Below are 115,343 nucleotides of genomic sequence, written 5' to 3'. Positions count from 1 at the left end.
CGCCTCTGCAGGCAAGATATCAGCCAGGCTCTCTGGCAACAACCAATTGGACATACTCGTGCCTCGGACTACTTATAAACGAAAGTTCCAGCCAAACAAAAAGCGACTTGGGGCCTGTAAGCCGCCCAAGTCGCATGCGAAGTGGTGTTAGTAACTTACACGCTAGTATAAACGATCAGGGCCGCGGGTGGAACACCCAGCGGCCCTAAGTTCTCTAGCGGGGATCAGTTCGCAGGTGCTGCGGGTGATCCTTGCTTGCCCCAGTACTTGAAGAAATCAGAGTCAGGGCTGATGACCAGTGTGTCGGTCTGTTTGCTGAAAGCACTGCGGTAGGCTTCCAGGCTGCGGTAGAAACGATAGAACTCGGGATTCTTGCCATAACTATCGGAGTAAATGGCAGCGGCTTCACCATCACCCTGACCACGGATGGCCTGAGCTTGGGCATACGCATCAGCCAGCAACTCTTCACGCTGACGTTCGGCTTCGGCACGAATACGCTCACTTTCAGCCGCACCGGTTGCACGCAAACGGTTGGCTTCTTGTGTACGCTCGGCTTCCATACGACGGTATACCGATTCCGAAATCTCGGGAGCGAAGTCAATACGACGCAAACGCACGTCAATCACTTCCACACCCAAAGGACGGGCACGGGCCTCAACGGCCGTCAGCACTTCACGCATGATGGCGTCACGCTCGGTGGAAACCACTTCTTTCACCGTACGTACGTTCACCGAGGCGTTCAGGGCATCACGAATCTGAGCCTGCAAACGCTCTACAGCACCACGATCCGTTGCACCAAATGTCACGTAAAACAGGCGTGGATCGGAAATACGCCATTTGACGTACGAGTCGATCAACAGGTTTTTCTTTTCAGCCGTCTGAATACGCTCGGGATCCTTGGTTTCAATCGTCTGCAGACGCTTGTCCAGGAACACCACGTTTTCAAACGGTGGCGGCAACTTGAAATACAGACCGGGAGTCGTGATGGTGCCACGCACCTCACCCAGGGCAAAAACCAGAGCCGCATCGCGCTCACGCACGATGAAAACGGAAGACAGCAGCAGACCGACAATTACCGCCAGGGCCACCAGAGCAGGAAATAAACGTTGCATCAAGCTCTCCTAGCGTGCGTATGGGGAATAAGGACTGACCAAAGAGCCCAGCGAGGTATCCAGACCGGCTGGATTGGCTGGCGCAGGCGCTTTGGGCGCCGCAGCGGGAGCTGGACGGCTGACCTGTCCTTGCGAAGCGGCCGAAGCGACAGGAGCGGAAGGCTCCATATCTGTGCGGCTACCCACCTGACGCACGATCTTGTCCAAAGGCAGATAGATCATGTTGTTATCGCTACGGGTATCAACCAGTACCTTGCTGGTGCTCTCCAGGATTTCCTGAATTGTGGACAGGTACAGACGATCCCGGGTTACACCCGGAGCCTTCACGTACTCGGCCTCAACGCTGCCAAAACGGGCGGTATCACCCTTGGCATCACCGATTACACGAGCCTTGTAACCTTCAGACTCCTGCATCATGCGAGCCACTTGACCAGCAGCTTCGGGCAACACCTTGTTGGCGTAGGCCTGACCTTCGTTGATCTGACGCTCGCGGTCCTGACCGGCCTTGACGGCATCGTCAAAGGCGGCCTGAACCTGCTCGGGCGGCTGTACGTTCTGGATAGCTACGGTGCTGATCTGAATGCCGGTACGGTAGCGGTCCAGAATGGACTGGGCCAACTGCTGCACGTCCGATGCAATTTGGGTACGGCCGGAGTACAGCACGGAGTCCATGGGCTGCTTGCCCACGACTTCACGCATGGCGGTTTCAGCCGCCTGACGTACCGATTCGTCCGGATTATTGGTGTTGAACAGGTAGTCCGGTGCGCCTGTAGGCAGCAAACGGTACTGAACCACATACTGCATGTCGACGATGTTCTCGTCGGTTGTCAGCATCAACGATTCAGGCAGGACTTTATTGCGTGCACTGCCGCGGTAGCCGACTTCAAAGGTACGCAACTGGGAAATATTCACAGTCTGGTGATCCTCGATCGGAGCGGGCCAACGCCATTGCAAACCGGGATTCAAGGTTTTTGTGTACTCGCCAAAACGAGTCACCACGGCAACCTGACCTTCCTGCACGATGGTAAAGCCACTGGCCATCCACAGACCGACCGCCACCACACCGCCGATAATCAGCAGCTTGGGCGAGCCTTTGGGGATGGATGGACCATTACCGCTACCTGGAGGCATGCCGCCGGGGGGGGAGCGACGTCCCTTTTTGCCGAATAAAGATCCCAAGCGACTGTTGAAGTCACGCCATACCTCGTCGAGGTCAGGCGGGCCATCTTGCTTCTCGGGGCGGCGAGGTGGCTCGGAACCGTTTTTGCCACTGTCTCGTCCCCAACCGGGATCATTGAGATTGAATATTTTATTGTTCAGACGCATTGTTTTCCGCGAAATGACCTGATTCGACGATTGCTGTACGCAAGCCATCCAATCCGATGCGCTCTAAAGCGCTAACAAAGACTCGGGCAATAGTACCATGTTCATCCCGCTCTACCCGTGGCTCATAGCCGGCCTGGTCAATTTTGTTATAGACCAGAATGCGAGGTATTTCATGGGCCCCGATGTCCTCCAGAACCTTATGAACTTCAGCGATTTGTTCATCGCGTTGAGGGTTGGCCGCATCGACCACATGCAGCAATACGTCTGCATGAACGGTCTCTTCCAAAGTGGCCCGGAAAGCGGCAATCAAGGTCGGTGGCAATTCACGAATGAAACCCACCGTATCCGAAATTACGACCTGCCCTGCCCCTTCAATCCAGATACGACGCGTGGTGGTATCCAAGGTAGCAAATAACTGGTCAGCTGCGTAGGCATCTGCACGGGTCAAGGCGTTAAATAGCGTGGATTTTCCCGTGTTGGTGTAGCCCACCAGTGACACCGACAAGGCGCCACTACGAGAACGGGCACGACGCTGGGTGCTGCGCTGGCGTTGAACCTTGGCCAGACGCTCACGCAAGGTACGGACTTTGTCGCCAATCATCCGGCGGTCCATTTCCAGCTGCGACTCACCTGGACCACGCATGCCGATACCGCCCTTCTGGCGCTCCAAGTGCGTCCACATCCGGGTCAATCGGGAAGTCAGGTGTTGCAACTGGGCCAGCTCTACCTGCAATTTACCTTCGTGACTTTGCGCACGCAGGGCAAAAATATCCAGAATCAGGGCAACCCGGTCAACCACACGCAGCTCCAGCTTGCGCTCCAGGTTACGCTGCTGAGCAGGACTCAAGGCATGGTCAAACAGCACGACTTCGGCGCCAGTCGCCTTGGCCAGGGCGACGGCCTCTTCCAGCTTGCCCGTACCGATGTAGTAGGCAGAGTCTGGACGGGAACGACGCACAACCATCAGTTCCACAATCTGGGCGCCTGCCCCTTCAGCCAGCATGACGAATTCTTCAGCATGGGCCTTATAGTCCAGCTCGCCCATATCCACACTAATTACCAGTGCCTTCAACGCTTGCTCCAGAAACAAAGACCCGCCCGCGGGCACCGCGAGACGGGTCTTTCAGAGTACAAAGAACTGGGTGAGGATTTATTCAGCCTGCTCATCCGCAGCCAAAGTAACAGGGCGTGCAGGAACGACGGTAGAGATCGCGTGCTTATACACCATTTGAGTGACTGTATTGCGCAGCAGTACGACATACTGATCGAAGGACTCGATCTGACCTTGCAGCTTGATGCCGTTGACCAGGTAGATCGACACAGGGATATGCTCCTTGCGCAGCGCGTTCAAAAACGGGTCTTGTAGAATTTGCCCTTTATTGCTCATTGGTGAGGCTCCGGTTATGTTGTTTTTCCAGAAATGGAAGCGAATCCCACTACTTTACCGGGTTTTCCCTGAATTCGCACGTTCCAAACTGGAGATTTTTATCTAATAGGTGTATATCAGGCGCCTTGCCCTAAAATCTGCCGCAAACTGTTGCACAGTCGGGCACATTGCTCGGGCGATCCTACCGTAATACGTAAATACTGCTCAATGCGTGGCTGACGGAAGTGGCGAACCAAAATCCCCTGCTCACGCAAAGCCTGCTGAATACCAGCTGCCGAATGCTTAGGGTGCGTCGCCATCAAAAAGTTCGCTTTCGAGGGCAAAATCTCGAAACCCAGCTGTTCCAGATCGGCGCGCAACTGTTCACGTGCATCAATCACTGCTTGGCATTGACGTTCAAAATACTCCGTATCCTTCAAGGAAGCCACGGCACCCACCTGGGCGATGGTGTCCATGGGGTAGGAGTTGAAACTGTCTTTCACACGCTCCAGGGCCTGAATGATATCGGCGCTGGCCAAGGCATAACCCACACGCAAACCGGCCAGAGCACGCGACTTGGACATGGTTTGGATGATCACCAGGTTGTCGTACTTTTCCAGCAGGCTGACCGAGGACGTGCCACCGAAATCGACGTAAGCCTCGTCCACCACCACAGTGGTGTCAGGGTTGGCAGCCAGGATGGTTTCAATGTCAGCCAAGGACAAGGGAATCCCGGTAGGCGCATTGGGGTTGGCGAAAATGATGCCGGCAGGTGGCAGGCTGCGCTTGCGCACATAGTCCTGCACATTCAGCGTGAAGTCTTCGCGCAGCGGCACGATATCAGCGGGCACACCGAAGTACGAACAGTAGGTGGTGTAGAAGCTGTAGGTGATATCGGGCAGCAGGACCGGACGCACGCCACGCAGGAACAAGGCGCTGAACACATGGGCCAGCACTTCGTCCGAGCCATTGCCCAAAAAGACATTATTGGCTTTCACGCCGTGGTTGTGCGCCACGGCGTCACGCAGTTCCTGCGCGCTGTAGGAAGGGTAAAGACGCAAATCATCGGTCGCCGCCTGGCGGATCGCTTCCAGCGCTTTGGGCGACGGACCGAAAGGATGTTCGTTTGTGTTCAACTTCAAGAGGTTATCCAGCTTGACCTGCTCACCCGGTACATAGGGTGAAAGCCCCGCTACATGATCACTCCACAAACGGCTCATTACGCGTCCTTCAGATAAGGGTTCTTAGATGATTTGAATTCGATGCGCAAAGGCGTGCCTTCCAGCTTGAAGGCCTCGCGAAAACGCGTCTCCAGATAACGGCGGTAACTGTCCGAAATGGCATCCAGGGCGTTGCCGTGAATCACCACGATCGGCGGGTTCATGCCACCTTGGTGAGCATACCGCAACTTGGGACGGAAAATGCCCTTGCGTGGCGGCTGTTGCTGTTCCACCGCTTCTTGCATGACGCGAGTGAGCTTGGGCGTGGACAGCTTGGAGAAGGCAGCCGCATGCGCGGCATTGACCGACTTGAGCAAGGGATTGATCCCCTGCCCTTTCAGCGCCGACAAGGTGTGCATCTTGGCAAAGTTCAGGAAGCGCAATTTGCGATCGAACTCGCGCTTGATCCACTCGCGCTGGTACTCGTCCAGGCCATCCCACTTATTGATACCCACCACCAGTGCACGACCGGTTTCTACCACGAAGCCCGCAATGCTGGCGTCCTGGTCGGAAATTTCGGTGTGAGCGTCAATCATCAACAAGACCACGTTACATGCTTCAATCGCCTGCAAGGTCTTGATAACGGAGAACTTTTCAACCGCTTCAAATACCTTGCCGCGCTTGCGCAAACCGGCCGTGTCGATCAGGGTGTATTCCACCCCGTTGCGCTCGAACTCGATCTCAATGGCATCACGCGTCGTACCGGGCTGGTCAAACGCAATCACGCGATCCTCACCCACCAGGGTATTGATCAGTGTGGATTTACCCACGTTGGGGCGACCCACAATCGCCAGCTTGATACGGTGCTGAAACTCATCGTCATCCTGGCCATCCTCTTCAGGCTCAGGATTGGGCACTTGCTCCAGTGCCAGGTTGATCAGCTCTTCCACGCCATCGCCGTGGGAAGCGGAGATCAGGTAAGGCTGACCCAGGCCCAGTTCGTGGAATTCCACGCCACCGGCCTCGTAACGCATGCCTTCGGCCTTGTTGACGGCCAGCAGCACTTTCTGACCCAGCTTGCGCAGCAACTGTGCAATTTCCAGATCCAGTGCATTGACGCCCTCACGGGCATCGACCAGAAAGACGACCACGTCAGCTTCGGCAATCGCCTGCTGGGTCTGACGAGCCATCTCCAGCAACATGCCAGTTTTGGCCACAGGCTCGAAACCGCCCGTATCGACCACGATATAGGGGCGGCTGCCGACCCGGCCTTCGCCGTAATGACGGTCGCGGGTCAGACCAGGGAAGTTCGCCACCAGAGCCGCGCGCGAGCGCGTCAGGCGGTTGAACAAAGTGGACTTGCCGACGTTGGCCCGACCGACCAAAGCCACTACGGGCTTAAAAGAAACGCTTTTCAATTGATTCCAACCAAGACCAAATTACCATTGCCGGTCTGAACCAGGACCCCACGCGGGGTTCCGATCAAAGGCGACACAATGGCACCACCGCCGACACTGACCCGACCCAACAAGGTGCCGTCCAGTCGCGATAGAAAGTGAACATAGCCTTCCATGTCACCGGCGGCGAGCGCCTGGGGCATGACGGCCAAAGGAGCCAGACCACGGTTACGCAAAGCATTCTGCTTCCAGATGGTTTGCCCGTCTGTCATGGCAAACGCTTCAATCTGGTCGCGGCTATTTGCGGCATACAACATATGGTTGTCCGCTGCGACACCGGTACCGGCCGAAAATTCCCTATCCCACACCAGTCGTCCACCTTGGGAGACGTCAAAGCAGGCAACACGACCTTGGTAGGTTGCACCGCACAGCAGGGGATCGACGACCTGGGGAGCACCCACGACGTCATTAATGCGCTCCAGGTCCGTCGCGCCGCGGGAGACCGAAATACTGCCTTCCCACACCAGATGACCTTGAGCCGCGTCAATGGCCATCAAACGGCCGTTGGGCATTCCTGCCAGCAACAAACCATCAATAATGCGCATTTGCATGCTGGTTTTCAGCGACAAGGCGGGGCCAGGACGCTGCAGGCTCCAGCGCAGATCACCTGTGCTGGCATCAAATGCCTGCAAGCGGTAGTCGCTGGTACGCACTACAACCACACCGGCACCCACAGCAGGCGGCACATTCACAGCGCTGCTGCTACGACTGCGCCACAACTCCTTGCCCGAGTCGTCAAACGCAATGACGTTGCCGTCCACCGAAGCGACCGCAGTCACCACACCGTCCGAACCGGCACCGGCAGTCAACTTCTTGCCGGCATTGGCCGACCACTGCACGCGACCCGTATCCAGATCCACCTTGCTGACCTGACCCGAGACCGTCGCGGCGTAGACCGAGGAGCCACTGACTTGCGGTGCAAAGCCGGAGTCTGCGCCGCTACCAATCGAGGTGCTCCAGCTGATCTTGGCGGCCACACCAGGGGTGTATTCCGTCAGAGGCGTAGGCTCGAAACGAGGATCTTTGCTGGAGAACATGGAGCAACCGGCCAAAGCGGTCAGGCTCAGGGCCAGAGCGCTCAAGCGCAGGACACGCATGGCAGAGGATGGGGATTTGCGAATAGTAGGAAGAGACATGAATTAAGCTCCTGCCAGGGCATCAAGTTTGATCTGTACCAACTGCGAAATAGGGTCTTGCTTGAGCAACTCCACGGCCTGCGTCCAGGCTTCGCGTGCTGCATCGTTCTGCCCTTGGGCGGCCAGAATATCGCCTTTGCGATCCGCAAACAGACCGGCAAAGCTGGCAGGAGGATTCGTCAGCTGAGCCAGGGCATCGTCGTAATTCTTTTGCTCCAGCAAGATACCAGCCAGACGCAGACGTGCCAGCGGGGTCAAGGCTGGGTCGTGGTTGGTTTTGACCATCCACTCCAATTGCTCACGAGCAGGCGTAAGATTGCCGCGTTGCTGCAAAGCCTGGGCAGCCAGCAAGACACCACGGGAGGTGTAGCCGGACTTGGGAAAATCATTACGCAAGGTCGTGCTGGCAGCCAGCACGCGGGCATCGGCCTCTTCGCCTGTCTGGGCAGCCGCACTTTCCAACGCTTCAAAGTAACCCATGGCCTGACCAGCCTGATGACCCTGATACCACTGCCAACCGCGCCAGCCCGCCACTGCTGCCAAGGCAGCAAAAGCCAACACGATGCACAAGGTGCCCCAGCGGTCCCACCATGCTCGCATGGCATCTAGTTTTTCCTGTTCTTCAAGATCGTAGGCCATGCTCAAATCCTTGCTGACAAAACACTGGCGAGTTCAGAAAATTCAACAGACTGTTGCTGCTCGGCGCCATCCGCAGCACGCAACCATTTCACACTGGCCTGTTCTTTTTGGAGTTCGTCGTCACCCAAAATAACGGCGGCCTGCGCACCACTGGCATCAGCCCGTTTGAACTGGGACTTGAAGCCGCTGGAGCCTGCATGGACTATCACCTGCAAACCAGCATCCCGCAATTGCTCGGCCAACAGCGACGCCTTGCGCTGGGCTGCCTCACCCTGGTGAACCATATACACCTGACATTCAGGAATGGCGGGCTGCTCGCCATCTTGCGAGCACAGGTCCAGCAAGCGCTCCACACCAATAGCAAAACCCACGGCGGGCGAAGGCTTGCCACCCATCAATTCGATCAGGCCGTCGTAACGGCCTCCGCCACATACCGTCCCTTGTGCACCCAGGCGATCCGTTACCCACTCGAACACGGTCAAGTTGTAGTAATCCAGACCACGCACCAGACGCGGGTTCAGTGTGTAGGCAATACCGGCATCATCCAGGCGATCGCATACGCCCTGGAAGTGGGCACGAGACTCTTCACCCAGGAAGTCGAACAGGCGTGGAGCGGCATTGGCCATTTCCTGCATGGCCGGATTTTTGGTATCCAGCACACGCAAGGGGTTGGTGTACATGCGGCGCTGTGCTTCTTCGTCCAGTACATCCTTGTACGCTTCCAGGTGCTCGATCAAGGCTGCACGGTGAGCGGCACGCTCTTCAGCCTGGCCCAAGGAGTTCAGTTCCAGACGGATGTCCGTCAGACCCAGCTTCTTCCACAAACGGGCCAACATGACGATCAGCTCGGCATCCACATCCGGCCCGGGCAGACCCAGCGCTTCCACGTCGATCTGGTGAAACTGACGGTAGCGGCCACGCTGCGGGCGCTCGTGACGGAACACCGGCCCCATCGCATAAACACGATGAGGGCGATCGTACAAGAGATTATGTTCGATAGTGGCGCGCACCATGCCCGCCGTAAATTCGGGACGCATGGTGAGCTTGTCGCCATTGAGCGAGTCGGTAAAGGAATACATTTCCTTCTCGACAATGTCGGTAACTTCGCCAATACCACGAGCAAACAACTGGGTATGTTCCAGCACGGGGGTACGCATATTGCGATAGCCATAGCTGGCCAACCATTCCCGCACCAGAGCCTCCAGGGCTTCCCACTGTGCGCTTTCACCCGGTAAGGTGTCTTTCATGCCCGTCAGGGCGCGGAGCTTTTGAAACTGCTGCGTCATAATTCTAATGGTTTGCTCGCCATAGACTGACAAGCGTGTTGATCAAACCGTTGATGTTTTGCCGTAGCGGCGCTCAACGTAATTCTGGACAATGGTCTGAAATTCCTGAGCGATAGTATCACCCTTCAGGGTCACCACCCGCTCGCCATCCACATAGACGGGTGCCGAAGGAACTTCCCCGGTTCCCGGCAAGCTGATGCCGATATCGGCGTGGCGGCTTTCCCCCGGACCATTGACCACACAGCCCATCACCGCGACGTTCATGGTTTCCACGCCGGGATACAGATCTTTCCAGACAGGCATCTGGTCACGCAAATAGCTTTGAATATCGTTGGCCAGCTCCTGGAACACCGTACTGCTGGTGCGACCACAACCCGGACACGCCACCACCATAGGAGTAAAAGCACGCAAACCCATGGTCTGCAAGATTTCCTGAGCCACCACTACTTCACGAGCACGATCGCCACCGGGTTCAGGAGTCAGGGAAATACGAATGGTGTCACCAATGCCTTGCTGCAACAAGACAGCCAAGGCAGCGGTGGAAGCCACAATCCCCTTGCTGCCCATCCCCGCTTCGGTCAGGCCCAGGTGCAAGGCGTAGTCGCAACGTGCCGACAAGTCCTGGTAGACCGTAATCAGGTCCTGCACATGGCTGACCTTGCAGGACAGAACGATACGGTTGCCCGATAGCCCCAGTTCCTCGGCACGCTGGGCGTTGCTGATGGCAGAGATAACCAGAGCATCGCGCATCACCGCCTGAGCCGTCCAGGGATAAGCACGCTCGTTATTTTCATCCATCATGCGGGCCATCAGCTCGTGATCCAGGCTGCCCCAGTTCACGCCAATTCGCACAGCCTTGTCGTAACGGCAGGCGATTTCAATCATCTTGGCGAAGTTATCGTCCCGGCGCTTGCCACCACCCATATTGCCCGGATTGATCCGGTACTTGGACAGGGCCTGAGCACACTCGGGGTAATCTGCCAGCAATTTATGGCCGTTGTAATGGAAGTCCCCCACCAAGGGGACATTTACGCCCATGCGGTCCAACTGCTCGCGAATGGCGGGCACTTCACGGGCCGCTTCGGGGGTATTGACCGTAATACGCACCATTTCAGAACCGGCACGCGCCAGTTCCTTGACCTGGATAGCCGTTGCAATAGCATCGACGGTATCCGTATTGGTCATGGACTGCACCACGACCGGGGCCGAGCCCCCCAATTTCACAACATGATCGCCCCAGCGCACATCAACTGCGCGGGTTACCCGTTTGGGTTGGGCGCCCACCGGCAGAGGTTGGCAAGCAGAGGAAGTTTCGGGACCCTGCGTCATTTCTTCAAGTCCTTGAGCCAATCGAACACCAGCCACTCTTCGGGAACCCAGCCCCGATCAATGGCGTAAAAACCGGCTACCAGCAGCAAAACAATAATGATAAGAATCCAGATCCAGCCAAACCCGCCGCGCGAGTCGGCATACAGGCTCAAATCCGCACTGGACAAGCCCGAACCGGAATGGTTGCGCGGTACGGGCTTGGGCGCAGCGGTATCACTGACCTGAGCTTCCAGCATGACCAGCACGGCTGATACGTCAGCCTCCAGAAAGCGCGCGTAATTACGCACCATGCCCCGCAAAGGCTGCCCACCGGGCAACTGGTCCCACTCCTGAGCTTCCAGGGCCTCTAGCTGGCGAACCGAAAACTTCAGGCGGGTGGAGGCTTCGTTCAGCGTACAGGATCGCGCCAAGCGCAGCTCACGCAATGTCGGGCCTACACCTGAGCCCGCTTCCGGAGCAGATTGGTTGGAGGGGACCAGAGTCTCGCTCATGCACGTTCCTGTTTGATTTGAATGACAGCACGATCAGGCAAACGTTGTTCGATACGGGTGCGATCACGAATATCGCCCGCCAACTGTCCACAAGCGGCAGCAATATCATCGCCGCGCGTCTTGCGCACTGTGGTTACCACCCCACCATCCATCAGCCGTTGGGCAAACTGTTTGACCCGTGCAGCTGAAGAGCGTTTCAGACCGGACTGCGGAAAAGGATTGAAAGGAATCAAATTAAATTTACAGCGCACAATGCGTGCGATGTCCAACAGTTCCTGCGCATGCTGGTCGGTATCGTTGATACCATCCAGCATGATGTATTCAAACGTGATGAAGTCACGCGGGGCGTGCTCCAGATAGCGATTACAGGCATCCAGAAGCTCGGCCAGCGGGTACTTCTTGTTCAGTGGCACCAGGCGATCGCGCAACGCATCATTGGGCGCGTGCAGCGATACGGCCAGTGCGACCGGGCAATCCTTGGCCAGACGATCCATCATGGGCACCACCCCGGAGGTGGAGACCGTCACACGGCGGCGCGACAGACCGTAGGCATTATCGTCCAGCATCAGGCGCAAGGCACCGAGCACCTGATCGTAATTGAGCAGGGGTTCGCCCATGCCCATCATGACCACATTGCTGATAACACGCGTGCTGGTTTGCTCGGCATCGCCAATACGGGCGGTTTCCGGCGCATTCAGCAAAGCACGGCGAGCAAACCAAAGCTGGCCAATGATTTCAGAGGTGGTGAGGTTGCGGTTGAAGCCTTGATAGCCCGTGGAACAGAATGGACAGGCCACGGTGCAGCCAGCCTGGCTGGAAATACACAGGGTGCCCCGGTCGTCCTCGGGAATGAAAACCGCTTCGACGGCGTTATTGCTGCCTACATCAAACAGCCATTTACGGGTGCCGTCGGTAGAAATATGTTCGTGCGACATGCTGGGCGCGGTGACAACGCAATTAGCGGTCAGCTGCTCGCGGAACTCGCGCGCCAGATCCGTCATCTGCCCAAAATCGTCTTGTTGACGCTGGTGTATCCAGCGCTGCAATTGGCGCGCGCGGAAAGGCTTGCCACCCCATTGGGCGACCAGTTCAACAAGTTGCTCCGGGCCCAGGCCCAGAAGATTGGTAGGTTCGAGCGATGACATAAAAAAATAATACCTTCACGCGTTCTGGCTATTACTTTCTTGCAGGAGTGCAAAAAAGCCCCTTTTTGCGGATTTGCCCGGCACACCGATTCCGGTGAGCCGGGCAAGTCTTGCTCAGAGTGCCGCCAGTACTGCGCGGTTTAACGAATTAACGGCTGTAAACGTTGCACTCTGGGAAGAAGAAAGCGATTTCGACAGCAGCGGTTTCAGGAGCGTCGGAACCGTGAACAGCGTTAGCGTCGATGCTTTCAGCGAAGTCAGCACGGATGGTGCCGGCGTCAGCTTTCTTGGGGTCGGTAGCGCCCATCAGTTCGCGGTTCTTGGCAATGGCGCCTTCGCCTTCCAGAACTTGAACGAATACAGGACCGGAAACCATGAAGTCAACCAGATCCTTGAAGAAAGGACGCTCGGCGTGCACGCCGTAGAAGCGCTCGGCTTCGCCACGGGACAGGTGAACCAGGCGACCAGCGATCACTTTCAGGCCAGCGCCTTCAAAGCGGGAAATAATCTGACCGATCACGTTTTTAGCAACAGCGTCGGGCTTGATAATGGACAGAGTGCGTTCAATAGCCATGTGAAAATCCAAATAAGAACAATATAGTGTAGTCTTTGCTGCGTAAAGCAAAATGCAGATCCGACGGTTCGCGCTAAATTTTTTAATGAAAACAAGCACTTTCATCAGATTTACGGCAACCCGGCATTTTACCACGCCAAAGACGCACGGCCACATCTTAAAATAGTGCATCTTAAATTCGTTTTTTACCCAGGATTAGTCCCGCCCTATCTGGCACCAACCGTGCAATAAGGGGCAGGCAGACCGCATCACCATGACCAACTCATCCGCAACGACCTCCGACGAGCAGTTATCCAAGAGCTTTGAACCCCAGGAAATCGAAACGCGCTGGTACGCGCGCTGGGAGCAAGCCGACCTTTTCAAGGGTGGCCAACATGTCCAGCCCTTGGGTGATCATCAGTCCGAACCCTTTGTGATCCAGTCCCCACCGCCAAACGTCACCGGGACCTTGCACATGGGCCACGCCTTTAATCAGACCATCATGGATGGCCTGACGCGCTACCACCGCATGAAAGGCGACGATACGGTCTACATTCCCGGCACCGACCACGCCGGGATTGCCACCCAGATCATTGTGGAACGCCAGCTTGATGCCCAGAACATCAGCCGCCACGACCTGGGCCGCGAGAAATTCCTGGAAAAAGTCTGGGAGTGGAAAGAGAAGTCGGGCAATACCATTACCGGCCAGTTCCGCCGCCTGGGCGCCTCCTGTGACTGGAGCCGCGAATACTTCACCATGGACGACAATCTGTCCCGTGGCGTGCTGGAAACTTTTGTCCGCCTGTACGAGCAAGGCCTGATTTACCGCGGCAAGCGCCTGGTGAACTGGGACCCCGTGCTGGGCACCGCCGTGTCTGATCTGGAAGTGGTCAGCGAGGAAGAAGACGGCCATCTGTGGGAAATCAGCTACCCGCTGACCACACCTCAAGGCGATCTGACCCACCTGACGGTGGCCACTACCCGTCCGGAAACCATGCTGGGCGACGTTGCCCTGATGGTGCACCCGGAGGACGAACGCTATATCGGCCTGATCGGTCAAACCGTTACCCTGCCCCTGGTTGGTCGCTCCATCCCGATCATTGCGGACGATTACGTAGACCCGGCCTTTGGTACCGGCGTGGTGAAGGTTACCCCCGCCCACGACTTCAATGACTACGCTGTTGGCCAACGCCACAACCTGGAAATGATCAGCATCCTGACGCTGGATGCCCACATTGCCGACACCGCCCCCGAAGCCTACCAAGGCCTGGAGCGCTTTGCGGCACGCAAGCAAATCGTGGCCGACCTGGAAGCCCAGGGCCTGCTCAAGGCCGTCAAGCCACACAAACTGATGGTGCCACGTGGCGACCGCACCAATACGGTTATCGAACCCATGCTGACCGACCAGTGGTTTGTCGCCATGAGCAAGCCTGCGCCAGAAGACTCCCTGCACCCCGGCAAGAGCATCACCCAGGTTGCCCTGGATGTGGTGGCCGATGGCCGTGTGCGCTTCTACCCCGACAACTGGTCCAACACCTACAACCAGTGGCTGAACAATATTCAGGACTGGTGTATTTCCCGTCAGCTATGGTGGGGACACCAAATTCCCGCCTGGTACGCCGAAGACGGCAGCCTGTTTGTCGCCCGCTCCGAAGAAGACGCTCTGGAACAAGCCCGCGCTGCTGGCGTGACCGGCCCACTGCGCCGCGACGAGGACGTGCTGGACACCTGGTTCTCCTCTGCCCTGGTGCCCTTCACCGATCTGGGCTGGCCTGAAGAAACCCCGGATCTGGCCCGTTACCTGCCCTCCAGCGTGCTGGTAACTGGCTTCGACATTATTTTCTTCTGGGTAGCCCGCATGGTCATGATGAGCATGCACCTGACTGGCCGCGTTCCGTTCAACACCGTCTACGTTCACGGACTGGTGTGCGATATGGAAGGCAAGAAGATGAGCAAATCCAAGGGCAACACGATTGACCCAGTGGATTTGATCGACGGTATCGACCTGGAAAGCCTGATACACAAACGCACGTTTGGCCTGATGAACCCCAAGCAGGCTCAAAGCATCACCAAGCGCACCAAGAAGGACTATCCCGATGGCATCCCCGCCTTCGGTACGGACGCGCTGCGCTTTACCATGGCCGCCTACGCCACCCTGGGTCGTAACATCAACTTCGACATGAAGCGCTGCGAAGGCTACCGCAACTTCTGCAACAAGCTGTGGAACGCCACCCGCTTTGTGCTGATGAACACCGAAGGCCATGAGCTGCACACCGATGCAGCTGCCGAGCTGAGCTTTGCAGACCGCTGGATCATCAGCCTGCTGCAAGGTCTGGAACAGGACGCCGAGCGCGGTTTTGCCGACTACCGTTTCGATAACGTCGCCAATGCCATCTACCACTTTGTATGGGACGAGTACTGCGACTGGTACCTGGAACTGGCCAAGACCCAGATCCAGAACGGCACGCCCGAGCAGCAGCTGGGCACCCGTCGCACCCTGATCCGTGTACTGGAAGTGGTGCTGCGCGTTGCGCACCCCATCATCCCGTTCATTACGGAAGAGCTGTGGCAGAAAGTCTCGGTGGTAGCTGGCAAACGCGCTGCCAATGAAACCACCAGCATTTCAGTCCAGCCCTACCCTATCGCCAACCCGGCCGCCATTGATGAACAGGCCATGGCACAGGTTGCTGAACTGAAGGCCCAAGTGGACGCGATTCGCGCCTTGCGCGGCGAAATGAATCTCTCGCCCGCCCAACGCGTGCCTCTGGTGGCCCAAGGTGATGCTGCAATTCTGAGCGCCAACAGCCCCTATCTGGCCAGCTTGTGCAAACTGGAAAGCGTGGACATCGTGGACCAACTGCCCACCGACGCCGGCGCCCCAGTGCAAGTGGTCGATACCACTCAGCTGATGCTGCATGTAGAGATTGACGTGGAAGCGGAGCGTATCCGCCTGTCCAAGGAAATCGAACGTCTGCAAGGCGAGATCAACAAGGCCGAAGCCAAACTGGGCAACGCCAGCTTTGTAGAACGTGCACCTGCCGCCGTGGTTGAACAGGAGCGCCTGCGCGTGGCTCAATTCGGTGAGACACTGGCCAAGGTGAAACAGCAGTTTGATCGTCTGGGCTAATTGCCTGAATCAGGTCTCGGTGACGAGAGAGGGCCCTGCACTAGTGCAGGGCCTTTTTGCATCTATTGCCCTTCAATGCAGCAGAACTACTCAGATCACCCGTGACGCACCCTCCCTGCTCATGCGAAACAGAAGAACACAGGAGCATCACACCAGCACAGACCTGTCGCGCACAAAAGTTATCCCGCACTGACACAACAAAAAAACAAAACCATCCTGAGCACATCACTTGTTGCGATGCATTTTCCGGGCTATCCGCAAAAACGCCTGAGCAGCAGGAGAAAGCCGCTCGAAGTTCAGGGCTGCCAGGGCGATTTCACGCGGCCTACAGGGCTCCAGGCTGCGATAAATCACCCCTACTGGTGGCTCCGGCAAGGCCAGCCTGCCCGCGATGGTCACAGCCACTCCTTGCGCGACAAAGCCCAACATGGAGGACAACTGCTCGAAACGGAACAAGGTCCTGGGGACCGCCCCTGCCGCTGCCAGAAACTGATCCACATGCGGACCAGAACCTGCCGCAGTCCGAATAAAAGGCAGGTCATGAAAGTCACTGGCAGAAACACGGGCGCAAACAGCCAAATGATGCTCTGCTGGCAACACAGCCACCAGTTCATCCTGAGCCAAGGGCAAGCAGTCAAAGCGATCATCAGGCAAGATCACGAAGCCCAGTTCCACCCGCCGCTCCAGCAGCCACTGCGCCACTTCACTATCAATACCCTCATCAATCTGCACCTCCACTTCGGGATGCGTCTGCCTGTAGCAAGCCAATAAATGCGGCAGCAAATGCAAGGACGAGGAAGCCCCAAAAGAAGCAATACGCAAGGTGCCACGGGCAATTCCCTGCTCGTAGCAGGCTTCCTGATGCAAGGCCTCTTTCTGCTGCAGGATGTCGTTAGCACGTTGCAGCAATTTGGCTCCTACTTCCGTCAACTCCACTGAGGTCGGGCCACGAGAAAACAGGCAGACACCCAAATCGGCCTCCAGTTGCTTGAGCGCATGACTGACGGCACTTTGCGTAATCCCCAAGGCACTAGCTGCTCGAGAAAAGCTGCCTATCCTGGCCAGCACGGAAAAGATTTCAAGTTGGGTGAAGGTCATGAGCGTTTACTCATTCGACTATGAAGCAATAAAAGTAAATAGTACCCCTGCTGAAATCTTCTCCATAGTGGCTTTAATGAAATCTCCCAACTACTCCGTACACCTAAGTCTGATTGGCATGGCCGCTTTATGGGGGGCCTCCTGGCCCTGGGGCCGAGTCGTGGCGCAAGCCATGCCGCCTTTGGCGGCAGCCAGTCTGCGTTTCCTGATTGCCAGCGTCGCACTGCTACTTTGGATGAGCTGGAGTGGTCGACTGAAAGCCCTATGCACACTTGGCTCCCGAGAATGGCTAGGTCTGCTTAACGCGTCGGCTTTTGGAGTATTTGGCTATTCAATTTTCTTTCTTCTGGCCCTGAAACTGGTACCCGCAGGCAAGGGAAGCATGGTTGTTGCCCTGAACCCAGTCCTGATCCTGATTCTGGCTTCTTTGCTGTTTCGCGAGCCAGTCAACAAAAAGATGAGCCTGGGGGTGATCCTGGCCGTATCAGGGGCTCTCTATGCCCTGAGTGCCGGCTCTATCAGCAGCCTCATGCCGGGCCAGAGCGGAATAGGCGAATGGCTTTTACTGGGCTGTGCACTGTGCTGGGTCAGCTACACCTTGATTGGCCGCACCGTACTGACCACCTTAGATTCTCTGACCGCCACCAGCATGACCACATTGATTGGCGCAGTGCTTCTGTCCATCGGCAGCTTGGGGGTCGAGGGTGTCTCGGCCTGGAGCAGCCTGAGCCATGCGCCCAGCCAAGCCTGGTACAGCGTGTTGGCCTTGGGCCTGGGTTCAACGGCTCTGGCCTTCGCCTGGTATATGCACGGCGTGAAAAGCCTGGGCGCCACATCCGCAGGCGCCTATCTGGCCCTGGTACCGCTGTTTGGCGTTTTACTGTCCAGCCTGTGGCTTAAAGAAGCCCTGAGTCCATCCTTGATCGGCGGAGGTTTGCTGGCGATTAGCGGAATGGCCCTGATGAGCTGGGGACGGCAGACACTGCATGCCAAGGGCGACGCCCCTACGGAAAATTCGGGACTACAACTTGGCCAGTACGACTAAACAAAGCAACCCAGATACAAAACGGCCCGCATCAAAACGGGCCGTGAAGGTTTACGCAAATTCTTTAAACAAAGTTATTCGCCCAAGGAAGCCAAAGACGCCAAAAAGCGCTCGTCTGCTTTACTAAGCTCGCCACGCTGACGGGCCTGCTCAATCAGCTCGGGCCGCCGCAAGGCTGTCAAACGCAGGGATTGCTCACGCCGCCATGCCTGAATACGGCCATGATGACCGGACATCAACACTTCGGGCACCGCCTGATCGCGGTATACCTCGGGACGCGTGTAATGCGGACTATCCAGCAAGCCACTATTATCGGCATGGAAAGAGTCCTGACGAGCCGAGTCAGCGTCATTCAACACGCCGGGCAAGAGCCGAATCACGCTATCAATAATCGCCAGCGAGGCAATTTCGCCGCCAGACAGCACAAAGTCCCCCAAAGACAGTTCCTGGGTGACGCGCGCATCAATAAAACGTTGATCGATACCTTCATAGCGACCGCAAACGAGAACCGCGCCAGGACCTTGAGCCAGCTCCTGAGCCACTGTCTGATCAAAGCGTCGCCCTGTGGGACTTAGCAAAATCACTTCCGGGCTATCGCCACGATCAGCCAAAGCCTGATCCAGGGCATCATTCAAGGGGTCAGCCAGCATGACCATGCCTGGGCCACCGCCGTAAGGACGGTCGTCTACGGTACGGTGCACGTCAGTGGTGTAGTCGCGCGGGTTCCAGGTCCGCATCTGCCAGATGCCCTGCTTGTGCGCACGGCCGGTAACCCCAGCCTCGCTGACCACATCAAACATGTCCGGGAACAGGGTCAGGGCATCAAATCGCATGAGGACTCGGCAAGAGAAAAAGGCAGATACGCCTTACAAGACTCGACCAGTCAGGCCAGAGCCATGCAGGTGCGCAGGAGTGAAACGATCAAATCGCCCAGTGGCTGTGCAGCTCGCGGGCGGACATATCCACCGTATGCACAATGGCTTGCACAAAAGGAACCAGCTCTTCAAGCGGCCTGCCCTGCTCGTCCTTTACAGGTGTAAAAACACCTTCAGCATCCCAGGAGCCACGATGCACGACCAAAATGGAGTGCGCGCCGTTATCCAGCACTTCCACCACTTCGCCCAGGCTTTCAGCCTGGCCGTCCTGCTCGCCAAAGAAGCGGCAGCCGATCAGATCGACCCAATAAAATTCGTCTTCGTCCGCTTTGGGGAAAGCGGCACGGGATACCCAAACGGTATGTCCCTTGAGAGCTTGAGCCAGCTCTCGATTATCCAGACCCTCAAACTGCGCCACGATGGTTGCGCCATGCTGCTTTGCGGCTTGTATCTGTCTGGGTGACGCAGACGCAAAAACGCCCGCCTGAGATTCAGGCCGGGGCGTTTTTAACCACCACGTCTTTGCATTCAGTAGCGCCTTGGTCTGCATGGAATGCGGCTGGATCTTGACCCAACCACGCACACCATAAGCGGAAACAATACGACCGAGCTCAACAAGGTCAGCAGGAATCGCAGATTGCTTCACACTAAACGCTACTGAAAAACAGGTGAATCAACTTAGGCAGCCGAAGCAACCTTAGCCGAGTATTCTTTCAACAGGCGAGCCACAGCAGGCGAAACCTGAGCACCGTTGTCGGTGAAGTGCTTAACGCGGTCCATTTGCAGACGCAGGTTTTCATGACCTTCGCCAGCGACGGGGTTGTAGAAACCCAGACGTTCGATGAAGCGACCATCACGGCGTTGGCTCGCCTCGGCGGCTACTACGTTGTAAAAAGGACGCTTTTTGGAGCCACCACGGGCCAAGCGAATTACCACCATTGATAATCCCTTTATTGTGTAAGGTAAACAAAAAATTCTAGCACTATTCTGGCAGGCATGCCAAAAGTAACACGCTAAGATAGCAGATTCAGTGCTAGATACGCAACAGACAAAGCAGTATTCTACCGCCGTCGGCTTAACGACGGCGTAAAAAATGCAGAGTTTTTTCGGCTTGCTGGTCTTGAGCCAACAGTTCGTTGCCAGTTTGGCGACAAAAAGCCTGAAAATCTTGAATGGCGTGCTGATCGGTCGTGATGACCTGCAACACTTGCCCGGATTCCAGCTGCGCCAAGGCTTTCTTGGCACGCAAGATGGGCAAGGGGCATTTCAGCCCGCTTGCATCCACCTGCAGATCGCTGTTGGGCAAAGCGCCGGTCTCGGACATCGTCATTACGCACCCAACTTGCTTTGGACCCAGGCCTGCACCGAGGCATTGGCCTGTGGCAAGACGCTGGCATCGGTACCGCCGCCCATGGCCATGTCAGGACGACCACCGCCCTTCCCGCCCATTTGCGAGGCCACAAAGCCCACCAGATCACCCGCCTTGACCTTGGAAGTCAGGTCTGGCGTCACGCCAGCCACCAGGCTGACTTTGCCGTCCGCAACGATGGACAGCAGAATCACGGCAGACTGCAGCTTGTTCTTCAACTGATCGGCCATTTCGCGCAGGGCTTTGGCTTCCACGCCTTGTAGCGTAGCCACCAGCAGGCGACTGCTGTCATTCAAGGGTACGGCTTGGGCCAGCAGATCCTGGCCGGCAGAAGCCGCCAGCTTGGATTGCATTTGTTCGCGCTCGCGCTCCAGATCTTTGATCTGAGCTTGCAAGGCGTTGATACGGGCAACCAGACCTTCTGGCTGGGTACGCAGGCTGTCGGAAGCGTCGTTCAACAAACGCTCTTGCGCTTGCACCCAGTGCAGGCTGTTGGTGCCGGTAATGGCTTCGACACGGCGCACACCAGCGGCTACACCACCTTCCGAGACAATCTTGAACAAGCCGATATCGCCCGTGCGCTGAACGTGAGTCCCACCACACAGCTCGCGCGAGAAGCCGATATCCAGTACGCGCACTTCGTCGCCGTACTTTTCACCAAACAAAGCCATGGCACCGCCGCTGACGGCGTCGTCAAACGACATCAGTTGGGCTTGCACGGCCTGGTTAGCCAGAACCTGATCGTTCACAATGGCTTCGACCTGAGCGATTTGCTCGGCTGTCATGGCGGCATCGTGCGCAAAGTCAAAACGGGTTTTTTCAGCGTCTACCAGGGAACCACGTTGTTGCACGTGACCGCCCAGTACCTGACGCAAGGCCTTGTGCATCAAGTGCGTGGCCGAGTGGTTACGGATCACACGCGCACGACGCTCAGTATCTACCTGGGCGTTAACAGTCTGGCCCACAGTCAGCGTGCCAGCGTTCAGCACACCTTGGTGACCGAAAACCTGATTGGAAATCTTTCGGGTATCCTGCACTTCAAAGGACAGGCCCTTGGCATCGCTCAGGATACCGGCATCACCCACCTGACCACCGGATTCGGCGTAGAAAGGGGTGGCATCCAAAACCACTACCGCTTGCTGGCCTTGGGCCACGGACTGCACAGAGGTGCCATCCACATACAAGGCGGTAACCGTGCCGCTGCCTTCCAGGGTGGTGTAACCATCAAAGCGGGTTTGCACGCCGGAGTAACTCAGGCCTTCGGATGTTTTGAACTTGCCCGAAGCGCGTGCCATCTGACGCTGGTTTTCCATGGCAACTTCAAAACCGTCCAGATCGACCTCAATGCCACGCTCGCGGCAGATGTCGGCGGTCAAGTCCACGGGGAAACCGTAGGTGTCGTACAAGGAGAACAACGTCTGGCCGTCCAGCTTGGCATTCTCTGGCAGGTTGGCCAAAGCGCCTTCCAGAATGCGCATGCCGTTTTCCAGCGTTTCGCTGAAACGCTCTTCTTCCTGGCGCAACACTTGTTCGATGCGCTCACGCTGGCTAATCAGTTCAGGATAGGCTTCGCCCATGGTCAGACCCAGATCCTGTACCAAACGGTAGAAGAACAAGCCCTTCTGACCCAGCTTGTGACCGTGACGCAAGGCGCGGCGAATAATGCGGCGCAACACATAGCCACGGCCTTCATTGCTGGGGATCACCCCGTCAATGATCAGGAAGCTGCAAGCACGGATGTGGTCAGCAATCACCTTGAGCGAGTTATTGCTCAGGTCGCTGGTCTTGGTTTCGCGTGCGGCAGCCTGAATCAGGGATTGGAACAGGTCGATTTCGTAGTTGGAGTGCACGTGCTGCAGCACAGCCGAAATACGCTCCAGGCCCATGCCGGTGTCCACACAAGGCTTGGGCAGCGGTGTCATGGTGCCGTCGGCGGAACGCTCGAACTGCATGAACACCAGGTTCCATACTTCGATGTAGCGGTCGCCGTCTTCTTCAGGCGATCCGGGAGGGCCACCCCAGACGTCGGCACCGTGGTCGTAGAAAATTTCCGAGCAAGGGCCACAGGGACCGGTATCGGCCATCTGCCAGAAGTTGTCCGAGTTGTAGCGTACGCCGCCCTTGTCACCGATACGGATGATGCGCTCTTTGGGCACCCCAATTTCCGAGGCCCAGATATCGTAGGCTTCATCGTCTTCCTGATAGACGGTGACCCAGAGTTTTTCGGCAGGCAGCTTGTAAACCGTCGTCAGCAGCTCCCAGGCATAGCGAATGGCGTCTTGCTTGAAGTAGTCGCCAAAGCTGAAGTTGCCCAGCATTTCAAAAAAGGTGTGGTGGCGGGCCGTGTAGCCCACGTTTTCCAGGTCATTGTGCTTGCCACCGGCACGAACACAGCGCTGAGAGCTGGTCGCACGGTTGTAGGGGCGGGTTTCCTTACCCGTGAACACATCTTTGAACTGCACCATCCCTGCGTTAGTGAACAGCAAGGTAGGGTCATTGCCTGGCACCAGCGAAGCCGAGGAAACGATGTGGTGTCCCTTGGATTCAAAAAAAGAAAGAAACTTCTGACGAATTTCTGAGGTTTTCATTACTTGCAACGCGATGGAAAATTTAACTGCCTATTATAAGACGATCAGCCTTGCAGCCCATGCGCGCGCTGCGCTGGCACAACACCTGCCGCCCCGGCAAAGCAGTGAGAAGCCAGGACGCCACACTCCCTGTACGAGCGGCTGCGTAAGCGTCAAATAGTACTGTTTTCAGCGGGCAGAAACAACAATTCCGACCCTGGCGAGTCGGAATGTGAATGCCCCCTGCTCAGATTCAGGATGTCGTCTTGACGGGCCAGGAGGCATGAACCCTGGCCCTGCCCCGATCAGGCCTTGGGCTGATAGGGATGATGCTCGGCCCAGTGGCGAGCAATATCCACACGACGGCACACCCAGACACGCTCGTGCGATTGCACGTAATCCAGGAAACGCTGCAAGGCGCGGAAGCGGCCAGGACGGCCGATCAGACGGCAATGCAAGCCGATGGACAGCATCTTGGGAGCTTCTTCACCTTCTTCGTAAAGCACGTCAAACGCGTCTTTCAGGTAGGAAAAGAAATGGTCGCCGGTATTGAAACCCTGAGGAGCGGCAAAGCGCATGTCATTGCTATCCAGAGTGTAAGGCACGATCAATTGCGGCTTGACCGTATTGTCGCTGAGTTGAACCTCGGTCCAGAACGGCAGATCGTCACCGTAGTAGTCGGAGCTGTACAGGAACTGGCCTTCTTCTGCCACCAGACGCAAGGTGTTGGGGCTGTCACGGCCGGTGTACCAGCCTTCAGGATGATGGCCCAGCAAGTCCGTCAGTACTTTCACGCACTGACGCATATGCTCACGCTCCACCTCTTCTGACACGTTCTGGTAGTGAATCCAGCGGTAACCGTGGCACGCGATTTCATGGCCCAGGCGTACAAACTCCTGTGCCAGCTCGGGGTGACGCTCCAGCGCCATACCCACACCAAAAATGGTCATGGGCAAGCCGCGTTTTTCAAACTCTTTCAGAATCCGCCAGACACCGGCACGCGAGCCGTATTCGTAAATGGATTCCATGGACAGGTGACGGTCCGGGTAAGCGGCCGCACCAATAATTTCGGACAGGAACTGCTCGGAGCCCGGGTCACCGTGCAGGACGCAATTCTCGCCGCCTTCCTCATAATTCAAGACAAACTGCACCGCAATGCGCGCCCGATCAGGCCATTGTGCATGGGGCACGTTTTTACCGTAACCGACCAGGTCACGAGGGTACTTACTCAAGGACATACCGTCTCCGTTTAGCGTTTTACGCTGAGGGCCAGCCAAGGATCGGCAGCATTGCCATCACCCGCTTCGCTCATGCGATGTTCACAATCACTTAAGTGATGATGCATAGCCAGATGCGCGCCTTCGGCATCGCCCTGACTAAGCTTGTCCAAAATCTCTTTGTGCTCGTAAAACGAACACGCCTGTTCGCCCGGTGTGTCGTGATACGCAATGATGAGCGTGGTGCGGGCGCACAAGGTGTGCATCAACTCGGTCAGCTCATCATTGCCAGCGCAGCGCGCCAGCATCACGTGAAACGCATTGGACAGGCGCAACCAACTGATGCGGTCGCCATGTTCAAAGGCGTGCTGTTCACGCTCCACCATTTCATACAGGCCAGCCAGACGCTCCGGCAGATCCGGGTAGCTGATCAGTTTTTGCAGAATCAAGGCTTCCAGATCACGCCGCAGTTCAAACACGTCCCGTGTTTGCTTGGCCGTCGGCTTCCAGACAAAAGCACCCCGATTGGGCTCAATGACCACAATCTTGTCGTGTTCAAGGGCAGCCAGCGCCGCACGAACGGTCGCCCGCGAGCACGCGAAAATCGTGCATAGCGTGGCTTCCGTCAGTTTGGTTCCAGGCAAAAGACGACGGTCAACGACCGCATCAAAGATCTGGCTATAAACACGCCCGACCTCGCTATCTGCCATGCCCCCCTCTAGCAGCGAGGAGGCGCTGGGCGCTTGGGATTCACTGCTCATCCCCTCTTGCCGCCGTATCTGAAGCATAGAATTTCTCGTTATTGACTATTGACAATTATTCGGTACCCCGACAAAATCGTCAACATAAATTGTCGACAATCTGATTCCTCAAACAGAGCGACAGTTTCGGGGCCTCAACCCAGCGCACTGATCCTTGCACCGTTGGCCCCCGGCCGGTTCTCAAAACTGGGCTCGCTGGACCTTTTTTGATCACCATAAACCGGAGACATTTATGGGAAAGCTATCAACCCATGTCCTTGACACGACTCAAGGGCGCCCAGCCAGCGGCGTGCGCGTCGATCTTTATTCCATCGAAAACGATCAACGCACTCTGATCAAAACCACTCACACCAACAGCGACGGTCGCTGTGATGAGCCCCTGCTGCAAGGCGAGGCCATGCACACGGGCGTTTTTGAACTGGTGTTCCATGCAGGTGACTACTTTGCCGCCAGCGGTGTGGCTCTGCCCGAGCCACGCTTTGTGGATCAGGTCGGCATTCGCTTTGGTATCGCTGATGCCAATGCCAATTACCACGTACCTCTGGTCGTGACCCCCTGGTCCTGGTCTACCTATCGCGGCAGCTGATCGCGTATCCAAGTCGACTTTTCGCTTCTATACGAAACCACTCTGATACGAGATCTTTATGTACGCTTACCTACTTGAGTACGGCAACCTGCTGTTGCGCTGGTTGCACGTGATTGCGGCTGTCGCCTGGATCGGCGAGTCCATCTACTTTGTGATGCTGGACAATGGCCTGAAACCGCCCAAAGGCGAAGAAAGCAAGAAACGCGGTGTGTTTGGCGAGATGTGGGCTGTCCACGGCGGCGGCTTCTATCACAACCAGAAATACCTGACCAACCCGGCTGAACTGCCTGATGACCTGCACTGGTCTTTCTGGAAGTCCTACACCACCTGGTTGTCCGGTTTCTTCCTGTTCGCTCTGCTCTACCTGACCAAGCCCGAGTTCTATCTAGTCAACCCCAACAGTCCCTGGGAATGGGCGGCTCAAATGACAGGCACGCAAGCCAACGTCATGGCCATTGCCTTCCTGGTACTGGGCTGGGTGGTCTATAACGGCCTATGCCGTCTGATCAGCCCCAACATGAACCGCGATGGACTGCTGAGCGTGGCGGTGGCGATCATGATGGTGGTCGTGGCTTACCTGAGCGCCCACATCTTCTCGGGTCGTGCTGCGTTCTTGCTGACGGGTGCTGTCATGGCCACCAGCATGTCGGCCAACGTGTTCTTCTGGATCATTCCCGGCCAGCGCCGCATGGTCAAGGCACTGAAAGCCGGTCAGGCGCCCAACCCTCTGGATGGCAAGCGCGGCAAACAGCGTTCGGTACACAATACCTACTTCACGCTGCCTGTCCTGCTGCTGATGCTGAGCAACCACTACTCGTTCACGTATAACAACCCCAATGCGTGGATCATCATGGTGCTGTTCATCTTTGCCGGTGCCCTGATCCGTCAATACTTCGTGCTGATGCACGCTGGCATCAAAAAGCCTGCCTACCCGGCTGCCGGTGTTGTGCTGCTGCTGATCGTGGGTTACCTGGCGGCTCCTGCCAGCTTGAAGGGTGAAGTTGCCAGTGCACCTGAAGCTGCCAACGGTGCGGAAACAATCAGTGTTGCCCGTGTCCAGGAAATCATGGACGCACGATGTGTTCAGTGTCACGCGGTCAAGCCCAATGCCGACTTCGGCTTTACGGCTGCCCCTGCCGGCATGTTGCTCGATACCATCGACAACACGGTGCTGCACGCCGAACAGGTGAAAACCGTGGTGCACTCCAAGTACATGCCCCTGGGCAACATGACGCAAATGACCGACGAAGAGCGTGCTGCCATTGCCGCTTGGAGCGGTACCCGCGACTAATGCAGAACAAGGCTCAAGCCTGACGAGCGACAAGCTCCGTAGTAACTTCCAACCCCGATATGATGAAAATCATGTCGGGGTTTTTTCTTGCTTCGGGTCTATGGAGCTACCTGTCTGGTCTGCTGCTACACGAACTCACGGCCTTGCTGATTCAAGAACAGTCAGGTTTGAAACCTGCAAAGCAGTAAGCCTGGGCTTCTGCTGATCGCAGAAGTCCTGTCACACTTAACCCTGCCCGGAAGGCAAACATAGCTTGATGGATTGCAATTCCAGTTGCGGTTGCGGTTGCGGTTGCGCAGCTTGAGCTTGGTTTTGCCCTATTTCAAGCTCAATACAGCGACTACTCAAAGACAAGAGGCGCATGGACCTATCTCGCTCACGCCCTATCGGCCAAAGCTGTCCTTGCTGAAACAGGAGCAGACGCTGCTCATGCTGCACTTCGGCCAGCAACTGGGTATCTCTTCCATAGATGGCCTTCAGCTTCAATGCAGGGGTGGGCTTACTGGAGTTGATCTTGGCCACATCAGGCTGACCCGCCCCCTCCTGCTCCTCTGGTGTCCTCAAGCAGGACGACATGTTCTGCCGCGCCTGCTCGGCTTCCAGCAACAGCATCTCCCTTACTATCGTCGCCATGGTTTCCATCGCCCAAGCCGGTGCACTAAACATCAGCGTCAGACCAAACAGAATGCTCAAAAGGGGTCTGCATGTAATCGGCCAGATCCTGATCAGCCAGATCCCGCTGCGCAGATTCATAAACATAGCCTTCCAGCTCCACGATAAAAGCGCTGCCCAGCAGCGAGGGGTAGGACCGCGAATTCAATGACAAGCTCATACGCTCCCAGTGCAGTTCAGGAAGCTGGGCCGCCAGTAAATACACCGAGCGCAGGGGTGATTGACTGAGCCAGGAGCGGCGCCACACGCCTGCCCTTGTTTGCTGATTTTCGGCGTAGGATTCAGCCCACTGAGCAGGGCTCAATGACAAGCGCATAAAAGCAGGCTGCACGGCCGCCAGCTTGGCATGCAAACCTGGAGATGCCGCAGTTGGCATTCGCGTCTGATCTTTCGTTTCCAAGGACTGGGGAATCAATGTCTGATACCCGCGCCGGATACGCAAATCACCCTGCCCCAAGCCGGTGAACTCCAGCACATTCGGCTCGCGAATCTGGCTCTGCATGGCCGCACTAAAACGTTGCACATCCTCAAACCCATAATGCGCCTGACACTCCCACAAAACGGCCTGGCGGCGACAATCCACCTGCTGCAATTGCCAGTCCGCCCCCTGAGCAGGAAGCTCCTCAATCAAGCTCAACACAGCCTGAATACTGGTCAAACCAAGCTCTTCCTGGGTTAGGCTTTGCTCCCAATCAGGCACATTCGCAACCAAGTGCCTCCGCAGATCAAGGGACAGCATGCCCCCAAGCGCCGCCATCACCAACAAAGACAAAAGCGCCAGACGGAGCGGGATCTTTTCACACCACCTAGCATGCCTGACAGGCTGGCGCTGCATGCGGCCCTGCGGTCTTCTGCCTTGCTCCAGACAAACCCATAAATCATCTGGTTGCCGCAGTTCGCGTATGGAGGGGTAACGCGCCTGCATAGCCTGCCGCAAGGCCTGCACTTGGCCAACCTGAGCCAGGAGGCAATCACTACCTTCCATCACCTGACCATGTTCAAGCACCAGAAACCACAGACGGCCAGGAGCCACCGTCCATAAAAGAAAAACTGCGTCCAGAGGGTGGTGGGCAGCCATACAGGCAGCCGCAGAATAGGCCTGAACTCGCGTCAATCTAGCCTTTGAAGGCCCATTCTGGGCCAAGCGCAAGACAGATTGGATCCTCCGGCTGTTCAGCCAACAACTTGGAACCCAAGCCATTGCCTGCCCTGCTGTCCGTCCTGCTGTTTGCCCTGCTCTTTGTCCTGCTACATCCTCATCAGTCTTTTCCTGTACTTGTCGTAGTTCTTCTATTTGCCTTTCCGTTTGCTTAGGTGCCTGTTCTCTCAGCCCCCCTTTCACTCCCATCAAGCAAGTCCAATACGATCTCTTCATCCGACGATTTTGAGTCCGCCGCATACCGTCCCCGGCATCCCCCCACTGCAACCCAAACCAGTACTCCCGCTCAGGCAAGACAGAACTCATTTCACACCCCGGTCGATTAAGTTCTCTGCCCCTGACTCATCCACGCGCCGTAATCCAGACTGCTGCTCCAAAGCCAGAGAACTCTCATCGCGATACAGCTCAATACGGCCTGCCTGATACCGCCACTTCAGTCCATATACCGCTGCAATCTGATCCAACAAGGCTGACAAACGTAGTTGTTCAAAAATCAGGCCTCCCTGCCGAGCCGATTCCGACCCCACCTGCCCAGCGGTTCGTGGCGGGAAGTGCGTTAAAGGCAAACGAGCCTGCGGGCTAACGAAAACGCTCAGATCAGACAATAAAGACAAACGACGCGCCAGCTCATCCAGATCGGGCAAAGGCGCTTCCAAAGAAAAACTGAAGGTTTGTCTGGAGCGTAATGCCGCTGGCAAGACAGCCGGTTTTCGTAAAGGCACGGCCGCCCCCAGCAACCAGGGCTTGTCGACAGACTGAGCATGGGCCACGGAGGATGGACTGTTGCTATCGAACACCACGGCATCATCCAGCCATGCCTGATCAACATGCTGCCCTGCTGTTTGCAATCTGCAAGCCGCTATCAGCGGCAAAAGCAAGAGACAGAGATAATTCATGACTGTCCCTCGGGCGAAGCGCTGGGATCGCAGGCTTGCGGCCAAGCCAGAATCCTGAGCACTTGATTTGAGTAAAAACAGGCCTGCAAAGGATGAGCATTCAGTTGGGCAGCCGCCAACAACTGAGCCACAGCAGTCTCAAAGCCCCCCTCAAAGCGAGCCGCCGCCTTGATAGGGAAATCGACCTCCAAAGTCCAATGCTCAGGTGCAAAAACCCATTGCGCTTGCTTAGCCCATCGGGCTAATGCCTGCCTCAAGGTTCTATCCTTGATTCGCAGTTCAAAAACAGGCTCTGCAATGGACTGTGCATCCACACCAGGAGCTGAAACTGGCAGCAACTCTGAACGGGCTTGAAATGCTTGTGTCTGCAACACGTTCGCGGGGGCAGGCTCGCCCTCCTTCACTTGAGCCGCCATCCAATCTGGCGCAGGCTTTCCAGAAAGCAAACTACTTTGCTCGGAAGAGCGGATCTCAGAACGACTTAGGGGGAAATGGCTTGGCGAAGAATCACTACGCTGGGAGAGACTGGCTCGGGCTTGCTGCTGATCCTTCTGTTGACTACGGTCCTGTGGCAAGGCATCCGATGCCTCTACGCCAAGTGTTGCAGCACCCTCAGCATGGGTACTCTTGCGCCCTAAACTAGCCTGCGCCCGTGCTCGTCCGGCCCGAAATATCAACTCCGTCCACAGGCCTTCAATCACTTGAAACTGCCCCAAGGGCTTCAAAGACAGCAGCGTTTCCTGTCCATTCCTGCGCCCCAATACCGCTGGCAGCCTCTGCTCCGGTGCAAAATGCAGCCAGATACGCCTGCCGTTATCAAACACCTGCATAGGGCCGACTTGAGGGTCGCCAGACAAGCGCCAATCGAAGTTAAAGACGCGTGTTCCCGGATCAGCCAACAGGCCATCAGGCCCCTGACTGGTCTGACAGGCAGACAGCCCCAGGCCACACATCAGCAAGACGCAGAAACGGACAAGAAAACGCATTGCGAGCACCCAAAGAAAAAACCCCATGTCCCGTCAAGGGCATGGGGTTTATCTTCAAGGATGCTCGCTCAAGCCGCTAGATCGGCTTGTACGCACAGATAAATCAGCGTCCTTTCTGAGCCACCAGACGGTTGGCTTCCGTGGCAGCGGTACGCAAGGCCGTCATGGCAGGTTGCTGACCGTCCAGCGCACTTTCCAAGCTCTGGTTGAACACGGCGCGAATCTGGCGGTAGTTACGGAAGTTACCCTTGGCTGTACCCGATGTACCGCTGCTGTAGGCGCCCACCAGGTGCATCCAGTCGCCCTTGTCCTTGTAGTAGTCGCTACCCGTGGCGTTAAAGGCCTCGCGGCTTACAGGCAAAAAGCCTGTTTTCTGATACCAGCGAGCGGCGTTCTCTGGCTGAGCCAACCAGCTGATGAAGCGGGCCGAAGCCTGGTTCTGCTCAGCATTATGGCCTTTCACCGCCCACAGCGCCGAGCCGGTCACAAAAGGCTTGCCGGGGGTTTGGGTGACTTCAGGGTAGTAAGGCAGACCGGTCACAGCGTACTTCAGGCCGCGCGTGTCGCTGTACTCACCGATATGGCCGGAGTTGGAGAACATGACTGCACATTCACCTTTGGCAAAACGCTGGGGCGACTCGGGCAAGGTGCCGGGTTTGACCATCAGCTCGGATTTCACCCAGCTGATCATCATGGACAAGTGACGGATATACATCACGTCAAAATCAAAGCCCACTTTACCTTTAACCTTGGGGCCGGGCGCCAGACCATAAATCTGGTTATTGACCGCTGCCAGGTTCTCCAGATTGATGGAGACAGACTGATCGGAGGTCAAAGGACAACGGCGCGAGCCTTTATTGGCCAGATCAACCAGTTGAGCTTGCAAGTCCAGCCAGACACGGCTGGGAACGGGAGGCTCGATCTTGGCTTTATCAAACGCTTCCAGGTTGTAGTACATGACCGGAATTTCGGCCATGTAGGGGAAGCCTTGCAATTGGCCACGGCCATTGCGCACAAAGGAATTCGAGGCCAGGAACCAGGACACATTGTCCATTTTTTCCCGAGCCAGCAAGGTGTGCATGGGCATGATGTAGGAGCGGTCGGCGACCTCGTCCAGGCCAGACATCTCGCCTAACTGCACCAGATTGGGCAAATCCTTGCCCGCTTGCATGACCTGCTCCAAAGAAGCTTCTGTGTCATGCGCCTTGACCGACACCTTGACGTCGCTCTGGCTACGATTGAAATCCCGAACCAAACGTTCGAACTCGTCCTGATTGTGCGAGTTCAAAGCGGTCCAGACCTGAATATCAACGGCTGCCAGGGCGGTCGACCCGAACAGCAAAGCGGCTGAGCCACCCGCTGCCATCGCCAAAGCCATAACACCACGTTTCAACAGTAATCCGCGTAGATTTTTCATACATCCTTCAAGATAAAAAAGGAAATTCAGGTTCGGGTTTGTGTCCCATGATCAGGTCCGCCAAGGCTCGGCCAGAGCCTATACCCATGGTCCACCCCAAGGTGCCATGCCCGGTATTCAGGTACAGGTTGGGAATGGAGGATCGGCCTATCAGTGGGACATTTGATGCTGTGGCAGGACGCAGTCCTGACCAGAAATGAACATTATCAAAATCCAATGCGCTTGGGAACAGATCAGCCACATGCGTTAACAAAGCCTGACAGCGGGCGGGGTTCAAGCTACGCGTATAGCCCGACAATTCGGCCGTTCCAGCGACCCGCAGGCTGTCGCCCAGGCGGGAAAAAACCAGTTTGTGATCTTTATCCGTCAGGCTGACGGTAGGCGCGCCCTCGGGGACCAGCACCGGGAAGGTGGCCGAATAGCCTTTGGCCGGGTACACGGGGCAGGAAATCCCCAGCGGCTGCAGGACGGTGGGGCTGAAACTTCCCATGGCCACCACGAAGGCGTCTGCCTGTATGGAGTCGTACGCACCGTCCGAGCCTATGACCTCCACACCCACCACTCGGCCCTTGGCCGTCAGCAAACGGGTGATTTGAGTAGAAAAGCGAAATTCCACTCCGGCTCGCCTGGCCATGGCCGCCAGCCCGCAGGTAAATTGATTGGCATCGCCCGATTCATCATCTTTGGTGTAGTCGCCACCCACGATCTGGCCGCGCGCCGATGCCAGGGCAGGTTCCAGCTGCACCAGCTCGTCCACGCTCATGATGCGGCGGTCCACCCCCATATCTCGCATGACGTCGGCCATGTGCTGGGAGTCGTCCAGGCTTTGAGCATCCCGGTAAAAAGTGATGATGCCTTTTTCCTGATGGCGATAATCAAAATCCAGGTTGGGACGCAATTGCTTGAGTGTGCTGCGGCTGTATTCCGCCATGGTCACCAGAGCGCGCACATTGGGCGCAACCCGCCCCGGCAGGCACTCTCGCAGGAAAGACAGGCACCAACGCCACTGGCGCAGATCCAGACGCGGACGGAACAACAAGGGAGCATCGTCCTGCAACAACCATTTCAGCAGTTTGAGCGGCATTTTCGGGTTGGCCCAGGGCTCGGCATACGAGACCGAGATTTGCCCGCCATTGGCACGCGAGGTTTCCTGCGCGGGACCGGTTCCCCGATCCACGACCACCACCTCACAACCTTGCTGGCTGAGCCACCAGGCAGTTGATACCCCAATAATGCCACTGCCCAGAACTGCTACTTTCATGTGTACTGTCCGCTTGTTGAGCTATTGATCAAGACGCTTACTTGACGTCTGCCAGCGACGTAAAGGCATCTGCAAAATAATTGTCCGGATTCAGTTGAGCCTGCTCCACAAAGTCCTTGCGGGCTGCTTCAACCATACCCGGCGCGCCACAGGCGTACACCTGCCAGGCCGACAGATCCGGCAAATCAGCCAGTACCGCCTGATGCACAAAGCCCGTACGGCCTGTCCAGCCATCTTCCGGCTGAGCATCAGAAATCACCGGGATGAAACGCAGATTAGGCAGTTCGCTAGCCCATTTCTCGGCCAGTTCGGACTGGTACAGATCCTTGGGTCGACGGCCCCCCCAGTACAAGGCCACTTCGCGCTGGCTGCCAGTTTGAATCAAGCGCTCGATCAAGGCCTTGATCGGAGCAAAACCTGTACCGCTGGCCAGGAACACCATAGGAGCAGCACTATCTTCACGCAGGAAGAAAGAACCCAAAGGTGCTTCCACGCGGAGAATCTCGCGCTCTTTCATGGCCGTAGCACCAGCACCGAACACGTGGTCGGTAAACACGCCACCAGGCATGTGACGGATATGCAATTCCACCTGATTGTCTTCCCGTGGTGGCGTCGCCATGGAATAGCTACGACGGCTGCCGTCTTTCAGGATGAATTCCAAATACTGGCCGGGGTAGTAGCGGAATGGCTCGGACGATGGCATTTGCAGACGCACCACCATCACATCATCACGTACTTTTTCCAGACCCACCACGCGCGACGGCATTTTGCGGATCTGAATATCAGTCGCCATGCGAATTTCATGAGACTCGATCAGCATGTCGCTGCTGGGCTTGGCCTGACAGAACAGGGTGTAGCCTGCAGCGCGATCCTCTTCGCTCAGCAATTGCTCGGGCGCACGGCCTGCATCGTATTCACCTTCAATAACCTTGCCACGGCAAGACGAACAGGTGCCATTGCGGCAGCTATAGGGCAAAACAATGCCTGCATTCAGCGCGCCATCCAGCACAGACTGTCCGGGCTGTACGTCAAAACTGTGCCCGCTGGGCTGAACCGTGACTTTGAAACTCATATCCAACACTCAAAAAAGAAATCTATCAGGCGGAGGGCCAGCCTCCGGCGGCTATACAAACTCAGGACTCTTCAGGCCGATGCAGCACAGGGTCGTTCAATTTGAGCGACAGGGCCTTGCCCTTGCCTGCCCGCTTGCCCAGATAATTGGCCAGCATGTCCAGATCCATCACGATGGTCGACGGACGCTTGCGGTTCACTCCGCTGACGGCCAGACCGGCCTCGCCAAAGGCAACCCATTGACTAAGCGTATCGCCCTCGTTCAGCTTGATCAGCACCGTGCCACGCCCCCCTTTGGACAGCACTTTCAGCTCCTTGATGTCCACCACCAGGAAACGTCCCTGCTCGCTGAGCAGGCCCACGTACTGATCGTCCGGACGCAAGGCCAAGGGCTTGAGCAGCTTTTTGCCCTCCTCGACAGTGACAAACTGCTTGCCCGCTTTCTGGCGTGTGTTCATGTCACCCTGGGAGGCCACAAAACCGTAGCCGTCGCAGGCAGCCAGCAAGTAGTTCTGATCCAGAGGCGCCCCCAGAATGTGCTCGATAGGCGCACTGGGGCTGACTTCAATCATGGAGGTAATGGGCTGACCATCGCCACGCGCTGAAGGCAAGCTGGAGACCGGAACAGTATAGACCCGGCCATCGGTGCCGATGGCGACCAGGTCCGTGGTACTGCGACACTCCAGCGCATCGCGCAAGCCATCGCCGGTCTTGAAGCTGAATTGCGAGGCATCATGGCCGTGCCCCTGGCGCGAACGCAGCCAGCCTTTGCGCGACACAATCACGGTAACCGGCTCGTCAACGACCTTGGTTTCCAGCACAGCGCGCTCGGCCGCTTCAATCAGGGTACGACGGTCATCACCATAGGTTTTAACGTCTGCTTCGATCTCACGAATCATCAGGCGTTTCAAGGCCTTGGGATCGTCCAGCAGCTTTTGCAACGACTCCTGCTCGTCCAGACGCTCTTTCAGCTCTTTCTCGATCTTGAAGCCTTCCAGACGCGCCAACTGACGCAAGCGCATTTCCAGAATATCGTCAGCCTGACGCTCGCTCAGATCAAAGCGCTCCATCAGGGCGGCACGCGGCTCGTCGGATTCACGAATAGTTTGGATGACTTCATCCACATTCAGGTACACCACCATGCGCCCTTGCAGCACATGGATACGGTCGGTGACCTTGTCCAGACGGTAACGAGTACGACGCTCCATCGTATGGCGACGAAACTCCAGCCAATTCAGCAAAACCTGGCGCAAGGAACGCTGACCGGGACGGCCATCCGTATCAATACACACCAGGTTGATGGAAACGTTGCGCTCCAGGCTGGTTTGCGCCAGCAAGGTGGTCACGAACTCGTCCCGATCGATAGCGCGGGATTTGGGCTCAAACACCAGGCGCACCGCCGCCTGCTTGCCGGACTCGTCGCGCACCGCGTCAAGCATGTTCAGCATCAAGGCTTTGGTTTGCTGTTGCTCGGTGCTCAGGGATTTCTTGCCGGCCTTGACCTTGGGATTGGTGCGCTCTTCAATCTCTTCCAGAATCTGCTGGGAGGAGCTGCCGGGCGGCAATTCAGTCACGACCAATTGCCATTGACCACGGGCCATTTCCTCGAAGACCCAACGGGCACGGGCCTTGATGGAGCCTCGCCCCTGGGCGTAGACCGCCGCAATATCATCAGCGGCGGAAATGATCTGGCCACCACCGGCAAAGTCCGGGCCGGGAACGATCTCGTGTATTTCCTGATCGCTCAAATTCGGGTTGCGCAGCAGGCTGACGCAGGCCTGGGCAACTTCGCGCAGGTTGTGCGAGGGAATCTCGGTCGCCATCCCGACGGCAATCCCCGATGCGCCGTTAAGCAGCATGATGGGCAAGCGGGCAGGCAAGGTCACCGGCTCTTTCTGGCTGCCATCATAGTTGGGGATAAAGTCCACCGTGCCTTCGTCCAGCTCATCCAGCAGCAGACGGGAAAACGGCGTCAAACGTGCTTCCGTGTAACGCATGGCGGCGGCATTGTCGCCGTCGCGTGAGCCAAAGTTGCCCTGCCCGTCCACCAGCGGATAACGCAGCACAAAATCCTGCGCCATACGCACCATGGCGTCATAGGCGGCCTGGTCGCCGTGCGGGTGATATTTACCCAGCACATCCCCCACCACACGAGCCGATTTCACGGGCTTGGCCGTTGGGCCCAGGCCCATGGCATCCATAGCGTACAGAATGCGGCGTTGTACCGGCTTCTGGCCATCGGTCAGGTCGGGCAAAGCACGTCCACGTACCACTGAAACGGCGTAATCCAGATAAGCCTGTTCCGCGTAAGTTGCCAGCGTGATGCTATCGTCCGATCCCGCCGGTTCAAAATCCAATTGATTGCTGTCCATAAATAACTCTTAAGTCGGGCTCAGACGTCCAGATCGGCCAAATTGCCTTTTTCTTCCAACCAGGCTCGGCGGGCCGAGGCCTCACCCTTGCCCATCAGCATGGTGAACATGGCTTGGGTATCGCTCAGGCCATCCTCACCCCAATGCACAGGCAGCAAGCGGCGGGTGTCCGGATTCATGGTGGTATCCCACAACTGCTCCGCACTCATTTCACCCAGACCTTTAAAGCGGCTGATGCTCCAGGACTCGTTACGTATACCTTCGTTGCGCAGCTTTTCCAGTGTCGCGTCCAGCTCGCCCTGATCCAGACAGTAGATCTTGCGGGCTGGGCGTTTGCCGGCGGCAGGCACGTCTACGCGGAACAAGGGGGGACGCGCCACATACACGTGGCCCGCCTCGATCAATTTGGGGAAGTGACGGAAGAACAGCGTCAACAACAGCACCTGAATGTGCGAGCCGTCCACGTCCGCATCTGACAGGATACAGATACGGCCATAGCGCAAACCGGACAAATCCGGCTCGGAATGGGCGTCATGCGGGTCCACGCCGATCGCCACGGAAATATCGTGAATTTCCTGGTTAGCGAACAAGCGATCCTTATCCACCTCCCAAGCGTTCAGCACCTTGCCACGAAGGGGCAAGATAGCCTGAAACTCCTTGTCACGGCCCATCTTGGCCGAACCACCAGCCGAGTCACCCTCGACCAGAAACAGTTCGGAGCTTTCCAGATCGTGCGATTCGCAATCTGTCAGCTTGCCAGGCAACACGGCCACGCCCGAGCTCTTGCGTTTCTCCACTTTCTGCGCCGAACGGGTACGGGCCTGAGCCTGACGCACAGCCACTTCGGCAAGTTTGCGGCCCTGGTCTACGTTCGCGTGCAGATGCAATTCCAGCGCGTTGCGTACATAGCCACTGACCAAGCGCACGGCGTCGCGGCTATTGAGCTTTTCCTTGATTTGTCCCTGGAATTGCGGGTCCAGCACTTTGGCCGAGAGCACAAAGCTGGCACGGGCAAATACGTCCTCGGCCTGCAGCTTGACGCCCTTGGGAATCAGGCTATGCAGTTCGGCAAAACTGCGCACGGCTTGATACAAGCCATCACGCAGGCCCGATTCGTGTGTTCCCCCCGCTGGGGTTGGGATCAGATTGACATAGGACTCACGCACAATATTGGAGTCCAGCGCCCAGGCCACCACCCAATGCGCACCTTCGCCGGCGGAGAAATTATCGTCATCTTGTGGGGCGTACTGGCGGCCCTCAAACAGGGGAACCAGCAGCTCCACCCCTTCCATTTCCTCCTGCAGGTAGCCGCGCAAACCGTCCTCGTAGCGCCACTGCTGGCGCTGGCCGGTTTTTTGCTGCACCAGTTCCACCGTCACGCCTTCCAGCAAGACGGCCTTGCTGTGCAGGATGTGAGTCAGTTGAGCCAGGGGAATCTGGGCGGAGTCAAAATATTTGGCATCGGGCCAGACTCGAACGCGGGTGCCGGTCTTGCGCTTGCCCACCGTGCCCGTCTGGGTCAGGGGCTGTTCCAGCTCGCCGTCGGCAAATACAATCTCGTTGGCTTGTCCGTCACGCCAGACCAGCACTTCCAGGCGACGAGACAAGGCGTTGGTCACCGACACACCCACCCCGTGCAAACCGCCGGAGAAGGCGTAGGCACCGCCATTGAGCTTGTCGAACTTGCCCCCGGCATGCAGTCGCGTGAACACCAGTTCAACCACCGGCGCATTTTCTTCAGGGTGCAAGCCAACAGGAATACCGCGCCCGTCATCCTCAACCTGTATGCCGCCGTCCTCCAGCAAGGTGACAGTCAGTGTGCGGGCAAAACCAGCCAGGGCTTCGTCGGCCGCGTTATCGATGACCTCCTGCACAATATGCAGGGGATTATCCGTGCGGGTATACATGGCCGGGCGCTGACGGACCGGTTCCAGCCCTTTGAGCACCCGAATAGAAGATTCGTCGTAACGTGTAGTAGACAACTTGATTCCCGGTAGATCGTACAGAAAAACGCTATTTTACGAGTGGTTAGGCGCCAGTGGGGAAACGCTTTATTGGCGCGCGTTGCGCAGCGAATGCACATTATCAACCAGACGCAATGGTATCCTGTCAAAAATTGGCAACAAGACCGTCGCAATTGGCCGTAGAATACATTGTGCTCAGGTCACGCCACACGTATAGTTTTTCGTTATTCTCACTTTTTTTGTATCTAGCCATGAGCGACTCCATTAAACACATCACGGACGCCTCCTTTGAGTCTGACGTCCTTAACGCCGACCTTCCCGTTCTGGTCGATTACTGGGCTGCCTGGTGCGGTCCCTGTAAAATGATTGCCCCTTTGCTGGATGAAGCAGCCGAACTGTACCAAGGTCGTGTTATCATCGCTAAGCTCAACGTCGATGAAAATCCCGACACCCCAGCTCAATATGGTGTTCGCGGTATTCCAACGCTCATGCTGTTTAAAGACGGCAAAGTGGCCGAAACTAAAGTCGGCGCACTTTCCAAGTCCCAACTTAGCGCGTTTCTCGACAGCTCCCTGTAATCTCTGATTAACCGCACGCAGGCCCTTCGCTGGCCTGCGGTCTGCTGCTGAAAGCCCTTCCCCACTCCCATGCACCTGAACGAATTAAAAGCTCTGCACGTCTCGCAGCTGCTAGAAATGGCTGCCACTCTGGAAATCGACAACGCGAACCGCTTGCGCAAGCAAGAGCTGATGTTCGCCATCATGAAAAAGCACGCCAAAAAAGGCGAGCAGATTTTCGGCGACGGGGTGCTTGAAGTCCTGCCTGATGGTTTTGGCTTTCTGCGTTCGCCAGAAACCTCTTACCTGGCCAGCACAGACGATATCTACATCTCCCCTTCGCAGATACGTCGTTTCAATCTGCACACGGGTGACTCCATTGAAGGTGAAGTGCGCACCCCTAAAGACGGCGAGCGCTACTTTGCCCTGGTAAAAGTTGACAAGGTTAACGGCATGCAGCCCGAGGCCATCAAACATCGCATCATGTTTGAGAACCTGACGCCACTGCACCCGGACCAGCCCATGCGCCTGGAGCGCGACATCAAGAGCGAAGAGAACATCACAGGCCGTATCCTGGATATCTTCTCGCCTATCGGTAAAGGCCAGCGCGCCCTGATCGTGGCCAGCCCCAAATCCGGTAAAACCGTGATGATGCAGCACATGGCTCACGCCATCACGACCAATTACCCCGAGGCCATCATGATCGTCCTGCTGGTGGACGAGCGCCCCGAGGAAGTAACCGAGATGCAGCGCACCGTGCGCGGCGAAGTGGTGGCCTCCACCTTTGACGAACCCGCCACGCGTCACGTGCAAGTGGCCGAGATGGTCATTGAAAAGGCCAAACGCCTGGTTGAATTGAAAAAAGACGTGGTGATCCTGCTGGACTCCATTACCCGTCTGGCTCGTGCCTACAACACCGTGGTCCCTGCTTCGGGCAAGGTTTTGACCGGTGGTGTGGACGCCAACGCCCTGCAGCGCCCCAAACGCTTTTTTGGCGCTGCCCGTAATCTGGAAGAAGGTGGCTCCTTGACCATCATCGGTACTGCCCTGATTGAAACCGGCAGCCGCATGGACGAAGTCATCTATGAAGAATTTAAAGGTACCGGCAACTCCGAAATCCATCTGGAGCGCCGTCTGGCCGAGAAACGTATTTACCCTGCCATCAACCTGAACAAATCAGGCACACGTCGTGAAGAGTTGCTGATCAAGCCCGACCTTCTACAAAAGGTCTGGGTTCTGCGCAAGTTCATCCATGGGATGGATGAAATTGAAGCCATGGAGTTTATCCTGGACAAAATCCGGGCCACAAAGACCAACTCCGAATTCTTCGACATGATGAAGAAGTAAATCGAACATCCTGCGCAAGCCTCTCTATACGAGAGGCTTGCTTGCGATGGGCGTATGATCGGGTGCATTCCCGTGCATCCATTCTTTCAATCTGCTGAGTTCGACTCGAGTTCTCAGTATTGCAAACAGAGTTCGCTTGCAATGAAATCTATCTCTCTAGAACAGTTCCTAGCCAGAGTGCAGTCCCGCGACCCCAACCAGCCTGAATTCATGCAGGCCGTACGGGAAGTGATGACCAGCTTGTGGCCCTTCATCGAGAAAAACCCCCAGTACGCCGATCATGGTCTGCTCGAGCGTCTGGTCGAACCCGAACGTGCCATCCAGTTTCGTATTTCCTGGGTAGATGATCGCGGTCAGGTTCAGGTCAATCGCGGTTTCCGTATTCAGCACAGCAATGCCATTGGTCCTTTCAAGGGCGGCATGCGCTTTCACCCTTCGGTGAACCTGTCCATTCTGAAGTTCCTGGCCTTTGAACAAACGTTCAAAAACGCCCTGACCACTCTGCCCATGGGCGGCGGCAAAGGTGGCTCGGACTTTGATCCCAAAGGCAAGTCGGATGGCGAAGTGATGCGCTTTTGCCAGGCCCTGATCGTTGAGCTGTACCGTCACCTGGGTCCAGATACTGACGTTCCTGCCGGTGATATCGGCGTGGGCGCACGTGAAGTGGGCTTTATGGCCGGCATGATGAAAAAACTCTCCAACAGCGCAGCCAGTGTGTTCACCGGCAAGGATTTGTGCTTTGGCGGCAGTTTGATTCGTCCTGAGGCCACCGGTTATGGCACCGTATATTTCGTACAGGAAATGTTGGCACGTAAAGGGCTGTCCTTGGACGGCATGACAGTGTCCGTTTCCGGCTCGGGCAATGTGGCTCAGTACGCCATTGAAAAATGCCTGGATCTGGGTGCCAAAGTCGTTACCGTTTCCGACTCGCAAGGTTGCGTGGTGGACATGGACGGCTTTACACGTGAAAAACTGGCTTCCCTGATGCACGTTAAAAATGTACAGCGTGGCAGTCTGGTCGATTACGCCCAGCAACATCACCTGCTGTACGAACAAGGCAAACGTCCTTGGCATATCCCTGTGGATGTCGCCCTGCCTTGCGCCACCCAGAACGAACTGGACGGCAAGGATGCTGAAATCCTGATCAAGAACGGTGTACGTTGCGTTGCCGAAGGTGCCAATATGCCCAGCACGCTGGATGCAGTCGATGCCTTTATCCACGCCAAGATCCTGTATGCCCCAGGCAAAGCCAGCAATGCGGGCGGTGTTGCCGTATCCGGTCTGGAAATGAGCCAAAACGCCCAGCGCTTGAGCTGGACACGCGAACAAGTTGACGCAAAGCTGCACTCCATCATGCGTGACATCCACGAAAATTGTGTGAACTATGGTCAAGAAAGCAACTTCATCAACTACGTTAACGGCGCCAATATTGCCGGCTTTGTCAAAGTCGCCAATGCCATGCGTCATCAAGGCGTTTATTAAGTTTTGCGCCTTGCTCAGTAGTCAAAAAAACCGCCCACAAGGCGGTTTTTTTTGTTTCTGGCCCAGCCGAAAGTGTCTGTTGCTGGCTTGATGCTATCTGCCCTTGAAAGCTGTCTATGTTCCAGTCATCTGTGTAGAGCAAAAAAGCAGGCCCTTAGCCAGAACTCACTGATCTACAAACAAAGCCAGGGCGAAAACCAATCAACAGACAATGACATCAAGGAAGAAGAATATCCCCCCGCTGTGCATAATACGGTCCAGCCCACCGAGCCAAAGGCCGATACGCCTCCAGATCCACTTTCCCCTTTTCGTCCATCAAGGATGAATCCACATGGAAGGCCAGCACTTCCACAATATGCAGCTGATTAACTCCCCATCTCAAATCCACCACCTGATCCAGCCTGCACTCCATCTGCACGGCAGCGCCATCCAGACGAGGTACACGCACATGCTGACTGGGCACGAGGTGCATGCCCAACTCCTTTACCTCGCTCTGACCGGGCGGCAAGGCAGCAGCACTGGCATGAACCGCAGCCAGATCAGACTGACGACATAACTGCACCACACACTCTTTATTGGCCTGCAAATTACGGGCCGTATCCTTCAAGCTGCCATCCTCATTGCGGTTGATATTGATCGCCAGCATGGGCGGGCTGTGCGCCACGTAGTTGAAGGAGCTGAACGGTGCCAGATTCACACTGCCCGACTCCTCCAACGTGCATACCCAGGCAATGGGGCGCGGTACGATCAGAGATGTCAGCAGGCGATAAGCCATGCTGTCGTCCATGCCTTCACACGGCAGGCTGCGATAGCCTGGTGATGAGTCATTCATGTGCATATGGGACCTAAATGAAGAGCTGAATGGTGGGTAAATAACCATCCACACTCAACAGGTCCACCCGCTTCTCCACGATCTCCCAAGCCTGATCGACGGCGCGCAAACGGTAAGAGGCAGTAGCGGGCAGAACCTCGGTTTTTTGCTTCTGATACTCCGAATAAATCAGATTGGTGCGCACGGTATAGCAGCCATCTTCATCAGGATGTTCGGACTGAACACGTGGATGTTGAATCACACGCAGACCACGTACACCGGGTTGCAAGGAAAAGGCACGATGGTGCGACAGGCGGTCGATACGCAAGCGCATCAACATACGGTTCTCCAAGGCAATACACATGCGCCCTTCCGGGCTTTCCTGGCCGGACTCACCAGGAATCCAGTACAGCCCATCCTGTGCGAACAGCTCGTACCATTCGTCAAAACGCCCCTCGTCCAGCAAGGCGTTCTCGTGCCACACAAAATCCTGCAGGCTTTGTTGCTGATTCTGCGTTTGGCCCTGACGCTGGCCTTGCTCTTGGCTTTGCGGCTGATTCAACTGCTGCTTCGTCTGACCCGGCCGCGGCTCCTGCAACTGTTTCTGTTGTTGTTGCTCCAGCTGCTGTTCCACTTGCTGACCGTGCAGCACATCCTGCCCTCGACCTTGCTGGCGATCCTGCTCTTGCGTCATCCCCATCATTCCTGCTCCTGCTGCACCATGCCCTGCTTCCAGGCACGGTATTGATTGCGGATTACCCATTCATTGTTCGCGTCGTCAAAGGTACCCTTGCCCTGCTCGGCTTCCTGTTCATCGTATTGACGCAGCAGATTGATCCACGGGTTGCCCTGGGCCTTCAAACTGGCCTGCTGACTCTCGAACAAATGCACATCGTCATGTGCGACCACGCTCATGGGGGAATAGACCAGGCGGCTGTATGTCAGGCCTCGGTCCAGCATTTCACGCGGAGCGCCCTTGGGCTGGAACACCCATACTTCCAGCAAAGTACGATCGACCGCCAAAGGACGAAGCACACGGATAATCTGCGGCGAACCCTTGGCTGCCATGCTGGGGTAAAACACCACATTTTGTGGATTGAAGCCCAGCACCCGAGCCGCTTTTTCTTCGCCCCAGGCCTCTTTCATCATGGCCTCATAGCCTGGAATCCCCGAGTAATCGGTATGAATGCTGAACTTGGTACCCAGAATGCTGTGCCCGTTCGGGTAGGTTTCCACGCCCATACGTGAATAGAAGTCGTAGCCCGAACCGAAGGGCAGCAATTGTTCCAGCGCGGTAGGGTCCTCTTCCTTGAACACTTCGCCCACCTTGGCAGCCGAGCTGGATGCGGACTCGTGTGTGGAAATGGGATGGACGGTGTCGTTGATGTTCTCCATGTACATCTTCCAGTTGCAGTTGATGACGGTACGAATCGAACCGCCTGCCACCTGCAACTCCCCTTCCGGAGAACGATCCGCCATATTGTCCAAAGCCTGCAATACATCACCGAAATACTCTTGCAGGCTGAACCCTTCCTGGCTGAGGCGGGCAAACACAAAACCGCGATAGCTTTCTACCGCCCCCGGTGTGGACAGGCCGCCAGCAGCCGGGCATTGCGAAAACTCCGTGTTTTCATAGGCGTTTTTCAACGGCACCGCCAGCAGCGAGCCATCCAGCTTGTAGGTCCAGGCGTGGTACGGACAACGCAGCATCTTGCCCACATTACCGCTGGGTTCGCTGACCAGTCTGGCCCCCTTATGGGCGCAACGGTTCATCACCACCCGCACCGAGCCATCGCTATGGCGCAGCATGATGACGGGGCTTTGTGCCAAGGTCACCGATACATAATCGCCCGTTTTGGGCACCTGACTTTCATGGCCCACATAGAGCCAGGCACGGCTGAACAGCCGTTCCATTTCCAGTTGAAAGACATCCTCGTCCAGATAGGCATCCCGATGGACCTGATGGTCCTGGGTCAGGCCCGACAAGGCGGCCTCGTTATTGGCATAACTCATAGTGCTTCCTGTAAATACGAGTAAAACGGGATTCAGACCGCCATAGCGGGTACTAAGGCGGGTGCAGCCTCACTCACGATTTGGGATGGACAGTCCAAAGGCGCAGGCCAGATCTGGCTGGAATCATCCGGCGGCACACTGCCCAGCAAAAGACGGGTATAGGGATGCTGCGGGTCAGCAAACACCTCGGCAGTATTTCCTTGCTCTACCACTTCACCGTTTTTCATCACCAGCACTCGTGTGCACAAATAGCGAATCACGGACAAGTCGTGCGAGATGAACACCACCGCCACGCCCAACTCCTTATTCAGTCGCAGCAAGAGATTCAAAATCAGCGCCTGCACCGACACATCCAGACCGGACACAATCTCGTCCGCCACCAGCAGACGCGGCTGCACACATAAGGCGCGGGCAATGTTCACGCGTTGCTTTTGCCCGCCGGACAGCTCCGAGGGAAAACGCAAACAGGCATCCTGGGCAATGCCCACCTGCGCCATCAATTCATCGGCTTTCTGACGACGCTGCTCGGGCGTCATACCCGGCTGCAACTCCAGCACCTGCGTCACCAGCTGCTGCACGCTACGACGTGGGTTCAAGGCCGAGTCAGGGTCCTGAAACACCATCTGAATCGTTTGAGACAAGGACTCGCCTTGCCCTTTGGCAAACTGCTCGCGGGACTGACCTTGCACCAGCACTTGCCCACCACTAGGTTGCAACAAGCCCACCATCAAACGGGCGACAGTGCTTTTGCCACTACCGCTTTCCCCCACCACGCCAACCATCTCGCCGGGACGCACGCTCAAGGACAGGGGCCGCAAGGCATACATCAGGCTGCGGCGGCCGTTGCGTGTGACTCGGTAGCTGCGCTCCACATTCTGGAACTCCACCAGCGGCGCGGACTCGTCAGACGGTCCTTGCGGCAAGACATGCAGCTGGGTTTGAGAGGCCGTATCGCGCGTCATACAGGGACCGGCACAACTTACCCAATGACCGGGTTTCACCGCTTCCAACTCTGGCGCGCGCTGTTCACAGACCGCATTACGCGTAGGACAACGACGGGCAAAACGACAGCCCGGCAGATCCCGCATGTCCTTCAAGCCCGGCATGATGTCGGCCAGCGACGGCAAGGCATACAAAGGGCCATTCAGTGCTGGCGTCGCATTCTTCAAGGCCCAGGAGTAAGGATGCAAAGGTGTATCCAAAACATCTGCAGCGGGACCTTGTTCAACCACATCCCCGGCATACAGCACGGCCACCTCGTCACAGACATGGGCAGCCATACGCAGATCGTGAGTGATCAGAATCACGGCGGTTTGATGCCGCTGCTGTACATCGCGCAGAATCCGGATGATTTGCGCTTGGGTAATCACGTCCAGCGCTGTGGTGGGCTCGTCGGCCACAATCAATTCCGGATCACCGGAAAAAGCCATGGCAATCAAAATGCGCTGACACTGCCCACCCGAAAGCTCATGGGCATAGCGCCCCAACATGGACGGCGGATCGGGCAGCCCCACCTCATGCAGACGCTCCAGGCAATATTGCTCGCGCGATGCGCGGGGAATGCCCAGTCGAGCCAAATGCTCGAACATCTGCTGGCGTATGGTCAGCACCGGATTTAGCGAGGACAAGGGCTCCTGCGGCACAAAAGCCACTTTGCGACCCAGCAGACGGCGCATTTGCGCACCCGTCACCACCGAACCCTGAAAGCAGACCTGCCCTGAGGACAGACGCAGATTACTGGGCAACATGCCCGAGATTACCCGCCCTATCATGCTCTTGCCCGCGCCAGACTCCCCGACCAGCCCCAAGGTACGACCTGCTTGCACTGCAAACGAGACCTTGCGCAGCAACTCTACCGATTGCCCTTGTACCGGCACCGAGACACTGACTTGCTTGAATTCAATAACCGGCACGCTCATCAGTGCGCTCCTCGTTGCTTGAGCCGAGGATCCAGCGTGGTGCGCAAACCATCACTCAGCAAATTGAAACCCAGCACTGCAAACACAATGCCAATTACCGGCGCCATCAGGCCCCAGCCCGCCTGGTAAATCTGGTCACGGCCATCGGCCAGCATCACGCCCCAGGCCACCACATCCGACGGAACAGAAAGGCCCACGAAACTGAGGATTGCTTCAACCACAATGGCCACGCCCATTTGCAGGCTGAACAAGGTGACGATCAGTGGCGCCACGCTAGGCAATACTTCACGCAACATGATGCGCAGATGAGAAAAGCCCAACAAATGCGCGGCATACACATAATCACGCTGACGCGCCACCAACACTTCCGCCCGAACCACGCGATAAAAACGAGTCCAGTCCACCAGCACCACAGCCAGAATCACGTTGAACAGGCCCGTGCCCAAGCCCACCATCAACATCATGGAAAACACCACGGGCGGGAATGCCATCCACAACACCACCAGGGAGCTAACTCCACGGTCGAACCAGCCACCGATATAGCCCGCCAAGATCGCCAGCACCGTACCCAGCACCATGGTGCCGGCGGCAGCGGTCACAGCCACCTGAAAGGCCACACGGCTGCCATAAATCAGACGCGACAAAATGCATCGGCCCAGCCCATCCGTTCCCAAGGGATACTGCGCCAGACCGCCCTCCTGCCAGGCCGGTGGCAAGAGTGTTGCCAGCAAATCCTGAGCATTGGGATCGTTGGGAGCCAGCAAGGGGGCAAACAAGGCCACCAGGGCAAAGATCAGTACCAAAGTGCCACCAACCAGCACCTTGGGATGGGCCAGCACAGGCCGCAGCCGCGCTTGCCAGAAAGAATGTGGATGCGCGCTCATGCGGACCTCAAACGTGGATTCATAACGCTGTACAAGCCATCGACACAGAAGTTGACAGCCAGCACCATCAAACAGAACACCAGAGCCACGCCCTGAATCAGAGGAAGGTCGTGGTTCTTGATCGCTTGCACCATCAGATTGCCGATACCGGGGAAGGAGAAAATGACTTCAATCAGCAAGGTGCCGCCAAACAAAAAGCCAAATTGCACGCCGATCAAGGTCAAGGTAGGCAGAGCGGCATTCTTGAGCATGTGCACCAAGAGCACTCGCCATTCAGGCACACCACGCAGACGGGCGACGTTCACGTATTGGCTGGTCGCCGTTTCGATCAGGCTGGAACGCAGGACGCGAATCACGATAGGGCTGAAAGCCAGGGCCAGCGCCAAGGCGGGCAGAAGCAGATGCGAGAAGGCATCCCACCAGGCTTGCCATTGACCCCGTACCAGCAGATCAAACAGCAAAAAACCCGTGCCGCCATCCACGGCGGGTGTCCCTTCCATCCGCCCCATAAAGGGCAAGACCGGAAACAGCACACCAAACACCACGATCAAAATAATGCCCCACAAAAAGGACGGCACTGACAGAAGCAGCACCAGCACAAAGTCGGCCACAAATTCGATCTTTTTCTTGTCCAGCAGGTATAGAACAATGCCGCCGGGAATGGATATCAACAAAGCCATCAACAAGCTGATACAGGCCAGTTCCAACGTGGGCGGCAAAGCCTGGGCTAGCAAACCTGTCACTGGCTGATGAAAGAAGATGGAGTTGCCCAGATTGCCGCGAAACACACCGCTCAACCAAACCTGGTACTGATGCAAGGCCGAACCATCCATGCCCAGCTCAACACGCAGTGCCTGTGCATCGGCTTCCGTGGCCGAAGGAGGCAGCATCATGCCCAGAGAGTCAGCGGGAATGACGCGCAGCATGAAGAACACGATCATGGACAGCAGGAACGCCGTCACCAGCACAAAGACGAGCTTGCGCGCCATCAGGAAGCAAACGTTTTTCATGAAGAGAACCGCAGGAGAAAATATGCCGGATCAAACCCGGTAGACCACCCCGCGGCACGATGCTGCGGGGTGCATGAAAGGCTTACTGCCAGGAATATTCCTGCGGCAGGATGTAGCCCGTCTGATAGGTGTTGAGCTTCAAGCCTTTTTTGTAGGCAATGGTGGAGATGGACTGCAGCACCGGCAGGCTCCAGGCCTGTTCCGCCGCTTCACGATTCAGCGCCTGATAACCGGCTACTCGCTTGTCCTCGTCCATCTGACGGTTCAGCTCATCCAGCGTGCCCGCCAGACGCTCTTCTTTCCAGGTGGAAAAACGCAGGCGCGGATCCAGAATGCGGCCCGTGAAAATCTCCGGATCGCCTGTTGCATTGGCCCAGCTGTACAGCATCACACCCGTCAATTTGGACGAATGACTCAGCTCCAGATACTTGGCCACGGTAATTTCCTCAACCGTGGTTTGCACACCAATCTGGCTCCACATTTGTGCCACCGCCCGGGCCACGTCGTAGTCCGATGGGAAGGTGTTATTGGTGGAGTACAAAGTAATGGTCAGCGGTTTTTCCGTGCTGTAACCCGCTTTGGCCAATTCCTCTACCGCTGCTTTCTTGTCGAAGGGAATATTCAGATCCGGTACATCACCAGGCGAGCCTTTGGTGGCCAGAACCGACAAGGGCTGGGCGACATTTTTGTAGAAGGCACGGGACAAGCCTGCTTTGTCGATCGCCATATTCATGGCGCGACGCACATGCACATCCTTGAAGCTGTCTACATAGCTGGGCATTTGCAGAATGTAGATCTCGCTATAGGGGTAGACCTTGGCTTCCAGCTTGGGATTCTTTTCCAGGCGGGTAATTTCGCGCACCGGAATCTGTACCGAGACATCTGCCCGACCGGACTCAACCGCAGCAACACGCGCCGAGGAATCCGGCACGATTTCAAACACGACCTGCTTCAGGTCTGGCGCACCTTGCCAGTAGTCCTCAAAGGCTTCCAGGGTGATACGGGAACCACGCTGATAATCGCTCAGCTTGTAGGGGCCTGCGCCAATTGGACGCTTCAGGAACTCCTCTTCCCCCACCTTCTCGAAATAGGCTTTGGGCAGGATATAGGCCGACAAGAAGGCCAGGCCTTTGGGGGCCGTTGGCGTGGGCGAGCTGAAATGGATAATGGCTTCCAGCGGGCCGGTGACTTCCACCGACTTCAGGGTGGGCAGCATTCCGTTCAGGGCCAGGGTTTTCTTGTTGATCGCACGATCAAAGGTGAACTTCAAGTCTTCAGCCGTCATGTCGCTGCCGTCATGGAATTTCACCTTGTCGCGCAGCTTCACCTTCAGGGCCTGACCTTGCTCGTCCGCCCATTCCCAGGACTCGATCAGACGCGGTGCCACCTTCAAATCGTCACCCACAAACAGGGGTGAATCAAACACGGCCTTGTAAATCGACTGGCCCGCCGGAAAGGTAACCGAGGTCGGATCCCAGGACGGGATATCGACCGGGAAAGCAATTTTCAACTCGCTCCCGGCTGCCTGGCTGACCGTCCCCCAGCCCATCATCAAGGCTGCCCCCAAGGCCAGCCCCATTACGCTTTTTCGCAACGCTTTCACCATTTGTCCCCTTTTGTTATGCACTTCATTCCAGCGTTAGTCCGCCTTGCGAAAAAGTATATAGTTTATTCTTAAATTAAATAGATAATGGTTTTCCCTATAATTTATTTGCTTTAATATCAATCTATTATCTAAAAACAAAACAATATACTTTTACTTTAAAATGACAGAATTCAGAGACAGATTTAGCTGGGATACGGCACAGGGCCAGATTTTGGACGACGATCGGCGCTACTTGATGATGCGTGTCGACGTGTTGATGGAGCTGTTTCGCCGGCTGGATGAACCCGCCCGAACACGGGCGCTAGATGCATTGGGGCAGGCCGTAATGGAACAAGGTGGTTTGTCAGCCAAGGCGTATTGGGAAGCCATCAATCACGACCCGCAGGCCTTGCTGCACAGCATTGCCGACATCTCGGCACAACTGGGCTGGGGGAGCTGGGACATTCAAACAGAGGCCACGGGATCCTTGCAGGTCCGCGTGAAAAACAGTCCCTTTGCATGGGGATTTGGCCCCCATGATCGGCCCCTGTGCCGCCCTATCGTTGGTATGCTTACAGCCGTCGGCCAACTGATCTACGATCAGCACGTCCAGGTGCAGGAAACACACTGCTGCGCACAGGGATTTCATGCCGACTGCCTGTTCACCGTCTTGCCCAAAACCAATGAATAAAACCCAGCCTGCCGCCCCCAAACTGAACATACGCCAGCAGGTCTACAAACACCTGCGCAGCCGCATGCGCAGTGGCGACATCAGCTATGACGACCGTCTGGTCGACCATGAAATTGCTGCTGAACTGCAAGTCTCGCGCATGCCTGTGCGCGAAGCCTTGCTGCAACTGACCAACGAAGGCTTGCTGGAGGGCACCTCGCGCGGCTTCATGCTGCGGCGCTTTACCCCGGCCGATATTGCGCAGATTTTTGAAATACGCATGTTGCTGGAGCCTGAAGCGGCCGCCGCTGCCTGCTTGCAGGCCAATCTGGAAGGGCTGGCCTTGATGAACAAGGCGGCCAATGCCTCAGAAAAAGCCCATGCTGCCGCCGACCCCATGCAATACATGATTGCCAACGATGCGTTTCGGGAAAGCTGGATTTCGCTATGCCCCAACCCGCATTTGAGCACCATGATTTTTCGCCTGAGTGACCACGTAGAAGCGGTACGTCTGGCCACCTTGCGCGATACGCGCTATCGGGAACTGTCCATGCAGGCGACCCGTGGCATCCTGCAATCCTTTCTGGACAAGGACCCAGAACAGGCACGCGAGCATGTACGCACGAATCTGCGCCATGCGTCCATGAGCTATTACTCGACACTGGATGAAATGCTGGAGCGTCAGACCGGCTAGGCATCCTGCCGGTGTTTGCCCGGTGATCAGGGCTGTGCTTTCTGATCCACAGCCGTTGCAATGGCCTTGCCAATCGTAGCTATGGCCGCATTGCGCTCTTCCATGGACGCCTTGGTTTCCGTGATGTAGATGGCCGCCACCAGCGGCGCACGCTCTGGCGGCCACATCACTGCCACTACACCGCGTGTGCCGTAAGCGGCTGCCCCGGTCCGGTCTGCCACGGTCCAGCTCTCAGGGACACCGGCCCGCAGCAAAGGCCCACCCACTTCGTTATGCGTCAGCCAGTCAATCAAGCGATTTCGATCTGGAGCTTTAAGCGCATCGCCCAGCACCAGACTCTGCAAGGTATGCACCATGGCTTGCGGGGTTGTTGTATCCCGTGGATCACCAGGCGTAGCTTCATTCAAGCTGGGCTCGTTGCGATCCAGACGCGTCACCGTGTCGCCCACGCTGCGTAGAAAGGACGTAATCGCTTCGGGCCCGCCCAGCATCTCCAGAACCCCATTGGCCGCAGTATTGTCGCTGTTGCGCATCGTGATCGCACACAAGTGCGACGCTGGCACATGCTGTCCTATCAAGTTTTCTGTCGTCGGTGCGTAAGATTGAATGGCCTCTTCCTTGACCAGCCAGGCGGTCTTCATGGCACCCGGCCCTCGGGCCAACAACGCCGCGCAGATCAAGGCCTTGCTGGTACTGGCCATAGGGAAGCGTTCATCGGCACGGTACTGCCACAACTGCCCATCTGCCGTATCCAGTACGACCAGACCGACACGGGCCTGCAAGGACTGCTCAACCGATTGTGCGGTCTGAGCCACAGGATGGGTTTGCGTACCAAGCGCCTGGAAAGACAGGCCCGCCATGATCAAGGTCGCTGCCAGTTGTTTCAGTCTTTGTGCGCTCATCGGCCCATCCTTTGCATAAGGGTTAAAACACGGAAATACCTTGCTGTGACCCTGACAAAAACCCACTCAGAACCGCTTTGGGTGAAGCGCTGGTCATCAGGGCTCGATCCGAGGCTGTTTCTCTTGTTTCGCGGTGCTGACCGCCGGCACCTCCAGCTCTTTCAGCTGCGGATCATCAATCTTGCCCGTGACGGCGTAAGTAACTGACAAGTGGCTGCTCATCGGGATCTGCATCAACCACTGCGTCAGCAAAGCCCCAACGCCCACCATCGGGTTAACGGCGAAATAAGCCGCAATCGCGGCACCACTCATGTCCAGATTCGGATTGACCACCGCAATCAAATCCAGCGTTTCGTCCTTGATATCAATCCAGCCCTTCAAGCTGATCGCCCCCGCCGGGCCCTTGATCTGATAATTATCCAGTTCCAGCTTGCCCTGCGACAGGTTCATGCGACCGGTCAGGCTATCGAATGCAAAGCCTTGTTTCACCGCCCCAAACAGATCCAGATCCAGGCGGCTCAAGCGCGAAATGGACTGTAAGCTAAGCAGTTCCAGCAATTTGGCCGAACGCGATTTCAGGCTGATAAAACGCCCTTTGTGCAAATCCACATTGAACTGACCACGAATGTTGCGCTTGTCAAAAGACCAAGGGAAGTCGCTCCAGAACAAGGCCGCCTGTACCGTGCCGTCACCATCCTGGATGGACTCGGTCAGCAAGCCGCTGACATCCACAAACTGTCCCAAATTGCTTACTTGGCTATTTGCCACCAACTCCAGCCCACGCTGCGGCCCACTCAATGCCAAAGAGCCGTAACCATGCAGCTGCATACCCTGAGCATTCAGAGAAATGTTTTCAAGCGTCCACTTTTGTCCCTTTCCAGCAGGCTTGCCCTTGGCTTCCAGCTTGCCAAAGCGCACGCCCTGAATCTGCAAATCATCCACCTTGAACGAGATCGCGGGCAAACGCAGGTCGTCATTCATGGGCAAGTCGGCGTCGGGCCAAGCCCAATCGGGCCTGCCACTGTCAATGTACAGACGGGAGAAGTTGGCATTGAACATGCCGGTGTAGCGGCCACCTTGATGCTGCGCCTGCAAACGCCCTTCAGCCTGCTTGGCCTTCATGCTTAGAAACAGTCTGCCAGCGGCATCTTCCGTGCTTTCCATTTCCAGCTGGTCCAGCAGTTGCCCTCTGAAAAACGCCTGATCCGCTTTCAAACGCACCCGCTCCAGCAAAGGCAGCAAGGGGCGGGCCGAAGGAGGTAAGGGACTGCCATCCAGATTCTGGCCAAACTCCCCCACCACCATTTCCCAGGCATCCAGGTCCATACGATCATAGCGACTATGTAATTCAAAACCGCGTTGGGGCCAATTCACCAATCCCGGTGTTCCCATGCTGCCACTTTGAAAGTAGCTGCCATCACGGGAACCTTGAGCATGCAGCAGGTTCAGCAAAAAGCTCTGTCTGTCCTCCAGGCTGATTTGCAGCCGATCCATCTTGGCGGCGGAATCGCTACTCCAATCCGCCTTCAGTTTGGCCGCACGCTCGGCAGGCTTGTGGAAAGGTTCAGGCAAATTCAGTGCCAAACCCGTCAGGTCGGACTCGGCACCCAAAGAAAAAGAACCCTTGGCATCCAGCTTCATCAACACGCTATAGGGAGTCTGACCCTGCAAACGCTGTAAACCCTTCAATTCCAGGTATTGCTCCAGCCCCTTGGCTGTCAGCAAACCATTCAGGCGCAAACCCGGTTTGCCGGGCTCCAGCACACCGCTGATCTGGGTGTCGCCGCCCAGCATCTTGCCCGTCAAGGCTTGGGCACTGACGCCTTTTTCATTAAAACTCAGCTCGCCCTTCAACGCTGTAAACGAAGGGGCTTCAGGCATGTACTGAAACTCGCCATTGTTCATTTGGATTTGGCCCTGTACCTGGGCATCATCAGCATTATCCAAAGGAATCTGCAACTTGACCGGTACGGTCCAATCCCCTTTGACACGGCTGTCGGCCAGCAAACCATCCAGCAAGGCATTCAAGGGAGACTGATGCACCAGGGCCAGATAACTGGTCGCCGGTGCCTGGGAGACACCTTCCAGCTTCAGAAAGCTGTTTTGCTCCAAGGAGGTAATGTGGGTCTGAATATCGCGCAGCACGATATCCTGCTGCTTGGCGATAGGCATGCGCGCCTGCTGGGCCACAATGTCCAGATTGTCGTTATGCATGCGTATGCTGCCCTGCACCCCTTCCAGACGCGGCCAGGCCAGCCGCTTGGGACGGGCGGGCTGATAATCCACAATTCCCTGATCCAAAGCCCCCGCCACTTCGAAGCTGCCATCCTCCGGACTCAAGCCATACGGGAAGGTATCCAGGCCGCCTTGCAGACGGATTGTCCCGTCTCGTACCGCCCCCTGCACCAGTCCGGCCTGCATCCATTCACGCGCCAGAGGATTGACCGTCAATGGCAGGTAATTCACCAAAGCCGCCAGATTCAGGTGCTTGAACTGCCCCTGCCAGTCAGCCACACCGGCCTCGAACTTGGCATCCTCACGCCAGCTGCCTGTTAATTGCGCATCCAGATCAGGATTACGCAAAGCCAGATTCATTTTGCTGACGCTGAGTCTGGCCTGCTCATCGCGGTGAACGGTGCCTTGGGCATTGAGCTGATCCACAGCCAAATACTGAGCAAACAAATCCGGCACACGCAGGCCGAAACCGTTCATCAACAAGGCCCACTGCACATCACCACTCTGCTTGCCTTGAGCCAGCGCCTGCATATCGCTCAGCCCACCCTCCAGCTCCAGATTGGCTTGCTGTAGTTGCAGGCGATCATCGCTATCGGTAAGCACCGCCACATCACGCAACTGGGCGGCCATCTGCATCTGTACGGTCTGGGCCGCTTTGGGCTGACTGGCTTGAGCGCGCACATCGACCCAGCCTTTATCCAACGCCACAGGCACATCCAGCCAAGGGCGCAGCGCAGGCGTATCCACCCCTTTAGCCTGCACTGTCATTTCCCAGGGCAAGTCCATCACATCCACGTTTTCGGACAGGCGACGCTTGCCCTGCACGCGCAAGGCTAAAGCCAAGGACTCGCCCAGATCGGCGGGCAAGGCCGTAGCCAGATTAACCTCGTGCCAGCCCTGCCTGTAGCCAATCTGCAATTCAATCGAAGGCAGACTCAAGGCAGGCGCGCCCCGCAGATCATCCTGCCATTGCAAGGACGTACCTTGAATGCGAATGCCGCGCTGCTCCAGCAACCAGCGAACCGGTCCTTGCCAGGCTTCGGGTTCGGACGGGACATTCTCATCATTCAGACCCAGCACCTGCCCCATTACCAGAATCTGACCCTGGGGGTCGCGCCGCACCGGGATCGTCAAACCTTGCACATCCAGCTGGCGCAATTGCAGCGAGCCGCTGAACAAGGACCTCCAGCTGATATCGGCTTGCAGTTTGGGCAGCTGCAACATGGGCTCCTGCCCAGGTTCTGCCAGCGACAGGTTTGTCACGGAAAGATGGGGATTCCAGCCCTGCCAGTCGCCTTTTAATTCTTGAATCTGGACTTGCAGGCCGGTTTGTTCGCTGATTTTCTGCACCAGATAGGGACGCAGATTGTCCAGCTGGGGCACAAGCAAATAACGTAGCCCGACAAGGCTTAGCATCAGCGCAAAATAGAGCACCAGCGCCAGTCGCACAAGCCCTCGAACTACCATGCAATCAATTCCCGAGTATAGTTAGATGCGGTCATTTCCGGCCTAGTCAGACAAGTCATTCCACTTGTCGTTCCCCCTTATCCGAAAAGCCTCTTATCGTATGAGCCAGTCCATTATATTGAAGCCCGTGATGCAATGGTCCGGCCCCTTGCGTCGAAAAGTAAACGCTCAGCCGCAATTTGGAACGTGGCTGCAAGAGCAAGCCCAGCACCCTGTCACCCCCGCACTGATTACGCAATGGTATAGGACTTTGCTGCCCGAACCCGATAATGATCGTCTGGCACAAGTGCGCCAGGCCTTGCGCCAACTGCGCGAGCGGGTTTTCCTGGTGCTGATGATCCGCGATATCAATGGCCTGGCGCCCTTGGAAGAAGTGATGCAGGCCATGAGCAGCCTGGCTGATCTTGCCGTGGCACAAGCCTATGAAACCGTGGCTCGGCAACTGGCTGACGTACACGGTATTCCTAAAAATTCGGAAACCGGCCTGCCCCAAGAGATGATTATTTTGGGTATGGGCAAGCTGGGCGGGGGAGAATTAAACGTTTCTTCGGACATTGACCTGATCATGCTCTACGACGAGGACGGCGAAACCGATGGTCGCCGCCCCCTGAGCTATCACGAGTTTTACGGCAAAGTAACCCAGCGCATGATGCCCGTGTTGTCCGATACGGACGCCTTCGGCCAGGTGTTTCGCACCGACTTGCGCCTGCGCCCGGACGGTGATTCGGGGCCGCTAGCCTGGAGCATGCAGGCCCTGGAAAACTATCTGGTCAATCAAGGCCGGGAGTGGGAACGCTATGCCTGGATCAAGGCGCGCCCCATCAAGGCCCAGGCCTTTGAAGGCAGCCGCAGCGCGGGTGATGTGCATCACTTCGAAGCGCTGCGTACCCCTTTTGTGTACCGCAAATATTTCGACTTTGATGCCCTGTCCGCCCTGCGCGGCCTGCGCGAGCGCATCCGTCAGGACTGGACACGCCGCGCCCTGAACCGCAATGGCGTGGAGACCTGGCACAACATCAAGCTGGGGGATGGCGGGATTCGAGAAATTGAATTTGTAGTCCAGCTCAATCAACTGATACGTGGTGGACGACAGCCTTCCCTGCAAACAACCAGCCTGCACAAGGCTCTGCGCGGTCAATGCGCAGCCGGTCTGCTGGACCAGGAGGTCTGCGACAAGCTGCTGGCCGCCTATACTTTCTTGCGACGTGTCGAACACCGCTTGCAGTACCGCGAAGACGAACAAACCCATTTGCTGCCCCAGGACGAGGAACTGCGCACCGAGCTGGCCGCCACCTTGGGTCTGAGCCTGCCCGACTTCGATGAACAGTTAGGCCAGCACAGAAAGTTTGTGTCGCATACCTTCCGCAATGCCTTCCGTCTGGCGGGTATGGGGGAAGAAGCCAGTGCCGAGCCTCCTGTAGCGGCAGCCCCCACCCTCGAAGTCAACAGCGCCGAGCAAGATCAGGCTTTGCGGGAACGCATCGAACAATTGCGTCAGGCACTTTTGAACAGCCATCGCCTGCGCAGCCTGCCCAATGCCAGCCTGGATCGCGTACAACGCTTGATCCCCTTGGCTGAGGACTACGCCTACCGCTCCGAAAACCCGGAAATGACAGCGACACGGCTCTTCAACCTGATCGAGCTGATCGCCCAACGCAGTGCCTATCTGGCTTTACTGGCTGAATACCCCGATACGCTGGCCCGCGTCGCCCGTATTGTTTCGGCCAGCCCTTGGGCCGCCCAGTATCTGGCCCAGTATCCGCTCCTACTGGACAGCCTGATCGAATGGCATTCGCTGATGGAGATTCCGGACTTTGCCGCCCTGTCCGAGCAAATGTGCCGCGATCTGGACGCGTGCCGCCTGCCCGATGGCCAGGCCGATGTCGAACAGCAAATGAACATGATGCGCGACTGGCAGCACCAGATCACCTTCCAATTGCTGGCTCAGGATCTGGAGGGCGTGCTGACGGTAGAAGCACTGGCCGACCAACTCTCGGCCCTGGCCGATATGATGCTGGCCGAAACGCTGGAGCGTACCTGGCCTCTGACGCGGCCCCGCAGCCTGGGCCCTGAACACGACACCCCGCCCCGCTTTGCCGTCATCGCCTACGGCAAGCTGGGCGGCAAGGAAATTGGCTACGCCTCGGACCTGGATCTGGTGTTTCTCTACGACGACCCCAGCCAGGACAATGTGGAGCGCTACATCAAGCTGGCCCGCCGCATGACCAGTTGGTTATCGGCCATGACCTCCTCTGGCCGCCTCTACGATATTGACCTGCGTTTGCGCCCGGATGGCGATGCCGGATTGCTGGCCGTCAGCGTGGATGCCTTCGAGCAGTATCAAACCCGCAGCGCCTGGTCCTGGGAGCACCAGGCCATTACCCGCGCCCGTTTTGTGACCGGGGATGCCCAGATCAAGGAACGTTTCGATGAAATCCGCCGCTCCATCTTGCTGATGGAACGGGACCGTCGCAAACTGCGCGCCGACATTCTGGACATGCGTGACAAGATCAGTGCCGGGCACCCCAATCACAGCGAGCTGTTTGACTTGAAACACGACCGTGGCGGCATGGTGGATGTGGAGTTCATCACCCAGTATCTGGTGCTGTGCCATAGCCGCGAGCATCCCAAACTGCTGGAAAACCTGGGCAATATCGCCTTGCTGGGTATTGCCGCGCAGGCGGGCCTGATCGCGGTCGACCATGCTCAGGAGGTGGCCGATGCCTACCGCGCCCTGCGCCGTCGTCAGCACGCTTTGCGTCTGGAAGGAGCAGAAAAAGCCCGTGTGCCGCAAACCGAGCTGACCCAGGAACGGCAGGCCGTTACGCGACTATGGGACGAGGTCCTGGGGTACTAAGGCAACAGATTGATTTCACTAAACTTTGCCAAGAATCTACAATAGTCGCATTGATTTATTGTGCGACCGACTCGGGACGCCTTTTTACTCGGATTCAGATTCATGTCCACTCAGCTCAATCGTCCAGTTTTAACCATGCCGGAGAAGCGCGAGAAATTGCTGCTGCACTCCTGCTGCGCCCCCTGTTCGGGCGAGGTGATGGAGGCCCTGCACGCCTCGGGGATTGAATACACCGTTTTTTTCTACAACCCCAATATCCATCCTGTACGCGAGTACGAACTGCGCAAGCAGGAAAACATCCGCTTTGCCGAACAGCACGGCATCGAGTTCATTGACGCCGACTACGACGTAGATAACTGGTTTGAACGTGTACGCGGCCTGGAACACGCTCCCGAGCGTGGCGAGCGCTGCACGGTCTGCTTTGACATGCGCTTTGAGCGCACAGCCCTCTACGCCCATGAAAATGGCTACGACATCATCTCCAGCGTGCTGGGTATCTCGCGCTGGAAAGACATGAACCAGATCAACGACTGTGGCGAGCGCGCCGCCGCCCGTTATCCGGAGATGAAGTACTGGACCTACAACTGGCGCAAAGGTGGCGGCTCGCAACGCATGCTGGAAATCAGCAAACGCGAGAATTTCTATCAGCAGGAATACTGCGGTTGCGTGTACTCGCTGCGGGACACCAACCGCCACCGCCGTTCGCAAGGCCGCCCTCGTGTCGAGATCGGTGTGAAGTTCTACGGCAAGGATGAACTGGACCTGACTCCGCCCCCAGCACCGGCGCGAGAGAACGCCTGAGCAAGGCCTGAACGGTCATCCCTACGGTCTCAATACATTTGACCAGGACGGTCTCTGCTTGACGGCTTCCCCTTATACGAACAGTGCATGGCTGAGCCATACCAAGTTTCTGAACAGCTTGGTCTTCGCCAAAACCCAAGTGGGTGGCAAAGTTCAGAAGTAAACCAACCCAAGCTTGAAACATTCCGTCGAACCAAAGAAAAAGCGCCTTGGTTGCCCAAGGCGCTTTTTTACTGCCGTTTCAACTAAGGTTTACTGCATGTGCTGGTCAGTCATACCGATTAACTCTCACCAGCACAGCAGTAATCAGAGCCTGCTTGTTACTGGATACTGCGGGTGAACGTAAACTCACCGTCCTTCCAGTCCACAGGCACCACATCTTTAGGACCAAAGCGGCCTTCCAGAATCAAGCGTGCCACCGGGTTTTCAATGTGCTGCTGAATAGCACGTTTCAAAGGACGTGCACCAAACACAGGGTCAAACCCGGCCTTGGCCAACTGCGCCAAAGCAGCCTCGCTGACTTCCAGATGCATGTCACGTTGAGCCAGACGCTGATCCAGACGTTCAAGCTGGATACGAGCAATGGACTCGATGTGTTCTGCTTCCAGACCGTGGAATACCACTACTTCGTCGATACGGTTCAGGAACTCGGGGCGGAAATGCTGTTTCACTTCTTCCCACACCACTTCCTTGATCACATCGTAAGGCTCACCCGACAAACGCTGGATATGTTGCGAACCCAGGTTCGAGGTCATGATGATCACCGTATTGCGGAAGTCCACCGTACGGCCCTGACCATCGGTCAAACGGCCATCGTCCAGCACCTGCAAGAGCACGTTAAAGACGTCGGGGTGTGCTTTCTCGACCTCATCCAGCAAAATCACCGAATAAGGTTTGCGACGCACGGCCTCGGTCAGGTAACCGCCCTCTTCATAGCCCACATAGCCGGGAGGCGCCCCGATCAAACGAGCCACCGAGTGCTTCTCCATGAATTCGCTCATGTCGATACGAATCATGTGATCCTCGGAATCAAAGAGGAAGTTGGCCAATGCCTTGGTCAGTTCGGTCTTACCCACCCCGGTTGGTCCCAGGAACAGGAAGGAACCATAAGGGCGGGACGGATCAGACAGACCCGCACGCGAGCGACGGATTGCATCCGACACCAAACGTACGGCTTCACCTTGGCCGACCACGCGCTTGTGCAAGTAGTCTTCCATCTGCAAGAGTTTTTCACGCTCGCCCTGCATCATTTTGGACACAGGAATACCGGTTGCGCGCGAAACCACTTCCGCAATTTCCTCTGCTCCGACCTGTGTACGCAACAAGCGAGGCTTGTCCTGATCAGCCTTGTCCATATTGGCTTCAGCCGCTTTCAGGCGCTCTTCCAGTTCGGGCAGCTTGCCGTATTGCAGCTCGGCCAACTTGTCGAACTGGCCCTTGCGTTGCAGCTCGGCCATTTCGGCACGAACCTTCTCGATTTCCTCTTTAACGACTTGCGAGCCCTGGACCGCCGCTTTTTCGGCTTTCCAGATCTCTTCGTAGTCGTTGTACTCCCGCTGCAGCTTTTCCATCTCGTCATTGATGGCCTGCAAACGGCGCTGAGAGGCTTCGTCCGTGTCCTTGATGACCGCTTCACGCTCGATCTTCAACTGAATGATGCGGCGATCCAGCTTGTCCATGACCTCGGGCTTGGAGTCGATCTCCATACGGATACGGGCAGCGGCCTCGTCGATCAGGTCAATGGCCTTATCGGGCAGGAAACGGTCCGTAATGTAACGCTGCGATAGCTCGGCCGCAGCCACAATGGCCGGGTCAGTAATCGCAACACCGTGGTGCAGCTCGTAGCGCTCCTGCAAACCGCGCAGAATCGCAATGGTGGACTCCATGTCCGGTTCATTAACCAGCACTTTCTGGAAACGACGCTCCAGAGCCGCGTCTTTCTCGATGTACTGGCGATACTCATTCAGCGTAGTAGCGCCGATGCAGTGCAGCTCGCCGCGCGACAAGGCGGGTTTGAGCATATTGCCGGCATCCATGGCACCTTCGGCCTTACCGGCGCCCACCATGGTGTGCAACTCGTCAATAAAGACAATGGTTTTGCCATCGTCCTTGGACAGCTCTTTCAAGACGGCTTTCAGACGCTCTTCAAACTCACCACGGTACTTGGCACCCGCCAGCAAGGCAGCCAGGTCCAGCACCAGTACACGCTTGCCCTTCAGGGTTTCGGGCACTTCATTGTTCACGATACGCTGCGCCAAGCCTTCCACAATGGCGGTCTTACCCACACCAGGCTCACCAATCAACACGGGGTTGTTCTTGGTGCGACGCTGCAGAATCTGGATAGTGCGACGAATTTCGTCGTCACGGCCAATCACCGGATCCAGCTTGCCCAGACGGGCACGCTCGGTCAGGTCAGTGGTGTACTTGTCCAGCGCCTCACGATTGCTATCACCGTCGGCGTCATTCACATTGGCACCACCGCGCACGGCCTCGATGGCCGCTTCCAAGGCACGGCGCTGCAAGCCGGCATCGCGCAAGGCACGACCGGTTTCGCCTTTGTCGTCAGCCAGGGCCAGCAGGAACAACTCACTGGCGATATAGGTATCACCGCGCTGGGCAGCTTCCTTGTCGGTTTTGGCCAAAGCGGCTTGCAGAGCCGAACTGAGCTGTTGCTGACCTTCCGCCCCTTGTACCTTGGGCAGATTGGAGATCAGGCGGTTAAGCTCATTTTCCAGACGGGGAATGGCTACGCCCGCACGAGCCAGCAAGCTGCCAGTACCTGAATCAGCATCGGCCAGCAAGGCGACCAGTACGTGGGCGGGTTCCAGATAGGGGTTGTCTTCGCGAACAGCCAGGCTCTGCGCATCGGCTAGAGCCTGTTGAAACTTCGTTGTCAATTTATCGATTCGCATAGAATTTTCACTTGAGAAAATATGCGATAAGCTAAAGCAAACAGTTACTAAATACTGCTCGCCCAGATCTCGCAACAAATAACAGGATGAATTGAAGATAAGGACAAAAACCAAGTATTCAAGTGTTCGGATCGCTTTTAAACAACAACTTGGCAAGAGCAGTCTGACCGCGCTGTACCCGGCATGGGCAGCCGCTTCCCGCATGGCGCGGCCCTTAAGAACTAAACATATTAAGGATTAGCGGGAATACCAACCAATAAAAAGCTACAATTACACTTGATTTGACTCAAAGATTTAGCGTTTCGCCATCTGACATTATTCCTTATGCAAAAACGTATCTCGGTTACCGCTGACTCCATACGCTGCTCCAGCTGTATGCTCAATGAGGTATGTCTACCTCTTGGGATGCCTAAGCATGAAATGGAGCGGTTGGACGAATTAGTCAAGGAGCGCATCCGCATCCCCAAGGGCGGCGTGCTGTTTCGACTGGCCGACTCAGTCGAAGGAATCTATGGTCTGCGCTCTGGTTCGATCAAGATGCAGCTGGAAGATTCCACCGGCCACATCCAGATTACGGGCTTTTTATTACCAGGAGAAATCCTTGGCATGGATAGCCTGGTTGAAAACCGCCATGTCTCCCATGCCATCGCCCTGGAAGACAGCGAAGTCTGTGTGATCCGCCTTGATGATCTGGACCGCCTGTCCGCCCAACTGCCTATCTTGCAACAACAATTCCGTCGCTTGATGAGCAAGGAAATCAACCGCGCCCATCAACTGATGATGACCTTGGCCGGACTGCGTTCCGAGCAGCGCCTGGCCGCCTTCTTGCTGAACCTGTCCCAGCGCCTGTCGCTACTTGGCTACTCCCCTTACGAATTCATTCTGCGCATGAGCCGCGAAGAAATCGGCAACTTCCTGGGCCTGACACTGGAAACGGTCAGCCGCCTGTTCTCGCGTTTTGCGCGTGAAGGCCTGCTGAAAATCTCCCAGCGTGAAGTCCACTTGCTGGATCTGGCCGCCCTGCGCACTCTGGCAGGCACGGAGTGCGATTAAAGCCCCTGGCTGACGCTTGCCTTTCACTTGGTCTTGCCTGGACCTCAAGCAGGGCTCTGAACGCATCTACGGCCTGCTGCATCACTCCCCAGTGCCAGGCGCACCCAAAAAAAAAGCACATGCAATTTGCATGTGCTTTTTTGTCTTTTGGCGCTTGTCGAAATCAGTCCAGACTATCTGCCGGTTCAGCCAGTACCGCTGGCGAACCAGAGGACATATACAGGCTAAGCGTACAAGCCACCGCAGCGGCCACCCAGAACAGAAAAAACGCCACCGTATAAAAGGTCAGTCGATCTACTTGCATATGTCCAAGTACAACGATGTCCAACGGGTCTACCAAAGCAAACACAATTGCACTCAGTACCCCAGCGACCAGGAATGAAGGCCACAGTATCCACATCAACGATCGGATGGTCATTCGTACCCCCTTCTTGAACGGAAACATACTTCTCTCAACCCTAGCGTAACGGTGTATCAACTACTTTTAGCGCTGCTCGCGGGCAGGCTCGCCTTTGGTAACGACCAGACCTTGCTTGACGCCGCCGTCCGTCACTCCCTGATTACTGAAGTTCTGGAACGCCAGCACAATTGTAATGACGCAGCCCACGATAGCCAGAGCCGGGCCGGCCATCAACAACCAGGGCCACGGCTCACGCCACCAGGGTCCACTGTCCTTTGATTCGTCCATGTTTTGCTCTTTATAAAGTTACTGAGGAATATAAAAACTACTGCGTTCATTCACGTAGGTCTTGCGGCCCCCTTCATGCTCGCCGACTGCCTGGATGGAAATATCATACAGGCCTGGCTTGGCACTACTAATTGGGACTTGCACCACGACAGGCAATAATCTATTGCCTGCAGGGGCCACATGAATGTGATCCTGGCCGTTCTCGGTCAAGTGAATGCGTGCGCCTTCCAGACCCGTTACGGACAACTGCAACTCCATCGCCTCTTCCGAGGTATTGATGACTTGCAAACGGAACACGTTTTCGATCATGCCGCCGGGCACTTCACGGCCCAGAGCACCACGATCACGAATCACGTCCACACGCATCGGAGTACGGGTTGCCAAGGTGTAGACGAAGGCACCGCAAATGACGGCCAGAATCAGGATATAAGACAGCACGCGCGGGCGCAGCATGCGACGCCGCACCTGCGATTGCGTCATGCGCTCTTTAATGGCGCGCTCCGAGGTGTAGCGGATCAGGCCCTTCTCATAGCCCATCTTGTCCATGACCTGGTCACAGACGTCCACACAGGCGCCACAGCCAATACACATGTATTGCAGGCCATCACGAATATCAATACCGGTCGGACAGACCTGAACACAGAGGCTGCAGTCCACACAGTCGCCCATACCGGCTTCTTTATGGTCAATCTTGCGAGATCGACCACCGCGGGTTTCACCACGCACAAAGTCGTAGGTCACCACAAAGGTATCGCTGTCCACCATGGCACTTTGGAAACGTGCGTAGGGGCACATGTACTTACAGACGGCTTCGCGCATGAAACCTGCGTTACCCCAGGTGGCAAAGGCGTAGAACAAGAGCCAGAACCACTGCCAAGGGCCCAGGGACAGGGCGATCAGCTCGCCACCCAGTTCGCGGATAGGAGCGAAGTAGCCGATAAAGGTAAAGCCGGTCCACAAAGCAATCACGATCCACAGGAAGTGCTTGGTTGCTTTGAGACGTAATTTGCGGGCGTTCCAGGCTTGCTCATCCAAGCGGATACGCGCCAGACGGTCCCCTTCCACCTTGCGCTCGACCCACATGAAGATCTCGGTGTAGACCGTCTGCGGACAGGCATAGCCACAGAACAAGCGTCCGGCCATGGCGGTGAAAAGGAATAAGGAGAAGGCAGATATCAGGAGCAGCACCGTCAGGTAAATAACGTCCTGGGGCCACAAAATCATGCCAAAGATGTAGAACTTGCGTTCCAGCAGATCAAACAGCACTGCCTGACGGCCATGCCATTCCAACCAGGGCAGACCATAGAAAATGATCTGCGTGAAATACACCATCCAGATCCGCCAGCGGGCGAACACGCCCTTGACGGATCGTGGATAGATTTTGCTGCGTACATCGACCAGCGCCTTCTCGACTTGCGGAGAGGTTCCACCCGCTCCCTTGGTGTTACGTGGAGGTTGCCACTTGGGCACAGTTCCCTGCGCGTTATCAGCGCTGGGTTGGGAAGAATCACTACTCATTGCAAGTCCTGAAGGCGTCAGATCAATTTAAAACACATTAGTTAGCCTGGGCAGGCTCGGCATTGTTCGACAAGCCCCAGACCCAACCCGCCAGCAAACGAATCTGCTCAGGAGTCAGAGTGGCTTTCTGAGCCGGCATCTGGTTGGTACGACCCTGCAGGACGGTCTGAACGATGGTGGCTTCGGAGCTGCCATACAACCAGTAATCGTCCGTCAGATCAGGAGCGCCCAACAGCGTGTTGCCCTTGGCATCCGCACCGTGACAGGCAAAACATGCGCTGTCATAGACACGTTTACCAGCCACCAGACGCAGAGGATCTGCAGCCAGACCGGACAAGGAACGCACATACTGAGCCACATCGGAGGCTTGAGCGGGGGTGAATTGCGCTTGTGGCGGCATCATCCCGGTACGGCCTTCGGTAATGGTGTGCAGAATCTGCTCGGGCTCGCCACCCCACAACCAGGCTTTGTTGGCCAGGTTAGGGAAGCTGGGAGCACCTTGTGCATCGGAGCCGTGACACTGGGCGCAGTTGTTCAGAAACAGGCGCTGACCAATTTCGCGAGCTTCCGGATCGCGAGCGATCTCTTCAATAGGCATTTCTCGGTAACGGGCGTACACAGGCTCCAGGCGAGCATTGATCTCGGCCTGTTGCTGCTTGACCTGTTGGCCGGAACTAAAACCCAATGTGCCCTTGAAACTTCCCAGGCCGGGATATAGCACCAGGTAACCCAAGGCAAACACACACAAACCGATGTACATCACGGTCCACCAGCGAGGTACTGGAGTGTTCAGCTCGGTCAGGTCACCATCCCAGACGTGGCCGGTTTCTTCCACATCGACTGTCTTGCCCAGAAATGCACGCTGGGTAAACAACAGCCACAAACAAAATATGATGCCTAGCAAGGCGATGCCGGAAATCCAGAGGCTCCAGCCATTATTAAAAAAGTCACTCATTCGGAACCCCCAGGGTTTTTATCGTTGCATCCCTCGTCGGGCAAGGCGAAAGGCAGAAGCGCTGCTTCTTCGTTGGCCTGGCGGCGTCCCCGAGAGAACGCCCACCAGCAAATGCCAATGAAGGTCGCCATCGCCAAAGCAGTCATAACACCGTTGATGATGGCTAGCATTTAGTGGCTCCCCTGCTCCACAGCCCTAGCAGCTGCGTCGCGACTGGCCACGCCCAGGCCCTGCAAGTAAGCAACCACCGCATCTTCTTCGGTCTTGCCTACCAGCTCCTGAGGAGCAGCATCAATTTGTTCCTGCGTGTAAGGCACACCCAGCGTACGCAATACCTTCATGCGATCCTGAATGTTTTCACCTTCGACCGAGTTTTTCTGCAGCCATGGGTAGGCGGGCATATTGGACTCTTTCACCACGTTACGTGGGTTGCGCAGGTGAATGCGGTGCCATTCGTCGCTGTAGCGCTGACCAACACGGGCCAGGTCAGGACCAGTACGCTTGGAACCCCACAGGAAGGGGTAGTCATAAACAGACTCCCCAGCCAGCGAGTAAGGACCATAACGCTGCACTTCGGACTGCAACATACGAATCTGCTGCGAGTGACAGCCCACACAACCTTCACGGATGTAGATGTCACGCCCCATCAGTCGCAAGGGCTCGTACGGCTCGATGCCTTCAGTTGGCTGAGTCGTCGAGTGTTGAAAGAACAAGGGCACAATCTGAACCAGACCTGCGAAAGAGATCACCAAGATACTCAGGATGATCAACAACCCGGTGTTTTTCTCGATCGTGGCGTGTGAAAAGCGCTTTTTAGTGTCATTAGCCATGATTTACTCCTTAGGCCAGCACAGGGGTTGGACCCACCAGGGCTGGATCGCGGGCGTCTGGGTTCTTGAGGGGCACAACAGGGTTGATGCCTTTCTCGCCTGCACGGATGGTCAGGAACACGTTCCAGGACATCAGCAAGATACCGGCCACAAAGAAAGCGCCGCCCAGAGCACGGATTGCGTAGAAGGGGTAAGTCGCTTTCACAACTTCCACAAAGCTGTAGGTCAAGGTGCCATCAACACCGGTAGCACGCCACATCAGACCTTGCATCACACCGGCAATCCACATCGCAGCGATATACAGCACCACGCCCAGGGTAGCCAGCCAGAAGTGCAGATCGATCAGACGAGGACGAGCCATTTCAGTACGGCCGTACAGACGTGGGATCAGGTAGTACAGGGAACCGAAGGTAATCATGGCAACCCAGCCCAGCGCACCGGAGTGCACGTGACCAATGGTCCAGTCGGTGTAGTGCGACAGCGCGTTCACCGTACGGATAGCCATCATGGAACCTTCAAAGGTAGACATACCGTAGAAGGACAGAGCCACAACCATGAACTTCAGGATCGCGTCAGTACGCAGCTTGTGCCAGGCACCCGACAAGGTCATGATGCCGTTGATCATGCCGCCCCAGGAGGGAGCCAGCAGAATCAGGGAGAAAGTCATGCCCAAGGACTGAGTCCAGTCTGGCAAGGAGGTGTACAGCAAGTGGTGGGGACCTGCCCACATGTACGTAAAGCCCAGAGCCCAGAAGTGGACGATGGACAAACGGTAGGAGTAGATGGGGCGGTTGGCCTGTTTGGGGATGAAGTAATACATCATGCCCAGGAAGGACGTGGTCAGGAAAAAGCCCACGGCGTTATGACCGTACCACCACTGCACCATGGCATCCTGCACACCAGCGTAGGCCGAGTAGGACTTCATGAAGCTGACTGGCAGTTCCAGGTTGTTGAAAATGTGCAGTACAGCGATGGTAACGATGTAGGAGCCAAAGAACCAGTTGGCCACATAAATGTGACGCACACGGCGCTTGACGATCGTGCCAAAGAACACAATGGCGTAAGCCACCCAGACCAGCGTGATCAGGATGTCAATCGGCCACTCCAGTTCGGCGTACTCTTTGGAGCTGGTGTAACCCATAGGCAGGGTAATGACCGCGGCCACCAGCACGGCTTGCCAGCCCCAGAAGGTAAAGGCTGCCAGCTTGTCGCAGAACAAACGGGCCTGACAGGTACGCTGCACGACATAGTAGGATGTCGCGAACAAGCCGGTGCCACCAAAGGCAAAAATCACAGCGTTCGTATGCAGTGGACGCAGACGTCCAAAACTAAGCCACGGTGTGTCGAAATTGAGTTCTGGCCAAATCAACTGCAAGGCAATAAAAAGGCCTATTGCCATGCCGATGACGCCCCAAAATACGGTCATGATGGCGAACTGCCTCACAATCCCGTAATTGAAGACTTCGGCGTTATTTCCGACTGCATCGGAAGTGCCCATTTGCTTCCCCTAAACAAACATTGTTAATACAAGCGACAACAAGCTACATCATCCAGCAAGTCGGTAATCTGCTACTTGATGCTTATCAAAAAACTTCGGAAAGCACGCGCTCGCGCGTGTTTCCGCCCCGCAGACTGTGTGTCGCCGACCATTTGCAGGGCTAAAAAACAAAAAAATTGGAAGGTATCAGGAATCGGGTGGACGCTCTGCTCCCGACAAACCCGCTGTGGAGTCGTCGTCCAGCAAGATGGAATCAGCCGCATTGCCCGTATCTTCAAACTGGCCAGCAAAAATGGCCCACCAGAAAGAGACACCGATAACAATGACCAGAAAAATGGAGATGGGGATCAGGACCAGCAAAGAGCCAAACATATCAGCCCTGCCTTGCTGCTGGACCGGTCCACTGAGCCGGCACCTCGCGGGTGCGGCTGCGATAGATGCGCCAGGAGTTGGCCGCCACGGCCAAAGAGGACACCAGCATGCTGACGGCGGCCAGCCAGGGGGCCACAATGCCCAAGGCCGCCAATGGAGTCATGAGCAAGTGCCAGACAATCGAACCGTACAGGTTTTGACGGGCGATGCGGCCGGTTTGCTGGGTCAGTTGTACCACTTCAAATTCATTCTTGGCAGGTCGGGCCAGCAAGCCGGCATGCGCGGAGGCAACGGCCGAAGGAACCGACATGGACATGGCACAGGGACAGCTCATGACCAGCATGGCAACCACAACGGGAACGACATGCGAAGGGTCCATCCAGTACCAGACCAGACCAAAGGCGGCGGCCAATACCAGCTGAATGCTGACGAACCAGAATGCCAGAGTATTGGCATGACCTGTCACGGACTGGCGAAAGCGTTCGATCAGGTCATGTGATGCGGACTGTGTCACCGACTGGCGCGCGCAAAGCTCCAGATAACGGGCGGTCAGCAAAAAGGCCACGAACATCGTGACCGAGTCGTAGTACACCTCACCCTGCTGAGTCCAGGTGTTGTAGACGCTAGGCAGGAAGGCACCCACAATACCCAAGGCCACCGGCACATCCATGCCTACACGACCTTCGGACAAGCTTTTGACTGCCCCTTTCAGGATGGGCCAGGCACAGTACAGCACGACAGGCATGGTCAAGCACAGACCCGCCCAGTTCATCAGCACAATGACTTGCGAGAGAGATTCAATGTCTTCAGCACGGGTGCTGAAAGAGCGCATATAGCCGGGGAAAGCAAACATCATCACCTGCATGGCAGCCAGCCAGGACAGGCCCAAACGGGCTAATGTGTGTCGCCGACGCGACCGCTGCTCATCGGTGAGGGGCTTTGGAAGAGAAAAAATCGAATATGCGCGCATGGAAGGACTATAAGCCACTGATATTTCTTCATTCTTGATTTAAATCAATACGACTTTGCTTCGATCCTATATCGTTGTCCTTATGCATCTTGTTCAGGCCGTTACCCCCCCAACGCGGCGCTAACTGTTCAATGCTTTCAAGGCTGCTTATTGGCAGCCTTTTTTTTATTCCCATCCGCAAGACAGGACAAGGATTCAGCACTATTTATGCGTCCCTTGCGCGGCCAAAGTCTACCACGCCTTTTCCCTATGAGAATGCCTTGATTATCATGACTTTTCATGACGAAATAATGTAGCTCTGTGAATGCAAATCAATCCATGGAAACGTGCGTCTTGAACTCAAGAACAGGCAGGTCTGGCCACCCGCTTTGCAAGCCTTTTCGGGCCTGTTTCCGCTCCCTTTTTCCATACTTTCAAAGTCTGTTCAAAACAGCTGCCACCAAATATCAAGCCTTCAAATTTGATATTTGAAATATGTAGCTTTTAAGCAAAAAAGTGTGCAAATAAAAAAGCAGCCCACCGACTGGAGCGTACGGTGGGCTGCCTGCAACCAGAGAAGGGGCTATCTACCCTTCCCTGTCCTGCTTATGCCTCGGAGGGCGCAAACTGCTCGGCTTCTGTGGAGCCGGCCAGTGCGGTCGTCGAGGACTTACCGGCTTCAACTGTCTGAGTGACAGCATCAAAGTAGCCTGTACCCACTTCGCGCTGGTGTTTCACAGCGGTAAAGCCCAGGGGTGCAGCGGCGAACTCTTTTTCCTGCAGTTGAACGAAGGCGCTCATCTGGTTGCGGGCGTAGCCGTGGGCCAGCTCGAACATGCCGTAGTTCAGTGCGTGGAAACCAGCCAGAGTGATGAACTGGAACTTGTAGCCCATGGCACCCAGCTCGCGCTGGAACTTGGCAATCGTGGCGTCGTCCAGGTTCTTCTTCCAGTTGAACGATGGCGAGCAGTTGTAGGACAGCAGCTTGCCAGGGAACTGACGGTGGATGGCTTCCGCAAAGCGGCGGGCGTACTCCAGATCCGGTGTGGAGGTTTCGCACCAGACCAGGTCGGCGTAAGGAGCGTAGGCCAGACCACGGGCAATGGCTTGATCCAGACCGGCACGGGTGCGGTAGAAACCTTCCACCGTACGCTCATCCAGAATGAAGGGGCGATCGTACTCGTCCACATCGCTGGTGATCAGGTCCGCTGCATCCGCATCCGTGCGGGCAACCAGAATGGTGGGAACGTCCAGAACGTCAGCAGCCAGACGAGCAGCCACCAGCTTGGAGATGGCCTCACGAGTTGGCACCAGCACTTTGCCACCCAAGTGACCACACTTCTTGGCCGAAGCCAGCTGGTCCTCGAAGTGAACGCCAGCAGCGCCAGCCACAATCATGGCCTTCATCAATTCAAATGCGTTCAGCACGCCACCGAAACCGGCTTCCGCGTCGGCCACGATAGGAGCGAAGTAATCCACGTAGCCTTCGTCACCCGGGTTCACCCCTTCCATCCACTGGATCTGATCACAGCGGGCCAGGGAGTTGTTGATGCGACGCACCACGGATGGCACCGAGTTGACGGGGTACAGCGACTGGTCAGGGTACATTTCGCCAGCGCTGTTAGCGTCGCCAGCCACTTGCCAACCCGACAGGTAAATCGCTTTCAAACCGGCCTTGACCTGTTGCATGGCCTGGTTACCCGTCAGGGCGCCCAGTGCGTTCACAAAGGGTTCCTGATTGATGGACTGCCACAGACGCTCAGCACCACGGCGAGCCAGAGTGTGCTCCTCGACCAGAGAACCACGCAAACGAATCACTTCCTCAGCGGTGTAACCACGCTTGATACCTTGCCAGCGTGGGTCTTCTGCCCAGCGTTTTTGCAAATTGCGGATCTCAGTTTCTCGAGCATTCATGGTGAACTCCTAAGATGGATTTAACAGTGAACAAGATGACTACAGTCTACCCAAATGCTGCACCGCATCCATGTTTTCTATCTTATATAAGAGTAAATATTTTTCTTTTAAAAATCATATAGATACATAATTAATTTCGAGATATGAAATTACTTACCTGTTTATGAAATGAAAAACTGTGCGGCGCGCAAGCGGTTTTTTGCATACTGAGACAAGGATTTCACAATGTGGGATAATCGCCTTTATACCGCCCGGTGAGCGCCTGCTCGCTGCACCGGTTTCCCGTTTTATTTCTGCAGCACCCGTCAATGAGCAACAACTCCCCTCTTAAAGACTCGCCTCTTGGGCACGATGTGGTTTATCCCACACAGTACGATCCCAGTGTCCTGTTCGGTATTGAGCGCTCCCTGAACCGCCAGGCGCTTCAGGTTCCCGAGCAATGGTATGGCGCCGATATCTGGAACGGTTACGAGATCTCCTGGCTCAATCCCAAAGGCAAACCTGTCGTCGCCCTGGCGCGCTTTGTTATTCCCTGGAATAGCCCACGCATCATCGAGTCCAAATCCTTCAAGCTTTATCTGAACTCGTTTAATGATGAAGTGGTGGAAGATATGGCCAGCCTTGTACAGCGCATGGAGCAAGACTTGAGCGCGGTTGCCGGTGCCGCTGTCAATGTGACGCTGATTCCGCTCAAGGCCTTGAACGGTCAGCCTATCAGCCAGTTGGAAGGCCACTGCATTGATGAGCTGGACATCAGCATTCAAGACTACACCCCACAAAGCGGCTTGCTGCAATGCTTGCCAGACGCCCCCATCGTGACCGAGTCTCTGGTCTCTGATTTGCTCAAGTCCAATTGCCCCGTTACCGGTCAACCCGACTGGGGCAGTGTGCAAGTACGCTATACCGGCCCACAGATTGATCCCGCTTCCTTGCTGCGCTATGTCGTCTCACTGCGCCGTCACACCGAGTTCCATGAACATTGCGTGGAACGTCTCTACAGCGATATTCAGCAAAGCTGCCAGCCTGAGCGTTTGCTGGTGTATGCACGCTACACCCGCCGTGGGGGCCTAGATATCAACCCCTGGCGCAGCAGCCATGCTGATAACGTAGAAGAACCACGTCTGGCGCGTCAGTGATCTCTATATAGCTATATAGAAAGGCTTGAATCGGAAGAGCCAATGTGCTTTTCCGGGTTCACGGCTACAAGAGACCAGCTTTAAGGTAAGGCAAGAAAAAACCCCAAAACCTTGATAGTTTTTTGGGGTTTTCTTTTATGGCCGTGCGAAGAGGCCTTGGAGAGCAGCAAGCAGATCAGGACTTGGTCGCGCGGCTTACTGTAGAGGCCACATACACAGCCAAACCGGCCGCGGTCCAATACCCGATGGCGGCACCATACCAGGGAGCCTGGGTCAAACCCACGTCCAGCAGCAAACCAAAGCCCACTGGTGCCAGGGAAGAACCTACGTCCATGCCCGAGTACACCAGCCCGTACACTGCGCCGGTAGACCCTTTGGGAGTGACACGACGTATCAGCATGTCCCGCGATGGCGAGGCAATACCCGAGCAAAAGCCAGCCGCGCCCACCACGAACAAGGCCAGCGAAGGCATAACCCAACCTGCCCCCAGTACCAGCAACAAAGCACCCGATACGCACAGGGACACAAACACAATCAACTCCGAACGTGGTGTCGTGGAAGCAATAAAGCCACCCACAAACATGCCCGCTGCCGAAGCCAGCATGAAACCGGACAAGGCCGTACCCGCCGTTACCTTATCAATGTCATAGGTGTTATGCAGCATAGGAATGGTGTAATTCTGCACCACGGCCATCGCTGCCGTAGCAAAGGCGAAGAACAGGAAAGCCCCCCACAAGGAAGGACGCGACAGCAAGGTAGATAGCGTCGTCCAAACCGATTCTTTGCTCTGTGGACGTGCAGGCGCTGTTCCCGAGGCTGTACGTCCCGCCAAGGCATCCCGGTTGATCAAGACCAGCACCAGAATAGCCGCAATCAGGGCTGCCGCCGACAGCACGGCAACACGCCAGTTAAAATAAATAGTCAGCGTGGTGATAAAGACCGGCGTCAGGGCCCAGCCCAGATTCCCAGTCAAACCGTGTGCGCTAAAAGCGTGGCCCAAACGAGCCGGGCTGACACGATGATTCAGGATGGAGTAATCCACCGGATGAAACACGGCATTGCCCACGCCACCGATCAAGGCCGCCGCCAGCAACATGCCATAGCCATTGGCCGTACCGATCAGCAAGGCCGCTACCACAAAACAGGACAGGCCCACCTTCAGGACCGGCAAGGCGCCGATGCGGTCAACCAGAAAACCGGAAGAAGCCTGCCCAAAACAGGACACCAGATAAAAGGTGGTTACCAGACCGCCCAAGGTCAGGAAGTCGTAACCGAATTCCTGGCCCAGGGAGATATACAGTGTGGGCAGAATCAGCTGAAAGAAGTGCGAACTGGCGTGTGCAATACCGATGACACCAATAACCCGCCAGTCCTGCGAACCGTCGGGCCCCGCCCCGTCCAGCGTCCTTGTTGATGAATTAGCCATTTGTCTCAGAGTTGCTTTTTCTTGATTTCCGGCCAGGCCTTCTGCAAGTAGTAGCACATGGACCAGACCGTCAGGACTGCGGCGACAATAATCAGGGCTTGCCCAATGATCCGTGTCGGCAAACCCATAACAGGCGACCAGTACAGCAGACAAGGAATGGCAACCATTTGCGCCGCAGTTTTGAATTTACCCAAGCGGTGAACAGCCACACTACCACTGGCACCAATCTTGGCCATCCATTCCCGCAATGCCGAAATGGTGATTTCGCGGCCAATAATAATCAGCGCGATAAAGGCATCCACACGACCCAGATCCAGCAAGACCAGCAAGGCGGCGCTGACCATGAGCTTGTCCGCAACCGGGTCCAGAAAGGCGCCGAAGGAGGACGTCTGGTTCCAGCGGCGAGCCAGCCAGCCGTCAAACCAGTCCGTAGCGGCGGCCACGATAAACACCGAAGCGGCCCACAGATCGCGTGTTTCCATGCTCAGCCAATCCGCTGGCAGATAAAACAGGGCGACGATCAAAGGGATCAGAACGATGCGAAGCCACGTCAGGGCTATGGGCAGATTAAAAGGCATAGCTTGGATACCAACCTAATTTAAAACAAAGGCTCTCGCCTATCGTAAAGCATGATAAATGCGTTCGGCCAGTTCAGTGGATATTCCATCAACCGCACTAAGCTCATCAATACTTGCATCGGCGACCCCGCTGAAACCACCAAAGCGAGCCAGCAGACGCTGACGCCGTTTGGCGCCAATCCCGTCAATATCTTCCAGGCGTGACACATTACGCGTTTTGGCACGTTGGGCACGCATGCCCGTAATGGCAAAACGGTGCGCTTCATCACGCACCTGAGCGACCAGCATCAAGGCCGCAGACTCCACACCCAACGCCACAGGCGGGCGATCATCGGCAAATACCAGGGTTTCCAGACCTACTTTACGCTTTTCACCCTTGGCAACGCCGACCAGAACATGAATATCCAGGCCCAGTTCTACAAAAACCTGGCGCGCGATCTCCACCTGGCCCTTGCCGCCATCAATCAAAACAATGTCGGGCAAAGGTGCCAAACCTTCGGCAACCCGCGAGAAACGTCGGTTCAGCACCTGGCGCATGGCCGCATAATCGTCACCCGGCGTGATGCCTGCAATGTTGTAGCGGCGATAAAGCGAATTCTGCATCTCGTGGTGTTTATAAACCACACAGGAGGCTTGAGTGGCCTCCCCTGCCGTATGGCTGATATCGAAACATTCAATGTGCAGGGTATCGAGCTGGGCCTCATCCAGGTCCAGCTGCAGCGCTTCAGCCAGGGCTCGGGTTCGATCGGCACGGGCGGTAGATTCGCTCAATACTCGGGCCAGTGCCAGGCCGGCATTCTTGGTAGCCTGCTCCAGCCAGATCTTGCGCACCCCTTGCGGACGCACCACAACGCGCGCCTTCACGCCAGTTTGCTCGGCCAGCAGCGGCATCAGGTCCGCATCGGGCAAAGCGTGCGAACAGACCAGAACCGGCGGCATGCGGCGCTCCAGATAGTGCTGGGCGATAAATGCCGCCAGCACATCACTGGGAGTGTCATCGTTGATTTGTGTGGGGAAGAACGCGCGGTCGCCCAGGTGACGGCCACCGCGCACCATGGCCAGGTTCACACAGAACTTACCACCGGCGTTCAGCACCACAATAATGTCCACATCTTCCTTGCCCACCTGCTCCATGCTTTGCTGTTGCAATACGGCGGACAAGGCTTTCATCTGGTCGCGCAAAATCGCTGCCTGCTCGAAATCCAGCGAGTCCGAGGCCTGCATCATGCGCTCTTGCAGCTCGCCCAGGATTTCAGAGGTATTGCCGTCCAGAAAGCTGATGGCGCGCTGCACATCCAGTTGATACTGCTCGGGCGAGATCAGGTTCACACAGGGTGCCGAACAGCGCCCGATCTGATGCAGCAAACAGGGACGACTACGGTTAGCGTAGACACTGTCCTCACAGGTCCGCAAACGGAACACCCGTTGCAGGATCTGAATGGTTTCACGCACCGCCCAGGAGTTGGGATAAGGACCGAAGAAATGCCCCTTTCCGCTGGTACTGCCCCGGTAGTAGGCAATACGAGGCGCCTGGTGGGCGCTGATCATCAGGTAGGGGTAGGACTTGTCGTCCCGGAAAAGAATGTTGTAGCGCGGTCGCAGACGCTTGATGAGATTGTTTTCCAGCAGCAAGGCCTCGGCCTCGCTGCGGGTGACGGTGACCTCGATGCGCGCGACGCGCGCCACCATATGGGCAATACGGGGACTGCTCAGCGTTTTCTGGAAGTACGAGCTGACACGGCGCTTGAGATCACGCGCCTTGCCCACATACAGTACCTCGCCCTGTTCGTCGATGTGCCGGTACACGCCCGGCAGATTCGGCAAATCAGACAGATAGGATTTTAGATTGAAGTCCGCGGGCATATTGATAGTGTTCATCCGCTTGCAAAGCGTCCCAATCCAGGGCTGGCGTCGTCGGCATCAAACGACGGATGCGGTTTTGCGATTCCTCGGAAATCGTGAAATCCAGGCGCGAGAGCAAGTCGTCGGCCAGATCAGGACGATTGCATACCAGCACCATGTCGCAACCGGCACCCAAGGCAGCCTGAGCACGTGCCAGGATATCGCCCACGACAGTGGCGCCTTCCATGGTCAGGTCGTCGGAAAAAATCACGCCGTCATAAGCCAGGGCCTTGCGCAGCACACGCTGAATCCAGTATGGCGAAAAGCCGGCTGGCAGCGGGTCTACTTTGGAATAAATCACGTGTGCAGGCATCACCGAAGGTAGCTGCAAGGTGCCCAGCCAGCCGTAAGGAGCAGCATCCTCGTCCAGAATCTCTTCCAGCGTACGATCATCAACGGGAATCTCGTGATGCGAATCTGCCTCTACGCCGCCATGACCAGGAAAGTGCTTGCCGCAGGCAGCCATACCGGCCTTGTTCAAACCACGGATCAAGCCAGCGGCCAACATGGAGACAGCACGGGGATTACGGTGGAAGGAACGATCCCCAATCACCTTGCTGACACCCCAGTCCAGGTCCAGTACCGGCGTAAAGCTCATGTCCACACCGCAAGCGCGCAACTCGGCCGCCAGCACATAGCCCGTATCGGCGGCAACAGCAGCGGCCTTGACCGCATCGCGCGTCCACAGTTGCCCCAACTGGCTCATGGCGGGCAGCGTGGTAAAGCCATCCTCGCGGAAACGCTGTACCCGGCCCCCCTCGTGGTCCACGGCGATCAGCAAGGGCTCATCCCGCGCTTCGTGAATGGACTGGCACAGAGCGGTCAGCTGAGCACGGTTTTCAAAGTTGCGGCTGAACAGGATCACACCACCGACCAGTGGGTGACGCAGGCGCTCACGCTCCTGATCCGTCAGGACCATGCCCTGCACGTCCACCATGACCGGGCCCGGAGGCAGTACTGCTTGCGAGGAAGAACTCATTTAGTATCAGACTCAGCTAAGGATAAGGAAGAAATGGCAGGCGCTTTGGCTTCCAGCACCACAAAGGCCATGGCCATATCGGATTCATCTGTCAGGGAAATATGAACGGCCCCGAAGCGGGCGTCAAACCAGTCTTGCAAATCAGCAGACAGGCGCACTACCGGGCGGCCACCAGGCGCATTCAAGGTTTGCATGCGCGACCAGGCCATAGGCATGCGCATGCCCAGCCCCACCGCTTTGGAAAAGGCTTCCTTGGCTGCGAAACGGGTGGCCAGATAGCGCAGGCCGCGCACCGGGTCGCGTGCCTGACGGCGGGCATAGACCTCTCGCTCCTGCTCGCCCAGAATGCGCTTTACAAAGCGATCACCATGACGAGCCAAGGCGCGCTCGATCCGCTCGATACGGATCAGGTCGGTGCCGATGCCGGCAATCAAACCGGACGGTATTGGGGGCATGATGTCATCAGAAAAAATACTGCAAAAGCGGCCTGGGCCGCCTACCAGCTTGCAATGATACCGTGAGAGCGCGGAATACAAAAACGGCCCTGCCAGAGCAGAGCCGTTTTTTTGGCGTCAATCCGCCAGACTTAGAACGCGCGCTTGTCGATCACACGTTTGGCCTTGCCCGTCACGGTACGCTCGACCATGCCGGAGGACTGCACACGAATTCGTGCACTGACACCGATAAAAGTCTTGATGGAGTGACTCAGACGGCGGGCCATTTGCTCACGCTCGGCATCGTTCAAGTGATTGAACTCGGGACGCACTTCAACCAGAATTTCCAGTTCGTCCATATTGCCGTTACGGCTCAATACCAACTGATACTGGGCGGCCAGCTCGGGCATCTTCAGAACCAGTTCTTCGACCTGGGTCGGGAACAGGTTCACGCCACGCACAATGACCATATCGTCGCTGCGGCCCGTAATCTTGCCAATACGGCGCATGCTGCGCGAAGTGGGCGGCAACAGTTGTGTCAGGTCGCGAGTGCGGTAGCGAATGACGGGCATGGCTTCCTTGCTCAGCGAGGTAAAGACCAGTTCACCGCTTTCACCCTCGGCCACAGGCTCGCCGGTTTCAGGGTTGATGATTTCCGGGTAGAAATGGTCTTCCCACACCACTGGGCCGTCCTTGCTTTCCACACACTCCATGGCCACGCCAGGGCCCATCACTTCGGACAGACCGTAGATGTCCACGGCGTCGATGCCGGCGCGCTGCTCAATATCCAGACGCATCTGGCCTGTCCAGGGCTCGGCACCAAAAATACCGATACGCAAGGAAGTATCGCGTGGGTCCATCCCCTGACGCTCAATCTCTTCGACGATATTGCAGAAGTACGAAGGGGTAACCAGAATCACGTCGGGACGGAAATCCTGAATCAGCTGAACTTGTTTTTCAGTCTGGCCACCAGACATGGGAACCACGGTACAACCCAGGCGCTCGGCACCGTAGTGCGCACCCAGACCGCCGGTGAACAGGCCGTAGCCGTAAGCCACATGGGCAATATCACCGGGGCGGGCACCGGCGGCCCACATGGAACGGGCAAACAGATCGGCCCAGGTGGAAATGTCATTGGCGGTGTAGCCCACCACGGTGGGCTTGCCCGTGGTACCACTGGAAGCGTGCACGCGTGCTACCTGCTCACGGGGAACCGCAAACATCTTGAAGGGGTAGTTGTCACGCAGGTCCTGCTTGGTCGTGAAGGGGAACTTGGAAATGTCCGACAACTGCTTCAAATCGTCGGGGTGCACGCCCGCTTCATCAAATTTCTGCCGATAGTGCGGCACATTCTCGTAAGCATGCTTTAGCGTCCATTTCAGACGCTCCAGCTGCAAGTTGCGGATTTCGTCAATACTTGCATGCTCGATGGCATCGCGGCCAACCTGTTCTTTAATTGCTGTCATGGTGTACTCCTGCCCTGCCGCTGGTGTGGTACTTCCGACCCCCCCGGGTCTACAGGGTATGTATCGTCAAAAATTATTTTTTTTCAATCCCGCCCAATACCGTGCCATTTAGCCGGTACGAGCGCCCACGGAACAAGGCAACGCGCTTGTTGTTCTGGTTGACCACCTCGATGTCATACACCCCGGTGCGCCCTGCCAGGGAGGCCTCGACCGCACGAGCGGTCAGGACGTCCCCTTCAAAGGCGGGAGCCAGGTAATCGATGGTGCAACCGGACGCAACAGTCGGTGCATTGCGAGAATTGCAGGCAAACGCAAAGGTGCTGTCAGCCAACGCAAAAATGAAACCACCGTGACAGGTCTTGTGCCCATTGAGCATGTCGGCGCGCACCGTCATGCTCATGTCGGCCTTGCCCGGTGCCACGCTATCCAGGCTCAGGCCCAAAGCCTGAGATGCCTGGTCATTGCCATACATATGGTCACTGACCTGCTCGGCCAGTGCTTGTGGGTCTTCAACAGCCATTGCGTTGCTTTGCATTACTTTCCTTTAAATTGGGGGGCACGCTTGCCCAGGAATGCATTAACACCCTCGCGGTAATCTTCGGATGCACCCAGTTCACGCATCAAGTCGCGTTCCAGATCCAACTGTTGATCAAGCGAATGGGCATCACTGGCATAAATCGCTTTCTTGGCATAGGCCAGACCTTTGGTCGGGGCCTGCGCAAAATGGGCGGCCAGTTCGTTCAGGCGAGCCTGGAAAGCTTCATCGTCCACGCACTCCCAGATCAGGCCCCACTGCGCTGCCTGCTCGGCCGAGAGCTTGTCACCCAGCAAAGACAGGCCCATCGCGCGTGCCGTGCCCACCAGACGAGGCAGGAAGAAGGTACCGCCAGTGTCAGGCAGCAAGCCCAGGCGGCAGAATGGCTGGATGAAGCTGGCCGAACGAGTGGCGATCACGATGTCACCGGCCAGAGCCAGGTTCGCGCCAGCACCGGCGGCCACACCATTGACACCCACCACCACAGGGGCCGCCAGCGCACGCAGACGGCGCACCAGCGGTGCGTAGTACTTTTCGATGGTGCCACCCAGATCCACGGGTGCATCACCGGCGCTCATCTGACGCTCGGACAAATCCTGACCCGCGCAAAAGCCACGGCCATTACCGGTCAGAATCAGTACGCGCAGATCCGCGCACTGTTCCACTTTATCCAGAGCCTGAGCCAGCTCGCCGTGCATATCGGCCGTAAAGCTGTTGAGCTTGTCGGGACGATTCAAGGTAATGCGTGCTACGCCATTTTCCAGCTGAAATTGAATACTTTGGTCAGTCACCTGGCCACCCTCCTTTAGAAATGCCAGCGAGTCTGAACGACACGGAAGCGGTTAGCAACGTAGGCCGAATCCGACAGGGATGCGTTGGCAGCCGGGTTGGCGCCAGTGCCGTGGAAGTCGCTATAGGCTGCGGTCTGGTTGATGAACACAGCGCCGGTCAGGTTCAGGGACAGGGATACGCCGGAACGCTCGGCCATGCGCTGGATCTTGGCGGTTACGGCATCATCGGTGCTGTAAGCCGACAAGGTCAGTGCGCCGTGCTCGATCACGTTGCGACCTGCCACTTCAATGCTTTGCTCGGTCGAATCGGTTTGCACCACAAAAACGATGGGGCCGAACCATTCTTGTTGAATCTCGGGCTGATCCACACTTGCTTGCAAGACCAGCGGTGTACGTACGCGGGCACCAGGGAATGCGGGGTGTTCCAGCGTCTGGCTGTCAGCCAGGATAGGCATGCCCAGTTGGCGAGCCTGATCAATACGCTGTGCGCAAGCTTCGTTTTGCACGGCGCCCGTAATCTCAACGGCACGGGCCGGATCGGACACCAGCTTTTGCACTGCCTGGGCCAGACCGTGAGCCACTTCGTCAAAGCTCATCACGCCATCGGCAGTGCGGATACCGTCACGAGGCACGTAAATGTTTTGAGGAGCGGTACACATCTGGCCGGAGTACAGCGCAAAGGAGAACGCCAGGTTGCGGGCAACCGCCTTGAAATCTTCAACCGAATCAATAATCACCTGGTTCACACCGGCTTTTTCGGTGTAGACCAAGGCGTGGCGAGCATTTTCTTCCAACCAGTTACCGTTCTGGCTGCTGCCGGTAAAGTCGATCAGCTTGACGGCCTTGTTCAGTGCCAGTTGCTGGGCGGTGTCTTCCGATGGCTCATGAGCGGCCAGCAAGACCACATTAGGATTGAAACCGGCTTCGGCCAGCACTTCGCGGGCGACAGCAACGGTAATGGCCAGAGGCAGAATCGCGCCAGGGTGCGGCTTCACAATTACGGTGTTACCGGTTGCCAGCGAGGCAAACAGACCGGGGTAACCGTTCCAGGTCGGGAAGGTGGAGCAACCAATCACCAGACCAATGCCACGGGGTACCACTTTGAACTGCTTCTTCATCTGGATGGGATCGTGCTTGCCCTGGGGCTTGATCCAGTCAACCAGACCAGGGATACGGGACATTTCCTGCCAAGCGTAAGCCACGGCTTCCAGCGCACGTTCCTGGGCGTGAGGGCCACCGGCCTGGAAGGCCATCATGAAGCCCTGACCCGTAGTGTGCTGCACAGCGTGAGCGATCTCGAAGCTACGCTGATTCAAGCGATGCAGGATTTCCAGACAAATACCGACCCAGGCTTGCGGGCCAGCATCGCGCCAGCTGTCCAGTGCCAGTTGCGACTGAGCCAGCAATTGGTCCACCGGCACTTTGGGGTAGCTAATGCCCAGCTCAAAACCAAAAGGCGATTGCTCGTTACCGACTTCACCTTGTGCGCCTTCCAGCGTCAAGGGAAAGGCTTTGCCACGGTAGGCTTCAAAAGCAGCCTGACCATCCTGAGCCGCGGTTTCACCGTAGGCGCGCGGGCTGGGATTTTCAGGATAAGCGCTCCAGAAGTTGCGCTCCAGAATACTGCTCAAAGCCTGATCCAGTGTTGCCTGATGCGTCTTGAAAAAATCTGCTGCCATACAATGTGCTCCTGAAACTAGTAGGACGCCAAGCTGGGAAGCTGGCGTCCAGATTCTTGAAAAACCGCTATTTTGCTGCGGTCTTAGGTTTCCTGATCGAAGTCAATCACCACCCGGTCGGTAACCGGAAAGCTTTGGCAACTGAGCACGAAACCGCGGGCTACTTCGTAATCTTCCAATGCAAAGTTGGCGTCCATGTCCACTTCGCCCTCTACCACTTTGCAACGGCAGGTAGAACAAACTCCACCTTTACAGGAGTAAGGCAATTCCAGCCCTTGCTCCAGTGCCGCGTCCAAAATGCTGCTGTTGCTTTTGCTGATAGTCAGGTTGCGGGTAATGCCGTCCTGAATCACGGTCAGCTCGCACTCTTCCTTGCCCGGAGCCTTGCGCGACTCTTCGCCCGTACGCAGTGCACGTGGGCCTTTGGGGGCGCCGAACAGCTCGAACTTGATCTGGGATTTTTCCAGGCCGTTTTCCTGCAAGGCAGCAACCACCTGCTCGCTCATGTCCTGGGGACCACATACAAAGGCCACGTCCACACTGGCTGGATCAAACCATTGCTGCATCAGCTGACGCACTTTCTCGCCATCCAGACGGCCATTGAACAGGTCAATATCCTGCGTTTCCCGGCTCATGATATACACGATGGAGAAACGTTCCATATAGGTGTTTTTCAGGTCCTCGATCTCTTCGCGGAACATGATGGCCGAGGAAGCACGGTTACCGAAAAACAGCGTGAAAGTGGACTTGGGCTCGGTATCCAGCGCGGTCTTCACCAACGACAGAATCGGTGTAATGCCGCTACCGACCGCAAAGGCGGCGTAACGGTGCGCCTGGCTGGGATCGAAGTCCACGGTGAAGTTGCCATCAGGTGGCATGACTTCCAGGGTGGTACCCGCCTCCAGGTGGCTATTGGCCCAGGTGGAGAACGCACCATCATTCACACGCTTGATCGCCACGCGCAGCAAACGATCGTGCGGAGCCGCACAGATCGAGTAGGATCGGCGCAATTCCTGGCCATCCAGGTGGGTGCGCAAGGTCAGGTACTGACCGGGACGAAACTGAAACACATCCTGCAAATCCTCGGGCACGGTAAAGGCCACCACCACGGCATCGCGGGTGCTGCGGGAGACCGAAGCCACAGGAAGAGAATAAAACTGACTCATAGGACTAATGCGCCTTAAAGTAATCGAATGGTTCACCGCAGCTGATGCAGCGATACAGCGCCTTGCAGGGCGTGGAGCCAAACTGGCTGATCACCCGTGTATGCGTGGAGCTGCATTGAGGACAAGCCACCACGGGCGCCTCGGGCTGACGCAGCAAACCAGAAATATCAACCGCACTTTGGGCCGGAGGAGCGATACCGTAATCGCGCAAGGCCAACTTGCCCTGCTCGCTCATCCAATCGGTCGTCCAGGCCGGTGACAACTTGGTATCCACCCGAACCTGCTCGATACCAGCCTGTTGCAAGGCCTGTTCAATCGAGTGGCTCATCTCGTACATCGCCGGACAACCGGAGTAGGTCGGTGTGATGGTGACCACACACACGTCCTGCTCCCAACTCACGTCACGCACAATGCCCAGGTCCAGCAGGGAGATCACGGGGATCTCCGGGTCTGGAACCGTGGCCAGCACTTGCATGACCTGCTCGGTGCTCCAGGTCTGTGTCATGGCGATCACCAAGTGGCGTCAGGATACATACGTGGCAGGTGCTGCATTTCTGCCAACAGAAACCCTAACGCTTCCGTGTGACGGCCTTGCGGGCCACCACGGTAGGCCTTGTGCTGAGCATCCTGTTCAGCCGGGCAACGCAAGGTAGCGCGCTCCAGGGCATTCTGGATGTATTCCAGGCAAGGCTGCCACAGGCTGGCCATCAAAGGCACAGCCTGACGCTGAGCCAATTCCTCGGTGACTTCGTCATCCAGGAACAGCTCGCCCAGGTAGAACCAGGCGTCATCAATCGCTTTTTGCATGCGCTTGTGGCTTTCAGGCGTACCGTCGCCCAAACGCACGATCAAGTCGGTCGAACGACGCAGGTGATACAACACTTCTTTATGTGCCTTCTGGGCAATGGCACGAATCTGTTCATCGCTGGACTCGACCAATTGCTCCAGCAAGAAGCAATGCCAGGCATCAAACAGGAACTGACGTGCCAGGGTATCGCCATAATGACCGTTCTCGCGCTCGACCAACAGGAAGTTGGCGTACTCGTGAACATCACGGTGATAAGCCAGACGATCTTCGTCACGACCCTGACCTTCAGTCTCGCCTGCCAGTGTCAGCCACATACGGGCCTGACCCAACAAGTCCAGTGCAGTATTGGCACAGGCCAACTCTTCTTCCAGAGCCGGGCCGTGACCAGTCCACTCACCCAGGCGCTGAGCCAGCACCAGGGTGGAATCGCCCATGCGCAGGGCGTAGGAAAACAAAGCTTTATCCATACCAATTCCTACATATTGATGCCGTCAGGCATGGGGAAAAACGTAGGGTGACGGTAGACCTTGGTGTTGGATGGCTCGAACAGCGGGCCTTTGTCACCAGGGCTGGAGGCAGCGATATCAGCTGCACGCACGACCCAGATGCTCACGCCTTCGTTACGGCGGGTGTATACATCACGGGCATTGTTGATGGCCATTTCGGCGTCCGGAGCGTGCAGGCTGCCTACGTGCTTGTGGGCCAAGCCATGCTGGCTGCGAATGAAAACTTCCCACAGGGGCCAATCGTTCTTGCTCATAACTGAAAATTCCTTGCTGTGCAGCGGCGCTGTCAAAGCGCCTGCTGCGAATCGGATCGAATCAGAAACCGTACTGGTTTCCTAGCCTTCTTGATCAGGCCACCTTGCGGACGGCTTCCTGCTTTTGGGCATGTGCATCCAGTGCATCACGGAACCAGGCGCCGTTCTCGTGGGCCTGGACTCGGGCTTCGAGTCGCTCACGATTACAGGGACCATTGCCCTTGATCACCGCCCAGAATTCTTCCCAATCGATCTCGCCAAAGTCGTAGTGACCGCGCTCTTCGTTCCAGCGCAGATCAGGATCAGGAATGGTCAGGCCCAGGTACTCGGCCTGAGGCACGGTCTGGTCCACCATTTTCTGGCGCAGTTCGTCGTTGGAGAACAGCTTGATCTTCCATTGCATGGACTGGGCGCTATTGGTGGAGTCCGCATCCGAAGGGCCGAACATCATCAAGGCAGGCCACCACCAGCGGTTAATGGAATCCTGAACCATGGCCTTTTGCTCCGGTGTGCCATGCAGACACATCTGGATCAGCAAATCGTAACCCTGACGCTGGTGGAAGGACTCTTCCTTGCACACGCGCACCATGGCACGGGCGTAAGGGCCGTAGGAGCAGCGGCACAGCGGAATCTGGTTGATGATGGCCGAGCCATCGACCAGCCAGCCGATCATGCCGATATCGGCCCAGTTCAATGTTGGGTAGTTAAAAATACTGGAGTACTTGGCTTTGCCCGACAGCAGATCGTCGACCAGCTTGTCACGGCTTACGCCCAGCGTTTCGGCCGCGCTGTACAGGTACAGACCGTGACCGGCCTCGTCCTGCACCTTGGCCATCAAGATGGCTTTGCGCTTGAGCGAAGGGGCGCGGGTAATCCAGTTACCTTCGGGCAGCATCCCGACAACCTCGGAGTGCGCGTGCTGAGAAATCTGGCGAACCAAGGTTTTGCGATAGGCTTCGGGCATCCAGTCCCTGGCTTCGATGCGGACACCCTCATCGATGCGCTCTTGGAACCGACGCTCTTCGTCGGACATCTGTTCGATATCCTGGACCTGCTTGACGCCTGTCTCTACAAGTTGTGCATACATGACCATCCCCGGTAAGAGTGCAGAAAGCGCCCAAACAAATTTGTTTCGACGCAAACCATATACACTTCATTATTTAATACGAAAAATGTGATGTCAATCGCAAAACCGTATCATATGGCCTTGGAACAGATACTTTAAGGGTAAATACTTAGACGTAAAAAAACCGAGGCGCGACAAATCGCTATCCTCGGTTTTGATCCTGCCAATGTATCCCCGCCTACCGCTGCAGCGCGCTCACGAACTGTGCTGGGACCCTCACACCTTCCGCCCTGCCTGCCCTTCCCGTTTACAGACGGATGAAGTGCTCGCGGTAGTGTTTCAGCTCGTCAATGGACTCGTAAATGTCGGCCAAGGCCTCGTGGCGGCTTTGCTTGACGAAACTTTTAACCACTTCAGGCTTCCAACGCAAAGCCAGTTCTTTCAGAGTGCTGACATCCAGATTGCGATAGTGGAAGAAAGCCTCCAGACGAGGCATGTAGCGGTACATGAAACGACGGTCCTGGCTGATGGTGTTGCCACACAGGGGCGACTTGCCAGCCGGTACGTGCTCTTTCAGGAATTCCAGCAACTGATCCTCGGCCTGCGCTTCGGTCAGGGTAGAAGCTTTGACCTTGTCGATCAGGCCGCTACGGCCATGCGTACCCTTGTTCCAGGCGTCCATGCCATCGAGCAATGCATTGCTTTGATGAACCACCAGAACCGGGCCTTCCGCCACCAGAGTCAAGTCTGCTTCTGTTACCACGACCGCAACTTCGATGATGCGCTCTTTGTCCGGATCCAGTCCTGTCATCTCCATATCGAGCCAGACCAGACGCTGTGTATGAACCGCCATATAATCATTCCTCAAAACGCCCATTTTACATATAGCCGCCTACATGCTGACTTTGTTGTTCATTATCTTTCTGCTTGCAGACGTTTTGCTGCGCTTTTATTTAGGCCTGCGGCAGATCCGGCACGTTTATCGTCATCAGAACGAGGTGCCGGCCGAGTTTTCCGAACGCATTGGCCTGCATAGCCATCAACGTGCGGCACGCTACACCATCGCACGCACCCGGCTGGGTTTAAGCGAGCGTCTGGTAGAGGCCCTGGTCTTGCTGGGCTTTACGCTGCTGGGCGGTCTGCAGTGGCTGGATGTCACGCTGGGCAACTGGATCAGCCATGAACTGCTGCGTCAGCTGACCCTGATTGGCGCGGTCCTGGCGATTATGGGTGTCGTGGGCCTGCCTTTTGCCTGGTATCGCAAGTTTGTACTGGAAGCGCGCTTTGGTTTTAACCGCATGAAGCCTGCCCTGTTCTTTGCCGATACCGCCAAAACTCTGGTCATCGTCCTGATTCTGGGTACACCCTTGTGTGCCGCCCTGCTCAGCCTGATGGATTGGGCCGGCCCCTCCTGGCCCTGGTACGGCTGGGGTCTGTGGCTGGTTTTCAATCTGCTGGTGCTGTGGCTATACCCGCGCGTTATCGCCCCCATTTTCAATACTTTCAAACCACTGGAAGATGCCAACCTGCGTGAACGCATCAATGCCCTGGCACAGCGTTGCGGCTTTCAGACCAACGGCTTGTATGTGATGGATGGCTCGCGCCGCTCTGCCCATGGCAATGCATACTTCACCGGTCTGGGTCGCCAAAAGCGCATCGTGTTTTTTGATACCTTGCTGAACAAGCTGCAGCCCGAAGAAGTGGAAGCCGTGCTGGCGCATGAGCTGGGCCACTTCAAGCATCGCCATATCCAGCGCCGTCTGCTGATCAGCGTATTCACATCCCTGATCTTTTTTCTGCTGGCAGGCTGGGCCTGGGGCAAGGTTGGCTTTTATACCGGCCTGGGCGTGATTCCCCAGTTAGGTCGCCCCAACGACGCCCTGGCCCTGATCCTGTTCTTTATGGTGGTTCCCACCTTCACCTTCTGGATGGGCCCCTTGAGCGCCCTGCTCTCACGCCGGGACGAATATCAGGCCGACAGCTTTGCCGCCCAGCACAGCCAGGCCCAGGACTTGATCAGCGCCTTGCTCAAGCTCTATAACGACAATGCCGCAACCTTGACGCCCGACCCTATGCACTCTGCCTTTTACGATAGCCACCCCAACGCGATTGATCGCATTCGACACCTGAAAAGCCTGGCATGACATCTAAATACCTTAGCGGTCTGGTGACCGCCGCCCACGGTCGTCACTACTTTGTCGAACTGCCTGATGGCGAAACGATCAAGTGCTTCCCTCGTGGAAAAAAAGCCGGAATTGCGGTTGGCGATCAAGTCGATGTGTTGATGCAGGCCAAAGGGGAAGGCTCTATTGAGGCGGTGCAAGAAAGGCGCAATCTGCTATATCGCTCTGACGACTTCCGCACCAAGCAGTTTGCCGCCAATATTGATCAGCTTCTGATTGTGGTGGCGCCAGAACCCGTTTACTCCGAAGACTTGCTGGGGCGCGCCCTGGTCGCGGCCTGGAGCGTGGATATTGAGCCGGTGATTATTCTGAACAAGGCCGATCTGAGCACCCACCTGGAGCGCGCACGCGCCAAGCTGGCCCCTATCGCCGCCCTGGGCGTCCCTATTCTGGAAATGGTGGCGCTGGAGCCAGAACAGACACGGGAAGCGCTGGCCCCCTGGCTGGCGAACAAACGTACCTTGCTGCTGGGGCAAAGCGGCATGGGTAAATCCACCCTGCTCAATGCCCTGGTCCCGGATGCCGGCGCGCTGACCCAGGAATACTCGCAAGCCTTGGGGGCGGGCCGACACACAACCACCAGCACCCGCCTGTATCACCTGCCCAATAGCGGCGACCTGATCGACAGCCCCGGCTTCCAGGCCTTTGGCCTGTCGCATATGACACAGGAAGATATTGCGCACGGCTTCCCCGATTTCCGAAAAGCGGTGGAGTCCTGCCGCTTTTATAACTGCACCCACCGGCATGAACCGGGCTGTGGCGTGCTGGCGGCCATCGAAGCAGGCAGCATTCACCCAGAACGGCACGCGCTGTACCAGCGTTTGCTGGCCGAGCACGAAAACAAGCCACGCTATTAAGGGAACAAGGGGCAAAGCAAAACGCCCCTTTTTTGTGAAGGCGGGATCCGCTACCGGAGCACCCGCCGGTCAGGCCTGATTACAGGCCTTTGGCGCGAGTATCCCCACCGGCAGACAACTGCACCCAGGCAGCCGACAAGTGGTGATAAAGATTACGGATCAAGACCGCCGTGGCACCCCAGATAAAGTACGGCCCCCAAGGGATGGAGAAGTAGTAACGTCCCGCCCCGTCCGGCAAATCGGCGTGATGCAGTTGATGACGCTGCGGGTCCAGCAGGACCGACAAGGGCACTTCAAAGACCTCGGCCACTTCCGAGCTATCGGGCAACACCTGAAAACCCTCTTGCAGCTCGCCAATAATGGGGCGCATCGCAAACTGGGTACTGGTCACAAAAATAGGATGCTGACCCAGATAACGCACAAAGCGCGGCTCGATGCCGATCTCTTCCTGGGTTTCACGCAAGGCGGCTTCGACCGGCCCCAGATCCGAGGCTTCAATACGTCCACCGGGAAAACTGATCTGCCCCGCATGGTTGTGCAAGTGCATGGCCCGACGCGTAAAAATGATGGTGGGCCCTTCGGGGCGCTGCATCACGCCAATACAGACGGCGGAGCGCACATTCATGGAACCGGGCAAAAACTCTGGATAAAAGGAGCTGCGAAACAAAGGCTCGACCTGCCACTGTATAGGCTGGGCAAAAGCGCTACGCAGAAAATCCAGCTGCTGGGCCTGAGCAGGCAATTCAGGCAAAGAGTCTAATGCAACCATAGGCTGGCTGCGAGGGTCGAATCCAGGAACGATAACGGGCCTGATACGAGGCTTATCCATAAGAACTGGTATGTGATCCCACATAAAAACAAAGGCACCCGCCTGGGTGCCTTTGCATCGCTGTTCGCTAGGGAATTAGTTACCCGAACGACGAACGAGTTTTTCTTTGATGCGAGCGGCTTTACCCGAGCGATCGCGCAGATAGTACAGTTTAGCACGACGCACAGCGCCACGACGCTTGACTTCGATGCTGGCGATCTGAGGGGAATACAGCTGGAATGTACGCTCAACAGCTTCGCCCGAAGAAATCTTGCGAACGATGAAAGAAGAGTTCAGACCACGATTGCGACGGCCGATAACCACGCCTTCGTAAGCCTGGACACGCTTACGCGTACCTTCAACCACGTTTACGTTCACAACAACAGTGTCACCAGGACCGAACTCGGGAGGCAGCTTGCCACCGGTCAGGCGCTGGATTTCTTCTTGCTCAAGAATAGCGATCAAATCCACGATTGACTCCAAAACCATCGTATCAGCCGCACACATTATAAAAATCGCGCTGACAGAGGATGAAAAAATGATTAGCCCATGATTCTATCAGCAAAAAGCCTGAATTACCAAGCTTTTTGACTGATCGGGGCTTCGTTTCCCGGCGTTTAACTACGCTAAAATACGACACTTTGGGCACGGTGCCCCCGTATTAAACGCAGCAAAGGCGGAAATTTACTCGATTCGCCCTCCCCTTGGCAAAAAGGGGCCGACCTTATCAAAGGACACAGTCTATGCATGCTGAATACAAAGTCCCTGGCGGCAAGCTGGTCGTGATCGATCTGGATGTCAAAGACCATATGATCGAACAAGCACGATTGAGCGGCGACTTTTTTCTGGAACCCCCCGAAGCACTGGGCCTGATCAATCAAGCCTTGCAGGGCCTGTCCGTCAACAGCAGTGCTGAAGAAATCGCGGCTCATGTTAGCCGCGTCCTGCCTGCCGACATCGAAATGTTCGGTCTGGACCCGCAAGCCATTGGCGTGGTCGTGCGGAGGGCCTTGGCATGATGAGCTGGAACGAGTTGCCCTGGGAACTAGTCCATATGGAGCCCCAACCCGCTGCCCTGCATATGGCTCTGGATGAAATCATCACCCAGGAAGTCAGTGAAGGCACCCGCGCCCCCACCCTGCGCATCTGGGAGTGGCAGGAAGCGGCGGTGGTGATTGGGCGTTTCCAGTCCCTGCGCAATGAAATTGAAGCCGAAGCAGCTGCCCGTCACGGTATACGCGTCGTGCGCCGTATCAGTGGCGGTGGTGCCATGTTCATCGAGCCAGGCAACACCATAACGTATTCGCTTAGCGTACCCAAGCAGTTTGTAGCCGGCATGACGTTTCAGGAGTCCTACGAGTTTCTGGATTCCTGGGTGATCGAAGCCCTACGGGAAATTGGTATTGATGCCTGGTACCAACCGCTGAACGACATTACCAGCGCCGGTGGAAAAATTGGCGGCGCCGCACAAGCACGCCGTGGCAATGCTGTCTTGCACCATGTGACCATGGCCTACGATATTGATGCTGACAAGATGCTGGAAGTCCTGCGCATCGGCAAAGAAAAGCTCTCGGATAAAGGCACCACCAGCGCCAAGAAACGCGTGGACCCTATCCGCAGTCAAACCGGCATGAGCCGCGAGGCTGTGATTGAAGCCATGCTGGACGTGTTCCGCAAAAAGACGGCACTTAAACCCCGCACACTGGAAACACCCACACTGGAGCAGGCCGAAAAACTGGCACGCGACCGTTTCCTGTCAAACGACTGGACACAACTGGTGCCCTGACCGCCCCTTGGAACAGCACAAGGGCGTGGCCTTAAAACCCGCCCATGCTGCCCAACCACAACAAGCCAGGAATACTGGCACCCCACACGGCAACCAAACACACATCCATGACCTTGGCCTTGAAAGACAGAGGCTTGGTGAACGGACTGGACGAGGCTGCGGAACGGACTGGGCCACGGAAACGAGGAGTGGCTTGAGGACGGTAATGACGGCTTGGACTGGACATGGCTAACTCCGTTTACTGTTTTCTTATACAGTACTGTACTTAAAGCCAGCTTTTAGTGCAATTAGTACCTGCGCGGATGTTGCGCCTTGTCCACTAATACGCTGAACCCCAGTCCTGAAGCCAGCTGTAGTCAATTTCTTACCAGGATTGCCTTGCCTACCTCCTCCCCTCCGTGGCTGGAACACTGTGATTACCCAGTGTTTTTATACAGTAGTTCTATGCCGTACTTGCGATCCTCTGACACCCTTGAAAAAACACCAGGACAAGTACTTAGCCCAAGCGAGAGCCGTCTGCCTAGAAAGCTGTACCCACAAAAAAGCCCTCGTGCCATAAGCAGGAGGGCTTTCTGTCTGAGCCTAAAGACCAAGTAGCAATTACTTGTTAGGCTGAGGCGTCACACGCAGGTAAGGACGGATCTCGGTGTAGCCTTTGGGGAATTTCTGTTTCAGAACTTCAGGATCCTTCAGGCTGGGAACGATGATCACGTCGTCACCATCTTCCCAGTTCACTGGCGTGGCCACACTGTGGCTGTCGGTCAGTTGCAGGGAATCGATCACGCGCAGGATTTCGTTGAAGTTGCGGCCCGTGCTGGCTGGGTAAGTGATGATCAGACGCACTTTCTTGGCCGGGTCGATGATGAACACCGAACGCACTGTCACGGTGGTGCTGGCGTTGGGGTGGATCATATCGTACAGATCCGAAACCTTGCGGTCAGCATCAGCCAGGATGGGGAAGTTAACGGTGGTTTTCTGAGTTTCGTTGATGTCATCAATCCACTTGCCGTGGGAATCAACGTCGTCAACGGAAACGGCAATCACTTTCACGCCGCGCTTGGCGAACTCATCCGCCAGCTTGGCGGTGTAACCCAGTTCGGTGGTGCACACAGGCGTAAAGTCGGCTGGGTGGGAGAACAGAACGCCCCAGCTATTACCCAAGAACTCGTGAAACTTGATGGTGCCAGCGGAGGATTTTTGTTCAAAATCAGGGGCCAGGTCACCCAGACGAAGTGTAGCCATTACGTTCCTCTTTTCGAAATGCAGCCGCGATCAGGAGATCACCGACTTAAATAATCAGGACTAGTCAGATGATTTTGTCAGTATAAAGAGCACGTTTCAAATAATTAAACGTTATATCAATATACCCAAAAAAAGGCCCGGCAGCCAAAGAAGCTGCGCGGGCCTTCATGCCTTGGGGCTGATCGACTTACAGCAGTTCGGTCGACAGGTAAGGAGTCAGCTCCACACCATCCGCCACGGACTGTGCCAAGGCACTGGCACGCGGCAGCAGGTGGCTGGCAAAGAACACGCTGGTCGAGAGCTTGCGGCGCAAGAATGGATCCTGACTGCCTTCGCTCAATGCTTTCTCTGCAGCCAAAGCGGCACGAGCCATTTGCCAGCCAGTCAGCACATAGCCGGACAGCATCAGGAATGGCACACTGCCCAGGAACACGGCAGGCAGGTCTTTCTGAGCGTTCGTCAAGGTGAACATGGCAGCGCGTTCCACGCTCTTTACACCGGCTTCCAGACGATCGGCGATCAGGGTCAAGGCCGCTTTGTGATCACCGCCTTGAGCCGCACGTTCGCGCAGCTTGGCAACAGTCGCGCCCAACTCGGGAGCCAGGCCCTGGATCACAGCGCCGGCATCTCGCAGAACCTTGCGACCGATGAAGTCATTGGCCTGAATCGCGGTTGTGCCTTCGTAGATAGGCAGAATGCGCGAGTCGCGGTAGTGCTGGGCCGCACCCGTTTCTTCGATAAAGCCCATACCACCATGCACTTGCACGCCCAGGGAAGTCACTTCCAGGGACATTTCAGTGCTGAAACCCTTGACCACAGGCACCAGGAATTCGTACAGAGCCTGGTAGCGCTTGCGGGCATTTTCGTCGGCACTATGACGCGCCTTGTCGTTCACACCGGCAGCAAAGTAAGCCAAGGCACGGGCGCCTTCTGTCAGAGCACGCATTTGCACCAGCATGCGCTGCACGTCGGGGTGATGGGCAATCGACACAGCCTTGCCGCCAGTCAAAGGAGCACCCTGTACACGCTCGTTGGCGTATTCAAGAGCCTGCTGGAATGCACGTTCGGCCACGGCGATACCTTGAACGCCCACCGCGTAACGGGCCGCGTTCATCATGATGAACATGTACTTCAGGCCTTCGTTTTCCTTGCCGACCAGGTAGCCGACGGCGCCCTCGCCCACCTCACCCTTGCCCGAGCCGTACAGCAGCACCGCGGTTGGACTGCCATGGATACCCAGCTTGTGCTCCAGCGAAGCACACCAGACGTCGTTACGGGCGCCCAGGGAGCCATCGTCGTTCACCATGAACTTGGGCACGATGAACAGCGAGATCCCTTTCACACCGGCAGGTGCATCAGGCGTACGGGCCAGCACCAGATGGACGATGTTCTCGGCCATATCGTGCTCACCGTAGGTGATGAAAATCTTTTGACCGCTGATGCGGTAGCTGCCGTCATCCTGAGGAACAGCACGGCTGGCAACCTGGGCCAGATCCGAACCGGCCTGAGGCTCGGTCAAGTTCATGGTGCCGGTCCAGCGGCCTTCCAGCAAGGGAGGCAGGAAACGTTGTTTCTGTTCTTCCGAGCCAACCATGGACACGGCTTCGATCACGCCGTCGGTCAGCAACGGACACAGGGAAAAAGCCAGGTTGGCAGCATTGATGTTCTCACATGCCACGGCGCCGATCAGCTTGGGCAAGCCTTGGCCACCCAGTTCGGCTTCGTGCTGCAAACCCTGCCAGCCAGCTTTTGCAAATTCTTCAAAGGCTTTCTTGAAGCCGGGTGTGGTGGTGACCACACCATCATTCCACTTGGCGCCATTCTGATCACCGGCGCGGTTCAAAGGTGCTACTTCCTGCTCAACGAAGCGGGCGTTCTCATCAATAATGGCATCGATCAACTCGGCCGAGAAATCCTCAAAGCCAGGCAATTCCAGCACACCAGGTAGATCAGCCAGCTCTGTAAGTGCAAAGCGGATGTCTTGGGTGGGTACACGATACGTCATGAACACTCCTACACAGAAACAAAAAGGACCGAAGCCACAATCAGGCCCCTAGGATATACGCACTGAAAAAAAGCCTGCTGGAGAAGTCCCCAGCAGGCCGAAGGGCGCTTAGAGCGCTTTTTCTAACTCAGGCACAGCCTCAAACAGATCCGCGACCAAACCGTAGTCGGCCACGCCAAAAATAGGCGCTTCGGGATCTTTGTTGATCGCCACGATAACCTTGGAGTCTTTCATGCCAGCCAAGTGCTGGATGGCACCGGAAATACCCACGGCCACGTACAGCTGAGGAGCCACGATCTTGCCTGTCTGACCCACCTGCCAGTCGTTCGGAGCATAGCCGGCGTCCACTGCAGCGCGCGACGCACCCAGAGCGGCACCCAGCTTGTCAGCCAGACCGTCCAGCAATTTGAAGTTTTCGGCGCTGCCCATACCGCGACCACCGGACACGACCACACCGGCACCCGCCAGCTCAGGACGGTCGCTCTTGGCCACTTCTCGGCTGACAAACGTAGAACGGCCCGAATCAGCCACGGCGCTCAGCTCTTCAACAGCGGCACTACCACCTTCAGCGGCCACAGCGTCAAAGGCGGTGGTACGCACGGTGATCACTTTGACGGCATCGCTGGACTGAACGGTCGCCACAGCATTACCGGCATAAATAGGACGGGTGAAGGTATCAGCCGACTCCACGGACAAAATGTCCGACACTTGGGCAACATCCAGCTTTGCCGCAACGCGAGGGGCAATGTTCTTGCCCGAAGCGGTTGCCGGGAACAGGATGTGGCTGTAATTGGAGGCGATGGCCAGCACTTGGGCAGCCACGTTCTCGGCCAGGCCTTCAGCCAGTGCAGGGCCATCGGCCAACAGGACTTTGCTGACACCCTGAGCCTTGGCAGCCGCCTGGGCCACGCCAGCAGCCTGGTTACCTGCGACCAGAACATGCACATCACCGCCGATCTTCTGAGCGGCAGCCAGGGCGTTGAGCGTTGCAGCCTTCAGCTGCTGATTGTCGTGCTCGGCAATAACAAGGATAGCCATTTAAATCACCTTCGCTTCGTTCTTCAGTTTCTCGACCAGTGTGGCAACATCGGGCACCATAATGCCGGCAGCACGAGCTGGAGGCTCAGTCACTTTCAGAGTTTTGATACGAGGAGCCACATCAATGCCCAGCTCTTCAGGAGTCAGGGTTTCCAAAGGCTTTTTCTTGGCCTTCATGATGTTGGGCAGTGTCACGTAACGAGGCTCGTTCAGGCGCAGGTCGGTGGTGATCACAGCGGGCAGGCTCAGTTTCAGTGTTTCCAGACCGCCGTCCACTTCTCGAGTGACCGACACGCTGTCGCCCGAAACTTCAACTTTGCTGGCAAAAGTGGCTTGTGGCCAGTCCAGCAGCGCAGCCAGCATCTGGCCGGTTTGGTTGGCGTCATCGTCGATCGCCTGTTTGCCCAGAATCACGAGCTGAGGCTGTTCTTTGTCCACCACGGCCTTGATCAGCTTGGCCACGGCCAAAGGCTGCAACTCAGCATCGGTTTGCACCAGGGTGGCCCGATCCGCACCAATGGCCAAAGCCGTGCGCAGCGTTTCCTGGCTTTGTGCAACGCCGCAAGAAAGAGCGATCACTTCAGTGGCTGCACCGCTTTCTTTGAGGCGAGTGGCCTCTTCGACAGCGATTTCGTCAAAGGGATTCATGGACATTTTCACATTGGCAATGTCCACCCCGGTTTGGTCAGATTTCACGCGCACCTTGACGTTATAGTCAACTACGCGTTTCACGGGTACTAACACCTTCATGTAATGTTCTCCAGTGCAGTCTTAAATAAAAATTATTCTGTTGAAATAAGGCCTTAGAAGAATTCCAAAGCCCGAAGCCACTCGCCTAAAGCCCGGCGAAGGCCTTGATGTGAGCCACCACGCTGCGCCCCAGGGACGAGGGATCGTACCCCCCTTCCAGCATACTGACCAGACGTTGTCCGGCACTAGGCGCACTGGCCTGGACCACCATAGCGGTCAATTCCGCATAATCGGCTTCAACCAAGCTGAGCTGTCCCATTTCATCTTCACGGTGGGCATCAAAGCCGGCCGAGAAAAAGACAATTTCAGGGGCAAACGCCTCTATGCGGGGCAAACAAACCTGTTTGAACAGATCGATAATCTGAGCAGACTTGGTGTAGGCCTCAACCGGTATATTTACCATGTTTTGCGCCGCCGGGTCCTGAAAGGAATCAGGAAAAAACGGGGACTGAAAGAAACTGCACATCAGAACCCGCTCGTCGCCGGCAAAAATCTGCTCGGTTCCATTGCCGTGGTGCACATCAAAATCCACGATCAGCACACGCTTGAGGCCATATTTTTCCATCGCATAGGCCACGGCCACAGCGATATTGTTAAAAAAACAAAACCCCATCGCCCGCGCCCGCTCGGCATGATGACCGGGAGGTCGTACCGCACAAAATGCGCCCGTCGCCCCTTCGTTCATGACGCCATCGACTGCATCCAGGCCCGCTCCGGCAGCGGCATAGGCTGCTTCCAGAGTGTGCGGATTCATCAAGGTGTCCGGATCGATATTGAAATACCCCTGCTGCGGCAATTGCTCTTTGAGCTTTTGCACGTAAGCGGCATCGTGTACCCGCAAGATATCCTCATCCGTTGCCAGCCTTGCCTGTCGCTGAGCCAGATAGGATGCCAGACCGCTTGATAGCAGTTGATCGTTTATGGCATCCAGTCGCTGCGGACTTTCCGGATGCCATCGGCCCATCTCATGCAAATGGCATGATGGATGGATAAAATATAGTGTCTCCATGAGGATGGATTATGTTCAGACCCACTCGAATTTTGCAAGCAGTACTGATCGCGCTGAGCACTGCCGGCTGCGCCACAACCACTTCCCAAGCTCCGTCCACGGACACCAAACCCAGCAGCGGCGCGGCTTTCCAGACCTCGGTAAAAAAAACCGGCACCGTCGCAATCAAGGCTTTGGCCGAACCCGAGTCCATTCAGGCCGGTGAATCTCGCTCTGGTCGGACACAATTTTTTAAATTAAACGGTGAATTAAACGATGACATTGCGAGCTACGCCCAGGAAGTGGCGACAGTACGCAAGATCCCCCTGGATGTCGTCACCGATATGTTGCAGCAAGCTCAATATAACGAGACCGCCGCCAAATTAATGCGCCCCACCAAAGGGCGCATCAAGCGCAGTTGGGTAACGTATAAAAAACGCAATGTAGACCCGGCCCGCATTCAAGGTGGCGTCCAGTTCTGGCAAAAACATCGCCTGGCCTTGGACCAGATTGCCAAAGACTATGGTGTACCGCCCTCTATTATTGTGGCCATCCTGGGCGTGGAAACCGTCTACGGCAAAATCATGGGCGACTTCAAAGTGCTGGATGCCTTGTTTACGCTGGGCTTTGCCTATCCGGATGACAGCCGTCCCGAGCGTGGGCAGCTGTTCCGCGACCAATTGGCTGACCTGATCGAATTGCATTACCAAGGCGAGCTTGACGCACGGATTGTTCAGGGCTCCTTCGCAGGCGCCATGGGTATGTCCCAATTCATGCCCGGCAGCCTGATACGCTATGCCGTCGATGGGGATGGAGATGGCCGTATTGATCTGCGCAATAACCCAGCCGATGCCATGGCGTCGATTGCCAACTTCTTGCGTGCACACGGCTGGGAACCCGGCCTGCCGGTTTTTGCTCCGGTCGAATTGAGCAACGCAAGTAAAGCGATGGTGGACGGCGGCATTTATCCAAAACTTAGTTGGGCACAATTGAATAATGCCGGTGCGACGGTGAAAGGTCAGAGCCAGAACGCAGGCCCCTGGCAGCAGGCTCAATTAGGTGTAGTGAACCTGGTGGACGAGCCACGCAATACCACCGAGTACCGCCTGGGCACGCCCAACTTCTTTGCCATTACCCATTACAACCGCAGTTACTTTTATGCCAGCTCGGTCGCCGATCTGGCTTCCGAACTGGCCAAACAAATGGGCTATGGCAACCCTAATTAATTAAAGATGCCGGTAGACAGGTAACGGTCGCCACGGTCGCACACAATAAAAACGATCGTGGCGTTTTCCACGCGCTGAGCAACGCGCATGGCAGCCACCAGAGCACCGCCGGATGAAATACCGGCACAGATTCCCTCTTCAGCAGCCATACGACGCGTCATGATCTCGGCCTCTTGCTGGCCAATTTCCTCGAACATATCCACTTTGGAGGGATCGTAAATTTTGGGCAGATACTCTTCTGGCCATTTACGAATGCCGGCAATTTGCGCCCCTGGTGCAGGCTGAGCCCCCACCACCACTATGCCGCTATTCTGGCTACGCAAGTAATTACCCACCCCCATAATGGTGCCGGTCGTACCCATGGCGCTGACAAAGTGAGTAATCTGGCCATCAGTTTGCTGCCAGATTTCCGGGCCAGTACTGTGCACGTGCGCCGCTGGATTATCCTTGTTGGCAAACTGATCCAGCACCTTGCCCTGCCCTTCGGCCTGCATCTTCAGCGCCAGATCACGGGCATACTCCATACCGCCTTGATCCGCAGGCGTCAGAATCAACTTCGCTCCGTAAGCCGTCATGGAAGCACGACGTTCCAGCGACAGGTTATCGGGCATGATCAAAATCATTTTGTAGCCACGCACGGCCGCAATCATGGCCAGTGCAATACCAGTATTGCCACTGGTGGCCTCGATCAAGGTGTCTCCCGGCTTGATATCACCGCGGCGCTCGGCCTCCTGAATCATGGAACTGGCAGCACGGTCTTTCACCGAACCGGCAGGGTTATTGCCTTCCAGCTTGGCCAACAAGACATTACCGCGTGCCTGCCCAAACTCGCCTGGAATACGCTGCAAGCGAACCAAGGGGGTTTGGCCAACGGTATCTTCAATGGTGGGATAGTTTTTCATCGATCAATCTCTTACCTTGAGCAAGAAGGCAGCCAGCTCGCACTGACTGCCCATGCAGACTAAACAAACTACTAGCTTAAAGCGAGTCTACGCCCAGGGCTACGGCTTTCTTCTTATATCCGCATCGGCCGTATTGGAAACCGCCTTGCTGGCGGCTTTGGCAGGCTCCACTTTCAGGCCCGACTGCTCCATCGTAATGATCTTTTTCGCGCCTATCCCTTTGACCCGGTCCGCCAAATCCTGCAAAGAATCGAAAGGGCCACCCCGCTGGCGCTCCTCCAGAATCAACTCCGCCGTGCGGGGGCCTATACCTTTAATTTGCTGCAATTGCTGAGCATCAGCCGTATTCAAGTCGACCGCGGCGGCCAAGCTCCAAGGCCCCAATAAGCATAGGGCAAGCAGAAAGCGAAGAACGGACGCACGCCAACCTTGCATTGAGTGCAGCCAGCGATGGGAAACGGGGGACAAGATCAGGGGGGTAGACATGATAAAGGCTCCTTGGAAAGAAGCCTTTATGGTGCTGCCTGGGTGAATGCAAAAGCGGGCCGGAGACCGCGTTTAGCCATGCGTGGCAGCCCGCATGGACTTTAAAGCCCTGCTGCTTAGCGCAGAGCCCCCGACTGCAGCAGACGGCGTACGTACTCGGCGACACCCGTCTGTACATCGTGGAAAGGCTTATCGTAACCGGCCGCACGCAGCTGTGTCAGGTCTGCCTGGGTGTGGCTTTGATAACGGCCTTTCAGATCATCCGGAAACGGGATGTATTGCAGAAACTGCTGCGTCACCAACTCTTCCAATGTCAGGGCAGGCAAGCCATCATGCTCACGCAAGGTGTTGACGACGGTCTGGGCCACATCATTGAACGGCTGGGCACGTCCCGAACCGCAGTTGAAAACGCCCGACTGCTTGTCCTGACCCAGGAAATGCAGGTTCACCGACACGACATCATCAATAAAGACAAAGTCGCGCTGCTGGCCACCATCTACATAACCATCCCAACCCCCAAACAAAAGCACATGACCGTCGCGACGGTATTGCAGCATATTGTGATAAGCCACCGAGGCCATACGACCTTTGTGCTGCTCTTGTGGGCCATAGACGTTGAAGTAACGCAGGCCGACCACTGGCGCACTAAGGCTATCCAGATGACGACGCAGCACTTGGTCGAACAGGAACTTGGAATACCCGTAGACGTTCAACGGCGCTTCGTTGCTGAGGTCTTCGGCATACAGCGGACCAGCACCGTAAACAGCGGCGGACGAAGCATACAAGAGAGGGATACGCTTGGCCTGACAGTACTCAAAGATTTCCAGCGTGACGCGGTAGTTGTTGTCCATCATGAACTGACCATTGCGCTCGGTAGTATCCGAACATGCGCCCTGGTGCAACACAGCCTCAATATTGGAGAACTCGTCGCGTGCCAACCGGGCACGGAAATCGTCCTTGTCCATATAGTCGGCAATTTGGCCATGCACCAGATTGACGAACTTGTCGCCATCGCTCAGGTCGTCCACCACCAGAATGTCAGTCACACCCTGCTGGTTCAGGCCTTTCACCAAATTGCTGCCAATAAAGCCAGCGCCACCGGTCACTACGATCATGCCAATTCCTTTGCCGTCACAATGGACGTACCCAATTTTCCGACCACGATACCACCCGCGCGGTTCGCCCAACGCATGGCCTGCAACCAGTCCAGACCTGCCGCTCGCATCACCGCCAGCGTTGCCAATACCGTGTCCCCGGCACCCGAGACATCGAACACCTCTTGTGCCTGCGCATCCACATGCTCACGCCCCTGCTCGGTGAACAAGGTCATCCCTTGTTCGGAACGGGTAATCAGCAAGCATTCCAAATTCAGTTTGCGACGCAAATCTTGAGCGCGTCGCATCAAATCATCTTCATCTTTCCAGGCGCCCACGGCTTCCTGCATTTCCGAACGATTCGGCGTCAGGATGGTGGCACCTTGATAGCGCTCGTAGGTTTTGCCTTTGGGGTCGACCAGAACTGGAATGTTCTTTGAACGCGCCAACGCAATCAAACTTTCTACCTGAGCCAAAGCGCCTTTCGCATAGTCCGACAAGACCAGCACTTGATGCTGATCCAACAAGTCGCTCATGTTTTGCTGCAACTGATCCAAAGCACTGCTGGCCGGGCTTTCTTCAAAATCCACGCGCAGCAATTGTTGCTGACGCCCCAGCACGCGCAACTTCAACGACGTAGGCATGATCGGGTCTTGCACCCAATGAGCCTGAACATGGTCCGCCTTAGCCAGTTCACGCACAGTCTTGCCCGCTTCGTCCTGCCCGATCACGCCCAGCAGGCTGGCCTGGGCACCCAAAGCGGCAATATTGCGTGCCACGTTGGCGGCACCACCCAGACGGTCCTCTACCCGCCCCATCTTGACCACAGGAACGGGTGCTTCGGGGGAGATACGATCAACATCGCCAAACCAGTAACGGTCCAGCATGACGTCACCCACGACCAGCACACGGCTGGCAGCAACAGCTTCACCAGGGAAGGTCATCATTTCAGCTCCTCAAGGCGGCGAGGTGCATAAGTTTCCCAGGAGTTGCAGCCGGGACATTGCCAATAGAAATGGCGAGCCTCAAAACCGCAAGAACTGCAGGAATAACGATCCAGACGCTGGGTGTGACGATGTATCAAGGAACGCAGCAGGCTCAAATCCGCACCTGCAATAATCTGATCGACACCGACGGCCTCGGCGCCTTCGGCACCTTCCTTGCTCTGCCCTTGATCCTGGAGTTCAACTTCCAGCATCTTGTCCAGACCCAATAAAGAAGGATGGGCACGCAAGGCATCACGCGCAAACGCCCAAGCCTGCAAATGGCCTTCCTGTTCACGCAGAACACGGAACAGCACATTGAAAATATCCAGGCTGGGATGCTGCTGATAATGACTGCGCAACATGGCAACGCCCTCTTCGCCCCGCCCCAGCTTGCGGTAACTATCCAGCAGCTCGGTCGCGTACAGGCCTACATATTCAGGCGCACTGCTCAAAATGGAGACCAGGTAAGCACGCTCCTGTTCGCTCTGGCCTTGCATACGCGCCACACGAGCACGCAAACCCGCAACCCGCGCCTGAGAAGCATACATGCCTTGGCCTGTCCCCAGCTTGCGAATGGCATTATCAGCCTCGTCCAAGGCTTTGGCGGCACGTTCAAAATCAGGCTGCTTGCCTTGCAAGGCCCCTTCGGCCTGCTCACACTGGTAATGCACCAATTGCGGCACGGGCTCATCGACCAAGGCACGCAAACGGCGCACCGCTTCAATGGCACGCGGCCAATCGTGCTCGGACTCATAAATCCGGATCAAAGCGCGCATGGCCGGAATAGCAAAGCGCGTTTCACGCACTGCCTCGAAAGCGGCCTCGGCCCGATCCAGCATGCCGGCTTTCAGGAAATCCTGGGCAATCTGAAACTGGGCATTTTCACGATCTGCAACCGGCAGATCAGCGCGCGACAGCAGACTTTGATGCACTCGGATGGCGCGCTCCATTTCACCACGACGGCGAAACAGGCTACCCAATGCAAAGTGCAGCTCGGTGGTTTCGGGGTCCAGCTTGGCCACTTCCACAAAGGCGTCAATGGCACGATCCGGCTCTTCATTGAGCAGAAAGTTCAAACCCTTGAAATAGGAATCCGGCAAAGTGCGGGTTTCGGACATCATCTGCCGAAAATCCACCCGCGCGGCCACCCAGCCCAAGGCAAATAGAATTGGTACAAAAACCAACCACCAGGTTTCAAAATCCACTGTTTACTCCAACGGCTTACAAAGGCGCCAAGGGGGCGACGGTCTCGGGCGCAACAGCGGCCGTATTCACGGGCGATTGCTGCACTTGCTCCAGTCTGTCTTGCAAACGGTCCATTTCACGGCGCAAGCGGTTGACCTCGCGACGGCGACGCATCACGGCACCCACCATCAAAAGCAGCCCCAACACCAAACCTAAAATAAACGCGGCCAGCATTACGACGATCAGCGGAACGTCTTGAATAATATGCTCGGCGAAAAAACTGACTTGCACCGGTTCCGTGTTTTTCAGTGCGAACAGCAGCACGATCACAAAAACGAGCAGACGCAGTACCCAGACTAGATAGCGCATTTTTAGGGCTCCAACAGTGTTTTTATAATGTCTGATTGTACGTGCAAGCGGAATTTAGCGCACACGCAAAACAGGCCCTGTAAAGGGCCTGTGTAATCAGTGTGCAAGTAGGTCTTAACCGTGACGGACTCTCGCATTGAGCTGCTCGAAGGCAGACGACTGGTCGTCTGCTTCGATTTGCTCTTGCTCAAGAAAGACAGAATCGACTCGCTCGCGCAACTCCTTGCCGGCTTTGAAGTGCGGCACCTGTTTACCAGGCACCATCACTTTCTCACCGGATTTGGGATTGCGCCCTACCCGCGGGGAGCGGGTAGAGAGCGAAAAGCTGCCAAACCCTCGGATTTCGATCCGTTGACCGCTGGCCAGGGCCTGGGTCATAGAATCCAAAACCGTTTTCACGGCGAAATCCATATCGCGCAGAGCCAGCTGCGGATAGCGGCTGGCCAACAACGCGATCAGCTCAGACTTTGTCACGCTGATTAACCGTCGTCACGTTGCTGCTGGTCCAGCTTGGCACGCAGCAGAGCACCCAGATTGGTCGTACCGGACGAAGCGCTGGCTTCGGTCAGGCGGGCCATAGATTGAGCGGTTTCGGCGGTATCACGAGCCTTGATGGACAACTGAATCGAACGGGTCTTGCGATCCACGCTCAAGATCATGGTTTCGATTTCCTGACCTTCTTTCAGAGCCGTCGTGGCATCTTCAACACGACCCGAGGAGATCTCGGAGGCGCGCAGGTAGCCTTCAACGTCCAGCGACAGAGTTACAACAGCACCCTTGGCTTCCACGGACTTGACGACGCCGCTAACCACGGCACCCTTGTCGTAAGTAGCTACGAAGTTGTTGAACGGATCGCCTTCCAGCTGTTTGATACCCAGGGAAATGCGCTCTTTGTCGGTGTCGATACCCAGAACCACGGCGTCAACTTCGTCGCCCTTCTTGAAGTTGCGAACGGCTTCTTCGCCAGTCTCGGACCAAGACAGGTCGGACAGGTGAACCAGACCGTCGATGCCGCCTGGCAGACCAACAAACACGCCGAAGTCGGTGATGGACTTGATGCCACCGCGAACCTTGTCGCCGCGCTTGAAGTTGATGGCGAAATCTTCCCATGGGTTGGCACGGCACTGCTTCATGCCCAAGGAGATACGACGACGATCTTCGTCGATTTCCAGAACCATGACTTCGACTTCTTCACCCAAGGTCACAACCTTGCGTGGGTCAACGTTCTTGTTGGTCCAATCCATTTCGGATACGTGAACCAGACCTTCGATACCGTCTTCCACTTCAACAAATGCACCGTAGTCGGTCAGGTTGGTAACCTTGCCGAACAGACGGGTGTTTTGTGGGTAGCGACGTGCCAGACCGATCCATGGATCTTCGCCCAGCTGCTTGACGCCCAGGGAGACGCGGCTCTTTTCCTGATCGAACTTGAGGACCTTGGCTTCGATTTCCTGACCCACCTGCAGAACTTCGGATGGGTGACGAACACGGCGCCATGCCATGTCGGTGATGTGCAGCAGACCGTCGATGCCGCCCAGATCCACGAACGCACCGTAATCGGTGATGTTCTTGACGATACCTTTGACGATAGCGCCTTCGGACAGGGTTTCCAGCAGTTTCTGACGCTCTTCGCCCATGGAGGCTTCCAGCACAGCGCGACGCGACAACACGACGTTGTTACGCTTGCGATCGAGCTTGATAACCTTGAATTCCAGGGTCTTGCCTTCGTATGGCGTGGTGTCCTTGACAGGACGCAGATCAACCAGCGAACCGGGCAAGAATGCGCGGATGCCGTTGGTCATGACAGTCAGACCGCCCTTGACCTTACCAGTGATGGTACCGTTGACCAGTTCGCCGGACTCAAGCGCTTGCTCGAGGGACAACCAGGCCGACAGACGCTTGGCGCGGTCGCGGGACAGGATAGTGTCGCCGTAGCCGTTTTCAAAGGCGTCGATTGCCACGGAAACAAAGTCACCAGCTTGAACTTCCAGCTCGCCCTGATCGTTCAGGAACTCTTCCAGAGGGATCAGTGCTTCGGACTTCAGGCCAGCATTGACCAGCACGTAGTTGTGGTCAATACGCAGAACCTCGGCGGAGATAACTTCGCCGCTTTTCAGGTCTTGGTTTTTAATGCTTTCTGCAAACAAATCGGCAAAGCTTTCGCCGCCCGTTGCGTCTGTGTGAAGGTTAGTGGACATTAAATCAATCCGTCAGCCAAAATGGCCGTTAAAAAACACACCAGGCAGAACCCGGTGGAGTGAACAAAGCCCGATCAGCACGGGATTAGGCTGTCGGGACCGCAATGCCCGACCAAAGGTCGAGCACCTTATTTACAACTTCCTGGATGCTGAGCTGGGAAGAATCCACAATGTGGGCACCCGGCGCAGGCACAAGCGGAGCGTGGGTTCGAGAACGATCACGTTCGTCGCGCGCACGCAAGTCCGCCAAAAGACTCGTAAGATTAGCAGAAATACCCTTTTCGCTCAACTGTTTACAGCGTCTTTGGGCTCGCACCTCGGCATCTGCCAGCAAAAATATCTTTAAAGGTGCGTCCGGGAACACAACTGTGCCCATATCGCGCCCATCGCCCACCAAACCGGGGGCAACGCGAAAATCCCGCTGCCGTTGCAAAAGTGCCTCACGCACCAGAGGCAAGGCCGCCACCTGAGAGGCCAGATTTCCCACTTCCTCCTGACGAATAGCGTCGCTGACGTCATCGCCATCCATGTAGATATGGGGGTAGTCAAAATGCACGTTCAGGCTCTGGGCCGCATGCTGGACCTGGGCCTCGTCCTGGACATCCACGCCGCGACGCAGGCAGGACAAGGCGGTCAGGCGATACAGGGCACCGCTGTCCAGCGTATGCCAGCCCAGCCGCTGCGCGACAAGGGAAGCAATCGTCCCTTTACCGGAAGCGGTAGGGCCATCAATGGTTATGACGGGAATGCTCTGCTCTGTCATGCCTGCACCAATTGTTCAAAAACAGAAAAATACTCGGGGAACGTCTTGCTGACACAGCCGGGATCCAGAATGGTGACCGGCACCGGGCCAAAGCTGGCCAGTGAAAAACACATGGCAATGCGGTGGTCATCATACGTTTCGATGCTGGCCGAACGCCATTGATCCTCGGCAATAGGATGCACCGTCAGCCAGTCCGGCCCGGATTCTACTGTTGCCCCCAGCTTGCGCAATTCGGCCTGCATGGCATCAATACGATCGGTTTCCTTCACGCGCCAGCTGGCGATATTGCGCAAGGTGCAAGGACCATCGGCAAACATGGCCATGGCAGCCGCCGTCATGGCCGCATCAGGAATGTGGTTGAAATCCAGATCAAAGGCTTTCAGCTTGTCGCCCTGCGCCACACACAGGCCCGAAACGACCAGCTCATTGGCATGGCGTTCGATACGAGCACCCATGGCTTGGGCCACATCCGCAAACTGAATATCACCTTGCAGACTTTCTGTACCCACGCCCTGAATGTGTAGCGGGCCACCGCCAATAGCACCCAAAGCAATGAAATACGAAGCGGATGAGGCATCGCCCTCCACTACGTACAAGCCGGGGCTGACATAAGCCGCATCGGCGGGGACAGTAAAGCTGCTCCAGCCGTCGCGCTCCACCTGCACACCGAAACGCGCCATCATGGCCAATGTAATTTCAATATAAGGCTGGGAGATCAACTCTCCTTCCACCTCGATACGCAAAGGCTGCCCCGTACGAGCAGTCAACAAGGGAGCGGCCATCAACAAGGCTGTCAGAAACTGGCTGGATACCGAGCCTTTCACCGACACACGACGCTGATCAGCCTGTGCCAACTCACCAATCGCCAAGGGAGGATAGCCCTCTGCCCCCAGATACTGCACCTCAGCCCCCAGGCTGCGCAGCGCATCCACCAGATCCCCAATGGGTCGTTCGTGCATGCGAGCAATACCGCTAAGATTGAAGCGACCACCCATCAAGCCCAAAGCAGCGGTCAAGGAGCGGAAGGCCGTACCGGCATTACCCAAAAACAGATCGGCATCGCGATGCGCAAAAGGAGTCCCACCGTCGATCACTACCGTGCCCTGCCCCAGGTCATGCACAGCCACGCCCATTTGCTGCAGAGCGGCCATCATGACGCGGGTATCGTCCGAATGCAGCAAGCCTTCCAGACGTGTTTGCCCTTGAGCCAAAGCGGCCAATAACAGGGCTCGATTGGAAATGCTCTTGGACCCTGGCAATTGCAGTTGACCGCTAGCGCGGCTGACGGGGTTCAAAACAAGACTGTCGCTTTGGCTCATTGCAAACCACTCCTACTTGCCCAAAAACGGCGCGCCAAGGCAGCGCGCTCTAAAAATTCGTATAAAGCCTGACCATCCTGGTCCTGCAAAGCCTGTTCGGCCTGATCCAGGGCCTGACGTACTTCCTGCAATTGGCCCAAGACAGCCTCGCGGTTGCTCAGGAAAATGTCGCGCCACACTTCGGCTGATCCGGCTGCAATGCGGGTGAAATCCCGAAAGCCAGTTCCTGCCAAGGCAAAGCGCTGATCCGAGTTGGCACTGGAGGCCACCTGCCACATAAAAACCGAGGATAAAAAGTGCGGCACATGACTGACTGATGCCAGCACTTCGTCATGCGTAGCCGGGTCCATCAACATGACCCGCGCCCCGCAAGCCTCCCACACGGCAATCAAACGCTCGCGTGCGCTGGCACTGTTTTCATCCAGGGGGGTCAAGATGACGTTACGACCGTCGTACAGATCAGCACGCGCCGCTTCGGGACCTACGGTTTCCGCACCGGCGATGGGGTGGCCGGGGACGAACTGGCTGATACGATCACCCAGCGCCTCACGCGCCACACTGACCACATCGACTTTGGTGCTGCCTGCGTCGCTGATCAAAGTGTCGTCACGCAGATGGGGACGCAAGGTTTTCAATACCGAGGCCATGGCCCCGATAGGCGTAGCCAGCACAATCAGGTCCGCTTGCTGCGCGGCTTGCTCAAGCGTGGCGACCTCGTCGATCAGGCCCAGCTCCTGCGCGCGTCGCAAGCTTTTCAGCTGTCGACCTACGCCCAGCACTTTTCCTACCGCCCCGGAGCGCTTGAGCGCCAGAGCCAAAGAGCCGCCAATCAAACCGACTCCGACGACCGCCAGCACCGGAACCAAGGGCGGCGGCGCCATAGTTTCTGATGACGCTATCATGATTAATTCCGTTCCCTCTCAGGCCGTCCATGCTGCGCGTATTGCGTGAAATAGCACGAGCAAAACCGGGATATTGATGCAGACTTTGCCAGACGGCTGCCCAAACCCCATCAAAGGAGTAAAGCAACACGCAAAGCCTCTATTTTGTCTAGCCAGCTCTTGATGACACAACGCACCAAACAACTGCTCAAGACAGACCGAAACAAACAGATCCTGTGCGAGCCACTCGTCCTGACAAGGCATGTCCTGAACAGGCATGTCCTACACAGGCATGTCCTACACAGACAATAAGGCCTGGAGGGGGAAGCCTCCCCCAAGCCCTTCTTGTTGCTGATGCTTAAAAGTCGTTTACGGGGTAAGAACCCAGAATCTTGAAAAAGGCGACTTGTTTCTTCAGTTCTGCCAAAGCAGCAGCCATGGCTGGCTCATCACGATGGCCGATCAGGTCTACGTAGAAATAATATTCCCACTGCCCTGTCCGTGCAGGACGCGACTCCAGGCGAGTCATGGACACACCATGCACAGCCAAAGGAGACAACATGTCATAAACAGCGCCAGCCCGGTTGGGCACCGCCAGAATGATGCTGGTCTTGTCATTGCCGCTAGGCAGAGACTCGATATTGCCAATGGCCAGGAAACGGGTGCGGTTATGCGGATCGTCCTGAATACCGGCTTCGACCACGCCCAGATTCCAGGCGGTAACAGCCGTATTGCCGGCAATCGCTGCGACCGTAGGATCGGACGACGCAATGCGTGCTGCTTCTGCATTGCTGGAAGCGGCCTCTCGCAAAAGCTGTGGGTAGTGCTTTTGCAGCCAGTTCTGGCACTGCGCCAAAGCCTGGGGATGGGCCATCACGCGCGTGACGCCTTCCATCGTGCCGGTTTGGGTCAGCAGATTGTGATGTACACGAATCGAGCGCTCACCCAGCACACGCAAGGGCGAGTTCAGCAGCAAATCCAGCGTGCGGTTCACGGCACCTTCGGTCGAGTTCTCGACGGGCACCATGCCGACTTCAGCCTGACCCACTTCGACGCTGCGGAAAACCTCGTCGAAGGAGTCACATTGCAGGCCATCCAAAGCATGGCCGAAATGCTCATAGGCGGCTTGCTCGGAAAAAGAGCCCTGCGGGCCCAGATAAGCCACGCGCAATACGCTTTCCAGACCGCGACAGGCAGAAATAATCTGCCCCCACACCGCTTCGACTGCTGCCGGTGTGAACGGGCCCTCATTTTCTGACTGCAAGCGACGCACAATACGTGCCTCGCGTTCGGGCTTGAGGATGACTTCCTCTGTATTGAAGTCCTGCTTGATCTTGCCTACTTCCAAAGCCGCACGAGCACGCTCGTTGAGCAACTCCAGGATCTGGCGATCCAGCTCATCAATACGATTGCGCCAAGGGAGCAGGCGCTCAGTTAAGGTATTAGCCATTCCGTCGTTCAAATTCAGTCATGAAATCGATAAGTGCCTGCACACCCTCCAGCGGCATGGCGTTATAGATTGAAGCGCGCATACCGCCCACGCTCTTGTGTCCTTTCAGGGAAGTCAGACCTGCAGCCGTAGCCTGTTCCAGGAACAGGGAATCGAGGGACTGATCACGCAACAGGAACGGGACGTTCATGCGCGAGCGATACGCCGGATGCACGGTGTTGTTATAGAACTCGGACGCATCCAGAAAGCCGTACAAGGCCTCGGACTTGGCCGCATTGCGTGCCTGCATGGCAGCCACACCACCCTGGCGCTCCAGCCACTTGAACATCAGCCCGGCCATGTAGATCGAGTACGTAGGCGGCGTGTTGAACATGGACTGCTGCTTTTCAATGTTGGCGTAGTTGAACGCCGACGGGCACAGATCCATGGCATGGCCCAGCAAGTCCTTGCGTATCATCATCAAGGCAATACCGGACATGCCGGCATTTTTCTGAGCACCCGCGTAAGCAACCGACACGCGCGAGAAATCGATCGGGCAGGACAGAATGTTGGACGACACGTCAGCAACGACAGGGACATCCAGCTTGGGAATATCATTGAACTCCACGCCACCAATGGTTTCATTGGTGCAAACGTGCAAGTAAGCCGCGTCCGGGCGCACATCCCATTGAGAAGGCTCGGGGAACCAGGTCCAGGGCGCCCATTCCTTGCCCTGATCCTGCCACGCCTGACCACTGGTACCGGCAACGTGAATATCACCATAGCGCTGAGCCTCTTCGCAGGACTTGACCGACCAGCTGCCCGAGAGCACGTAGTCGGCCTTGCCACTGCCATTGCGCTGAATCAGGTTCAAGGGCAAAAGGCCGTTCTGGCCTTGTGCCCCACCCTGAACAAACAGCACCGCGAAGTCATCGGGCACGGACAGCAAGCTGCGCAAATCGGCTTCTGCCTCGTCACGCACACCCATATAGTCCTTGCTACGGTGGCTCATTTCCATGATGGACATGCCGGTGCCATGCCAATCTGTCATTTCAGCAGCGGCTTGCTCCAGCACTTCCAACGGCAGCATTGACGGGCCTGCCGAAAAATTCCATACACGCATTACTCGTTTTCCTCGCCGGAAGGGTCCGCCTGGTCTTGGGCGGAATCAAGTTGATTATCCTGCTCCTGACCTTCTGGCGCCTGACCCTCTTCGGCCAGCTCGGCGTCGACCTCGTCATCGGTCTCTACCACGCGGTACACACCAGACAGCTCGCTGTCATCGTCCACGCTGATCAAGGTCACACCTTGAGTCGCACGACCCATTTCGCGGATTTCAGCCACGCGAGTGCGTACCAGCACACCGGCGTTGGTGATCAGCATGATCTCGTCGGTTTCACGAACCAGCACCGCACCCACGACCTTGCCGTTACGGGCCGAGGTCTGGATGGCAATCATGCCCTTGGTGCCACGACCGTGACGCGTGTATTCACCAATCGGGGTACGCTTGCCGAAACCGTTCTCGGTGGCGGTCAGCACGGATTGGGTTTCGTCTTCGGCCACCAGCAGGGCGATCACGGACTGACCTTCTTCCAGCGTCATGCCGCGCACACCACGGGCTGCACGGCCCATTGGACGCACATCGCCCTCGTCAAAGCGCACGGCCTTGCCGGCATCCGAGAACAACATGACGTCGTGCACACCGTCGGTCAGCTGAGCGCCGATCAGGTAGTCGCCCTCGTCCAGGCCCACGGCAATAATGCCGGCCTTGCGGGGGTTGGAGAAATCGGACAGCGGGGTCTTCTTGACCGTACCGCGCGAGGTCGCCATGAACACGAACTGATCTTCGCTGAATTCCTTGACGGACAGCACCACGTTGATCTTCTCGCCATCTTCCAGAGGGAACATATTGACGATAGGACGGCCACGCGAGTTGCGCGAACCTTGAGGTACTTCCCAGACCTTGAGCCAGTACACACGGCCACGGTTGGAGAAGCACAGCAGGTAATCGTGGGTGTTGGCGATAAACAGCTTGTCGATCCAGTCGTCCTCTTTCATGGCAGTGGCTTGCTTGCCACGGCCACCACGACGCTGGGCCCGGTATTCGGACAGCGGCTGGCTCTTGATATAGCCGGTATGCGAGAGCGTCACCACCATATCCATAGGGGTGATCAGGTCCTCGGTATCCAGCTCGGTGGCGTTGTGCTCGATCTGCGAGCGACGAACATCCTTGCCGGTCGCCGAGAACTCATCGCGCACGGCGATCAGTTCGTCACCAATAATGGCGGACACACGGGCCGGGTTGGACAGGATGTCCAGCAAATCAGCAATCTTGTCCATGACCTCACGGTACTCCTGAACAATCTTGTCCTGCTCCAGACCAGTCAGGCGCTGCAAGCGCATGTTCAGAATTTCCTGGGCCTGCACTTCGCTCAGACGGTACAGACCATCTGTGTTCATGCCAAATTCAGCGCCCAAATCATCCGGACGGTAAGCCTGGCGGCCGCCCACAATGGCGCTGGTGTCGGCACGGGCCAGCATCTCGCGTACCAGACTGGAATCCCAGGAACGAGCCATCAGCTCGACGCGAGCAACCGGAGGCGTTGGAGCCGCTTTGATGATTTCGATGAACTCATCAATATTGGCCAGGGCCACAGCCAGACCTTCCAGCACATGACCGCGCTCGCGCGCTTTACGCAACTGGAATACGGTACGGCGGGTAACCACTTCGCGGCGGTGGCTCAGGAAGTAATCCACCAGCTGTTTCAGGTTGAGCAGACGGGGCTGGCCATCGACCAGTGCCACCATGTTCATCCCGAAGGTTTCTTGCAACTGCGTATTCTTGTAGAGGTTGTTCAGCACAACTTCCGGCACTTCGCCGCGCTTGAGTTCAATGACCAAACGCATACCGTCCTTATCGGACTCGTCGCGGATATCGGAGATACCCTCGATGCGTTTTTCATTGACCAGTTCAGCAATGCGTTCCTGCAGCGACTTCTTGTTGACCTGATAAGGGATGGCGTCGACCACGATGGCCTGACGGTTGCCCTTTTCCATGTCTTCAAAGTGTGTGCTGGCGCGCATGATGACGCGGCCACGGCCCGTGCGATAGCCTTCGCGCACACCGGACATGCCATAAATAATGGCACCGGTCGGGAAGTCGGGGGCCGGGATGTATTCGATCAGTTCATCAACCGTGCACTCGGGGTGGCTCAGGCAGTACAAACAGCCGTTGACCACTTCAGCCAGGTTATGCGGCGGAATATTGGTGGCCATACCCACGGCAATACCCGAGCTGCCGTTGACCAGCAGATTGGGCAGACGCGAAGGCAACAAGGCCGGTTCTTTTTCGCTGCCATCATAGTTAGGCACGAAATCCACGGTTTCCTGGTCGATATCGGCCAGCAGCTCGTGGGCGATCTTGGCCAGACGGATCTCGGTGTAACGCATGGCCGCAGCGTTATC

The 115,343-nt window shown here is 56.5% G+C and carries 106 protein-coding genes (2 of these 106 cut by a window edge); 18 read left to right on the top strand and 88 right to left on the bottom strand.

Annotation, left to right across the window (positions count from 1 at the left end):
* The 14 genes from U2949_RS03110 to ndk all read right to left on the bottom strand — a co-directional run.
* Positions 1-54: the start of an ATP phosphoribosyltransferase regulatory subunit gene (locus U2949_RS03110; RefSeq protein WP_257722715.1), read on the bottom strand. Its footprint begins 1,104 nt before the window's first position; 54 of the gene's 1,158 nt are visible here — the first part of the coding sequence; its start codon is at positions 52-54; its stop codon lies beyond the left edge, outside the window.
* A 170-nt stretch (positions 55-224) separates the two neighbouring features.
* Positions 225-1,112 carry a protease modulator HflC gene (hflC, locus tag U2949_RS03105; RefSeq protein WP_021446479.1) on the bottom strand — a complete coding sequence of 296 codons (888 nt, stop codon included), beginning with the start codon at positions 1,110-1,112 and terminating at the stop codon, positions 225-227.
* A gap of 9 nt (positions 1,113-1,121) precedes the next feature.
* A complete protein-coding gene (hflK, locus tag U2949_RS03100; protein ID WP_026483484.1) occupies positions 1,122-2,438 on the bottom strand; it encodes an FtsH protease activity modulator HflK in 1,317 nt (438 codons plus the stop codon).
* Complete coding sequence (hflX, locus tag U2949_RS03095) at positions 2,422-3,510, bottom strand: GTPase HflX (protein WP_026483485.1); 1,089 nt, start codon at positions 3,508-3,510, stop codon at positions 2,422-2,424. Before hflX ends, hflK begins: the two co-directional genes overlap by 17 nt.
* Before the next feature lie 78 nt (positions 3,511-3,588).
* Complete coding sequence (gene hfq, locus U2949_RS03090; RefSeq protein ID WP_003799329.1) at positions 3,589-3,825, bottom strand: RNA chaperone Hfq; 237 nt, start codon at positions 3,823-3,825, stop codon at positions 3,589-3,591.
* A gap of 116 nt (positions 3,826-3,941) precedes the next feature.
* The gene (hisC, locus tag U2949_RS03085; RefSeq protein ID WP_257722716.1) at positions 3,942-5,024 is read right to left on the bottom strand and encodes a histidinol-phosphate transaminase; all 1,083 of its coding nucleotides are present in this window, start codon (positions 5,022-5,024) and stop codon (positions 3,942-3,944) included.
* Positions 5,024-6,382: a ribosome biogenesis GTPase Der gene (der, locus tag U2949_RS03080; protein WP_009455876.1), complete on the bottom strand. Its 1,359-nt coding sequence runs from the start codon at positions 6,380-6,382 to the stop codon at positions 5,024-5,026. The genes hisC and der overlap by 1 nt, the downstream gene beginning before the upstream one ends.
* The gene (bamB, locus tag U2949_RS03075) at positions 6,379-7,557 is read right to left on the bottom strand and encodes an outer membrane protein assembly factor BamB (protein ID WP_321286099.1); all 1,179 of its coding nucleotides are present in this window, start codon (positions 7,555-7,557) and stop codon (positions 6,379-6,381) included. The genes der and bamB overlap by 4 nt, the downstream gene beginning before the upstream one ends.
* Positions 7,558-7,560: 3 nt before the next feature.
* The gene (locus tag U2949_RS03070) at positions 7,561-8,196 is read right to left on the bottom strand and encodes a YfgM family protein (protein ID WP_009455880.1); all 636 of its coding nucleotides are present in this window, start codon (positions 8,194-8,196) and stop codon (positions 7,561-7,563) included.
* Between the two features lie 2 nt (positions 8,197-8,198).
* Entirely contained in the window at positions 8,199-9,482 is a 1,284-nt protein-coding gene (gene hisS, locus U2949_RS03065; protein ID WP_321286097.1) for a histidine--tRNA ligase, read from the bottom strand.
* Between the two features lie 42 nt (positions 9,483-9,524).
* A complete protein-coding gene (ispG, locus tag U2949_RS03060) occupies positions 9,525-10,811 on the bottom strand; it encodes a flavodoxin-dependent (E)-4-hydroxy-3-methylbut-2-enyl-diphosphate synthase (protein ID WP_257722718.1) in 1,287 nt (428 codons plus the stop codon).
* Positions 10,808-11,302, bottom strand: coding sequence for a helix-turn-helix domain-containing protein (locus U2949_RS03055; RefSeq protein ID WP_026483490.1), 495 nt, complete (start codon positions 11,300-11,302; stop codon positions 10,808-10,810). Before U2949_RS03055 ends, ispG begins: the two co-directional genes overlap by 4 nt.
* Positions 11,299-12,447, bottom strand: coding sequence for a dual-specificity RNA methyltransferase RlmN (gene rlmN, locus U2949_RS03050; RefSeq protein ID WP_009455884.1), 1,149 nt, complete (start codon positions 12,445-12,447; stop codon positions 11,299-11,301). The genes U2949_RS03055 and rlmN overlap by 4 nt, the downstream gene beginning before the upstream one ends.
* A gap of 148 nt (positions 12,448-12,595) precedes the next feature.
* Positions 12,596-13,021, bottom strand: a complete 426-nt coding sequence (gene ndk / locus U2949_RS03045) for a nucleoside-diphosphate kinase (RefSeq protein WP_009455885.1) — start codon at positions 13,019-13,021, stop codon at positions 12,596-12,598.
* Positions 13,022-13,274: 253 nt separating this feature from the next.
* Between ndk and U2949_RS03040 the strand changes: the two genes are divergently transcribed.
* Complete coding sequence (locus tag U2949_RS03040) at positions 13,275-16,127, top strand: valine--tRNA ligase (protein ID WP_321286091.1); 2,853 nt, start codon at positions 13,275-13,277, stop codon at positions 16,125-16,127.
* Between the two features lie 225 nt (positions 16,128-16,352).
* Here the strand turns inward: U2949_RS03040 and U2949_RS03035 are convergent, their stop codons facing one another.
* On the bottom strand, positions 16,353-17,225 hold the full coding sequence (locus tag U2949_RS03035; RefSeq protein ID WP_026483492.1) for a LysR family transcriptional regulator: 873 nt from the start codon (positions 17,223-17,225) through the stop codon (positions 16,353-16,355).
* Between the two features lie 76 nt (positions 17,226-17,301).
* On the opposite strand from U2949_RS03035, the gene U2949_RS03030 reads away from it, so the two are divergent.
* A complete protein-coding gene (locus tag U2949_RS03030; RefSeq protein WP_321286089.1) occupies positions 17,302-18,270 on the top strand; it encodes a DMT family transporter in 969 nt (322 codons plus the stop codon).
* 74 nt (positions 18,271-18,344) lie between these two features.
* Here the strand turns inward: U2949_RS03030 and trmD are convergent, their stop codons facing one another.
* The 7 genes from trmD to U2949_RS02995 all read right to left on the bottom strand — a co-directional run bounded on the left by trmD (position 18,345) and on the right by U2949_RS02995 (position 25,059).
* Complete coding sequence (gene trmD / locus U2949_RS03025) at positions 18,345-19,103, bottom strand: tRNA (guanosine(37)-N1)-methyltransferase TrmD (protein ID WP_257722721.1); 759 nt, start codon at positions 19,101-19,103, stop codon at positions 18,345-18,347.
* A gap of 88 nt (positions 19,104-19,191) precedes the next feature.
* Positions 19,192-19,791: a ribosome maturation factor RimM gene (gene rimM / locus U2949_RS03020; RefSeq protein WP_026483494.1), complete on the bottom strand. Its 600-nt coding sequence runs from the start codon at positions 19,789-19,791 to the stop codon at positions 19,192-19,194.
* 32 nt (positions 19,792-19,823) lie between these two features.
* Positions 19,824-20,084, bottom strand: coding sequence for a 30S ribosomal protein S16 (gene rpsP / locus U2949_RS03015; protein ID WP_009455906.1), 261 nt, complete (start codon positions 20,082-20,084; stop codon positions 19,824-19,826).
* A 136-nt stretch (positions 20,085-20,220) separates the two neighbouring features.
* Positions 20,221-20,475: a sulfurtransferase TusA family protein gene (locus U2949_RS03010; protein WP_009455909.1), complete on the bottom strand. Its 255-nt coding sequence runs from the start codon at positions 20,473-20,475 to the stop codon at positions 20,221-20,223.
* Positions 20,475-23,102: an alanine--tRNA ligase gene (gene alaS / locus U2949_RS03005; protein WP_321286086.1), complete on the bottom strand. Its 2,628-nt coding sequence runs from the start codon at positions 23,100-23,102 to the stop codon at positions 20,475-20,477. Before alaS ends, U2949_RS03010 begins: the two co-directional genes overlap by 1 nt.
* A gap of 284 nt (positions 23,103-23,386) precedes the next feature.
* On the bottom strand, positions 23,387-24,319 hold the full coding sequence (puuE, locus tag U2949_RS03000) for an allantoinase PuuE (RefSeq protein WP_021446474.1): 933 nt from the start codon (positions 24,317-24,319) through the stop codon (positions 23,387-23,389).
* 11 nt (positions 24,320-24,330) lie between these two features.
* Positions 24,331-25,059: a GntR family transcriptional regulator gene (locus U2949_RS02995; protein ID WP_257722723.1), complete on the bottom strand. Its 729-nt coding sequence runs from the start codon at positions 25,057-25,059 to the stop codon at positions 24,331-24,333.
* A gap of 232 nt (positions 25,060-25,291) precedes the next feature.
* Here U2949_RS02995 and uraH point away from each other — a divergent pair, with 232 nt between their 5' ends.
* Complete coding sequence (uraH, locus tag U2949_RS02990; protein WP_009455919.1) at positions 25,292-25,645, top strand: hydroxyisourate hydrolase; 354 nt, start codon at positions 25,292-25,294, stop codon at positions 25,643-25,645.
* A 58-nt stretch (positions 25,646-25,703) separates the two neighbouring features.
* A complete protein-coding gene (locus U2949_RS02985) occupies positions 25,704-26,936 on the top strand; it encodes a urate hydroxylase PuuD (RefSeq protein WP_009455921.1) in 1,233 nt (410 codons plus the stop codon).
* A 225-nt stretch (positions 26,937-27,161) separates the two neighbouring features.
* Here U2949_RS02985 and U2949_RS02980 read toward each other — a convergent pair whose 3' ends face one another.
* From U2949_RS02980 to U2949_RS02940, 9 genes are all read right to left on the bottom strand, one after another.
* Positions 27,162-27,629, bottom strand: coding sequence for a hypothetical protein (locus U2949_RS02980; RefSeq protein ID WP_321286081.1), 468 nt, complete (start codon positions 27,627-27,629; stop codon positions 27,162-27,164).
* Positions 27,595-28,686 carry a hypothetical protein gene (locus tag U2949_RS02975; RefSeq protein WP_321286079.1) on the bottom strand — a complete coding sequence of 364 codons (1,092 nt, stop codon included), beginning with the start codon at positions 28,684-28,686 and terminating at the stop codon, positions 27,595-27,597. The genes U2949_RS02980 and U2949_RS02975 overlap by 35 nt, the downstream gene beginning before the upstream one ends.
* A 383-nt stretch (positions 28,687-29,069) precedes the next feature.
* Entirely contained in the window at positions 29,070-29,663 is a 594-nt protein-coding gene (locus U2949_RS02970) for a hypothetical protein (protein WP_257722726.1), read from the bottom strand.
* Positions 29,660-30,649, bottom strand: a complete 990-nt coding sequence (locus tag U2949_RS02965) for a TcpQ domain-containing protein (protein WP_321286077.1) — start codon at positions 30,647-30,649, stop codon at positions 29,660-29,662. The genes U2949_RS02970 and U2949_RS02965 overlap by 4 nt, the downstream gene beginning before the upstream one ends.
* Before the next feature lie 103 nt (positions 30,650-30,752).
* Positions 30,753-32,066: an extracellular solute-binding protein gene (locus U2949_RS02960; protein WP_009455926.1), complete on the bottom strand. Its 1,314-nt coding sequence runs from the start codon at positions 32,064-32,066 to the stop codon at positions 30,753-30,755.
* Positions 32,067-32,073: 7 nt separating this feature from the next.
* On the bottom strand, positions 32,074-33,327 hold the full coding sequence (locus U2949_RS02955; RefSeq protein WP_026483501.1) for a D-amino acid dehydrogenase: 1,254 nt from the start codon (positions 33,325-33,327) through the stop codon (positions 32,074-32,076).
* A gap of 37 nt (positions 33,328-33,364) precedes the next feature.
* Complete coding sequence (locus U2949_RS02950) at positions 33,365-34,399, bottom strand: CDP-6-deoxy-delta-3,4-glucoseen reductase (RefSeq protein ID WP_009455928.1); 1,035 nt, start codon at positions 34,397-34,399, stop codon at positions 33,365-33,367.
* 61 nt (positions 34,400-34,460) lie between these two features.
* Positions 34,461-36,770, bottom strand: a complete 2,310-nt coding sequence (gene parC, locus U2949_RS02945; protein ID WP_026483503.1) for a DNA topoisomerase IV subunit A — start codon at positions 36,768-36,770, stop codon at positions 34,461-34,463.
* 20 nt (positions 36,771-36,790) lie between these two features.
* Positions 36,791-38,752, bottom strand: coding sequence for a DNA topoisomerase IV subunit B (locus tag U2949_RS02940; protein WP_321286073.1), 1,962 nt, complete (start codon positions 38,750-38,752; stop codon positions 36,791-36,793).
* A 233-nt stretch (positions 38,753-38,985) separates the two neighbouring features.
* On the opposite strand from U2949_RS02940, the gene trxA reads away from it, so the two are divergent.
* From trxA to gdhA, 3 genes are all read left to right on the top strand, one after another.
* Positions 38,986-39,312, top strand: coding sequence for a thioredoxin TrxA (trxA, locus tag U2949_RS02935; RefSeq protein WP_009455930.1), 327 nt, complete (start codon positions 38,986-38,988; stop codon positions 39,310-39,312).
* A 69-nt stretch (positions 39,313-39,381) separates the two neighbouring features.
* A complete protein-coding gene (rho, locus tag U2949_RS02930; RefSeq protein WP_009455931.1) occupies positions 39,382-40,638 on the top strand; it encodes a transcription termination factor Rho in 1,257 nt (418 codons plus the stop codon).
* 141 nt (positions 40,639-40,779) lie between these two features.
* Positions 40,780-42,120, top strand: a complete 1,341-nt coding sequence (gdhA, locus tag U2949_RS02925; RefSeq protein WP_009455932.1) for an NADP-specific glutamate dehydrogenase — start codon at positions 40,780-40,782, stop codon at positions 42,118-42,120.
* A gap of 217 nt (positions 42,121-42,337) precedes the next feature.
* Here the strand turns inward: gdhA and U2949_RS02920 are convergent, their stop codons facing one another.
* The 7 genes from U2949_RS02920 to U2949_RS02890 form a co-directional block, all read right to left on the bottom strand.
* Positions 42,338-42,952 carry a flavin reductase family protein gene (locus U2949_RS02920; protein ID WP_321286068.1) on the bottom strand — a complete coding sequence of 205 codons (615 nt, stop codon included), beginning with the start codon at positions 42,950-42,952 and terminating at the stop codon, positions 42,338-42,340.
* 13 nt (positions 42,953-42,965) lie between these two features.
* Positions 42,966-43,625 carry an aromatic-ring-hydroxylating dioxygenase subunit beta gene (locus U2949_RS02915; RefSeq protein WP_321286065.1) on the bottom strand — a complete coding sequence of 220 codons (660 nt, stop codon included), beginning with the start codon at positions 43,623-43,625 and terminating at the stop codon, positions 42,966-42,968.
* 5 nt (positions 43,626-43,630) lie between these two features.
* On the bottom strand, positions 43,631-44,944 hold the full coding sequence (locus U2949_RS02910) for an aromatic ring-hydroxylating dioxygenase subunit alpha (RefSeq protein WP_321286063.1): 1,314 nt from the start codon (positions 44,942-44,944) through the stop codon (positions 43,631-43,633).
* Positions 44,945-44,976: 32 nt separating this feature from the next.
* The gene (locus tag U2949_RS02905; RefSeq protein ID WP_321286061.1) at positions 44,977-46,863 is read right to left on the bottom strand and encodes an ABC transporter ATP-binding protein; all 1,887 of its coding nucleotides are present in this window, start codon (positions 46,861-46,863) and stop codon (positions 44,977-44,979) included.
* Positions 46,863-47,747, bottom strand: a complete 885-nt coding sequence (locus tag U2949_RS02900) for an ABC transporter permease (protein ID WP_153230464.1) — start codon at positions 47,745-47,747, stop codon at positions 46,863-46,865. Before U2949_RS02900 ends, U2949_RS02905 begins: the two co-directional genes overlap by 1 nt.
* Complete coding sequence (locus U2949_RS02895) at positions 47,744-48,757, bottom strand: ABC transporter permease (RefSeq protein WP_026483510.1); 1,014 nt, start codon at positions 48,755-48,757, stop codon at positions 47,744-47,746. The genes U2949_RS02900 and U2949_RS02895 overlap by 4 nt, the downstream gene beginning before the upstream one ends.
* An 82-nt stretch (positions 48,758-48,839) precedes the next feature.
* Positions 48,840-50,360 carry an ABC transporter substrate-binding protein gene (locus U2949_RS02890; protein ID WP_226348409.1) on the bottom strand — a complete coding sequence of 507 codons (1,521 nt, stop codon included), beginning with the start codon at positions 50,358-50,360 and terminating at the stop codon, positions 48,840-48,842.
* A gap of 163 nt (positions 50,361-50,523) precedes the next feature.
* On the opposite strand from U2949_RS02890, the gene U2949_RS02885 reads away from it, so the two are divergent.
* Together U2949_RS02885 and U2949_RS02880 are read left to right on the top strand one after the other, a co-directional pair.
* Positions 50,524-51,033 (top strand): V4R domain-containing protein, encoded by a 510-nt coding sequence (locus U2949_RS02885; protein WP_321286057.1) that lies wholly within the window; start codon positions 50,524-50,526, stop codon positions 51,031-51,033.
* Positions 51,026-51,706, top strand: coding sequence for a GntR family transcriptional regulator (locus U2949_RS02880; RefSeq protein WP_321286055.1), 681 nt, complete (start codon positions 51,026-51,028; stop codon positions 51,704-51,706). Before U2949_RS02885 ends, U2949_RS02880 begins: the two co-directional genes overlap by 8 nt.
* Before the next feature lie 26 nt (positions 51,707-51,732).
* Here the strand turns inward: U2949_RS02880 and bla are convergent, their stop codons facing one another.
* Together bla and U2949_RS02870 are read right to left on the bottom strand one after the other, a co-directional pair.
* Positions 51,733-52,608: a class A beta-lactamase gene (gene bla, locus U2949_RS02875; RefSeq protein ID WP_321286053.1), complete on the bottom strand. Its 876-nt coding sequence runs from the start codon at positions 52,606-52,608 to the stop codon at positions 51,733-51,735.
* 96 nt (positions 52,609-52,704) lie between these two features.
* Entirely contained in the window at positions 52,705-56,310 is a 3,606-nt protein-coding gene (locus U2949_RS02870) for a YhdP family protein (protein WP_321286051.1), read from the bottom strand.
* Positions 56,311-56,410: 100 nt separating this feature from the next.
* Here U2949_RS02870 and glnE point away from each other — a divergent pair, with 100 nt between their 5' ends.
* Entirely contained in the window at positions 56,411-59,167 is a 2,757-nt protein-coding gene (gene glnE, locus U2949_RS02865) for a bifunctional [glutamate--ammonia ligase]-adenylyl-L-tyrosine phosphorylase/[glutamate--ammonia-ligase] adenylyltransferase (protein ID WP_321286050.1), read from the top strand.
* A gap of 102 nt (positions 59,168-59,269) precedes the next feature.
* The gene (locus U2949_RS02860) at positions 59,270-59,968 is read left to right on the top strand and encodes an epoxyqueuosine reductase QueH (RefSeq protein ID WP_257722740.1); all 699 of its coding nucleotides are present in this window, start codon (positions 59,270-59,272) and stop codon (positions 59,966-59,968) included.
* 320 nt (positions 59,969-60,288) lie between these two features.
* Here U2949_RS02860 and clpB read toward each other — a convergent pair whose 3' ends face one another.
* Complete coding sequence (gene clpB, locus U2949_RS02855) at positions 60,289-62,880, bottom strand: ATP-dependent chaperone ClpB (protein ID WP_026483518.1); 2,592 nt, start codon at positions 62,878-62,880, stop codon at positions 60,289-60,291.
* Between the two features lie 324 nt (positions 62,881-63,204).
* On the opposite strand from clpB, the gene U2949_RS02850 reads away from it, so the two are divergent.
* Positions 63,205-63,933: a helix-turn-helix domain-containing protein gene (locus U2949_RS02850; RefSeq protein ID WP_009455938.1), complete on the top strand. Its 729-nt coding sequence runs from the start codon at positions 63,205-63,207 to the stop codon at positions 63,931-63,933.
* A 163-nt stretch (positions 63,934-64,096) separates the two neighbouring features.
* Here U2949_RS02850 and U2949_RS02845 read toward each other — a convergent pair whose 3' ends face one another.
* From U2949_RS02845 to aceA, 10 genes are all read right to left on the bottom strand, one after another.
* Positions 64,097-64,351: a hypothetical protein gene (locus U2949_RS02845; RefSeq protein ID WP_022983138.1), complete on the bottom strand. Its 255-nt coding sequence runs from the start codon at positions 64,349-64,351 to the stop codon at positions 64,097-64,099.
* Positions 64,352-64,417: 66 nt separating this feature from the next.
* On the bottom strand, positions 64,418-64,621 hold the full coding sequence (locus tag U2949_RS02840; protein WP_009455940.1) for a FixH family protein: 204 nt from the start codon (positions 64,619-64,621) through the stop codon (positions 64,418-64,420).
* A gap of 18 nt (positions 64,622-64,639) precedes the next feature.
* Positions 64,640-66,139: a cytochrome c oxidase accessory protein CcoG gene (gene ccoG / locus U2949_RS02835; RefSeq protein ID WP_026482942.1), complete on the bottom strand. Its 1,500-nt coding sequence runs from the start codon at positions 66,137-66,139 to the stop codon at positions 64,640-64,642.
* Between the two features lie 37 nt (positions 66,140-66,176).
* Positions 66,177-67,094 carry a cytochrome-c oxidase, cbb3-type subunit III gene (gene ccoP, locus U2949_RS02830; RefSeq protein ID WP_026482943.1) on the bottom strand — a complete coding sequence of 306 codons (918 nt, stop codon included), beginning with the start codon at positions 67,092-67,094 and terminating at the stop codon, positions 66,177-66,179.
* Complete coding sequence (locus U2949_RS02825; protein ID WP_026482944.1) at positions 67,091-67,264, bottom strand: CcoQ/FixQ family Cbb3-type cytochrome c oxidase assembly chaperone; 174 nt, start codon at positions 67,262-67,264, stop codon at positions 67,091-67,093. Before U2949_RS02825 ends, ccoP begins: the two co-directional genes overlap by 4 nt.
* Positions 67,265-67,924, bottom strand: coding sequence for a cytochrome-c oxidase, cbb3-type subunit II (ccoO, locus tag U2949_RS02820; RefSeq protein WP_009455946.1), 660 nt, complete (start codon positions 67,922-67,924; stop codon positions 67,265-67,267). It lies immediately after the preceding gene.
* A 10-nt stretch (positions 67,925-67,934) separates the two neighbouring features.
* The gene (gene ccoN, locus U2949_RS02815) at positions 67,935-69,422 is read right to left on the bottom strand and encodes a cytochrome-c oxidase, cbb3-type subunit I (protein WP_021446465.1); all 1,488 of its coding nucleotides are present in this window, start codon (positions 69,420-69,422) and stop codon (positions 67,935-67,937) included.
* A 186-nt stretch (positions 69,423-69,608) separates the two neighbouring features.
* On the bottom strand, positions 69,609-69,794 hold the full coding sequence (gene ccoS / locus U2949_RS02810) for a cbb3-type cytochrome oxidase assembly protein CcoS (protein ID WP_009455947.1): 186 nt from the start codon (positions 69,792-69,794) through the stop codon (positions 69,609-69,611).
* A 1-nt stretch (position 69,795) separates the two neighbouring features.
* Positions 69,796-70,764 (bottom strand): hypothetical protein, encoded by a 969-nt coding sequence (locus U2949_RS02805; RefSeq protein WP_051316227.1) that lies wholly within the window; start codon positions 70,762-70,764, stop codon positions 69,796-69,798.
* A 585-nt stretch (positions 70,765-71,349) separates the two neighbouring features.
* Complete coding sequence (gene aceA / locus U2949_RS02800) at positions 71,350-72,657, bottom strand: isocitrate lyase (protein ID WP_009455950.1); 1,308 nt, start codon at positions 72,655-72,657, stop codon at positions 71,350-71,352.
* A gap of 308 nt (positions 72,658-72,965) precedes the next feature.
* Between aceA and queF the strand changes: the two genes are divergently transcribed.
* Complete coding sequence (gene queF, locus U2949_RS02795) at positions 72,966-73,793, top strand: NADPH-dependent 7-cyano-7-deazaguanine reductase QueF (RefSeq protein ID WP_321286042.1); 828 nt, start codon at positions 72,966-72,968, stop codon at positions 73,791-73,793.
* A gap of 175 nt (positions 73,794-73,968) precedes the next feature.
* Here queF and U2949_RS02790 read toward each other — a convergent pair whose 3' ends face one another.
* The 15 genes from U2949_RS02790 to orn all read right to left on the bottom strand — a co-directional run bounded on the left by U2949_RS02790 (position 73,969) and on the right by orn (position 88,236).
* Entirely contained in the window at positions 73,969-75,219 is a 1,251-nt protein-coding gene (locus U2949_RS02790; protein ID WP_051316228.1) for an MFS transporter, read from the bottom strand.
* 5 nt (positions 75,220-75,224) lie between these two features.
* Positions 75,225-75,797 (bottom strand): CDP-diacylglycerol--glycerol-3-phosphate 3-phosphatidyltransferase, encoded by a 573-nt coding sequence (gene pgsA / locus U2949_RS02785; RefSeq protein ID WP_026482947.1) that lies wholly within the window; start codon positions 75,795-75,797, stop codon positions 75,225-75,227.
* A gap of 39 nt (positions 75,798-75,836) precedes the next feature.
* Complete coding sequence (gene uvrC / locus U2949_RS02780; protein WP_026482948.1) at positions 75,837-77,660, bottom strand: excinuclease ABC subunit UvrC; 1,824 nt, start codon at positions 77,658-77,660, stop codon at positions 75,837-75,839.
* Entirely contained in the window at positions 77,623-78,678 is a 1,056-nt protein-coding gene (nagZ, locus tag U2949_RS02775; protein WP_035272713.1) for a beta-N-acetylhexosaminidase, read from the bottom strand. The genes uvrC and nagZ overlap by 38 nt, the downstream gene beginning before the upstream one ends.
* Positions 78,675-79,133, bottom strand: coding sequence for a holo-ACP synthase (gene acpS, locus U2949_RS02770; RefSeq protein WP_257722742.1), 459 nt, complete (start codon positions 79,131-79,133; stop codon positions 78,675-78,677). Before acpS ends, nagZ begins: the two co-directional genes overlap by 4 nt.
* A gap of 131 nt (positions 79,134-79,264) precedes the next feature.
* The gene (gene paaK / locus U2949_RS02765; protein WP_026482951.1) at positions 79,265-80,578 is read right to left on the bottom strand and encodes a phenylacetate--CoA ligase PaaK; all 1,314 of its coding nucleotides are present in this window, start codon (positions 80,576-80,578) and stop codon (positions 79,265-79,267) included.
* Between the two features lie 73 nt (positions 80,579-80,651).
* Entirely contained in the window at positions 80,652-81,113 is a 462-nt protein-coding gene (gene paaI / locus U2949_RS02760) for a hydroxyphenylacetyl-CoA thioesterase PaaI (protein ID WP_009455979.1), read from the bottom strand.
* Positions 81,113-81,904, bottom strand: coding sequence for a 2-(1,2-epoxy-1,2-dihydrophenyl)acetyl-CoA isomerase PaaG (gene paaG, locus U2949_RS02755; protein ID WP_321286036.1), 792 nt, complete (start codon positions 81,902-81,904; stop codon positions 81,113-81,115). Before paaG ends, paaI begins: the two co-directional genes overlap by 1 nt.
* A 14-nt stretch (positions 81,905-81,918) precedes the next feature.
* Positions 81,919-83,583 carry a phenylacetic acid degradation protein PaaN gene (gene paaN / locus U2949_RS02750; protein WP_321286032.1) on the bottom strand — a complete coding sequence of 555 codons (1,665 nt, stop codon included), beginning with the start codon at positions 83,581-83,583 and terminating at the stop codon, positions 81,919-81,921.
* Between the two features lie 83 nt (positions 83,584-83,666).
* On the bottom strand, positions 83,667-84,749 hold the full coding sequence (gene paaE / locus U2949_RS02745) for a 1,2-phenylacetyl-CoA epoxidase subunit PaaE (RefSeq protein ID WP_026482954.1): 1,083 nt from the start codon (positions 84,747-84,749) through the stop codon (positions 83,667-83,669).
* A 4-nt stretch (positions 84,750-84,753) separates the two neighbouring features.
* Positions 84,754-85,254 (bottom strand): 1,2-phenylacetyl-CoA epoxidase subunit PaaD, encoded by a 501-nt coding sequence (gene paaD / locus U2949_RS02740; RefSeq protein WP_060185316.1) that lies wholly within the window; start codon positions 85,252-85,254, stop codon positions 84,754-84,756.
* A gap of 5 nt (positions 85,255-85,259) precedes the next feature.
* The gene (gene paaC, locus U2949_RS02735) at positions 85,260-86,024 is read right to left on the bottom strand and encodes a 1,2-phenylacetyl-CoA epoxidase subunit PaaC (protein ID WP_026482956.1); all 765 of its coding nucleotides are present in this window, start codon (positions 86,022-86,024) and stop codon (positions 85,260-85,262) included.
* A gap of 8 nt (positions 86,025-86,032) precedes the next feature.
* Complete coding sequence (gene paaB, locus U2949_RS02730) at positions 86,033-86,317, bottom strand: 1,2-phenylacetyl-CoA epoxidase subunit PaaB (protein ID WP_003799192.1); 285 nt, start codon at positions 86,315-86,317, stop codon at positions 86,033-86,035.
* Positions 86,318-86,411: 94 nt separating this feature from the next.
* On the bottom strand, positions 86,412-87,404 hold the full coding sequence (gene paaA, locus U2949_RS02725; RefSeq protein ID WP_009455984.1) for a 1,2-phenylacetyl-CoA epoxidase subunit PaaA: 993 nt from the start codon (positions 87,402-87,404) through the stop codon (positions 86,412-86,414).
* A 286-nt stretch (positions 87,405-87,690) separates the two neighbouring features.
* Positions 87,691-88,236 (bottom strand): oligoribonuclease, encoded by a 546-nt coding sequence (orn, locus tag U2949_RS02720; protein WP_009455985.1) that lies wholly within the window; start codon positions 88,234-88,236, stop codon positions 87,691-87,693.
* 43 nt (positions 88,237-88,279) lie between these two features.
* Here orn and U2949_RS02715 point away from each other — a divergent pair, with 43 nt between their 5' ends.
* Both U2949_RS02715 and rsgA read left to right on the top strand, forming a co-directional pair.
* A complete protein-coding gene (locus U2949_RS02715) occupies positions 88,280-89,527 on the top strand; it encodes a M48 family metallopeptidase (protein WP_257722743.1) in 1,248 nt (415 codons plus the stop codon).
* Positions 89,524-90,423 (top strand): ribosome small subunit-dependent GTPase A, encoded by a 900-nt coding sequence (gene rsgA, locus U2949_RS02710; RefSeq protein ID WP_026482958.1) that lies wholly within the window; start codon positions 89,524-89,526, stop codon positions 90,421-90,423. The genes U2949_RS02715 and rsgA overlap by 4 nt, the downstream gene beginning before the upstream one ends.
* 79 nt (positions 90,424-90,502) lie before the next feature.
* On the opposite strand, the gene U2949_RS02705 is transcribed toward rsgA, so the two are convergent.
* Positions 90,503-91,192, bottom strand: coding sequence for an NUDIX hydrolase (locus U2949_RS02705; RefSeq protein WP_321286028.1), 690 nt, complete (start codon positions 91,190-91,192; stop codon positions 90,503-90,505).
* A 135-nt stretch (positions 91,193-91,327) separates the two neighbouring features.
* Entirely contained in the window at positions 91,328-91,702 is a 375-nt protein-coding gene (gene rplS, locus U2949_RS02700; RefSeq protein ID WP_003799181.1) for a 50S ribosomal protein L19, read from the bottom strand.
* A 272-nt stretch (positions 91,703-91,974) separates the two neighbouring features.
* On the opposite strand from rplS, the gene U2949_RS02695 reads away from it, so the two are divergent.
* On the top strand, positions 91,975-92,250 hold the full coding sequence (locus U2949_RS02695) for a biotin--protein ligase (protein WP_321286026.1): 276 nt from the start codon (positions 91,975-91,977) through the stop codon (positions 92,248-92,250).
* Positions 92,247-93,017, top strand: coding sequence for a lipoate--protein ligase family protein (locus U2949_RS02690; RefSeq protein WP_026482960.1), 771 nt, complete (start codon positions 92,247-92,249; stop codon positions 93,015-93,017). The genes U2949_RS02695 and U2949_RS02690 overlap by 4 nt, the downstream gene beginning before the upstream one ends.
* 31 nt (positions 93,018-93,048) lie before the next feature.
* Here the strand turns inward: U2949_RS02690 and U2949_RS02685 are convergent, their stop codons facing one another.
* The 6 genes from U2949_RS02685 to U2949_RS02660 form a co-directional block, all read right to left on the bottom strand.
* Positions 93,049-93,243: a hypothetical protein gene (locus U2949_RS02685; protein WP_026482961.1), complete on the bottom strand. Its 195-nt coding sequence runs from the start codon at positions 93,241-93,243 to the stop codon at positions 93,049-93,051.
* 374 nt (positions 93,244-93,617) lie between these two features.
* Positions 93,618-94,259: a peroxiredoxin gene (locus tag U2949_RS02680; protein ID WP_009455994.1), complete on the bottom strand. Its 642-nt coding sequence runs from the start codon at positions 94,257-94,259 to the stop codon at positions 93,618-93,620.
* 187 nt (positions 94,260-94,446) lie between these two features.
* The gene (locus U2949_RS02675; RefSeq protein ID WP_321286023.1) at positions 94,447-96,264 is read right to left on the bottom strand and encodes an acyl-CoA dehydrogenase; all 1,818 of its coding nucleotides are present in this window, start codon (positions 96,262-96,264) and stop codon (positions 94,447-94,449) included.
* 108 nt (positions 96,265-96,372) lie between these two features.
* Positions 96,373-97,302, bottom strand: a complete 930-nt coding sequence (locus U2949_RS02670) for an electron transfer flavoprotein subunit alpha/FixB family protein (protein WP_026482963.1) — start codon at positions 97,300-97,302, stop codon at positions 96,373-96,375.
* Positions 97,303-98,052: an electron transfer flavoprotein subunit beta/FixA family protein gene (locus tag U2949_RS02665; protein WP_009456000.1), complete on the bottom strand. Its 750-nt coding sequence runs from the start codon at positions 98,050-98,052 to the stop codon at positions 97,303-97,305.
* Positions 98,053-98,137: 85 nt separating this feature from the next.
* Positions 98,138-99,061, bottom strand: a complete 924-nt coding sequence (locus tag U2949_RS02660; RefSeq protein WP_026482964.1) for a histone deacetylase family protein — start codon at positions 99,059-99,061, stop codon at positions 98,138-98,140.
* A gap of 11 nt (positions 99,062-99,072) precedes the next feature.
* On the opposite strand from U2949_RS02660, the gene mltB reads away from it, so the two are divergent.
* A complete protein-coding gene (gene mltB / locus U2949_RS02655; RefSeq protein ID WP_026482965.1) occupies positions 99,073-100,266 on the top strand; it encodes a lytic murein transglycosylase B in 1,194 nt (397 codons plus the stop codon).
* Here the strand turns inward: mltB and cysM are convergent.
* The 14 genes from cysM to gyrA all read right to left on the bottom strand — a co-directional run.
* Positions 100,263-101,168: a cysteine synthase CysM gene (gene cysM / locus U2949_RS02650; protein ID WP_026482966.1), complete on the bottom strand. Its 906-nt coding sequence runs from the start codon at positions 101,166-101,168 to the stop codon at positions 100,263-100,265. The genes mltB and cysM overlap by 4 nt on opposite strands.
* A gap of 99 nt (positions 101,169-101,267) precedes the next feature.
* Positions 101,268-101,654 (bottom strand): ComEA family DNA-binding protein, encoded by a 387-nt coding sequence (locus tag U2949_RS02645; RefSeq protein ID WP_026482967.1) that lies wholly within the window; start codon positions 101,652-101,654, stop codon positions 101,268-101,270.
* 116 nt (positions 101,655-101,770) lie between these two features.
* The gene (gene rfaD / locus U2949_RS02640) at positions 101,771-102,769 is read right to left on the bottom strand and encodes an ADP-glyceromanno-heptose 6-epimerase (protein WP_026482968.1); all 999 of its coding nucleotides are present in this window, start codon (positions 102,767-102,769) and stop codon (positions 101,771-101,773) included.
* Entirely contained in the window at positions 102,766-103,695 is a 930-nt protein-coding gene (gene rfaE1 / locus U2949_RS02635; protein WP_051316229.1) for a D-glycero-beta-D-manno-heptose-7-phosphate kinase, read from the bottom strand. The genes rfaD and rfaE1 overlap by 4 nt, the downstream gene beginning before the upstream one ends.
* Positions 103,692-104,939: a lipopolysaccharide assembly protein LapB gene (gene lapB, locus U2949_RS02630; protein WP_026482969.1), complete on the bottom strand. Its 1,248-nt coding sequence runs from the start codon at positions 104,937-104,939 to the stop codon at positions 103,692-103,694. Before lapB ends, rfaE1 begins: the two co-directional genes overlap by 4 nt.
* A 16-nt stretch (positions 104,940-104,955) precedes the next feature.
* Positions 104,956-105,288, bottom strand: a complete 333-nt coding sequence (locus tag U2949_RS02625; RefSeq protein ID WP_153230502.1) for a lipopolysaccharide assembly protein LapA domain-containing protein — start codon at positions 105,286-105,288, stop codon at positions 104,956-104,958.
* A 114-nt stretch (positions 105,289-105,402) separates the two neighbouring features.
* On the bottom strand, positions 105,403-105,762 hold the full coding sequence (locus U2949_RS02620) for an integration host factor subunit beta (RefSeq protein WP_026482971.1): 360 nt from the start codon (positions 105,760-105,762) through the stop codon (positions 105,403-105,405).
* Between the two features lie 5 nt (positions 105,763-105,767).
* Positions 105,768-107,486: a 30S ribosomal protein S1 gene (gene rpsA, locus U2949_RS02615; RefSeq protein WP_022983279.1), complete on the bottom strand. Its 1,719-nt coding sequence runs from the start codon at positions 107,484-107,486 to the stop codon at positions 105,768-105,770.
* An 85-nt stretch (positions 107,487-107,571) separates the two neighbouring features.
* Positions 107,572-108,249: a (d)CMP kinase gene (cmk, locus tag U2949_RS02610; protein ID WP_009463907.1), complete on the bottom strand. Its 678-nt coding sequence runs from the start codon at positions 108,247-108,249 to the stop codon at positions 107,572-107,574.
* Complete coding sequence (gene aroA / locus U2949_RS02605; protein WP_321286014.1) at positions 108,246-109,568, bottom strand: 3-phosphoshikimate 1-carboxyvinyltransferase; 1,323 nt, start codon at positions 109,566-109,568, stop codon at positions 108,246-108,248. The genes cmk and aroA overlap by 4 nt, the downstream gene beginning before the upstream one ends.
* Positions 109,565-110,449, bottom strand: a complete 885-nt coding sequence (locus tag U2949_RS02600) for a prephenate dehydrogenase (RefSeq protein ID WP_026482973.1) — start codon at positions 110,447-110,449, stop codon at positions 109,565-109,567. The genes aroA and U2949_RS02600 overlap by 4 nt, the downstream gene beginning before the upstream one ends.
* Positions 110,450-110,807: 358 nt before the next feature.
* Positions 110,808-111,899, bottom strand: coding sequence for a prephenate dehydratase (gene pheA / locus U2949_RS02595; protein WP_026482974.1), 1,092 nt, complete (start codon positions 111,897-111,899; stop codon positions 110,808-110,810).
* On the bottom strand, positions 111,892-113,001 hold the full coding sequence (serC, locus tag U2949_RS02590; RefSeq protein ID WP_009463913.1) for a 3-phosphoserine/phosphohydroxythreonine transaminase: 1,110 nt from the start codon (positions 112,999-113,001) through the stop codon (positions 111,892-111,894). Before serC ends, pheA begins: the two co-directional genes overlap by 8 nt.
* Positions 113,001-115,343 carry the 3' portion of a DNA gyrase subunit A gene (gene gyrA, locus U2949_RS02585; protein WP_321286008.1) on the bottom strand. Its footprint extends 342 nt past the window's final position, so 2,343 of the gene's 2,685 nt are visible here — the last part of the coding sequence; its start codon lies beyond the right edge, outside the window; its stop codon occupies positions 113,001-113,003. The genes serC and gyrA overlap by 1 nt, the downstream gene beginning before the upstream one ends.

Source organism: Alcaligenes phenolicus (genome assembly GCF_032063905.1).
Classification (GTDB): domain Bacteria; phylum Pseudomonadota; class Gammaproteobacteria; order Burkholderiales; family Burkholderiaceae_B; genus Alcaligenes; species Alcaligenes phenolicus.
The sequence above is the reverse complement of the archived record's forward strand: the minus strand, read 5'-3'. Positions and strand labels throughout refer to the sequence as shown.

What these genes read in the sequence shown, in the direction of transcription:
- hflC (WP_021446479.1), bottom strand. Translation starts at nt 1,112, where the DNA reads ATGCAACGTTTATTTCCTGCTCTGGTGGCCCTGGCGGTAATTGTCGGT.
- hflK (WP_026483484.1), bottom strand. Translation starts at nt 2,438, where the DNA reads ATGCGTCTGAACAATAAAATATTCAATCTCAATGATCCCGGTTGGGGA.
- hfq (WP_003799329.1), bottom strand. Translation starts at nt 3,825, where the DNA reads ATGAGCAATAAAGGGCAAATTCTACAAGACCCGTTTTTGAACGCGCTG.
- hisC (WP_257722716.1), bottom strand. Translation starts at nt 5,024, where the DNA reads ATGAGCCGTTTGTGGAGTGATCATGTAGCGGGGCTTTCACCCTATGTA.
- bamB (WP_321286099.1), bottom strand. Translation starts at nt 7,557, where the DNA reads ATGTCTCTTCCTACTATTCGCAAATCCCCATCCTCTGCCATGCGTGTC.
- U2949_RS03070 (WP_009455880.1), bottom strand. Translation starts at nt 8,196, where the DNA reads ATGGCCTACGATCTTGAAGAACAGGAAAAACTAGATGCCATGCGAGCA.
- hisS (WP_321286097.1), bottom strand. Translation starts at nt 9,482, where the DNA reads ATGACGCAGCAGTTTCAAAAGCTCCGCGCCCTGACGGGCATGAAAGAC.
- ispG (WP_257722718.1), bottom strand. Translation starts at nt 10,811, where the DNA reads ATGACGCAGGGTCCCGAAACTTCCTCTGCTTGCCAACCTCTGCCGGTG.
- U2949_RS03055 (WP_026483490.1), bottom strand. Translation starts at nt 11,302, where the DNA reads ATGAGCGAGACTCTGGTCCCCTCCAACCAATCTGCTCCGGAAGCGGGC.
- rlmN (WP_009455884.1), bottom strand. Translation starts at nt 12,447, where the DNA reads ATGTCATCGCTCGAACCTACCAATCTTCTGGGCCTGGGCCCGGAGCAA.
- ndk (WP_009455885.1), bottom strand. Translation starts at nt 13,021, where the DNA reads ATGGCTATTGAACGCACTCTGTCCATTATCAAGCCCGACGCTGTTGCT.
- U2949_RS03040 (WP_321286091.1), top strand. Translation starts at nt 13,275, where the DNA reads ATGACCAACTCATCCGCAACGACCTCCGACGAGCAGTTATCCAAGAGC.
- U2949_RS03035 (WP_026483492.1), bottom strand. Translation starts at nt 17,225, where the DNA reads ATGACCTTCACCCAACTTGAAATCTTTTCCGTGCTGGCCAGGATAGGC.
- U2949_RS03030 (WP_321286089.1), top strand. Translation starts at nt 17,302, where the DNA reads ATGAAATCTCCCAACTACTCCGTACACCTAAGTCTGATTGGCATGGCC.
- trmD (WP_257722721.1), bottom strand. Translation starts at nt 19,103, where the DNA reads ATGCGATTTGATGCCCTGACCCTGTTCCCGGACATGTTTGATGTGGTC.
- rpsP (WP_009455906.1), bottom strand. Translation starts at nt 20,084, where the DNA reads ATGGTGGTAATTCGCTTGGCCCGTGGTGGCTCCAAAAAGCGTCCTTTT.
- U2949_RS03010 (WP_009455909.1), bottom strand. Translation starts at nt 20,475, where the DNA reads ATGACGATGTCCGAGACCGGCGCTTTGCCCAACAGCGATCTGCAGGTG.
- alaS (WP_321286086.1), bottom strand. Translation starts at nt 23,102, where the DNA reads ATGAAAACCTCAGAAATTCGTCAGAAGTTTCTTTCTTTTTTTGAATCC.
- puuE (WP_021446474.1), bottom strand. Translation starts at nt 24,319, where the DNA reads ATGTCCTTGAGTAAGTACCCTCGTGACCTGGTCGGTTACGGTAAAAAC.
- U2949_RS02995 (WP_257722723.1), bottom strand. Translation starts at nt 25,059, where the DNA reads ATGAGCAGTGAATCCCAAGCGCCCAGCGCCTCCTCGCTGCTAGAGGGG.
- uraH (WP_009455919.1), top strand. Translation starts at nt 25,292, where the DNA reads ATGGGAAAGCTATCAACCCATGTCCTTGACACGACTCAAGGGCGCCCA.
- U2949_RS02985 (WP_009455921.1), top strand. Translation starts at nt 25,704, where the DNA reads ATGTACGCTTACCTACTTGAGTACGGCAACCTGCTGTTGCGCTGGTTG.
- U2949_RS02975 (WP_321286079.1), bottom strand. Translation starts at nt 28,686, where the DNA reads ATGGCTGCCCACCACCCTCTGGACGCAGTTTTTCTTTTATGGACGGTG.
- U2949_RS02970 (WP_257722726.1), bottom strand. Translation starts at nt 29,663, where the DNA reads ATGAATTATCTCTGTCTCTTGCTTTTGCCGCTGATAGCGGCTTGCAGA.
- U2949_RS02965 (WP_321286077.1), bottom strand. Translation starts at nt 30,649, where the DNA reads ATGCGTTTTCTTGTCCGTTTCTGCGTCTTGCTGATGTGTGGCCTGGGG.
- U2949_RS02960 (WP_009455926.1), bottom strand. Translation starts at nt 32,066, where the DNA reads ATGAAAAATCTACGCGGATTACTGTTGAAACGTGGTGTTATGGCTTTG.
- U2949_RS02955 (WP_026483501.1), bottom strand. Translation starts at nt 33,327, where the DNA reads ATGAAAGTAGCAGTTCTGGGCAGTGGCATTATTGGGGTATCAACTGCC.
- U2949_RS02950 (WP_009455928.1), bottom strand. Translation starts at nt 34,399, where the DNA reads ATGAGTTTCAAAGTCACGGTTCAGCCCAGCGGGCACAGTTTTGACGTA.
- parC (WP_026483503.1), bottom strand. Translation starts at nt 36,770, where the DNA reads ATGGACAGCAATCAATTGGATTTTGAACCGGCGGGATCGGACGATAGC.
- trxA (WP_009455930.1), top strand. Translation starts at nt 38,986, where the DNA reads ATGAGCGACTCCATTAAACACATCACGGACGCCTCCTTTGAGTCTGAC.
- rho (WP_009455931.1), top strand. Translation starts at nt 39,382, where the DNA reads ATGCACCTGAACGAATTAAAAGCTCTGCACGTCTCGCAGCTGCTAGAA.
- gdhA (WP_009455932.1), top strand. Translation starts at nt 40,780, where the DNA reads ATGAAATCTATCTCTCTAGAACAGTTCCTAGCCAGAGTGCAGTCCCGC.
- U2949_RS02920 (WP_321286068.1), bottom strand. Translation starts at nt 42,952, where the DNA reads ATGAATGACTCATCACCAGGCTATCGCAGCCTGCCGTGTGAAGGCATG.
- U2949_RS02915 (WP_321286065.1), bottom strand. Translation starts at nt 43,625, where the DNA reads ATGACGCAAGAGCAGGATCGCCAGCAAGGTCGAGGGCAGGATGTGCTG.
- U2949_RS02910 (WP_321286063.1), bottom strand. Translation starts at nt 44,944, where the DNA reads ATGAGTTATGCCAATAACGAGGCCGCCTTGTCGGGCCTGACCCAGGAC.
- U2949_RS02905 (WP_321286061.1), bottom strand. Translation starts at nt 46,863, where the DNA reads ATGAGCGTGCCGGTTATTGAATTCAAGCAAGTCAGTGTCTCGGTGCCG.
- U2949_RS02900 (WP_153230464.1), bottom strand. Translation starts at nt 47,747, where the DNA reads ATGAGCGCGCATCCACATTCTTTCTGGCAAGCGCGGCTGCGGCCTGTG.
- U2949_RS02895 (WP_026483510.1), bottom strand. Translation starts at nt 48,757, where the DNA reads ATGAAAAACGTTTGCTTCCTGATGGCGCGCAAGCTCGTCTTTGTGCTG.
- U2949_RS02885 (WP_321286057.1), top strand. Translation starts at nt 50,524, where the DNA reads ATGACAGAATTCAGAGACAGATTTAGCTGGGATACGGCACAGGGCCAG.
- U2949_RS02880 (WP_321286055.1), top strand. Translation starts at nt 51,026, where the DNA reads ATGAATAAAACCCAGCCTGCCGCCCCCAAACTGAACATACGCCAGCAG.
- bla (WP_321286053.1), bottom strand. Translation starts at nt 52,608, where the DNA reads ATGAGCGCACAAAGACTGAAACAACTGGCAGCGACCTTGATCATGGCG.
- U2949_RS02870 (WP_321286051.1), bottom strand. Translation starts at nt 56,310, where the DNA reads ATGGTAGTTCGAGGGCTTGTGCGACTGGCGCTGGTGCTCTATTTTGCG.
- glnE (WP_321286050.1), top strand. Translation starts at nt 56,411, where the DNA reads ATGAGCCAGTCCATTATATTGAAGCCCGTGATGCAATGGTCCGGCCCC.
- U2949_RS02860 (WP_257722740.1), top strand. Translation starts at nt 59,270, where the DNA reads ATGTCCACTCAGCTCAATCGTCCAGTTTTAACCATGCCGGAGAAGCGC.
- clpB (WP_026483518.1), bottom strand. Translation starts at nt 62,880, where the DNA reads ATGCGAATCGATAAATTGACAACGAAGTTTCAACAGGCTCTAGCCGAT.
- U2949_RS02850 (WP_009455938.1), top strand. Translation starts at nt 63,205, where the DNA reads ATGCAAAAACGTATCTCGGTTACCGCTGACTCCATACGCTGCTCCAGC.
- U2949_RS02845 (WP_022983138.1), bottom strand. Translation starts at nt 64,351, where the DNA reads ATGACCATCCGATCGTTGATGTGGATACTGTGGCCTTCATTCCTGGTC.
- U2949_RS02840 (WP_009455940.1), bottom strand. Translation starts at nt 64,621, where the DNA reads ATGGACGAATCAAAGGACAGTGGACCCTGGTGGCGTGAGCCGTGGCCC.
- ccoG (WP_026482942.1), bottom strand. Translation starts at nt 66,139, where the DNA reads ATGAGTAGTGATTCTTCCCAACCCAGCGCTGATAACGCGCAGGGAACT.
- ccoP (WP_026482943.1), bottom strand. Translation starts at nt 67,094, where the DNA reads ATGAGTGACTTTTTTAATAATGGCTGGAGCCTCTGGATTTCCGGCATC.
- U2949_RS02825 (WP_026482944.1), bottom strand. Translation starts at nt 67,264, where the DNA reads ATGCTAGCCATCATCAACGGTGTTATGACTGCTTTGGCGATGGCGACC.
- ccoO (WP_009455946.1), bottom strand. Translation starts at nt 67,924, where the DNA reads ATGGCTAATGACACTAAAAAGCGCTTTTCACACGCCACGATCGAGAAA.
- ccoN (WP_021446465.1), bottom strand. Translation starts at nt 69,422, where the DNA reads ATGGGCACTTCCGATGCAGTCGGAAATAACGCCGAAGTCTTCAATTAC.
- ccoS (WP_009455947.1), bottom strand. Translation starts at nt 69,794, where the DNA reads ATGTTTGGCTCTTTGCTGGTCCTGATCCCCATCTCCATTTTTCTGGTC.
- U2949_RS02805 (WP_051316227.1), bottom strand. Translation starts at nt 70,764, where the DNA reads ATGCGCGCATATTCGATTTTTTCTCTTCCAAAGCCCCTCACCGATGAG.
- aceA (WP_009455950.1), bottom strand. Translation starts at nt 72,657, where the DNA reads ATGAATGCTCGAGAAACTGAGATCCGCAATTTGCAAAAACGCTGGGCA.
- queF (WP_321286042.1), top strand. Translation starts at nt 72,966, where the DNA reads ATGAGCAACAACTCCCCTCTTAAAGACTCGCCTCTTGGGCACGATGTG.
- U2949_RS02790 (WP_051316228.1), bottom strand. Translation starts at nt 75,219, where the DNA reads ATGGCTAATTCATCAACAAGGACGCTGGACGGGGCGGGGCCCGACGGT.
- pgsA (WP_026482947.1), bottom strand. Translation starts at nt 75,797, where the DNA reads ATGCCTTTTAATCTGCCCATAGCCCTGACGTGGCTTCGCATCGTTCTG.
- uvrC (WP_026482948.1), bottom strand. Translation starts at nt 77,660, where the DNA reads ATGCCCGCGGACTTCAATCTAAAATCCTATCTGTCTGATTTGCCGAAT.
- nagZ (WP_035272713.1), bottom strand. Translation starts at nt 78,678, where the DNA reads ATGAGTTCTTCCTCGCAAGCAGTACTGCCTCCGGGCCCGGTCATGGTG.
- acpS (WP_257722742.1), bottom strand. Translation starts at nt 79,133, where the DNA reads ATGCCCCCAATACCGTCCGGTTTGATTGCCGGCATCGGCACCGACCTG.
- paaK (WP_026482951.1), bottom strand. Translation starts at nt 80,578, where the DNA reads ATGACAGCAATTAAAGAACAGGTTGGCCGCGATGCCATCGAGCATGCA.
- paaI (WP_009455979.1), bottom strand. Translation starts at nt 81,113, where the DNA reads ATGCAAAGCAACGCAATGGCTGTTGAAGACCCACAAGCACTGGCCGAG.
- paaN (WP_321286032.1), bottom strand. Translation starts at nt 83,583, where the DNA reads ATGGCAGCAGATTTTTTCAAGACGCATCAGGCAACACTGGATCAGGCT.
- paaE (WP_026482954.1), bottom strand. Translation starts at nt 84,749, where the DNA reads ATGAGTCAGTTTTATTCTCTTCCTGTGGCTTCGGTCTCCCGCAGCACC.
- paaD (WP_060185316.1), bottom strand. Translation starts at nt 85,254, where the DNA reads ATGACACAGACCTGGAGCACCGAGCAGGTCATGCAAGTGCTGGCCACG.
- paaC (WP_026482956.1), bottom strand. Translation starts at nt 86,024, where the DNA reads ATGGATAAAGCTTTGTTTTCCTACGCCCTGCGCATGGGCGATTCCACC.
- paaB (WP_003799192.1), bottom strand. Translation starts at nt 86,317, where the DNA reads ATGAGCAAGAACGATTGGCCCCTGTGGGAAGTTTTCATTCGCAGCCAG.
- paaA (WP_009455984.1), bottom strand. Translation starts at nt 87,404, where the DNA reads ATGTATGCACAACTTGTAGAGACAGGCGTCAAGCAGGTCCAGGATATC.
- orn (WP_009455985.1), bottom strand. Translation starts at nt 88,236, where the DNA reads ATGGCGGTTCATACACAGCGTCTGGTCTGGCTCGATATGGAGATGACA.
- U2949_RS02715 (WP_257722743.1), top strand. Translation starts at nt 88,280, where the DNA reads ATGCTGACTTTGTTGTTCATTATCTTTCTGCTTGCAGACGTTTTGCTG.
- rsgA (WP_026482958.1), top strand. Translation starts at nt 89,524, where the DNA reads ATGACATCTAAATACCTTAGCGGTCTGGTGACCGCCGCCCACGGTCGT.
- U2949_RS02705 (WP_321286028.1), bottom strand. Translation starts at nt 91,192, where the DNA reads ATGGTTGCATTAGACTCTTTGCCTGAATTGCCTGCTCAGGCCCAGCAG.
- U2949_RS02695 (WP_321286026.1), top strand. Translation starts at nt 91,975, where the DNA reads ATGCATGCTGAATACAAAGTCCCTGGCGGCAAGCTGGTCGTGATCGAT.
- U2949_RS02690 (WP_026482960.1), top strand. Translation starts at nt 92,247, where the DNA reads ATGATGAGCTGGAACGAGTTGCCCTGGGAACTAGTCCATATGGAGCCC.
- U2949_RS02685 (WP_026482961.1), bottom strand. Translation starts at nt 93,243, where the DNA reads ATGTCCAGTCCAAGCCGTCATTACCGTCCTCAAGCCACTCCTCGTTTC.
- U2949_RS02680 (WP_009455994.1), bottom strand. Translation starts at nt 94,259, where the DNA reads ATGGCTACACTTCGTCTGGGTGACCTGGCCCCTGATTTTGAACAAAAA.
- U2949_RS02675 (WP_321286023.1), bottom strand. Translation starts at nt 96,264, where the DNA reads ATGACGTATCGTGTACCCACCCAAGACATCCGCTTTGCACTTACAGAG.
- U2949_RS02670 (WP_026482963.1), bottom strand. Translation starts at nt 97,302, where the DNA reads ATGGCTATCCTTGTTATTGCCGAGCACGACAATCAGCAGCTGAAGGCT.
- U2949_RS02665 (WP_009456000.1), bottom strand. Translation starts at nt 98,052, where the DNA reads ATGAAGGTGTTAGTACCCGTGAAACGCGTAGTTGACTATAACGTCAAG.
- U2949_RS02660 (WP_026482964.1), bottom strand. Translation starts at nt 99,061, where the DNA reads ATGGAGACACTATATTTTATCCATCCATCATGCCATTTGCATGAGATG.
- mltB (WP_026482965.1), top strand. Translation starts at nt 99,073, where the DNA reads ATGTTCAGACCCACTCGAATTTTGCAAGCAGTACTGATCGCGCTGAGC.
- cysM (WP_026482966.1), bottom strand. Translation starts at nt 101,168, where the DNA reads ATGAAAAACTATCCCACCATTGAAGATACCGTTGGCCAAACCCCCTTG.
- U2949_RS02645 (WP_026482967.1), bottom strand. Translation starts at nt 101,654, where the DNA reads ATGTCTACCCCCCTGATCTTGTCCCCCGTTTCCCATCGCTGGCTGCAC.
- rfaD (WP_026482968.1), bottom strand. Translation starts at nt 102,769, where the DNA reads ATGATCGTAGTGACCGGTGGCGCTGGCTTTATTGGCAGCAATTTGGTG.
- rfaE1 (WP_051316229.1), bottom strand. Translation starts at nt 103,695, where the DNA reads ATGATGACCTTCCCTGGTGAAGCTGTTGCTGCCAGCCGTGTGCTGGTC.
- U2949_RS02625 (WP_153230502.1), bottom strand. Translation starts at nt 105,288, where the DNA reads ATGCGCTATCTAGTCTGGGTACTGCGTCTGCTCGTTTTTGTGATCGTG.
- rpsA (WP_022983279.1), bottom strand. Translation starts at nt 107,486, where the DNA reads ATGTCCACTAACCTTCACACAGACGCAACGGGCGGCGAAAGCTTTGCC.
- cmk (WP_009463907.1), bottom strand. Translation starts at nt 108,249, where the DNA reads ATGACAGAGCAGAGCATTCCCGTCATAACCATTGATGGCCCTACCGCT.
- aroA (WP_321286014.1), bottom strand. Translation starts at nt 109,568, where the DNA reads ATGAGCCAAAGCGACAGTCTTGTTTTGAACCCCGTCAGCCGCGCTAGC.
- U2949_RS02600 (WP_026482973.1), bottom strand. Translation starts at nt 110,449, where the DNA reads ATGGCGCCGCCGCCCTTGGTTCCGGTGCTGGCGGTCGTCGGAGTCGGT.
- pheA (WP_026482974.1), bottom strand. Translation starts at nt 111,899, where the DNA reads ATGGCTAATACCTTAACTGAGCGCCTGCTCCCTTGGCGCAATCGTATT.
- serC (WP_009463913.1), bottom strand. Translation starts at nt 113,001, where the DNA reads ATGCGTGTATGGAATTTTTCGGCAGGCCCGTCAATGCTGCCGTTGGAA.